The sequence below is a fragment of the Chromatocurvus halotolerans genome, assembly GCF_004340525.1.
Lineage (GTDB): Bacteria > Pseudomonadota > Gammaproteobacteria > Pseudomonadales > Halieaceae > Chromatocurvus > Chromatocurvus halotolerans.
Window position 1 is genome coordinate 346,028 of the sequence record NZ_SLWX01000001.1, and the last position, 115,343, is coordinate 461,370.

A 115,343-nucleotide genomic window follows, 5' to 3' on the forward strand; every position below is an offset into this window, starting at 1 on the left:
CAATCATTCCGGGACACAGCTATGGGCTTTTACGACAAACACCTACTGCCGCACCTTATCGATGCAGCCTGTGGCGCTGGCCCGATTCGTCGGCAGCGAGAGAAAATCGTGCCACGGGCGCGCGGCGTCGTTCTCGAAATCGGTATCGGCACCGGGCGGAATCTGCCGTTCTATGACCCCGCGGCGGTCGAGCGACTGGTGGGGCTCGACCCGTCGGAAGCCTCCTGGGCACTGGCGGGAAAACGCAGCGAGCATCTGTCCTTCCCCGTCGACTTCATCGGCCTGCCAGGCGAGCAGATCCCCCTGGCAGATGCCAGCATCGACTGCATCGTCATGACCTACAGCCTGTGCACCATACCCGATCCGCAAGCGGCGCTGGCGGGCATGGCGCGGGTGCTCAAGCCGGAGGGTGAGCTTCTCTTCTGCGAGCACGGTCTGGCGCCTGACGCCGCGGTCCGGCGTTGGCAGCAGCGCCTCAACCCCCTGTGGAAACGCATCGCAGGCGGCTGCCACCTCGATCGGGACATCCCGGCCCTGCTCGAGGCCTCAGGTTTTCGCCTTCGTGAGCAGGCCTCACTGTATCTGCCCGGAACACCGCGCTTTGCCGGCTTCAACACCTGGGGCTCGGCAGTCTGGGGCTGAGGATATGGCCCGTGAATACACCAGATGTCCGGTTTGGACAGATCAGCTGCGTATCTTTACACTGAAACCATCCACGCGAGAGCAGATCGCCTTGTCCACGCAGAATGCCAACCTGTCTGACGATCCGGCGCCGCTCGAAAGACTCAGTGGCTTCCTGCGGGATCAGCCCGATGTGGAATTCGCGGTGCTGGTTGGCAGCCGTGCTGATGGTAGCGCAATTCCATGCAGCGACTGGGACATCGCGCTTCAATTACAGCGCAAGGAAAACACCTACATGGGCGAACTCGCCCGTATGGAGACATTACGCCATGAGGCCGCGACTCTGCTGGATACCGACCCTGACAGGGTGGACCTGATCAGTGCACCATCAGCGAAGCTTGCCATGCGCGATCTGATCGCCAATCACGGGATCGTTCTGACAGATTCAACCAGCCTACCCTGGCTGCATTTCCTTCAGCGTACCTGGCGTGACCTGGAGGATTATTACTGGGATGACCTCTATGGCAGCTGAGCTGTATAAGCGACGACAGCTTTCCCCAGTGGGCGGCCATTATCGGACTCCGCAACCGCATCGTTCACGAATACATGAACCCGGATATCGACAGGGTGCTGGATCTTGTTGATAAACGGGAGTATCAGATTGTCGTTGATTTCCTTCTCATGTCACCTCAACTGGATACCCCCTGAGTCAATCATCGGCTCCCGGACCATCGATGTAGAGCGCTGATCGAGCCCTGGCGGGCCAGCGATTGCTGCCAGGCCGAGGCGTCAACAACAATCATCAGGGGAGCATCCAACGGCCGACCGGCCAGCGCCTGAGCGAGATCGGCCGGACTGCCAACGCGCGCTGCCGCACAGCCAAAACCTTGCGCTACCGCCAGGAAGTCCGGCGCCAGGATATCCACACCCAGGCGTTCCACGCCACTGGCATCCATGAAGCGACGGATTTCCTCATAGCCCGCGTTGTGCCACAGCAGTATCACGACGGGGAGATGCTCTTCCACCGCCGTTGCCAGTTCCGAGAGCGTGAACATAACGCCACCGTCACCCACCAGCGCCACCACCGGCAGATCGGGCCGGGCGAATGTCGCACCGAGCGCAGCCGGCAGCCCGTAGCCCAGCGTGCCGTAGCCGGTCGAGGCATTGAAATAGCGGCGCGGCGCAGGCTGCGATACCAGATGATTGCCGGCATACACCGGCGCGGTGGAATCGCCCACCAGTATCGCGTCTGGCAGCGCATCATGCAGCACCTCATACAGTGGCACGAAGGACGCAAAGTCAGGATTGTCCGTCAGCGCAAGCTCGGCGAGCGCCCGTGCCGTACGTTCCGCGCCGGCTTTCGACAGCGGCCGGGGGAAGTGCTCCAGGAGTTGCGCGAGACCCTGCTGCGCGTCGCCAACCAGACCCAGCGCCAGTGACTGATTGCGCACCAGCTGCTGGGCGTCCAGATCGATGCGTATCAGTTTGCCGGTAAGCGCAAAGCCGTCATCAAACACCACGTCGTAATCGGTCTCGCCAAGTTCGGTGCCCACGGCAAGGATCACGTCGGCTGCCGCCGCCAGTCTGCGCACGGCGGACAAGGCCGCGTTGGCACCGAGGTCCAGGGGGTGATCGCGCCCCAGAATTCCCTTGGCGTTGATGGTGACCACCACAGGTGCGTCGAGGCGTTCCACCAGCGCGCGCGCCGTATCCTGCGCATCGATGCAGCCACCGCCCAGCAGCACGAGGGGACGTTCCGCCTGACGCAACCAGTCGGCGGCCAGGGCGATACCCTCGGGTGCGGGACTGGGGGGATACAGGCGCGCTGGCTCGACGGAAATCGCGGCCGGCGCCGGTGCGGCAAACAGGTCAATCGGAATCTCGATGTGCACCGGACCCGGACGTTCACCCTGAAACACCGCAAAGGCGCGGGCCAGCAAGGCAGGCAAATTTGCCGCGTCGAGCAGCGTATGACTGAAGCGCGCGACGCCGGCCATCAGCTGTTGTTGGCTTGCCAGTTCGTGCAGTCGTCCCTGGCCGCAGCCCAGCGTATCGCGCCGGTTGACGCTTGAGATCACCAGCATGGGGATGGAGTCGGCCAGTGCCTGGCCCATGGCGGTGGCGATGTTGGTCATCCCGGGCCCGGTAATGATCAGGCACACCCCGGGTTTCCCGGACGCCCGCGCATAGCCATCGGCCATGAAGCCCGCGCCCTGCTCGTGGCGTGGCGTCACGTGGCGGATGCCGCTGCCGGAAAGCCCGCGATAGAGTTCGACGGTGTGCACGCCGGGTATGCCGAACACGAGGTCCACGCCGTAAGTTTCGCGCAGTAGACGAATCAGCAGCCCGGCGCAGGTCATCCCGGAGGTGTCCGGTTGGTGAGTGGTGCTCATTCTTGCTGTCCTCCTGGAAGACCCTGCGTGCTGCGATCTGCTGACGCGCAGACGCCACGTTCCCGCCCCATTTTTCTGGACGCTCTGCTCTTGACTGCCGTATCAACCCACCAACCAGTGTGCCATAACCACGATAATGGGCAGGGTAACAACGGTACGCAGCAGGAAAATTGCCGCCAGTTCCCAGAGCGCGATCGGAATCCTGGACTTCAGAAGCAGCGTGCCGATCTCCGACATGTAGACCAGCTGCGTCAGTGACAGCGAGGCGATTACGAAGCGGGTCAGCTCGCTCTCGATGCCGCTGGCCAGCACCGCCGGCAGGAACATGTCGGCAAAGCCAACCAGCGTCGCCGGCGCAGCGGCGCCAGCCTCGGGCAGCCCCATCCACTCGAGCACCGGCACCATGGGGTAGGAGAGCCAGGTAAACAGCGGCGTGAACTCGGCAAGCATCAGCGCCACTGTGCCGATGGCGACGACCAGCGGCAGCAGACCGAAAAAGATGTCGGCGACATTGAACAGCGCCAGGCGTATGAGCGCACGCGGTCCCGGTGCACCTTCAGCACGCGCAACCGCCATCCCGAGGCTGTAACGGAACAGATGCTGGTCACCGGTGTTTTCTTCCTGGATACGACAACCCACGGGCGCGTAGTAGGTGTCGGGCTTGCGCGACAGCGGCGGCAGACGGGGCACGACAACCGCAGCAATCAGCCCCGCCACAATGACCGTCAGATAGAACGGAACAAACAGGTGGTTGATGCCAATGAAGCTCGCCACAAGGAGCGCAAAGGCGATCGACACGATGGAGAAATTGGTGGCGATGGCCGAGGCCTCGCGGCAGGTGTAGAACCCCTGCTCATACTGCTGGCTGGTGATAAGCACACCCACGGTGCCGGATCCCATCCAGGAGGCGGTGGCGTCAATCGCGCTGCGCCCGGGCAGACCGAAGATCCAGCGGAACGGGGTACGCACCAGGCTGCCGATGAATTCCATGAAGCCGAACTCGACCAGAAATGGCAGCAGGATGGCGGCAAAAAAGAAGAAGGTGAGCAGCACGGGCGCCAGATCATTCAGCATGACGCCGCCGGTGTTCGCCGCGGTTATGAAGCCCGGCCCGACCTGGAACAGAATCATCAGCGCAAACAGCGCGCCGAGGCCGCGCAGGACCACCCAGCGCGGGGCCACATCAAACAGCTCCCTGAGCATCCCTTGGCGCGCCCATCGCGGCTGAGCCAGTTTGACCGTCATCGTGAGCAGGACGGACAGGCACAGGATCACAGTGGCTATCGCCGGCAGGGCACTACCCAGCAGGGCCTGGAGACTCTCGGCCATGATGCCCATGCCGATGTTGATGGTATCGCCCACCCGGTAAGGCACCAGGAACAGCGACACCCCGATCAGCGAGGGAAAGAGGAAGCGGAACAGGCCGCGACGGCTCAGGGACGCAGCGCCATGAGCCATGCGCGAGTCAGGATTCGTGGAGGGCGGTATAAGGGGAATCCGCGGCGCGCGCGACGTCAGTCGCGACGCTCCACGCCCCGCAGCACGCAGAGCATTTCATAGAGCAGCGTCGCACCCATGAGCGCGGTATTGCCGCTGGTATCGTAGGGCGGAGAGACCTCCACCAGGTCGCCGCCGACAATGTTGAGACCGGCGGCGCCGCGCACCACTTCCAGGCCCTGGGTGGAGGTCAGCCCCCCCATCTCCACGGTGCCGGTGCCCGGGGCAAAGGCAGGGTCCAGTCCATCGATATCAAAGGTGATATATACCGGAACATCGCCCATCTGCTCGCGCACCTCGGCCATCAGCGGCTCGAGCGAGCGGTACCAGCATTCCTCCGCCGTCACCACGCGGAAGCCCTGCTGACGGCACCAGTCAAAATCGTCCGGCGAGTACCCCGTGCCGCGCAGGCCAATCTGCACCACCCTGCCCTTTGCCAGCAGCCCCTCTTCCTGGGCGCGACGAAAGGGCGTCCCATGGGCAATAGCCTCACCGAACATGTGCTCGTTGACGTCGGCGTGGGCATCAATGTGAATCAGGCCTACCGGACCGTGCTTCTTCGCGATGGCACGCAGGATTGGCAAAGTGATCACATGGTCGCCGCCCAGGCTGAGGGGAATGCAGTCGTGGCTCAGCACTTCGTCATAGAACGCGCTGATGATGTCCACGGTTTTCGGCAGGTGAAAGGTATTGATCGGTACGTCACCGATGTCCGCCACCTGCAGGCTGTCGAAGGGCGCGGCACGGGTGGCCATGTTATAAGGACGCAGCATGCGCGATTCATCGCGGATCTGGCGGGGTCCCAGTCGCGCGCCGGGACGGTTGGAGGTGGCAATATCCACCGGAACGCCAATAAATGCGGCATCGAGACCCTCTGCAGTGGCCTGAGTGGGCAGCCGCATCATCGTAGCGGGGCCGCCAAAGCGCGGCATGTCGTTGCCGCCGAGTGGCTGGTTGAAGTGGCTCATGGCATCTCCATCGCGGTTTTCAGCGCGTAAAGGGCAAAGCTCGCCAGCCAGTGTGCGCCGGCATACTCGTCAGCGCTGATCTTGTCATAGCTGAAGGCCAGGTGCTCATCGGCAAGGCTGATCAGCGCAGGGCTGTCGAGGGCCCGGCTGATCTCGTACAGACACCAGGCCCGGCTGAAGTTGAGACCATCGAGGTGCGCCAGCTTGCCGTCCGAGCGGTCGGACACCACAGCCGGCTGCAGCCCGGTCAGCGTCCCGGTGAGCAGTTCGGGCAGGAAGCCGTCTGCCCACACAACGTAATCGGCAGGCGGCAGGACCTTGGCCATCAGGGCCGCCTCCTGCAGACAGGGCGAGAGGAAATCAAAGCCGCCAGGCTCCCAGGTCAACGGGCATTGCCTGTCTGCAAGGTAATACTCGCGGGCACGACTGACGATGAGGGCTTCCAGGGTATCGCGCTGGAAGCTGCGAGCGTAGTCCAGCGCGAAAGACAGCGCAAAGGCGGTATTGGGATGCTCACCCACCCGCACCGGATAGGTGAGCTTGGGGAGGAACTCGATCAGCCGGGTTTCCAGCAGGTCGGTGAGCGGCTGCAGGTTGCTTTGCAGCTCGTCGGCGAGCGGGTCGTCCCAGTTGTCGAGCGCCTCGGCAAGCTTGAGCAGCCATACCCAGCCGTAGGTTCTCTCGAAGGTCTTGTTGTGCTCGCGCTCGAAGTACGCCGCCTCCTGCAGGATGTTCTCCCGCGTCAGGCTCCTGGCAAGCTTCTGGCGTACGGCATCACCCTCCGCCAGCTGCGGATAAAGGGTAAGGATCTTGACCAGCGTCCAGTGGCCATGCACGGCGCTGTGCCAGTCGAGACAGCCGTAGAAGGCCGGATGCAGCGTCGAGGGCGTGGCCAGATCCTCCGCGTCGGCCATGGTGTGCCCGGTCTTGTTCGGGTACTCCTGGTCGATGCAGTGAAAGGCAAACTGGTACAGGTACTCCGCCTTGTCGCGGGACAGTGCAGCCATGGGGTCGGGGACCTCGTCGAGATCGTCTGCCCGGGCACCGAGGCAGGTGAGCAGCAGGATCAGGGTGAGTGTCGGAATCCCTGACATGGTAAACGTCTTTCTCATCTTCACCCTCATGCGAGGCACTTCCTGGCGCGCAACTCCTTTTTGCATCGCGCCGATTCCTCTCGTATCCCCATGATGTCTATTCTCCGATGATGTCGAGGCTTATTTATAGTCCTGTGATTCTCTATATTGTCGGCTGAACCCGCCGCACGTCGCGCCGCAGCCGGCACTGCACAGCACGTCGCTTAGTGGCGATCATCGCCTTTCGCAGCGTAACTTACCATCCGCAATGCGCCACCGGGTAACGCTTGTGCGATACCTTCCTGTGCCGCGTCCTGCGTCAGGGCGTCTTTCCCGCCGCGGTTTGCTAGACTCAACGCCGTCACAAAATCTGAGGAGGCTGTATGTCCGAACCTAGCATGATCCCCGTTTATCCATCGTCACCGGCCGGTGCCACATCACGACCAGACGTCACCCATCCCTGCGCCGGCCTCCTACCGCTTTCCCACCCGGGACGGAAACTGGGTCGCCTCACTGCAACGCTGCTGCTGTGTGTGAGCGGCATCGCGTCTTTCCACGCGCCACAGAGCGCAGCGGAGGACTTTCCCGGGCTGGAGCGATTGATGACTGTCGAGCAGTTTCGCAGAACCGGGCTACAGAAACTGTCAGACACTGAACTGGGGGCGTTGAACGAGTGGCTGATCGAATATACCGCCGGTAATGCCCAGATAATGCAGGGCACCAGCGAGGCGGTGCGCGAGGCAGAAAAGAACCTGGAAATAAAGAGTCGAATCAGTGGGGATTTCAACGGCTGGGATGGCGACACCATCTTCCGCCTGGAAAACGGACAGATCTGGCAACAGCGTCTCGCGGGTCGCTATCCCTACCGCGGGCCTGAAAACCCCGAGATACGTATCAGCAAGAATTTTCTCGGTTTCTACAAGATGACCGTGCTCGAGTCTGGCAAGAGCGTTGGCGTGAAACGCCTTCGCTAGCGGTATACGCGGCGAGGGTATGGAGACATCTTCCGCCGCAGCCATCGCGCTCAACGTTTTGTAGAAATGACAACAATGTGAATATTTCACAATCAAAAGCTGCGCAACGTGTGCTATACAGCACACATGCCGAGGATAGTCCGCTTCGGGGAAAGCGCGGACACGTCAGCAGCATCACGACAATCGGATAAAAATCCAACACAACGTTCACTTGATAGGGGTACAACTTTATGTTGCACAAGAAACGTCTGTCCATGGCGGTCAGCGCCGCGATTGGCACTGCCTTCGCGATGGGAATGACTCCGGTCAACGCCCAGGAAGAAGCGATGGTCGAAGAAGTGGTCGTTACCGGTTCGCGCATTCAGCGCGCCAACCTGGTGTCGTCCAGCCCGGTCACACAGCTCGACAACGAGCAGCTCCGGTTCACTGGCCTGAATCGCGTCGAGGACGCACTGGCAGCAATCCCGGGTATTTCTTTGGACCAGTCCTCCGGACAGGCCATTGAGTCCATCGGTACAGCGACCATGCAGTTGCGCAACCTGGGTACGACGCGAACGCTGGTTCTGATGAATGGTCGACGACTGCCGGCAAACTCGCCGCAGAGCCCCTCAGCCGCTGCGGACATCAACCTGATACCGGGCAACCTGATTCAACGGGTTGAAGTCCTCACCGGCGGTGCATCGTCCACCTACGGTGCAGACGCGGTTGCGGGCGTTGTGAACTTCGTGATGCAGGACGATTTCCAGGGCGTTGAGCTGGATTACCAGTACTCCGGCCTGCGCCACAACAACGACGGTAACCTCATCGCCGACGCCGCCGAGCAGGCGGGGCAGCCCTTCGCCACAGGAACCACCTTTGACGGCGAAACCACGAACGTCAGCCTCATCATTGGTGGCAACTTCGACAATGATCGCGGCAACGTCACGGCCTTCGGTTCCTATCGTGAGATTGCCGGCGTCACCCAGATCAATCGCGATTACTCAGCATGCCCGGTGCGCGACTCGCTCACCTGCCTCGGCTCTGCCACGAACGAGTCCGGCAGCATCATTGCCACCGATCCGGACTCAGCCGGAGGTAATTTTCGCGTCGAGGGCAATCAACTGCTCCCCGGGTTTGGGCCTGGCTTCAATTTTGCCGCACCATCTTTTCTGCAACGTCCGGATGAGCGCGTCGTGCTGGGTACCTTTGCCCATTACGACCTGAACGAGCACGTCGAGGCTTACACCGAGCTCATGTTCATGGACACCAAGTCCACGACCCAGTTTGGCCCGTCAGGCTTCTTTTTCAACCCGACTGAAGTCAACTGTGACAACCCGTTCATGTCAGATCAGCAGCGTGACGTTCTTGGCTGCCAGGGCCCCGATGACGTGGTAGACTTGGTGATCGGACGCCGTAATGCGGAGGGTGGACCACGTTTTGGCAACTTCCGTCACTCAACCTATCGCGGAGTTTTTGGTATCCGCGGTGATCTCAGTGATGCCTGGCGTTACGACGTGTCCTACCAGTATGCCGAAGTGGATATGAACAACCGTAATGGCAACTACTTTGACATTGATCGTTTCCCCCAGGCCATCAAAGTTGTTGAGGGTCCTGACGGAACACCGGTCTGTGCACCCGGCGCTGATGATGGGTGCGTGCCCTACAACCTGTGGAACACCGGTGGCGTAACAAGGGAGCAGACAGATTTCCTGGAACAGCGCTTCTTCGAGTGGGGCACCACCTCACAGGAAGTGTTCATGGCCTTCGCACAGGGCTCCCTTGGCGAATACGGCATTACCTCTCCATTCGCTGAGAGCGGTGTAGAGCTTGTCGTTGGCTACGAGTTTCGCGAAGAGACCCTGAAGTTCGACGGTTCGGACAACGTCAAGCGTCAGGGAACCATCGTCGAAACTGCCGGACGTTACGACGTCAATGAATTCTACTTCGAGGCCAACATTCCGGTCATAGAGGACGTCAATTTCATCCAGTCACTGTCTCTCGATGTCGGTTATCGCTACTCGGAGTATTCCTTCGGCCCGACGACAGATACCTACAAGTTCGCCGGCAGCTGGGCCATTGACGACAACCTCAAGCTTCGCGGCAGCGTTCAGCGCGCCGTGCGCGCGCCCAACGTGGTCGATCTGTTCCGGCCTGAGGTCGGCTCTCTCTACGCCATGGACCGGGATCCCTGCGAGAAGTCCAACCCCGGTGATGCATTGTCACGATCCGGGTATTCCTTCGAACAGTGTGCACGCTCGGGAGTCACCCAGGCGATCTGGGATCAGGGCGGTCCGCAATCGAACCCCGCCTCGCAGTACAACAGCGTTGTCGGTGGATCGACTGAGCTGCAGCCGGAAGAAGCCGATACATTGACCGCAGGTTTCATTTTTACGCCATCCTTCGCGCAGGGCCTCACCCTCAGCGTAGACTGGTACGACATTGAGATCGAAAAGGCCATTCAGGGTGTTCAGCCGGAGACGACGCTTCTGCAGTGTATCGAAACCGGTAACCCACTTTTCTGCGACGCGGTCAATCGAGGCCTCAACGATTCCCTGTGGCTGGGACAATCATTGCTGGAGCCGAATTCGGGAGGCAGCGCGGTAGATGAGCGCAGCACGAATATCGGCTTCTTGGCAACGTCTGGTGTCGATGTCGAGATCACCTATAACTTCGATATCGGTAACCTGGGTACTATCAACATTGCCAATATCGCGGGCTTTGTCCTTAGCTTTGAGCAGGAAGAGTTCCCGGGCGCGGGGGTTATCGACTGCGAGGGCACGTATGGTGGTCCCTGTGGATTCCCCATTCCGGAACTGAAGAACCGTATGCAGGTGACGTGGGCAACGCCCTGGAATGTCACGGGCAGCCTGATCTGGCGTCATGTATCGGGCAGTGACCAGGAGTTCACCGACGTTCCGAATGATCTGGACGACATGAACTATCTGGATCTGGCAGCCACGTGGGAAGTCAGGGACTGGGCGTCAGTTCGTGTAGGTGTGAACAACGTGTTCGATGAAGAGCCGCCCTTTGTCTATCAGGGCGTCACCGCCCGCGAGAACGGTAATACCTTCCCGGGTATTTACGACCCGCTTGGGCAATACCTGTTCGCAGGCTTTACCCTGAGGTACTGATTACTGTCCACACGTCAGTAGCAGTGTTGTAAAGGGCCGGCTTTGCCGGCCCTTTTTTTTTGCGGGATCCATCGACTCACCCGGCCAATGCACTCCTGATAGTTCCCTCCTCCAAAGCCTTGTTACGCTCTCGGTAATCCTGCATTGGCTTGTTACACTAGTCGCTCTATCGACAGGTACTGAGGCTTCTGTGAACCCGTCAGCACAACTGCTCTCCCAGGCAGCGACACTGCTGCAGCAGAAACACTTCGATGACTGCATCCGCCTGTGTCGACAGTGTCTTTCCCGGGCGCCGTCGATGACCGACTTCCAGCATCTACTCGCCCTGGCGCAGCAGCGCAGCAACCGCAGTTCGGATGCCGAAAAGACCTTTCGCCAGCTGGTTGCGCGCGAGCCCAAGCGGGCGGATTATCTGCTCAGCTATGGCGCCTTCCTGCGCGGGCAGGGGCACATGGCCCAGGCCGAGAGACGCCTGCGCAAGGCCTGCAAGCTGGCGCCGGAGTTTCATCAGGCCTGGCACGCGCTGGGCCTGCTGCTGTTTGCGACCGACAGACCGGGTGAGGCTTTCACTTGTGCGCAGCGGGTGACCACACTCGCCGCAGATTTTGCGCCCGGCTGGGAGCTCGCCGCCGCGGCGGCGCAGAAGCACGGCAGTATCGAGGAAGCCCTTCAGGCCTGCCGGGAGGGGCTGCAGCATCTCCCAGCGGCACCGCGTCTGCACTACTCACTGGCGCAGCTGCTGCGTGAGCGCTGCGAGTTTGACGCCGCGGCTGCCGCCTATGCCGCGTCCCGCGACTGCGGGCTCGACAGCCCGGACCTGTACCAGAATCACGCCGATGCGCTGCTCGATGGCGGACACCCGGAGGATGCGCTGGCGGTCGCAGAAAGCGGCGTGCAGCGCTTTGCGCAGCACGCGCTGCTGCAGCGCACAGCGACACGTCTGCATATCGAGGTGGGGGCGCCGGGCGACCCCCTGGCCAGACTGCGCGCAGCAACGCAGGGCAATCCCCAGAACCCGGAGCTCTGGCAGGCGCTGGTCGAACTGCAGAAGCGCATGGGACACACCGATGAAGCCGCGGCAACCCTGCGCGACGCCGCTGTCCGCGGCTGCCCCGGAACGCCGGGTATCGGAATATTGATGGCGCAGGATGCGGCGCTGCGCGGTGATTCCGCATCCGCAGAACAGCAGTTTGAACAGCTGCTTGAGCGCTACCCTGAAAGTGCGGCGACGCATATCAACTTCGCCATGCACCTCCTGGCCCGCGAGCAGCCGGATCGCGCTGCTGCGTTGTGCGATGCCGTCCTGCGTCACGAGCCTTTCAACCAGCTGGCTCTGGCCTACCTCACGACAGCGCTGCAGCTGCAGGGGGATGCGCGCGAGCACTGGCTCTGCGATTACGAGAAAATGGTCGTGGCCGTGCCCATCCCGGTGCCAGAGCCGTTTTCAAGCCGCGAGGCCTTTTTTGCCGCGCTGACCGAGGTGCTGGAAGAACAGCACCATGCCCGCTCGCACCCGATCGAACAGAGCGTGCGCGGTGGCACGCAGACCAACGGCTTCCTGTTTCGCCTGCCGCATCCCCTCTTGCGGGTGCTCGAGCAGCAGATTCGCAAGGCGGTGGCCAGCGCGATGGCAGAATTTCGGCGCGATGAGCAACATCCTTTCTGGGGCCGTCCACAACAGACGGCGAGTGCTGCCGACCTGCGCTTTGCCGGCGCCTGGTCGGTGCGACTGCGCGATCAGGGCTATCACACCAACCATATCCACCCCGAAGGCTGGATCAGTTCAGCGCTGTATATCAGCCTTCCGGAGGTTGTCACGACGGGGTCGGGGACTGAGGGCCATATTCAGTTTGGCGCACCGCTCGGGGAACTCGGCCTGAACCTGCCGCCGCGGCGAACGGTCCGGCCCGAGGTGGGGACGCTTGTCCTGTTCCCCTCCTATATGTGGCACGGCACCGTGCCCTTTCAATCGGAGCAGTCGCGGATAACCGTGGCGTTTGACCTGCTGCCGCCGGGGGCATAAGTCGGGACTTCACAGTTTTCCCGCGGCCGCCGCTCTGTCTAGTGGGCCACGCGGCAGCAGGAGTGGCTATAGCAGGCAAGCCTCAGCCCTGCAGCCAGTCCCGGTGTGTCACCAGCAGCGCGGAAATCAGCTCGCGTTCGGCGGCGCTGAGCAGTGGATTCCAGATATCGAAAATCAGGATCACCCGGGTCTCGTCGGCATCGTTCCAGGCTTCATGCTCGATGGTGTCGTCAAACACCCAGGCCTCACCGAGACGCCACTCCCGCTGCTGGTTGCCAACGCGGAAGCGCGCGGGACCCGGGAGCACCAGCGGCAGGTGCACCAGCAGGCGGGCATTGGTCGAGCCCGTGTGCGGCGGGATGTGCGTGTGCGGCGCCAGCGCGGAAAACAGCGCCGTCGGGGCAAAGCCGGGCTGGTCTGCCAGCGGGAGCTGCTCCAGCAAGGCCGCGGTTTTCGGGCAGCGCGCCATGGACTCGCTCTGTGCTTCACCGTCTTTCCACAGCCACAGGGAACTCCACTCGCGGGCGTGATTCAGCGCCTTGAACTGGTTCTCCGGCGTGCCGGGCGCGTACTGCACGTAGGGTTCAAAACCCGGAAGACCCGCCTTCAGCAGGCTGTCGAGTTCACCGCGAATGGTGTCGGTGGCCGCCTCCAGCGTTTCCAGCCAGGGGAAGTGGCTGCGCTCAAAGAAAGGGATCGCCGGCAGCTGCGGCACATGCAGCTGCACCGGCTCGGCGTTGTAGACCTTCTTCGTGCCGGCCACAATATCCAGGCATTCCTCAAAGCGGCCCAGCGACTCGCCCTCGTGAGATTCCATTACCGGGCCCAGGGCATCGCGAAAATGCGCCGCCATCGCCTCCGACTGCTGGGCAATCACCGCCCTCGCCTGCTGCATTGGCGCGGCCAGACCGGCGGGCAGCTTGGCGTCCGGCGGGGCAATGCGCAGCGCGTTGCGGTAGACCTCGGCGGCCTGGCGCAGGTGGCCTATCTGCTCCAGGATGGATCCCTTGGACAACAGCGCCATGAAGGTATAGGGATCGATCGCCAGCACCGCATTGAGGGACTCAATGGCCGCCGGGTAGTTGCCCAGCGCGCGCTGGGCAATGGCGACATTCATGTGCAGGTCGACGCTCTCGCCGTGCACCGGCATCGCCGCCTGCAGCAACTCCAGCGCGGAACGGGCATCACCGCGACGCACCCGCGACTGCGCCTCCTGAAGCGTGGTCTTCAGGCTGTTCTGTTCGTTCATCCTAGTACCTGACCTGGTAGGTGCGCTGCAAATCCTTCGCAGCGACGACCTTGCCATTTTTCAGGCTCGGACGAAAGCGCACGTTGCGCAGGTAATGGTAGGCGCGGGTCAGCGTCAACTGAACCTGCTCGTCCGTGGTCTCGGTGAGAATCTGGATATCCCTGGCCTCACCGTGTCGTGTTACCCGGAAGCCCATCTGCACCTGTGCGTTGTTTTGTGCTTCCAGCGGCACCGCCCCCGGGTTGAAGACCCTGCTGCGCGGCAGCTCCAGCGGCGCGGCGAATTCACGCTGCAGCCAGTCCGCTCCCCCCTCTTCGCCGGCCATGATGTCCCAGGCCTCCTCGTACAGGCGAATCGCTTTCGCATAGCGTCGGTGCCACTGGTACCAGTCCGCCCGGGCGATGCGTGCGTTCGCGAGTTCCTGTGCCGAGCTGTCGGGGTTGGCCTGCAGCACCGCCTCAGCGCGCTCAAGCGCCTCCCGACCGTAGCGAAAGTTATAGTCGCGCATTCGCCAGAAGCGCAGCTGTGCCTGATTCGCAAGGCTGGCGTCCATGGCCGGTCCGCCCGTGATGCGCACGCCGGATTGCTGTTCACCGGGATAGACCGAAACCAGGTAGCACAGATCGATATGGCCCTGCAGATAGGGCAGCAGTGCCCGGCTGTACTCACCCTCGCTGGCTTCTATATTCTCGATCGCGTTCTCATAGAGGTCGTTGAGACCCACCAGGCGTGGATAGCGCAACCGGTCCATGTCGCCGAGATAGACACCGCGCATCCAGTCGGCGTAGTGCAGGGTCGCCTCACGCATCCGGGGGCTGGCAGGATTCTGCTCCTGGTATTGCCTGACGCGATACAGGTAGGCCTGCTGCTCGTCGGCGGCGGCAAAATCACCCAGTCGCAGATGGGCTGCGATCAGCTGTTCCAGCATCGCTTCCTGCGCCGGGGTATACAGCCCCCGGTTGATGCGAACGAGATGAACAGCGCGCTGCAGATAATCGACGGCCTCGGTCACGCGGTCCTGCGAAAGGCTTGCATAGCCGAGTTCCGCGACCGGCCGGGACAGCCGCGCAGCCATGGGCCCAGCGAGAGACTCGAGTGTCTCGACCTCGGATTCGAGGGTTTCGATGGATTGCTCCGAATCCCGCACCAGCGGCGGATCGAACCGGAACGGACCGAGTGGATCTTCCTCCCGGTACAGGCTGGCGCCGTAGTGGGTTACCGGGGGTAGCTCCGGCGACAGGGATGAACAGCACTGCGCCCTGCCCGTGTCCGCCGCAGTGACGCTCGCGCACAGTGAGAGCAGCGCTGAAAGGCCCAGCGCCGCCCGAAGGTTGCCGACGTGCGCTACCTCACCTGCCCAGAACACGCTTGCCACTCGCCACACATTGTCGCTCCTAGGGCGTCGCGTCGAGCGGTACCGGCGTCTGCGTCAGCAGCCCCAGCCCACTCTCGGCGAATGTCGCCCGAACCTCTGCGTGCTCACCTGCCAGGTAATCGTTCAAGGCCGAGACTGTCCCGGTGATACGCGCGGCGGCGCGCTCAACAAAGGCTTCCGCCGTCGGGCTTGGGGCATCGTAGGTGGACGTCAGGAAGGCCCGCGCCCGCTGCAGCATGCTCGATGCCCTGTCGTCCCCATAGGGGCGACCCACTGTGCCCTCGGGCTCATGCAGATCGGCCTCAAGCGCGTCCAGCCGTTCACCGGCGGCCTTGGCCTGCTGCTGCAGAGCGTCGTGAGCCGAGGGGTCCTCCGACTGCTCGATCAGGGTTTTCACGGTGGCCAGATCCTGACGGGCACTCAGCACACGCCGGATGGCCTGGTCGAGGGTCGACTGCATGGACTGCAGCTCCAGCTGCATCGCCTGGTTCGCGTTCATCGCCGCCATCGAGACGCGGCTGCGGGGGTCAGCAAGCACGCGCGCCTCCACCGACTGCTCTGTGTCATCGAAGGCTATGGTCAGCTGATAAGTGCCCGGCAGCGCCTCGATGCCCGGCGGGAGATCGTCATCTGGCTTGCTCCCCTTGCCCGGCAGCGGTGGCAGACCGTCCCGCCTGAGATTCCAGACCACCCGATTGATGCCTTGCTGGACGTCGGCGGTAAAGGTGCGGATGACGTCACCGCTGGCATCAGCAACCGTTATGGTAGCCCGCGGTGGCTCGCTACCTGCGGCGGACTCGTCGCCGCTATCGCGACTATCTTCCTCATCCTTCATTGTCGCCCGCAGTGCCGCCTTGCGCGCCTTTTCGCGCTTGGCATCGGGATGCGGCAGATCGTCACCGGATGCCATGAAGGTCAGCACAACGCCGTAGGGTTCGTTGGGGGCGTTGAACTCGCCATTGCCCCAGAAGCGGCCGGCGATGACCGGGTTGCTGTCGTATTGCTGGCCGTCGGTGGCGCCCAGGAGTGCGAATCGACGCTCGAAGTCGCCCGCCGAGAGGCCGCGCAGCGGGCTGACATCATCGAGCACAAAGACGGCACGGCCATGGGTGCCTATCACCAGATCGCTCTCCCGCTCCTGGAACGCCAGGTCCATGACCGAGGACGTGGGCACACCGGCGGTAAAGCGGGTCCAGTCCTCGCCGGCGTTCAGGCTAAGGAACAGGCCGAACTCCGTGCCGGCCCAGAGCAGGTTCCCATCATCAGGATCCTGCAGCACCGACAGTGCGTAGCCAGTGATAGAGTCATCGGCCAGGCTCTCCCAGTGCCGCCCATAGTCCTCAGTGCGGTAGATGTAGGGCGTGAAGTCACCGCGCCGGTGATTGTCGAACACCACAAAGGCGGTGCCCGCATCGTGGGGACTCGGATAGATCATGGGCACCCAGGTATTGTCCGGCACGCCGCCAACGTTCCCCTCGACGCTGGTCCAGGTCTCACCGCCGTCGCGGGTGACATGAAGCCGACCGTCATCGGTACCCACCCAGATCACGCCCTGCTCAACCCTCGAAGGCGCCACGGCGATGATGGTGGTGAAGTTCTCAGCGGCGGTCACATCAAAGGTGATACCCCCGGACGTGCGGAAAGTCTGCCAGTCGGGATTGTCCGTGGTGAGGTCATCGCTGATCACGTCCCAGCTCAGGCCTCGATCGGTCGACTTGTGCAGAAACTGGCTGCCGTAATATATGGTGGATGGCTCGAAGGGATCGATGGCAAACCCCGCAGACCAGTTGAAGCGCAGATCCGTGTCGGGGGTGGGTGGATTGGGCCGGATTGATCGCTGCTCGCCCGTGTTCAGGTTCCAGCGGCTCAGGTTGCCGCCCTGGCTCATCGCGTAGCCGGTATTCGCCATAACCGGGTCGGGCACCGTATCGAAGCCGTCGCCGAAGGCCACCTCCTGCCAGTGCAGGTTGCGGATGCCGCCGACGTCAAAGGTTTCGGCGGGCCCGCGCCAGGAGCCGTTGTCCTGCAGGCCGCCGTAGACGTTGTAAGGGTGCGCGTCATCCACGGCGACATGATAGAACTGGGCCAGGGGCAGGTTCTCGACAAAGCGCCAGGTATCTCCGCCATCCCGGGTGATGGCTATGCCGCCATCGTTGCCGGCAATCATGTGCTCCGGATCGGAGGGGTTGATCCACCAGGCATGGGTGTCAATGTGGATCGAGTGGCCCGGCGCGCAGCAGTCGATAGCGGCGATGTACTCGAAGGTCCTGCCGCCATCAATAGAGCGGCGCACGCGGCTCTCCACGTTGTAGACCGTATCGGGGTCCTGCGGGTCGACGTCCAGCAACGTGTAATAGAAGGGCCGAACCGAGACATTGGCCTCGTCGTTGACGGTCTTCCAGCGGTTGCCGCCGTCGTCGGAACGTATCAGGGCAGAGGTTTCGGCTTCAACCAGGGCATAGACCCGGTTCGGATCGCTGGGCGCGATGGCAAAGACCGAGCGGCCCAGGTCGCCCTCGGGGAGGCCATCCTCGACCGTCAGCGGGGTCCAGCTGTCGCCGCCGTCAATGGAGCGGAACAGTCCGGAGCCAGGCCCTCCACTCTCGAAACGGTAGGGCCAGCGACGGAACTCCCAGAGTGCCGCGAACAGCTTCTTCGGGTTGCGCGGGTCCATCTTGATGTCGGTGGCACCGGTGCGCTCATTGGGCCCGGAGAGAATTTGGGCCCAGGTCTTGCCGCCGTCAGTGGTTCTGAAGACACCGCGGTCGCCGCCGTCGCTCCAAAGGGGCCCCAGCGCGGAGACATAGGCAATATCCGGATCGCTGGGGTGCAGCGCAATCCGGTTGATTCTTTCGGCGCCCTCCAGGCCCACCTTGACCCAGCTGCGCCCGCCGTCGGTGGAGCGATACATGCCGTCGCCGATGGACGCCGAGTTGCGGGTGGCTCCTTCACCGGTACCCACCCAGATAATGTCGGGGTGGTTCTGGTTGATCGCGACCGCGCCGATGGAGTGGACCGGCTGATCATCGAACAACGGCGTCCACGTCAGGCCCCCGTTGTCTGAGCGCCACACGCCGCCGCTGGCAGCGCCGACGACAATGATTTTCGGATCAGTGGCCACCGAGGCCACCGAGGCGATGCGCCCGGACATGCCCGCCGGGCCAATGTTGCGGGCCTTCATGCCCGCAAAGTGATCCGGCGTGACGGCAGCCACCCCGATGGAAACGTGCAACAGCGACGCGCCCAGCAGCGCAGCCAGTGTATGTCTCATGGTCATAGTGCCGCCTCCACCGGCTGTCCATCCTGCTTGTAGATCACGCCGCCCTTCATGACCATATCCACCCGTGACAGCAGGTTGATGTGGCGCAGCACGTCGCCTTTCACCGCAATGATATCGGCATATTTGCCCGCCGACACCGTGCCCCACTTGTCCTCGACGCCCATCATCACGGCGCCCCAGTAGGTCGCGGCACGAATGGTCGTCATCGGGTCCACGTCCATCACGTTCACCCAGACATCCATTTCATTCCAGGTGCTCTGGCAGTGAAACTTCATGGGAATGCCGCTATCGGTGCCGACCAGCATGACCACGCCGGAATCCCGCAGCTGCTGGAACTTGCGCTTGAGCGTCGGCTTGCGCAGCGGCGTGAGCTGGGTGTAGCCGAGCTCGCCGGGATTCTGGATGGAGCCCTTGATATCGGCAATCGTCGAGGCCTCCAGCCCCCGATGCCAGCAGGCGTTGTCGAGCTTTTCCGGGTTATCCACCGTGAACTCGTAGTTCCACAGCCCTTCCACCGTGGGCGTCCAGAACATTGGGCCCCCGGCAACACGCCCGGTGGCGGTGCGCTCCTTGAGCAGCTCGATCACATCCGCGGGATACTCGGGCGCCGTTGTCAGGCCCGTATGCTCGAAGTTGTCGACGCCGATCGCCAGGCCGCGGCGGATCTCATCCGGGCGGTGCGAGTGCGCGACGACCTTGAGACCATGCCTGTGTGCCTCGTCGACCACGGCCTGGGCCTCCTCAAGCGTCATCTTGTCCTGATCGATCAGCTTGATGATATCGACCCCTGCGTCGGCCAGCGTCCTCACCTTGCGCACGCCGTCTGCGACGCCATCCACGCCCCAGCGGTAGAAGTCCGTACCGGGGTAGGGCTCATGCTGGATAAAGGGACCGGAGATGAACAGTCGGGGCCCCGGGATCTCGCCAGACTCGATGCGCCGCTTGACCGAGACAGAAGCCTCCAGCGGCGCGCCCAGATCCCGGGTGGTGGTAACACCCGCCAGCAGCATCTGCACGGCGCTGGCGGGCATGATCTCGCTGGCAAAGCGATCCACGTAGGTGGGGTGCCAGTGCGCGTAGTCGGCGTGACCATTGAGCATCAGGTGCGCGTGGTTCTCCCACAGTCCCGGAAGCACGTCCATGCCCTCGGTGGACACCACCTCGTAGCCCTCGGGAACGGGCAAAGTCTCGACGGTGCCCACCTCCTGGATGATGCCGTCCTCGACAAGAATCACGCTGTTGGCAATCGGGCGGTGGCCGTAGCCATCGATGAGGCGGCCGCCCACCAGTGCGGTACCTGCCTGAGCAAGCAGGCTGGAAAGCGCCAGACTGGCACCGAGAATGACAGCGGAAACGCGCGTCAAGGAATGAACCATCGTTATTGCCCTCTAATATTTGGTTCGCTGAGTATAAACCCGCGTTTCATCGAAACACCACCCGGGTCCGGGAGCGGGTGCTGACACAGGACGCCGGGCTTGTCATGATGTCGCTTCCTGTCCGGCATTGCTGTGATGCCGGATTCGCGACCACTCAGGGGTAACTTATGAATAAGACGCACCAACCCGGTTTCCGCGGCCTCGCTGCCGCAGCTTCCTCAATGCCTGTCCTTCCCTCTGCGGTAAGGATACGGGCTTCGGTCAGGCCACGGACCTTGCTGCTCGCGGGCGCGCTCGCAGCCGTCCTTGGCGGGCCCCTCGGCACAGCGGCCGTATATGCCAGCGATAAGGCTCCAAAGATCAGCCAGGAATACCGCAGCGAGATCGAAGCACTGCAGGCAGACCCGAAAGTTCAGGCCGCCATGGAGCACGTTTACAGCCTCGAGGCGCAGTCGCTGGAAGACCTCGTCGAACTGACAGAGATTCCGGCGCCACCCTTCAATGAGACGGCGCGGGCCGAGCGCTTCGCGGAAATGCTGCGGGAGGCCGGCCTCGAGGATGTGCGAATAGACGAGATCGGCAACGTGATCGGGCGACGCCCCGGCACTGGCAATGACAAGCGCGTCGCCTACGCCGCGCACCTCGACACCGTATTCCCTGAAGGCACCGACGTCACGGTGAAAGTTGAGGGCGACAAGTACATGGCACCTGGCATCGGTGACAATACCCGGGGTCTGGTGACCCTGCTGGAAGTGCTGCGCGCCATGGAGCATGCCGAGGTGGAAACCGATGCCGAGATTCTGTTCATCGGCAATGTCGGCGAGGAAGGCCTTGGTGACCTTCGCGGCGTGAAGCACCTGTTCCGCGACGGCGCTGAAAAGATCGATACCTTCATTGCCGTGGACGGCGGCAACAGTGATCGCATTGTCTACGGCGGCGTGGGCTCGCACCGTTATCGTGTGACCTTCCACGGACCCGGCGGCCACTCCTGGGGCGCCTTTGGCCTGGCCAACCCGCATCACGCGCTCGGCCGCGCCATCGCCCTGTTCGACGAGCGGGCGCCTGAGGTCACCTCCGTCGGCGACAAGACCAGCTACAACGTCGGTCGCATTAGCGGCGGCACGTCGGTGAACTCCATTCCCTTTGAATCCTGGATGGAAATTGACATGCGCTCCGGCAACCAGGACAAGCTGGACGATATCGACGCGGTCATGCAGGCGGCGGTGATGGAGGCCCTGGAGGAAGAAAACGCGGGCAGACTCGATGGCCCGGCGCTCACGGTCGACATCAAGCGGGTCGGCACGCGGCCAGCGGCCATGGGTGACCCGGACTCACCCCTGGTACAGCGCACGATGGCAGCCACCGCCGCGCTCGGCGTGACGCCGTCCCTGCAGATCTCCTCGACGGACTCCAATCTGCCGATCTCCATCGGCGTTCCCGCGGTCACCATCAGCCGCGGCGGCACCTCGGAAGGCGCGCATTCGCTGGATGAGTGGTGGAGAAACGTGGATGCGCACCTCGGCGCGCAGTTGGGTCTGCTGACCGTACTGTCAGAAGCGGGTCTGGCTGAGTAGGTCCGGCCGGGTAGGTCCGGCCGGGTAGGTCTGGCTAGGCCCGGCCCCCCAGGGTGCCGGGCTTTTCCCCATCAGCTGGCAGCAGTCAGCCTCAGTCCGACTGTCGGTCGGTTTCCACCGCCGGCGCCTTTACCGCGGGCCCTGCCACCGCATTGAAGGCGGCAAGGTCTTCTTCCACCAGCGTATCCCAGGCCTCCATGGCTGCCTGCCATTCGGGCCGCAGATCCTGCAGACGTTCACGCTGTCCCCGGGTCAGCCCGAGCACCGCATTGTCGGCCTGCTGGTAGACATCAATCAGGAAGGTGTCCAGCCGGGGATGGAAGTTGAGCACATCCTGAAAGGTCTCGCGGTCCGGTGTCGTCACTGAGGTCTGCCACGTTTTCAGGGCTGCAAGCAGACTCTCGGCGGCCTCTTCTACCTCATCATCGCCCGCCTCGGCCGCCAGTGCCTTGCGCAGTTCCACCTGCTTCTGCACGCTCTGCAGGCTGCCGATACGCCGGTAGATGCCGTCAATCATGTCGAAGACTTCAGCAAGGAAGGTCTGCTGCTCGGCAATGGCCTCCGCCTCGTAGCGGTTGATCGGATCCCAGATCAGCTCGACGCTTTCCTCCAGGGTCTCCTCACCCAGGCTCAGTCGCAGCGTATAGCTGCCCGGCGCCAGCCGATAACCGGCAATGGTCTTGTCCTTGCCCGCGCCGTAGGCGACGTCGTAGTCAAGTTTGGTTGCGGGGGCCCCGCGCAGATCCCACACAAAGCGGTTGATGCCCTCCTGCGCGGGCAGCGCCATCGCGGTGCCACTGCCGCCGCCCTTGTGTCCCTTCTCGGCATCCGTGGCGAATTCGCGGACGACCTGCCCCTCAGCGTCCAGCACCTCGAGCGTGAGCGACTGCTCGTCCAGGTCGATCTGGGCGGGCAGCGCGTAGTAGATCACCGCACCGTTGGGGGCACTCGGCGCCACACTTTCTCCACCGGTTGCCCGGCCCTCGGTCGGCGTCAGGCGGTAGGCCGGTGAGGGTGTGTAGAGATGGAAGGGCGCGGTTTTCTGCGCCGGTGCAAACTGCCGCAGGGGCGCGATGTCGTCGAGCACCCAGAAGGCGCGGCCCTGGGTCGCCAGCACCAGGTCGTTGCGACGCACCATGAGATCCGTGACCGGCACCACCGGCAGATTCGTCTGCAGGGACTGCCAGTCGGCGCCGCCGTTGAAGGACAGGTACAGCCCCCGCTCCATGCCCGCAAACAGCAGGCCCTCGCGCTCGGGGTCCTCACGCACCACCCGGGCAAAGTGCGCCTCCGGCAGACCGTCGCTGATCGACGTCCAGCTGTTTCCGTAGTCCGCCGTGCGATACACATAGGGCCGATTATCGCCTTCCTTGTACTTCATTACCGTCACGTAGGCTACCGCCGGGTTATGGGGAGACACCTCGATGGCATTCACCAGCCCGCGACCCACGCCCCGGGGCGTCACGTTCTTCCAGGTCTCGCCGGCGTCACGGGTGACATGGACCAGGCCGTCATCGCTGCCAACCCACAGGGTCGCGGCGTCGTGAGGGCTCTCGGCGAGGGCGAAGATCGTGTTGTACTGCTCGATGTTCTCGTTGGTGTAGGGGCCTGCGCCCCTGCCCTGCTTGTCGTCCTCGTTGCGCGTCAGGTCCGGACTCGCTTCCGTCCAGTTGAAGCCGCGATCGCTGGATTTCAGCAGCACGTTGGCAGCGTGGTAGATCACCTCCGGGTCGTGCAGCGACACGTGGATAGGCGCGTTCCAGTTGAAGCGATACTTCGCGTCCCGGGACAGCTGTCCCAGCCCGAGCTCCGCATAGGCCTTGATGGAGCGCGTGGTGCCGGTCTCGGTGTCGAACTCGTCGATCAGTCCGAGGTAACAACCGGCGTAGGTGTAGCGGGGATTGTCCGGATCCATCGCCACATAGGCGCTTTCGCAGCCGCCGTGCACGTCCCAGTCATCCCGGCCAATCTCGCCATCGCGGGAGCGACTGCGAATCGCCACCGTGGAATTGTCCTGCTGACCGCCATAGATCCGGTACTCGAAATCGTTGTCCGTGTTGACCCGGTAGAACTGCGCCGTCGGCTGATTGTCCTGACGGGACCAGCTCTCGCCGCCATCGAAGGAGACGTTCGCCCCGCCATCGTTGGCGTTGACCATCCACCGGGAGTTATCCGGATTCACCCAGAGGTAGTGATTGTCGCCGTGGGGAACCTCGACCGGGGAGAAGGTCTTGCCGCCATCGATGGACTTCATGAACGGCGCGTTCAGGACATACACCGTATTTTCGTCATTCGGGTCTGCAAAAATGTGCATGTAATACCAGGAGCGGGCGCGCAGGATGCGTTCCTTGTTCAGCTGGCTCCAGCTGTCACCGCCGTCGTCCGAGCGGTACAGGCCGCCCTCGTCACCCTCGGCCTCGATAATGGCCCAGACGCGCCCCGGCTTTGCCGGCGAGGCCGCAACGCCGATCTTGCCCATACCCTCGGGCAGGTCGTCGCTGAGTCTATCCCAGGACTCGCCGCCGTCCGTCGAGCGCCAGATGCCGCTGCCCTCACCGCCGGAGCGCAGCGACCAGGGCTCGCGCTGGTTATCCCACAGGGCGGCGAACAGAATTCGCGGATTGCTCATGTCGAGGGCGAGATCCACCGCGCCGGTGGTGTCATTCGGGGCCTCGAGCACCCGGCGCCAGGTCGCCCCACCGTCTGCCGACTTGTAGATACCGCCGCTGTCATCGGGCGCATAGGTGTTGCCCTGGGCCGCGACCCAGACGACATCGGGGTTCTGCGGATGGATGCGGATCTCACCGATCTGCCGGACATTCTCCAGACCCACGCGGGTCCAGCTCTTGCCGGCATTGGTCGATTTGTAGACGCCATCGCCCTGTGAGGAAGCAATGTTGCGGAACGGCGACTCCCCCATGCCCACGAACAGCACGTTTGGATCGGACTCGGCAACGGCAATCGCGCCCACGGCAGACGAACCGAAGTCCTTGTCAGAGATCGGCGCCCAGCTCGCACCGGCGTTCTCGGTTTTCCACACACCCCCGGTTGTGCCCATGTAATAGACATGGGGGTTGTCCTTCACGCCCACGGAGACGGTCGCCCGGCCGCCGCGGAAGGGCCCGACGTTGCGGGCTTCAATGCCATCAAAGAACGCGCGCTCTTTTTCGGCACTGAAGGCCAGCGATGACGTCATTGCGGAAAGCAGGGAGAGAGCGAGGGTGCAGCGGGAAAGAAAACGGACAGGTTTGACGCAGGATGACTTCATGGAATGTCCTCGGCAAAGCATGAAAGGGTTTGGCGTAACCGTTCAGCCCGGACGGGAATGCATGAGGGTGAACGACTGTCGTGAAAAAGACAGGGCGGCCGCAGCCGCCCTGTCGATAGGATCAATCAGCGCTCATGCTGATCATGTCAATGTCCGCCGACTTGATGCGCGCATTCAGGCTCGGGATCTGCTCTTCCCAGACGGTATCCAGAATCGCCAGCTGCGCTTCAATCGCGCTGCTCAATTCCGCCTTGACCGCCTGTGCCTGCGTTGTCGGCCCCTGGTCACCGAGGGACACCATGCGCATCAGACTGGCCAGCTTGTCGTTCAGCCGGATCGGGAAGTTCAGCGGGTCCTGTCGACTCTGGTTCTTGGTCTGGTAGAGGGTCTCCTCCACATCGGTGATGGTCTCACCGATGGAAAGAATCTCTGCCAGCAGAGGCGATGGCTGTTCCACGCTGTCACCGGCGTCTAGGAGCCGCGTCTTCAACGAGTCGAGCTTTGATCGCAGCGTCCTGATCTTGCCGATTTCCGTGTGCGTGCGCGACAGCAGGTCGCGGGTTTCGCTGACAAAGGCAAATTGCGCCGCCATGTCTTCCGCCGATGCGCTGGAGCGCGGGTCCTGCACGACGCTGAAGCTGACTTCCTGTACCTCATCGCCGACGCGAAGTTCCGCACGGTAGTCGCCCGGAACCGCGCGCGGTCCGTCTTTCATGTCAGACCACAGTATGAGCCCGTCAAAGCGCTCCATGCCCGGATAGTGCAGGTCCCAGACATGGCGATTGAGGCCGGGCTCGGCGGCGAGCACGCGGGTATCCGCAGCGCCGCTGTCTGCATTTTCCGGGGTGCTCTCCTCGCCGTCAGCCGGCTTCCTGCTCCAGGTCCAGATGGCATCCTCATCATCGGCTGCATAGACCGAGAGCTCCACCGGCGTGTCGTCGCCGAGGCTGTCGGGCAGGCTGTAGTAGATCATGGCACCCTCGGGCGGGTTGGTCCCTGCGGGATCCGTATTCCTGTCCCGGCCCCGGGAGAGAAGCCGATGCGCCGATCCGGGCGTGTACAGGTGCACCGAATTGCTATGCGCCTCATCCAGCTGTCGCAGGGGGCTCAGGTCATCCATGATCCAGTAGCCCCTGCCCTGTGTGGCAGCGACCAGGTCACCTTCCTTGATGAGCATGTCGGTGATCGGCACGATGGGAAGATTGAGCTGGATGGGGCTCCAGCTGCTGCCGTTATCCAGCGAGTAGTAGGCACCGCGCTCGGTGCCGGCAAACAGCAGCCCCTCACGCTCGGGATCAGCGCGCAGTACCCGGGTGAAATGCGTGTCCGGAATGCCGGAGTCGATGCGCTTCCAGCTCTTGCCCCAGTTGTTCGTGTAGAACAGGTAGGGCTTGAAGTCGTCAAGCTTGTAGCGGGTTGCCGCGAGATATGCGCCGCCCTCGTTGAAGGGATCCGCATCGATGCTGTTGACCATGGCCCACTCGGGCAGCGCCGAGGGCGTGACATCGTCCCAGGACTCACCGCCATTGCGCGTGAGGTGAACCTTGCCGTCGTCACTGCCGGCCCACATGACGCCAGCTTCGTGCGGGGATTCCGTCAGTGCGAAGACCGTACCGTAGTACTCGACACTGGTGTCGTCCTTGGTGATCGGTCCGCCGGATTTTCCCATCCTGCTCTTGTCATCGACCGTCAGGTCAGGGCTGATCTGTGTCCAGCTCTCGCCGAGATCGTCGCTACGGAACACCGCATTGGCGGCCACGAAAAGCACGTCGGGATCGTGCAGGGAGAAGCTGATCGGGTAGTTCCACTGGAAGCGATACTTGAGTTCCGCGGCGCCCCAGCCCATGGGGTTGTCGGGCCAGACATCGATAGCGCGACGCTCGCCGGTGCGATGGTTGACCAGGCGCAGCAAGCCGCCGTAGGAGCCACCGACAACCACATCGGGATCATCGGGTTTGGCCGCGATATGCCCGCTCTCGCCTCCGGCCGTCGGCTCCCAGTCGCGAACGCTGATGGACGAACCCATGGCAGACTGCGAGCGGATGCGGACGGCGGAATTGTCCTGCTGACCGCCGAGCAGACGATAGGGGAAATCGTTGTCCGCGGAGACACGGTAGAACTGCACCGTCGGCTGGTTGGCCTGGGTAGACCAGGTCTCGCCGCGATCATAGGACACGTTGGCACCGCCATCGTTGGACTGGATCATGCGCAGGGGGTCCGCCGGATCAATCCACAGGTCGTGGTTGTCGCCGTGGGGCACCTCGATCTGGCTGAAGGTCTTGCCGCCGTCCTTGGAAAAGTGGAACTGCACGTTCAGCACGTACACGGACTCTTCATCGACCGGGTCGGCGTAAATGCGCGAGTAGTACCAGGCGCGCTGGCGAAGATTGCGATTGTCGCTGGTCTGTTTCCAGGTCTGGCCGCCGTCCCGCGAGCGGAACACACCGCCCTCTTCCGCCTCGATAATAGCGTAGACATTCTGGTTGTTGGTCGGCGACACGGTCACGCCGCTGATGCCGATAGTGCCCTTGGGAAGGCCCTCGTTGCCGGTGAGCTCTTCCCAGCTGTCGCCACCGTCAACGCTTTTGTAGATGCCGGAGCCCGGGCCACCGCTCTCGAGGGAGTAGGGTGTGCGCTTCACGCGCCAGAAGCTGGCGTAGAGGATGCGCGGGTTGGTGGGATCCATCTCGAGATCCACGGCACCGACCTCATCGTTGACGTAGAGCACCTTCTCCCAGCTCTCACCGCCGTCCCGGGTGCGGAAGACGCCCCGCTGCTCATTCGGACCGAACAGGTGTCCCATGACCGCCGCGTAGGCGATATCCGGATTGGTCGGATGCGTGCGAATGCGGGAGATATGCTGCGAATCCTCAAGACCGGCCCGGAACCAGGTGTCGCCGGCGTCCAGGGACTTCCACATGCCATCGCCCGGAGAGACATTCCCCCGCACGGTCTTTTCGCCGGTACCCACATAGATGACGTTCGGGTCCCAGGTGGAGACTTCCACGGCACCGATGGATCCGCCGAAATAGCCATCGGAGATATTGTCCCAGCTTGCGCCGCCGTCGTCCGTTCTCCAGACACCACCGCCAGTCGCGCCGAAGTAGTAGCGATCGCGATCACCCGGAATGCCGGTCACCGCCGCAGAACGACCGCCACGAAATGGACCTACCTCGCGCCATTCAATAGCGCGGATCTCCGCGGGGAAGGTGCTCTTGTCGATATCGGCGTGCGCGCTGCCGAAACTTCCCGCGAGAGCGACCGACAGCACCGCGCTCACCGCGGAGCGGCGAGCAAGTCGGGACAGACCTTGAGATGTCATCTGGATCTCCTGTGTGGATGGTTGACGTTTATTGTTCGCTACCGAACACTACCACATTATCCCCGCAAGTCTACGGGGCACCCGGATTCGGGAAGATCGCCCGGGAACCCGCCTGTCAGTCGGCAGAAAGGGCATAGATAAAGTCCACGTAGGCCTTCTCGATCTCGGCAAGTCCGGCAGCGTCGGTGCCCTCGGCCGGCTCGATGAGCATGATCTCATTGGGCGCGTGAGCCCCGTTACCGTAGCCCAGCCCCCAGGGCATCATCGGCAGCTTGAGCCGCTCGGTAAACTGATAGAACGGCGCGGAGCCGGCGATACGCGGGTTCACCGACGGCGTGCCCGCATACTTGCGGGTCACGCCGAGCGCCGCCTGCACCAGCGCGGTATCCACGGAGGTCTGCGCTGCCGGATACCCGGACAGTTTGCGCAGCAGAATATCGGCGTAGCCGTTGGCGTCGAGGAAGGCACGGATTTTTGCCAGGTGCTCATCGGGGTCGATGCCCACCGGCAGACGGGAATCCATCTTCGCAGTGGCCTTGTGCGGCAGAATGGTTTTCATGCCCTCCCCGGTATAGCCCGCATAGATGCCATCGATGTTAAGCGTTGGCGTGTAGGTCATCTCCATCACCAGCTGCTCGGGATCGGCGTCATCCATCCAGCGCTCGATACCGAAAGCGTCCTTGACCGCCGACATGCGATTGGCGCCCTGAAGCGACGCCGCGATCAGCGATTGTTCCTCCTCGGTCGGCGGTCGGATGCCCTCGTAAAAGCCGGGCACGTTCGCGGTATTGCCGTCGGGTGTGGTGAGCAGCGCCAGCGCCTGCACCAGCCGCCACACCGGCGAGTCGAGCGCCGCCTTGTAGGAGCCGTGAATTTCCGACGTAACCGGACCGCCCCACTTGCCACCGCGGGCCTCCAGCTCCCAGTAAGCGATGCCCTTTACCCCGAGAAACAGATTGATGTCCCCGGAGGGCGACTGCATGTTCATGGGGAAAATCACCCCGTCCGCCGTGCGCAGGCGATCCTCATACTTGTCGATAATCTGCGGATAATGCGGTGAACCGAGCTCCTCCTCCCCCTCGGCGGTGATCATCAGGTTCACCGGGAGTGTTCCCTCCACGGCGATAATCGACTCCAGTGCATTGAGGAACGCCCGCTGCGGGCCCTTCTGGTTGGTCGCGCCGCGGGCCATGATGGCCTTGCCCGCGGGATGATCCACCATCGCCGCATCGAAGGGCGGCGATTGCCAGTCCTCCGGGTTGACCGGCTGCACGTCATACATCATGTACACCATGAGAGTTTTCGGCGCGCCGGCGTCGTAATAGGCCCAGACCCCCGGATGACCGTCGGTGGGAACCCGCTCCACCTCCTGGAAACCCATGTCGCGGAAATCGTCTACCAGCAGGTTGGCCATGTCATCGATGCCGACACTCTGGGCGCTTATGGAGGGCTGTCGCAGCCAGCGCTGCAGATTGCCGATGTGCGCACCCAGGTTCTCATCGATGTGCTGATAGATCGCGGAATGCTGTCCCTCATAGGGAACGATGCTGCTGTAATCGTAGGGGTAGCTCATGTCGATGGAGAACGACGGTCGCCCGTTGTCGCCCAGCGTCATGCTGCCCTCGCCGGCGGCGAGGGATAAAGATGCCGCCATACCGCTGGCGATCAAGGCCGTGCCTAGCTTGCAGAACCCGGGGTTGCGGAACATCGGGCAGTCTCCTCGTCGTGGAAAGAAATGAAATCGCGCACTCCGCACGCTACTTGCGGTAATCCAGCGCCGGCTCGCGATCGCCAAGCAGGGCTTCATAGCGGAAGTCGGGGCCGGTGCGCGTGTCGAACTCGGCTCTCGCCTGCTCGAGCAGAGCGGGCTGGGTGAAAAGATCAACCGCACTCAGCGCCAGCGTCTTGGCCGCCACCATCATTCCCTTGTAGCCGATGGGCGTGCCGCCAGCGGCTACGGCCTGCCAGCTGTGCGCCGGTGTACCGGGCACCCAGGTGGCAGCTCGCATGGCGGCCATGGGCACGCTCCAGCTGACGTCGCCGGTATCGGCCGAGGCCTTGCCGCGGGTGAACTCCATGGGCTGCACCACCGCCGCTGACGCGATGTCCGGCAGGTTCTCGCCGAGGGTCTCGCGGATTTGCCGCGCGAACGCCTCGTCTTCAGCGCTGTACTTCACGCCGCCGACCCGCGAGAGGTTGTTGTGCAGGGCGCCGGCCAGTGTCTCGTTGGGCAGGCGCGGGTAGGTACCGCCGATGATCTCGTAAGCCATGTCTGTTTCCGTGCCCATGGCTGCCCCCTCGGCGGCACGCACGACACGCGACCAGACCGAGCGCACCTCATCCACATCCTCGTGCCGCACAACGTAGTACACCTCGGCCGACTTCGGCACAATATTGGGGGCATTCCCGCCATCGGTAATCACGTAGTGGATCCGCGTGGACTCCGTCGTGTGTTCGCGCAGCATGTTGACCATATCGTTCATGGCCTCCACCCCGTCGAGCGCGGAGCGACCGCGCTGGGGTGCCGCTGCCGCGTGAGCGGAGACTCCCGTGAAGCGGAACTTGCCGGAGATCGTGGCGAGGTTGGTCCCCGGGTTGGCGGTATTGGCGTCGCCGGAATGCCAGCTGATGACGGCATCCACGTCGTTGAACAGGCCGGCGCGCACCATGTAGACCTTGCCAGAACCCCCCTCCTCCGCCGGAGTGCCGTAAAAGCGGATGGTGCCGGACGCCCCCGACTCGCGCAGCCAGTTCTTTGCCGCGATCGCCGCCGCCATGGAAGCGGTGCCGAACAGATGGTGCCCACAGGCCTGGCCGGGGGCGCCGTCTTCAAGCGGCTCTTCGTAGGGCTCGGCGGCCTGCGACATGCCGGGCAGGGCGTCGTATTCCCCAAGAATGCCGATGACCGGGCCACCCGAGCCATAGCTGGCGGTGAATGCCGTGGGCATACCGGCCACTCCCGCCTCTATCGTGAAGCCCTCCTCGGCGAGGGTATCCTGCAGCAGCGCCGCACTTTCCACCTCGAGGTAGCCCAGCTCCGGGTTGGCCCAGAGCGTCCGCGCGATGGATTCATAGCGACCGTAGTCCGCCTCCAGCGCCGCGAGTATGGCGGTCTTGTCAACTGAAGAGTCGACCTCCGGCGCGTTGCCCTGCGCGAATGACACGACGGGGACGATTGACAGAACGAGAGGCGCAAGGCGCTGACCTAACGGTGCAATAGACATGACTACCCTCCTTCACTGAAGGTTGCTCGGTCCCCGAGTGTACCCCGGCTTACATTGGGAAGAACACAGGCACGAAACAGCGGCCTTTTCTCAATCCGGCCTTTTTTGTGTATCTTGCCAGACAGGATAAAAACACAGATCACTGACAGCGAGGGCAGCGAGCATGAGCACTTCCAGTACCCGACGGGTTTTCATGAAGACGGCGGCCACTGCGCTCGCCGCCTCCGCTCTACCCGGCAGCCTCAGGGCGCAGTCTGACGACGCCTACGATGACATGCTGGTTATTGACGCCCTGTGCTTCGGCAAGGACTGGGGCGATGATGTCTACCAGGCACTGCGTGCGGCGAACTACTCCGGCATTATTGAGAGCCTTCCGCGCCGGGATCTGCAGACGGCGATAGACGCTCTGGTGGATTGGCGAACGCAGATCGACACGCACGCCGACCAGCTGATGCCGGCGCTGCAGGCAGCGGATTTCACTCGCGCAAAAGACAGCGGGCGCACGGCGGTGCTGATGAACTTCCAGGATTCGACCATGCTTGAGGGTGAGGTGAGCAACATTGATGCCCTGCATGCGCTCGGCATGCGCTCCTTCCAGCTGACCTACAACTTCCGCAACCTCGTTGGCGACGGCTGCCTTGAACGCACCAACGCGGGACTTTCGGATTTCGGCCTTGAGGTGGTGGAGCGCATGAACTCCCTCGGCGTCCTGATCGACCTGTCGCACTGCGGACCCCAGACGACCCTGGACGGCATCGCCTTCTCAGAGCGCCCCGTTGGCATCACCCATACCATGTGTGCAGCCATCAGGTCCCACCCAAGGGCCAAGACCGACGAGCAGATTCGCGCCTGCGCCGAAAAAGGCGGCGTGATCGGCATGGTCGCACTGGGCTATTTTGTCGGCCCTGACCCGGGCGGCGAGACAACCATCGAGCACTACGCGGATCACATCGAACACGCAGTCAAGGTCGCCGGCATTGAGCATGTGGGTGTGTCGACGGACTTCCCGCCCCAGGGCATCTCGCCGTGGGCAACCTACGAGAACTGGTACACGCCGCGCACCGGCTTCTTCAAGGAGAGTTACGAACTGCGCTGGCCACCGTGGATTCCCGAGCTCGATTCCACGGATCGCTTCCGCAATCTCAATCGCGTGCTGGAAGCGCGAGGCTGGTCAAGTCGTGACCGGGAGCGTCTGCTCGGGCGCAACTGGCTGCGCCTGTTCGAGGACACGATCGGGTAGTGTCACGAGTTTAAGGCCCGGTGACGTTCACCATCGATTCGCGGACGTTGCGTCCCCGAAACCGGGCCTTATCTCAGCATAGTTTCCAGCGTCGGGCGTCGATCTGCACGGCTGGTTCCCGGGGGCACGGCGCGGGCAACCATGAAGTCTTCATAATCATCCAGAATCTCCGGGCGCTCGAAGTGCAGGAAATGGCCAACACCGTCGACCAGCAGGCACTCGCAATCCGGGATCAGATTTTTGGCCAGCCACATATCGTCGAGATCAATGATCCGGTCCTCGGACCCATTGACAATCAATGTCCGTGCGCGGATTTGCGAGAGATCAATCACGTCCTGAAGGTGACCGAGCTTGAGAATATTCAGACAGTGCTCGTGGAAGGCCGAAGCATTTGCATCACTGAGATTCTCGAACTGGGACGCGATCTGCCGCTTGTAGGTGGTCGCGACCCCTTGCGCGAGCATGTCGATGATGAGATCGGCACCAGCGGCGTAGTTCCGTGCGTGATACAGCGCCTGGGCATGCTCGACAATACGTTCCATTTCAGCGTTCGGCTTCATGCCGAAACTGCTCAGCACAAGATGCTGAACCGCAGCGGGACACTGTGCCGCGTAGCCTGCGGCAATCGCAGTACCCCAGCTGCTTCCCGCCAGCGTCAAGTCTCCGCTGGGCGCAAAATGCTGGACGAGGGCATGCACAACGTCGATCTGCTCCTGCACCGTGACGTGGGTGCTGCCCGACTTGATCCTCGAGCGTCCGACGCCCGGCATGTCGAAAACGACAACCGTGAAGTGCGGCGAGAATCGACGGGTCACCGCGCGCCAAACCGCCATCGTCTGCAGAATTCCACTGACACACAGCAGCACGTTAGCGTGATCGCCATAATGTCGAAAAGGAATGTGAAAGCGGCCGTGCTCGATGGCACCTTTTCCGGTCTTCATGGCTCGTATCCCAATCGCGTGGTACTCGTGGAAGCAGAGGCTGCATAGTTTGCGGCGATGCGATCAGCGCGCCGTGACTTCCAGCGGTACCATGCCTGTGGTGCACAGCGATTGGCCAGGCGGTCGACAGGCGAGGTGACCAGAAGATTCAGAACACCCCTGACACGATCAGTCCAGCGCAGTGGTGGGGAGCGCAGCGACACGCCCATTCCCGCTTCAAGGTAGTGGAATTCGTGCCACCAGCCCCCGGGCATGTAGAGCGTCTGCCCGGGCTGTAGTACCACCTCGTAACCCCGGGCGAATGCCAGGGCGGGGAATCGGTCAAGGTCCGGGGCGTCCAGGTTAACGTAGCTTCGCACCGTGCAGGGGTGGCGGTACAGTGCGGCGGCGTCCTCCGGTGGAAACAGTCGAACCCGCCGCCGCCCGCGGATCACCGTGTGCAGGACGTCACCCATGTCAATATCGTAATGTAGAGGCGTGGTGCTCCCCGCACAGCCAAGAAAACTGAACACGAAGCGACGGGAGAACTGCAGGCCAACATCCGGAAGATACACGTCGTCCAGCAATTCGGGAATCCTGTTCGAGAGGTTATAGAGGAACATTCGCAGGTCGCGACCCCGGGCCTGCGTCTGTTCGAGAAAGTCTGCAAAGGCCATCGTATCGATGCTGGCCATGTAATCCTGCCCGGGAGCCCCGAAGCTGGCATCATAGACCTTTACACTGCGATCCCCGTAGCGAGCTGACAGGCGTTCTGGCGTCCAGCGTTCGAGGGCAGGCCAGTCTTCGGCAAGGTCTTTCACGACCAAAGGAGAGCGTGCGCGGATGGCCCGGCGCAACGCGGCACCGTCAGCGTGCGCGACAGCCTCCAGCGAACGCCATCGGAGCGCGCTCCGGTGGCCACTGGTGTCAACCGCAGCCTCGAACCCAGCACTCACAGGTTATCCCCAGCGGCAAGCTGGGCCAGCAACTCATCCCGGTCGCAGACCGGATCATCGCCGAACCAGATTGACCAGATCAACCTGGCGAAGGCGGTGTCGGTCGCCGCAAAGGAGCGCTCGCCGTTGAAATCTGCGAACAGGCGCCCTCCGGGGAGCCAGTAGAATACCAGTTGATCACCAGCACGAGCATCGCGATCGATCGCTTTCATGAAAGCCGCCATTGTGGGCTCTGCCTCGGCAAGCCACTCCGGCTGAGCATTCCTGCGCAGGCTATCCGCGAACTCTTTACGGATTCGCTCAACGCCCAGTTTCCGGTTGAACCGGATCTGCAGTGCCTTGCTCCGTCCATCCGTTACCACGGCGTCCGGCGACAGGGGCGGCCAATCATCGACCTCGGCGTAGTGGGCGATGTCGTAGATCCTGAAAAACAGAAAAACCCTCTTGCTCTTGCCGGTGAGGGTCAACCGATGTGTCTCCCCGTCCTCACTTATCGTCTTCTCGGCAGGAAATATCTGCTCGTCCTCGGCATGCGAGGAGGGCATCAGGGCCAGTGAGCCAAGCAGAAATGCCAGGATCAGAAGAACGGCGTTGCCGCCAGCCTTGACCGGGTGTTCGTGAAGCATGGCCTCAATCCTTGACATGATTATCCAGTGTGGCCTGATCCTGCCCGTCCAATTGTCCGATACATCGATGCCAATTGGAGGCCATGAATCCGAGAGTCTACGGGAATTTTCCGACAAAACCATGACAGCGATAATTTGTGACTGGGCGATCAACCCGGAGTGCCGCTATTCACGCCGACATCACCCTGCAGTCTCGCTTCAAAATTCAGGTATTACCTGAGAAAGATTACATAAGCCATTGTTTTCATTTATCCAGCGGCACAAAAGCCAGCGCGTCATTCGGATTCATCGGAATAACCAGCTGATGCTGCACCGAGTCGTAGCACATGGAAGCGGCACTCGGGATGCCCTCGGCAATGACCTCGGCGTCCTCTCCCGGACGGATGCGTGAAACGCTGCCGTAGCGCACGCTGCTAACATACTTGGTGCCGTCGGGCAGAATCACCAACCCGTCACTGCCGCTCTCGGCGGCATGCTCGGTCAGCAGCAGTTCTCCCTGCGGGCTGAAGGTCAGCACGTCATTGTTACCGATGTTGACCACCACGACATTGCCGTCGTTGTCGATAGCGACGCCATTCGGCGCCGCCAGCGGTGCGCCCTGCACTAGCACCGATGTCTCGCCTTCCGGGGTCACGCGGTAGAGGGTTTCCGGCGGACGGGTATTGGAGATATACGCCGTGCCGTCCTCGGCCACGCCGATACCGTTGAGGAAAGTCGAGCCCGGCACCTCGATGGATTCCAGCGGCTGACCACTGGCCAGATCGAAGCTGCGCAGGAAGCTGCCGTCAACGGTATAGAGCACCCCATTCCTGATCGCGCTGCCCAGGGGATGATCGAGGTAAAGGCCGTCGCGCGTGGCCCCGATCCATTTCGACGTGTGCACACTGCCATCCGGGTGGATCAGGGATACGTAGCCATCATTCTCGCGCTGCGCTGTCGGCACACCGGCGTTCATGGCCAGAATCAGGTTGCGCTCAGGATCAAAGGTGCAGCTTTCCGTGAAGCGGAAGCTGCCGTAGACCTTGACGCTGGACGACATGGCTTCCCGTTCGCCCGCCTCATTGGTGGTACCCAGGGGCAGCCCCACCTGAAATTCGCCCTCCTGGGCCTGCGCGCCAATGCCGGCGCAAAGCAGAACCAGCCCTGCTTTTCTTCGTATGTTCATTGCTCGGCACCTCATTGCTTATTCTGGGTTGTTTCGTCATCCGCTAAGCGTAGCAGACCGGACTCGCGGCTTCCCCCCCAAAGAACATAGGCTCACCGTCGCAGATTGCGACTGTCCCCATTCGGATCCTGCTGCGCTATGATCGGTTTTTGTTTACCGACTTCCACACGCAGGAGAACGCATAACAATGACTAGCTATCCCCAAAGGACGGCCCGGGGCCACCGCAAACTGACGCTGAGCCTGGCCGTATCGGCCGTGCTCCTTTCCTCCCTGGCCACGGCCCAGACACCGATTGTGAAACCCGGCGCCCCGGGGGCAGCGAGTCGCGTAATGACCGCCGATGAAGCGGTGACAGTCGCAGAGTCGTCTTACTCGCCTGCGGATGTGCGCTTCATGCAGGACATGATTCCTCATCATCATCAGGCGACGCTGATGGCGGACCTGGTGAAGGACAGGACCAACAATCCGATGCTGGTGGACCTCGCAGACCGCATCAACGGCAGTCAGGCCGACGAGATTGCCTTTATGCAGGAGTGGCTGGCAGAGCGCGGCGAGGACGTGCCGGACCCGTCCGATCACCATGCCATGCACATGCACCACGATATGGCTGGCATGGCGACGCCGGCGCAGATGGCGTCCCTTGAAGCCGCAGAAGGCACGGATTTCGACCGCCTTTTCCTGGAGTTGATGATTCGCCATCACGATGGCGCCATCACCATGGTCGAGGATCTCATGGAGCAGGACGGCTCGGCGTACGACCCGGTGCTGTTTGAATTCACCAACGACATCACCAACGACCAGGCCGTGGAAATCGAGCGCATGAACACCCTGCTGGTGGGGCTATCGGAGGATCCCCGCTCGAATCTCGCGGCGGGTGTTTTCGATGCGGAGCAGGCCATCAGCAATCTGGAGCTGGTCGCCAGCCTGCGCAAGCCTGCAGGCTTCTTTGACCCCGCCAACCCCGCGGAGCGTGGCGCCCGCGCGCTCGATGAAGAAGATGCAGAGCGCCGGGAGGCCGATGCGGAAACCGAGGACGACGAGACCGGGGAGCGGTCTCAGACCATTGCCAAGGATGCGGAAAACCGGCGTCGGCCCATGCTCAGCTTTGCCAATACCGATCTGGCATTTCGCGACGATGTGATGGTTGCCGGAAACTACCATGGCTTCAATGTCTATCGGTTGCAGGAAGACGGCGTGCCGGACCTGACAGCGTCGGTGGTATGCCCTGGGGGCCAGGGGGACGTGTCTATCGTCGGTGACCTGCTGTTCATGTCAGCGCAGGAAACCCGAGGCCGCCTGGATTGCGGCCTCGAGGGTGTCTCCGAGAAGATCAGTCAGGACCGGTTCCGCGGTCTGCGCATCTTTGACATTTCGGATCTGGCCATGCCCACGCAGGTAGGAGCGGTCCAGACCTGCCGGGGCTCACACACGCATTCCGTGGTTTCCGGTCCTGGCGAGGACGGCATCATTACGGTCTACAACTCGGGAACGTCACAGGTCCGCGACGAAGAGGAACTCGAGGGCTGCATTGGTGACATCGCCGGCGACGAGCGCACCGCCCTGTTCCGTATCGACGTGATCGAGGTCCCGGTGAACGATCCGGCGGCGGCCCGTATCGTCGACAGTCCACGCGTGTTTGCGGATGCGCAAAGCGGTGTTGCCGCGGGCCTGTGGCGCGGCGGCGATCATGGTGAAGGCACGCAGGAAACCCGGCGCACGGATCAGTGCCATGATATTACCGTCTTCCCGGAGGGGAACATTGCTGCCGGCGCCTGCTCGGGCAACGGCATCATTTTCGACATCACCGACCCGGCCGCGCCAACCCGCATCGACGTGGTAAACGACAAGGGCTTTGCCTACTGGCACTCCGCCACCTTCAACAACGACGGCACCAAAGTTCTGTTCACCGACGAGTGGGGCGGCGGTTCACGTGCGCGCTGTCGCGCCTGGGACCCGCTGACCTGGGGCGCCAACGCCATCTATGACATTGTCGACGGCAAGCTCGAATTCAGGAGCCACTTCAAGATGCCGGCGCCGCAGATGGAATCGGAGAACTGTGTTGCGCATAACGGATCCATCATTCCCGTACCCGGCCGCGATATCTTTGTGCAGGCCTGGTATCAGGGCGGGATTTCCGTGATCGACTTCACCGATTCTTCCAATCCGGTCGAGATCGCGTACTTCGATCGCGGACCCTACTTTGCCGACGAGATCATCACGGGGGGATTCTGGTCCGCCTACTGGTACCGGAATCATATCTACGGCACCGAGATTGTTCGTGGGCTCGACGTCCTGGAACTGCTGCCCAGCGAGCACCTGAGCGAGAACGAGATTGCCGCTGCCAAACTGGCTGACCAGGGTGAGCTGTTCAACCCACAGCAGCAGTTCCGCGTGAGCTGGCCAGCCGCACCGGCGGTCGCCCTCGCCTACCTGGACCAGCTGGGGCGCGGTGACGGCCTGCCGGATGACATGCAGGCCAAGGTTCGCGACGCGCTTGTGCGTGCACAGACGGCGATGGACAAGGGCACGGGCGACGAGGAACTGGCGCGGGCGCTGGGCACAATGGCAGACAGACTTGGCGGCGTCGAGACGGCAGCGGCACACGCGCGCACTATCGAAGGGCTGTCAACAACGCTTGCCGGTATCGCAGAGCGTCTGCGCGGCTAAGCCGCGTCGACAATCCGCAGGGCCCCTTTTCCGGGGCCCGCTCTAACACTGACTCAGCTGCCGGCCTTGCTGCTATTCCCGGCGTCACCTTTGCCACCCGGCACCTGAAACTCCGGCGGGAAATTGTTCATCTGACGCCAGAGCTCGAAGCCCAGGCGCACGGTCTCCAGCTGCACCCACCCCCGCGCTTTGGTCCCAAGGCGCACGAAGCGATCCTCAGGCCACGGCGGCTCATCCGGATCCGGCACAACCAGGACCTGAAATTTTCCCTGAGCGTTCGCACTCCGGTCAACCACGGCGACGCGGCCGCCGAAGGTACCTACGGCAACGGACGGCCAACCGGAAAACTGCACCGACGGCCAGCCCTCGAATTGCAGTCGCACATTCCTCCCAGCCTCCACAAGTGCCGCATCGCGCCCACTGAGGTAAAGCCGAACCGCGCGCTCGCCGCCACTGGGCACAAAGGAAGCCACCCGTTGCCCCTGGTTGACAACGGTCGCCCGATCACCGGAAGTAACGCCCAGTATCGTGCCGGCCTGCGGCGCCCGCACAGTGCGCGCTGACTGGCGCGCGAGATCGACTTCGATACGCTGCAGTTGCGCTTCGGCTGTTGCCAGCTGCGAACGCAGGTCCTCGACCCGGATGCGCGCCTTCTCCATGTCAAGGCGCGAGGCAAGCCCCTCATCAAACAACTCCTGCTGCCGTTCGGCATCGCGCAGCGCCGTGGCAATACGGTCCTCGGCGGCCGTGACATTGCGCTCCACAGCAGCGCGTTCGTCGCGCAGGCGCTCGACAAGCTGCGGGTCATTGTCGACGATGCGGACAATGGGGTCGCCGGCCTCGACGCGGCTGCCGTTGCGTACAAACCACTCTTCAATGCGACCGCCAACGAGAGCATGGATGTCCTGTCGCCGGTCATCCGGTGACAGCGCCGTGACCTCGCCGCGACCCGACACCGTCTGCACCCAGGGCGTGAACCACAGGACGATTGCGCCGATAATAATGGTGGCGATAATCAGCCGCGACAGCGTGGGAATGACACCGGGGACTCGGATAGAGTCGAACGTCGCCCAGTTGGAGCGATGCGCCTTCCAGATACGCTCCCCCGTGTCGTCGCTCACGTGTCGGCACCCCCCGCGTCATCTGTTCCGCTGTCCGCTGATTCGAGGGGAGGCTCCAGAACCTGGTCATGCCAGCCGAGGCGCAATACGCGATCGACGTGCGGCAGCGTCCCGTCTCGGGAGAACAGCATGAAGGTCATCTCAGGTCGCTCGGCGACATAGGCAAGGACCCGCTCCCACACCGACCGGTCGACGAGACCGAAGACCTCCCCGACAACGAGGATCCGCGGGCAGGCGAGAAGCGCGGTCGCGAGCTTCAGTCGCAGCACCTCCTCGGCCGACAGCGGCAGACCAATTGGCGAGAGTATCGTATCCAGGCCCTGGTCGAGCTCCCGCACCACCTCGTCGATCCCCACCAGCCGCAGCATCTCGAACATCTCGCCCCGTGAGGCGCGGTCGGCTCCCGAGAGCACCAGGTAGTCAGCAATACTGCCGTCCATGATCATCGGCCTTCGCTCTACCATCAGGTACTGCCGCAGCCCGTGGATATCGCAGGCGGCAATATCCACCTCGCCGATGGTGATATAGCCGTGCTCCGGGGCTTCGTTCCTTTCCAGCATGCTGGTAATCATGCGCTGCAGAACCTCTTCCTCGGCGTCTACCCGCACGGTCTCACCCTCGGGGATGGTGAAATGGAAATGCGCCTCGCGGCTGCGCGTTGTCCGATGAACATCACGAAAGCGCAGGTCGAAGGACCCGTCGGCGGACAGGCTCTCGCCGTCCGTGCTTTCCAGCGGGATTTCGTGAAGCTCGCTGATCTCGGCTACGGCCATGCACACGTAGTAGAAGCGGCGCAGGTAAGAGTCGAACTGGGCCATGCCAACAAAAATTGCCGACATGATCAGTTCCGCGGCAACCAGCTGCCCAAGAGACAGCTCCCCCTGAATCACGAGCCAGCCGCCCAGACCCAGCAGGAGCGAACTGGCCAGCGCGTAGAGAAACAGCAGTGCGATGGTCTGCGCAAAGGTTTGCCGGAAATGGCGCTTTTCCTGATCGATATAGCGTGCTGTGAGGGTCTCGGAGCGCGACAGCGCGTACTGAATGTGTGTGCGCGATTTGTAAAGGCTATTGGCGCTGCCGAGATGGTCGAGCCAGGCGGCGGCTTCGTACTTTGCATCGGAAAGGTCGATGCCGGTGCGGATGGCCGCCGGCCCCCAGATGCGCCAGACAAGGTAGATAAGCACGATAAGCACCAGGTTGAAGCCGAGAAAAACCGGGTGATAGAACGAGACCACGATAAAGCCCATGATGGACTGCAGAAAGATGGCGAAGGCACCGATGAGCAGTTCGGGAACATTGCGCTGCAGGGTCATGATGTCAAAGTAGCGGTCAAACAACACGTCACGCTTGCGGTTCTCGAAAAACGTCGCCTGGGCGTAAACCGCGCGCAACGAGAAGTCGGCCATCAGCCGGGCGTGAACGCGTCGTCCATAGAGCTCCATGAGATAGGTGCGCAGCGCGCTGAGCACCCCCGAGGTCGCCAGCATGCCAAAGAGCAGCACGGACAGAACAACGAGGGGGCGCACGAGAGCGGTGTTGGCGATCGAGTCGATCAGCATCTGCACCGCGAGGGGAACCGCCAGCGTGAGCCCGCTGATGGCCACGCCGTAAATCACTGCAAGCCAGAAGTAACGACGCTCGGCACCGAGGAGTGTCCGGAACCAGCCCGCGAGGTCGCGCAGGGGATAGTGGCTTTCCACCGCACCGAAGGCACGACGCCGCTTGTTCAGCGGCAGCGCCGCTTCCTGCTGCTCCGACTCGCTCATCGCCGACGCTTTACCGTTTCGCTATGGCCGCCAGGATATCGTCCAGATGCTGGCGGTCAAACCATTCTCCGGCACGCATCACACCGGCGATCGAGCGCGTATTGCCGATGTCCTGCAGCGGGTTGGCCGTCAGGAGAACAAGGTCAGCGACGCAGCCGGGCTGGAGGCAGCTTCGATGGGTCTCGCCCAGGTAGGCAGCAACGTTGATCGTCGCGGTCGCCAGCGCCTCGGCAGGGGTGAGACCGGATTCGACGTAGGTCAGAAGTTCGTGATGAATGGCGTCGCCGGGAATGCTCAGGATCTGCGGCGAATCAGCGCCGGCCAGAATCATGGCGCCAGCTTCGTGCAGGGCGCGGATTAGCTGTCGGCGCAGCGTGACATAGCGCGCGGCGTCTTCATCCGCGAGCTCCCCGCGAAGTTGAATCGCCTGTTGGCGCCAGCGCGCCGCTGTCTCAGGGGCAATCCAGCGCATGGCGTCGCGCTGCATCAAGGCCTCCAGATCGCCGGTCCTCCAGTTCTCGATCAGGCTCTGGGTGGGCACGTTGGCGATACCCGCCTCAGCAGTCCGCCGCGCCAGCTCGGGTATCAGGTCCGGGTCCATGCCCTTTACCAGATTCACACCGAACAGGCCGGGGTCCGTGCCATGCAGCGCATTGTCTTCGGGCACCATCAGACGGGTGTAGCCGTCGAGGTGGTCGATCGTGCCCTGCCGGGAGGCGAGCACGCGGTCGAGGCCCACCGCCACCGAGACATGGCCGGAATAGTCGATACCGAGCGCATCTGCGGCACGGGACAAGGCATCGAAATCCTCAACGGACAGGCCCGGATGCAGCTTGAGGAAATCGTATCCCGCCTCCTGCTGCGCAAGCACCTGCCGGCGGGCCTGCGCCGGAGACGCGACGGAGTTGCCGTTGAAGGAGGGCCCGGAGGTAATCAATCGCGGGCCGGTAAGCTCGCCATCTGCCAGCTGCTGGCGAAGCCGCAAATGGCCAGGTTCACCCAGCATGCCGCGGATGGTGGTGATGCCATGCGCCAGCCAAAGACCCAGGGTATCGCGAACCGCCTGATCACCGACGCGTCCCGATGGCACATGCGCGTGCATCTCAGCCAGCCCGGGGATCAGGTAGCCTTCCGTCGTGACTGTGCGGTCTGGACGGTCGATGGCGCTGGCATCGACGATGAAGCCGTCGCGAATGCCCACGCGCGTCGGTTCCGAAACCGTGGCCGTCGCGACATCGATCAGGCGGACACCCTCGAAAACCACGGTGTCAGCGCGGGCATCAAGAGCCACCGCAAGTGCAAGAACTGTCAGGACGATACGCATGTGCCTGGCTGCCTCATCAAAAAACCTGTCGAAACTTTCCCGGATTCTGGCCTTAAGTGCAAATCACACGCCATCTCAGTGACTCGATCAGGACAAAGATGCCACGCCTGCCCTGCCACGCGCTTACGCTTCACCCTCCTTCGGGATCGAGACGACCGTCTTCGGTGCAGGTGCTCTCTTCCACCCGGCGTTCCCGACGCAGGCTATACAGCTGCCAGAGTGGGATGCCGAGGAGCACGCTGAAGGTGAGCAGGAACTTGCCAAGAATCAGGACCTCAAAATTACTCATGTGGCTGCCTTGTGTTTTTCAGCGTGAGTCGCTTCCCCGTGCGCTGCCCGACGGGCTGAGTGCAAACGTAAACGCTTTGCCCTTACTGACCAGAGACGCTACGGCCTGGCCGTCACAGTCCGCCAGATTACCCCCGGAAACGATACCCTCTGCATTCACCAGCAGAAGCACCGGATCGGAGGTGAGCGTTTTGTAAAGGGTGCGCCCGTCGACAGTGCGAGCACTAACGTAGAACACCAGCTGCTCCCAGGGGAGCGTGCCCGTTGGGTCCTTGACGGAGCAGACGATGGCATCCGGCATGCCGACAACAATGTCCGCCCGTACCGCTGGCGGAAACACGGCCTGCAGCAGGGCGGCAAGCGGCAACGCCAGTCGGGCTGGCATCACCCAGGAACAGAAATCTGGCACGTGTAACTGCCCTCCATCTTGAAGTATCAGAGCGCGGGAGCACAACTGACTGCACAGCCCTGCCCTGTCGCAATAACGCCTGTCACTACCGTGAATGGTAGCAGACCAGCATGGCAACAACTGCCTGGCGCTGCGAGAGCACCAGTTTCTGGCGCCCGCAGTCGCCAGACGTCTGACAGGACCTTCGACAGTCGGGGCGCAAGCCAGTATGCTACGGGCTCCGTATTGGTCTGCCTCTTCCATTCCGCCTTTAATGGCGACGTCGGTTTTCCAACCCCTTGTCTGCAAACCTCAGGAACACAATCTTGATCACCACCGCCAATATCACCATGCAGTTCGGCGCCACGCCGCTGTTCGAGAATATCTCTGCCAAGTTCGGCAACGGCAACCGTTACGGCCTGATCGGGGCCAATGGCTGCGGCAAGTCCACGTTCATGAAAATACTGAGCGGTGTACTCACACCCACTGCGGGTAACGTCTCCATAGAACCGGGGCGCACCGTGGGGATATTGAGTCAGGACCAGTTTGCCTTTGAGGACTACAGCGTCGTGGACGCGGTCATCATGGGCGACAGTGAATTGTGGAAAGTCCGGCAGGAGCGTGACCGCATCTATTCGCTGCCGGAAATGAGCGAAGAGGATGGCATGCGCGTGGCCGAGCTTGAGGTGCAGTTTGCCGAGATGGACGGCTACAGCGCTGAGAGCCGCGCCGGCGAGATTCTTCTGGAAGCCGGCATCGACGAGGCACTGCACTTCGGTCCGATGAAGCAGGTTGCCCCCGGCTGGAAGCTGCGCGTGCTGCTGGCACAGGCGCTGTTTGCAGACCCGGACATCCTGCTGCTGGACGAGCCAACCAACAACCTCGATATCCACACCATCCACTGGCTGGCAGACATGCTGAACCAGCGCAAAAGCACCATGATCATCATTTCCCACGACCGCCACTTCCTGAACGCTGTGTGCACACACATGGCGGATATCGATTACGGCGAACTGCGTATCTTCCCGGGCAATTACGAGGCCTTTGTTGCCGCATCGACCCTGATTCAGGAGCAGCTGCACGCCGGAAACGCAAAAAAGAGCGCCGAGCTGGAAGACCTGCAAAGTTTCGTCAACCGTTTCTCGGCCAATGCGTCGAAAGCGAAACAGGCCAGCTCCAGGGCCAAGAAGATGGAAAAAATCAAGCTGGACGAGATCAAGCCCTCGAGCCGGGTCTCTCCGTACATTACTTTCCATCAGAGCAAAAAACTGCACCGCCAGGCGCTGATTCTGAAAAATCTGTCCCACGGCTTTGACGGCATCCCGCTGTTTGAGGGCGGCGACCTGATTCTGGACGCCGGTGCACGTCTGGCTGTCATTGGCGAAAACGGTGCCGGCAAGACCACCCTCCTGCGCTGCCTGATAGATGAGATCAAAGCCAACAGCGGCGAGATCAAGTGGTCAGAAAACGCCGTGATCGGTTACTGTCCGCAGGACAGCACTGCCGACTTTGACAGTGATCTGACCATCTTTGAATGGATGACCCAGTGGCGCATGCCCAGGCACGACGACCTGGCAGTTCGCGGCATGCTGGGCCGCCTGCTGTTCACCGCGGACGATGCCCACAAGAAGGTCAGCATATGCTCTGGCGGCGAGAAGAACCGGCTGATGTTCGGCAAGCTGATGATGATGGACAGCAACGTACTGATCATGGATGAGCCGACCAACCACATGGATATGGAAGCTATCGAAGCGCTGAACAAGGCGTTGGCCAACTACGAAGGCACGCTGATTTTCGTGAGTCACGACCGCCAGTTTGTGTCCTCCCTGGCTACCCGTGTCATTGAGATCAGGGATCAGACCCTGGTGGATTTCCAGGGCACCTACGACGAATACCTGGCGGGCAGAGCCACATCGGATTCAAGAGCCGCCTGACGGCCGATCAGTCCCCGAGGTCTCCCCGACTGTCATGATCGTCCATGATGGTGCCGATCGGGTCGACCGGAGGGTCAAATCTGCGGGACTGACGTCCTCGCAGAGCCACGGGCCAGAATGCCTTGGTGATGCGCCCTGTACCTGAGTCATCGAAAATCTTTATACTGATTTTCCACGCTACCAAAGGTACCGACTGCTATGAGAACTTATTGCCTGCGCACTATCGCCACGACCCTGCTCCTGCTGTCTGCTATCGTCTTTCTGCCCGCAACCGTTAACGCCCAGGCAGCAGGCAAAGCGTCCGATGACATTCAAATGGTGCTCGTTCAGGCGGGTCACCTGGTCGATCCGGCAAGCGGCACTGCAACCCCCGACCAGGAAATCCTCATCGAGCGCAACAATCGCACGGGACGGGGCATCATTCAGGCGATTGGCGAGAACCTGGAAGTCCCAGCCGATACCGAGATCATTGATCTCTCCGGCCACTACGTGACCGGCGGCCTCGTCGACGCTCACGACCATCTGGGCCTGACCTACAAGGAGGATCCGGAGAGCAACAAGTACTATTTCACCACGCTCATGGACTCCACGCCCATCCGGGCCATCCAGTCGTTCTCCACCGGCTTCCAGAAGCTGGCGTCCGGCTTCACCATTGTGAGGGATCTGGGCAACAACGGCCTCTACGCGGATACCGCGCTGCGACGCGCCATTGAGCAGGGATGGGTCCCGGGCCCGACGATGATCAACTCCGGCATCATCATCGGCGCCTTCGGCGGGCAGTTCTCCGAAATTCCCGAGCGCGAGGAAACGGTATACCCGGAGTATCTGAATGCGGACACCGATGACGAAATCGTCAAGGCCATTCGCCGCAACATCCATTACGGCGCCAGGGTCATCAAGGTGTGTGTTGACTGCCAGGCCTATCCGTACACCGTCGACCAACTCAAGCTTTTCGTGTCCGAGGCTGCGAATGCAGGGCGCAAGGTGAGCGGCCATGTGCAGACGCCCGAGGGCGCGCGCCGCGCTGCGGAGGCCGGCCTCTGGTCACTGGACCATGACAGAGCGATGGACCCGGAGCTGCATGCCATCATGGCCAAAAAGGGAATCTGGCGCGCCGGCACGGAGACACCGAAAGCTGCGTGGTCCCGGGTCAGCGATGAGGAGTGGGAGCGACGTATCGCGATGTTGCGTGATGCCTACGACCAGGGCGTGAAACTCGTTTTCTCAACCGACGCCGACTACTTCATCCGCGGCATGGATCGCGGGGAACTGACGCTCGAGTTCGTCAAGACATGGAAAGCAGCCGGCATTCCGCACGCCGACATTCTCAAGATCATGACAACCCACGGCTACGAAATCAGCGAGCTGGAAAATGAGCGCGGCCCTATAAAAGAAGGCTTCATGGCCGATCTGATTGCCATGCCGGAAAATCCCCTCGAGAACATCGACGCCCTGCACGGTATCGACTTTGTCATGAAAGATGGCCTGGTGTTCAAACGCGACGGCGTTGTCGCGCCGATGGACTTTTTCCATAACGGGCCCGCTTACGGTTGGGACAAGAAGTAGCGCGCCGTCACAGGAATCATCGGGCGCCGTGCCGCAGGCGTCCCACGGGCACCGCCCCGCGCCTGATACCGGGCACCGGAGCCAGCATGAACAGATCGCCGTTGCGTCCGACGATCTGCCGGGGCACGCCCACCGCGCGCGCCAGCTGCGCGTTGGCTGCCATGTGATCAGGCTCACCATGCACGGGAATCGCAATGCGCGGCTGTACCCACCGGTACATCTGCGCCAGCTCATCCCGGCAGGGATGACCCGAAGCGTGCAGGGCCTCTGGCCCATCACCGTCCTGCACAACGATGACGCCAAGCTCGTGCAGTCGTCGCACGAGAGCCGCGACGGCCTCCTCATTTCCGGAAATGACCCGCGAGCTGAAAATCACGGTATCGCCCTCTTCCAGCACCATGTCCGGATGCGAACCACCGGCGAGGCGATCCAGCGCCGCGCCCTTCTCGCCCTGGCTACCCGTAGCGATGGCCATGACCTCACTTCGCGGCAGGTAGCCAAGGTGTGCACTGTCGATCAGGCGCAGCTGCGCGTCCCACAGTCCGGCGGTCCTTGCCGCCCGGAAATAATTGCCCAGCGAACGACCCAGTATCGCCGCGCGTCGCTCCGTTGCCGCAGCGACCTGAACCAGCGTATGCAGACGTGCTATGTTGCTGCCGAAGCACGCGACGACCACGCGGCCTGCGGATTCACAGACCACCCGCTGCAGACCCGCATACAGTGAACCCTCGGTCCTCGAATGTCCCTCAATCAGTGCGTTGGTTGAGTCGCAGACCATGGCGAGTATGCTTTCATCGGCCAGCGCGCGGTAGCGACACCTTGGATAGCGCGCACCAACCACGGGATCCCCGTCCAGCTTCCAGTCTCCGGTGTGGAACACATTGCCAGCCGCACAACCAATGACCAGAGCCTGCGATTCTGGCGTTGAGTGAGTCAGATTCACCCACTCGACCCGAAAGGGACCGAGCGCCGATGTGTCACCGGGCAAGACGATGTGCAGCGGTACGGCGTCCGTCAGACCAGCCTCCAGTAGCTTGCGACGTAAAATCTCCGCCGTGAAGCCTGTGGTATACACCGGGCACCGGAGCTGAGGCCAGAGTCTTGCAACAGCGCCGACGTGATCCTCATGCGCGTGGGTGATAACCAGCCCGCAGAGCAAGTCGCGGCGTGCCACGATAAACGCAGGGTCAGCCATCTGGATCTGCATTGCGCCTGCCGAAAGCCGCTCGAAGGTTATGCCACAGTCAATCATGAGCCAACGCCCGTCGTGGCCATACAGATTCAGGTTCATGCCAATCTCGCCACAACCGCCCAGGGGCAGAAACCAGAGATCATCGGGACCGGGAGTCATCAAAAAAAGCCTGCCAGATAAGGAAGGCAGCAGTATGCCGACCGCAGGCAGGGAAATCGAATTCGGTAACCCCGGACGCGCAACCGCATCAATGCACCACCGACTGTACCGGTGTACGATCGTTTCACCAGTGCATTCGCTTCCGCCAGGCAAGCTGCCTGCCTGACAATGCAGTAACGACAAACGGTTTCGCGGCCCACTAGCCACCTGAACCAATGAATGGATTCTTACCCGAATGAATTATCTTCCCTGTGTTGAAATCGACCCCCCACATCGCGACGCAGACGCCAGCGTGATCTGGCTTCATGGCCTGGGCGCCAGCGGTCACGACTTTGAGCCAATCGTGCCCGAGCTGCGTCTGCCAGACAGCCTGGCCGTGCGCTTTGTCTTCCCCCATGCCCCACAGATTCCGGTCACGGTCAATGGTGGCATGGTCATGCCCGCCTGGTACGACATCACGGCGCTCGATCTTGAGCGCAAGCTTGATGAGGGCCAGTTGCTGAACTCCGCACAACGCACAGTCGATCTGGTCGAGCGGGAGATGGCTCGGGGTATTGATAGCACCCGCATCCTGGTTGCCGGCTTCTCCCAGGGCGGCGCTGTGGCCTGGCATGCAGCACTCACCTTTGCAAAGCCGCTGGCGGGGCTGATGGCGCTATCCACTTACTTCCCCACGGCACATATCACGGTGCCCAGTGACGCCAATCGCGATTTGCCTGTGCACATTTTCCACGGCACTGGCGATCAGGTGGTCCCGGAGGTGCTGGGGCAGCGAGCTGCGCAGCAACTCCGCGAGTGGGGTTACCAGCCGGAGTACAGCAACTACGCGATGGGGCATGAGGTCTGTCTGCAGGAGGTGCGGGATATTGCGGCATTTTTAAGCCGTTGCCTTGACGACCGAGCAGACTGATGACGGCACTGGTGTGCCACGACAGGATGACCGACACTGCATGTCCACAACGTGACAAGGAGATTTCACCATGGGCATTTCCCTCTACGATGTCAGCGTCGCCTCGTTTCAGCAAACCCTCGGCGCGGTCGCCGGTATACTGAAGAAAGGTGAGTCCCACTGCAGTGAGCACGGCATCGATCTCCAGGAGCTCGTGGAGTCGCGACTGCATGCCGACATGTTGCCGCTTCGCTTCCAGATCCAGTCTGTCGTCCACCATTCCCGGGGCGCCATCGAGGGCGCCAGGGCAGGTAAATTCATGCCGCCCTCCGGCCCGGACCATGATTACGCCGGGCTGCAGCAGCTCGTGGCCGATGCCTGCAGCGAGCTTGATGCAGTTGGCCGCGAGGACGTGGATTCCCTTGAAGGCAGGGACGTCATCTTTCAGATCGGGGATTTCAGGCTGGACTTCCTCGCCGAGGATTTTCTGATGACCTTCTCGCTCCCCAATATGCACTTTCATGCGACAACTGCCTACGACATCCTTCGAATGCGCGGTGTGCCCCTGGGCAAGCGGGACTATCTGGGGCGCATGCGAATCAAGCGATGAAGCGTCAGCGTGTCTTGATAGAACTCAAGTCGGCTGCTCAGAGGTAGCAAATGACTGACAGAAAAACACCCGTGTCGCTAGTCCTTGGCAGCGGCGGCGCTCGTGGGCTGGCTCACATAGGCGTTATCCGCGCGTTGAATGACAGCGGCAAATACACGATACAGGCGGTGAGCGGTTCGTCAATCGGCGCCCTGATCGGCGGGCTTTACGCCGCCGGCAAACTGGACATTTATGAAGCATGGGTCGCGGAACTGAGCGCAACCAATGTCTGGAGTTTGCTGGATTTTTCGTTCACCAGCACAGGCCTGTTCCAGGGCGACCGTCTCATAGACAAACTGGGTGACCTGGTGGGAAATCAGCGCATAGAGGACCTGGATATCGCCTTTACCGCCATCGCCTCCGATATAGAGCACCGTCGTGAGATCTGGCTGGATAACGGACCGCTGTTTGAGGCTATTCGGGCGTCCATTGCGATACCGGGGTTTTTTACGCCGGTCCTGCGGGATGGCTGCACACTGGTGGATGGCGGGCTGTTGAGTCCGCTGCCGATCGCGCCGATTAAAAGCATCGGTGCTTCGCATCTGGTGGTGGTTTCTCTGAATGGCGCGGAAAAGGAGCCGCCGCGCGCGGCTGATGCAGCGCACGACGAGGACACTGAAGAAGGCGCCCCAGGCTGGTTGCAGAACGTCAAAGAACGCATCGGCCTGGCATCATCAGCAGAAGACAGTGATTCCGCCATTGAGATCATAAGCAAGTCACTGGAGGCCATGCAGGACCGCATTGCGCGTTATCAGATGGCCGCCTATTGGCCCGATACCCTGATCGAAATACCGGTAAACGCATGTGACGTGCTCGATTTTCATCGTGCCAATGAAATGATCGAGTTGGGATACCAACTGGGGAAACAGGTTATAGATACCTGAAGCCAGGCCAGCAGGAAAGCCGCTGCCCGAAAAGCTCTTAGTCCAGTCCCCGGTGTGAAACACCTTGCCAGTGGCACCTGCGGTAACGCATTACCGACCTGGTTCACGAACAGGGGGCCGTCTACAGGGATCGCAGGAAACTCAGTAGCGCGTCCCGTTCCGTGGCCGGCAGGGCCCTGAAGGCATCCCGCGATACCCGTGCCTCTCCGCCGTGCCACAGAATGGCGGAATGCAGATCCGGCGCACGACCATCGTGGAGCAATCCTCGACGCGGATAGCGGTCGCGCATCAGGCCGATGCCCCACAGCGGCGGCGTGCGCCATTCGCGGCGTAACTCGCTATCTTCCGATTCCGCGAGCGCGACACCCATATCGTGCAGCAACAGGTCGGAATAGGGCCAGATCACCTGATTTGATAGTGCCGCATCTCCACCCTCACCCGTAACCATCACGGGTACGTGGCAGGTCGCACACCCGGTCTGCGCGAACAGTCTTTCTCCGCGGATAACCTCAGGATCGCTGCGTTGTCGCCGGGCAGGGACCGCCAACCCGACGACATAGCGCTCCAGACCCGCCAGCTGCGCTGCGGACAATCGCGGCGCGGACAAGGACGCATCAGCATTCGGGTATAGGTGCGTGGAGACATTGAGATCGTCAATCAGCGCCGTGGCAATCTGTTGATACAGGTCAGGCTGGGCGGATTTCCAGCCAAACCGGCCGATGGCCCGGGTGCCGTCTGCCAGAACCGGCACGGTGGAAAGTTGCCCACTGATACCGTCGCCATCGGCGTCGCCCGGATCTGCCATGCGCTGCAGGGTTTCTGCGGGAACCGCGGCCAGCAGGCCCCAGCCGAAAACGGGTGGGGCCTGACGCCCCGTCGATGCCTGCCGTGCTTCCGCACCGGCACCGACGGCCTCGACGTGACAGTCCGCGCAGTCTGTCACTGCAGGCACAGCCGCTGTGTCCCGCCGCCCGGGAAAGTCGCGCCCCCAGTCGCGTTGAAACAGTGCCTGGCCTTCACGGCTGGATGCGTCTTGATCCAGCGGGGCATGCAGCAATGTCGCCGGTTCAACACCTGGCGGGATATCAACGGTAAGCGCAGTGCCACCGGCTGCAAATGGAGATACATGGCCCCCGCCGTCACAGCCGGCGATCTGAAGTGCCAGTAGAATGCCCGCAAAACCCTTGAGGAAGCCTCGAAGGAGATTCACGTTCTCCCGTTCGAGGGGTTTCACTTGCTGGGCCTTCAGCTCAGACCTCAGGATCGGACGCTGAATGTACCGCGCATCGCAGCGCCATGGCCGGGATAGGTGCAGACGTAGGTGTAATCACCGTCAAGACCGTCTAACGAAAAGGTAATGCTGGCGGATTCGCCACCGCCAATGACTTCCGTCGCCGCGATAATGCGTTCATCGTCTGCAAGATAGTCGCCCTCGAGGCCCTTCGAAGAGCCGGCTCTCGCGATCTCCAGCCCGGCGCCCTCAGGTACCAGCACCCAGTTATGCCCCATTGCGTTTGCCGGCAGTTTGCCGGTATGCACCAGGTTCAGGGTGAAGTCGGAGCAGTCCGCCGGTGCCGTGATCTGCGAGACGCTGTACTGCAGGTTGTCGCCCACTTCCACGTCGAAGGTGCAGTCGCTTGCCACATTGGCGTCACCTTCGTCGACGCGGTCGGCAGATTCGCTCGGCTGTGTGCCCTGATCGGCCGAGGAGGCGCTGCCGGTTCTGCCCTCAGACGCCTCCCCGGATTCGGCCTGAGATACTGTTCTGGTCGGCTGTGATTCATCTGCCGACCGTTCACTCGACCTTGATTCGGATCCGGGTTCGTTACCGCCGCACGCCACCAGGGCGGAAAGCACGGAAACCGCAGCCATGCCGCGGATATACCCGGCGGGGGTTCGGGCTTGCAGGATGTTGTTCATATTGTCCTCCCTCATTGTCGTTGAATCGTGACTATAATGAGAACGCATCGTATTTGCAAATAGGAATCATTACCGGAAAAGCGCGTGCCGAGTCACGCGACTGGATCTTGATCTCTCAAAGTCGCGCTCTACCGGGCACAGCAGCCTGCTCAGTGCAGGACACGACCCTCCCAAGGGCCGCATCGGTCATGCATCGCAGACCATTCCGCGAGAGTGACCTTGCACTGGCGCAGGGCAATCGCCCGCAACTGCGGCGGCTGCTGGCTGTCCTGGGTGATTTCGCGCACGAGACCGTGCGCGCGTCGATAGGTAAGGTCCGCTGCACCGAGGTCACCGAGCCGCGCCAGCGCGGCCGCCCAGTTCTGCAGGGTAATCACCTTGGCCAGCAGGAAAGCCGCCGTCAGCCGCTGGCCCGCCAGCTCTTTGTCGAGTACCCGGGCGGCGCGGGCGTAAAGCTCGGCGGAGCGCTGCAAACGGCCATTCCGGAACTCGGCATTCGCCGACTCCACCAGTTGTCGCCAGCGGGGCGAGGCTTCTGTTGTCTGATGAGGCTGGTGCGCGTTTGTCACGGTGTGTCTCCCTTTGTCATTGCCGGTTTCCACAGCATAGCCAAAGCGCACCCAAATGCAAATGATTCTTATTTAATTAATGCCGATATCGGGGCACCCGCCGGGGCGCATGCTGCGATCATGCTATGCTTCCCGATCGGAATTTTTTTATCTTGAGCCCGAACATAACCCCGGAGGTAATCATGGGCTGGGACCCCGTTGTCATGTTCTTCGTGTTCGGACTCCTCGCAGGTCTGTCGCGCAGCGAACTCAAGCTACCGCCTGCGCTGTATGACACGCTCTCCATCCTGCTGCTGCTGGCGATCGGCCTGCATGGCGGCGTGGAACTGGCGGCAGAGGCCAGCCCAGTGCTGCTGTGGCAGACCCTGGCCGTTCTCGCACTGGGCTGTCTGCTGCCGGTGATCGCGTTTCCGGCTCTGCGGATACTGCGCTTCTCGCGCGTGGACTCCGCCAACATCGCCGCACACTATGGCTCGGTCAGCGCCGGTACCTTTGCCGTGGCCATTGCCTACATGCTGGCCCGCGACCTGCATTTCGAAAGCTACATTCCGCTTTTCGTCGTGGTTCTGGAAGTACCGGCAATCATTGTCGGTCTGCTGCTGGCCAAAGGTATTGCCCGCGATACGGATTGGCGTTCGCTGGGGCGCGAAGTCTTTCTGGGCAAGAGTATTGTTCTGCTGCTGGGCGGTCTGTGTATCGGCCTGCTGGCCGGAGAGGACGCCATCGCACCGCTGGCGCCGCTCTACACCAGCATGTTCAAACCGGTGCTGGCACTGTTCCTTCTCGAGATGGGTCTCATCGCGTCCCGGCAGTTCGGCAGCCTGAAGGAAAGCGGTATCCGGCTGGCATTCTTTGCACTGGCTTTCCCACTGGCGGGAGCGGGGATTGGCGGCGCCCTGGGGCATGCCCTCGGCCTCTCGGTGGGCGGGACCGCCATTCTGGCAACGCTTGCCGCGAGCGGGTCCTACATAGCGGTCCCCGCCGCCATGCGTCTGGCGCTGCCCGAGGCAAACCCGGCTCTGTCACTGACGGCATCGCTGGGCATCTCGTTCCCATTCAATATTCTGGTCGGCATTCCCCTGTATCTTGCTTATGCCGAGTGGCTGATCGCTTGAGGATCCCCGAATGACATTGCCAACACGTACGCTCTTGACGCTCATCGGCGAAGCCGCACTCGAATCAAAGCTGGTGAAAGACCTGGAGGCGTTCGAGGTCCCCGGCTGGACCATATCGGATGCTCGCGGTCGCGGTTCCCGGGGAGTCCGCCGCTCGGCCTGGGATAACGAGGGCAATATCCGTGTGGAAGTGATCTGTAACACCGAGCTGGCCCAGCGGCTGCTGGCGCACATTCGCAATCAGTACCACCGCGACTTCGCGATTATCTGCTTCCTGAGCGAGGTGCAGATCCTGCGCGAGGAGAAGTTCTAGCCATTGCAAGGGACAGGCCACTGACACAGCAGGTCTGACGCAACCAGGTTACCGGGACGCAGCAGCGAGACCGGCCTCTCACTCCGGTTCGATAATCACCGCGCGCGCCATCAGCGCCGACAGGGAAGACAGCGTATCCTTTGGTTCATCCGCATAGGCTTCCGCAAGCTCAAACAGCGACACGAACAGGGGCTTGCCATCGACTGTGTCTTCCAGACGGAAGTCCCGATGCTGCGCATAGACCCCGGACCAGTAGTCCCTGACTGCCGACCAGAACGGACCGGTGCGTTGCCAGTAGTCATCACCTGGACTGAAGTCATAATCCCGGATTCGCTCGTAACGACTCAGCCCAGCCTCGCGCGCCAGGTGCGGCGTCTCTGGATGCGGTCCGGTGTCATCCATCAGCACCAGCTTCAACGCGTCCTCTTCCTGTACCCAGCCTGAAGGCGTTATCGTGATGCGGTGGCTACCCAGCAACGCCTGATAGTCATCGCGCACACTGAACTCCCGCCGGGGCAGTGGCCGTCTTCGCTGGTCGCTCTGCCAGTAGGAATGATCACCCGAATGCACCCAGACGCCGCTGGCCTCGTAGCGCGGCGAATCGTCCACCTGGAAGACCGACTGGGTCCAGCGCCCCTCCGCGTCCTGCTCGTCCAGACGCTCATGGGCCCACAGGCCCGGGGCGACAAAGGCCTGCACGTTGCGATCCTCATAGTGCCAGTCCTGTCGCCAGTGCTTGACCACAAACGGCTCCGACAGCTCTCCATCATCCTGACGGATACGCGTCACCAGAATATGCTGCAGACTCACAGCGTGCGGCGTGTCCTTAACCACATAGACGCGCTCTGTTCCCCAGGACCGATAGGGACGTGCGGGCTCATAACCCGGGGTCAGGCCGATGGTTTCAATGAAGTCAAAGGTCGTGCGATAGTCGCCGGCCATGGCGAGAATAGCGCGACGGTCCCGCTCCCGGGCAGTGATATCGGGCTCCTGCAGTGCCTGCCAGGCGTCGGCAGGCTCTCTCTCCAGGGTGACCTCCGGGCCGCGCGTCGTGCCGCCGCGAGGTGCCATCGCCGCTTCCTCGGCGAACAACCAGCTATAGGTGTACTGTCGTTGTTTCCCGCCCCCTGCATTGCCCGGGCTCTGGGCGGCGAGGGGCATGGCCAGCACCAGCAGCAGAGACATCAGGCACAGCCGCGCCTCCATAGATGCCGGGAGACCAGTATCTGTAATTCGATTCATGGGTTTTCTCCCTGAACAGGCGGGTTCGCAGACGATGCTGAGTTTCAGAGTCCCAGAGCCGCGATCTCGATCCGTGCCGCCGTGCCATACAAGCGCGAGGGCTCACCGTCCACGCTGTCGCCGGGTGCAATATCCGGCCACAGGTCGTTCAGGTCTGCAAGCAACTGCTGAACCCTCTCCACGGTTTCCGGGGACTGCGCGCGCACCTCGGCCGGCAGGTCGCGCAGGCGCTGCTTCGCAATCTCGGTAAATCCATAGGCATCCTGGTATTCATGGCGGTTGACCAGCCTGCCCTCTTCCACACCGAGTGCATATTCTTCGCCGGCTGTGCGGACCAGGTCCATGACGCTCAGCAACGCCGTTTTCAGCGAGACACTGGCCACGGTTTCCGCATTGACAATTCGCTGCTCAAGCGCCGCATATGCCGCCTCTACCTCGGCGGCGCCGGCGTCGGCTGTGACGCGCTCGGCCAGAGTGCTTAACTCGGTGTCGAAGAGAGCGGCGTCACGCGCCTCCATCGCGGGAACAAGTCCGGCGTAGAGCTCGTCCCGGGGGTGCTTCATATGCGTGATTGCCATCTCGATATGCCCGTCCCGATAAAGCTCATAGCCGACCCGCAGGTGACCCCGGATAAGCCCGAGGCGCGTCAGGTAGGCCTGGTCGTCAGCCTTGAGGTCCGCAGGACCCGATGCACCCTCGCCTTCTCCCTCGCCGCCTTCTCCTTCTCCCATGCCACCTTCACCCTCGCCCATGGCACCTTCGCCTTCGCCGCCTTCACCCTCACCTTCACCTTTGCCCATGGCAACTGTGCCTTCGCCTTCGCCCTCAGCGGCCATCGCGAGCGTCAGGCCAGCAGTGTGACCCTCTTTCACGGGCATGCTGTCCGGGGCAGCCGCGGCACCAAGACTGATGCCGCTGGCGATGGCGACGCTCAATGACAGCCAGCGTTTCCGATGCTCTTGCATGATCTGTTTCTCCAGGTGGGTTCGTGGTAGTCTGCCATCCTTCCACAAATACGATTGATTCTCAATATGATTCTACACCTGTCACAGGTGCTGACGTCAGCCGACCTGATGGCGGTACTCGACGCTGTAGGGAATGCGCGATTTACCGACGGCCGGGCAACTGCCGGGCGGGCTGCAGCTGCCGTCAAGCAGAATGAGCAGGGCACCGGGCCCGCCGTCGATGGCGCGCTCGCGCTGGTCGAGAGGCGCCTGATGGCGAACGACCTCTTCCGCGACGCGGCAAGACCTTCCGGGTTCGCGCGACTGCTGCTCAGCCGCTATGCCACCGGGATGCACTATGGCTCTCACGTCGATGCGCCCCTGATGGCCGGGCGTCGCGCAGACATATCGTTCACGCTGTTCCTGTCAGCGCCCGATGACTACCGCGGCGGCGAGCTCGTGATCGAGGATACCAGCGGCGAGCGGGCCTGGAAGCTGGAGGCCGGAGACATGCTTCTCTACCCGTCAACCTATCTGCACCGTGTCAATACGGTAAAGGAAGGCGAGCGGCTCGCCATCGTGGGCTGGGTCACCAGCAACGTGCGATCCGCGCAGCACCGAGAGCTGCTGTTCGAACTTGGCGCGGCAATGCACGAGGAATTCGGCAGCCGGGGGAAAACGACGCTGTACGATCGCCTGTCATGGATTCACAACAATCTTCTTCGGGAGTGGATGGTGTAAACGCAAGTGGATGGTGTAGACGAGTCGCGCGCATAACCCAGTTCGGAGCGTCCGCCCCCAGAAACCTGCCAATACACATACACTTCTGCGCTGACGATGGCATACTTAATATCAACTGGGTGGTTCCAGGACTGTGGCGCGGCCCTTTTGCTTTGACCACTTCTACCCGGCGCGCCGCTCGCCGCGGCGCCGCCAGCGTACAACCACACAGATTGACAGGGAGATTGCAGTGAAACGTTTCTTGCTTTTTATTATTTTTACCTTTGCAGCATCAGGCGTATCTGCGCAGCGCGCATTTGAATTTGCTGCTTTCGATATTCCCGAAGCGGGGAGCATAGTGATCCCTGTTGAAGAGGGAGAAAGCCTTGCGGGGCTGGCATTGAAGATCGACACCCTGACCGAGGGCGCCTTGTCGGCTGCCGTGGAAGAGGCGTCTTTCACCGGTGCTTTGCAAACCAGCCTGACGCTGTACGGCGTTCATCCGTTCTCACGCATTGATCTGGTGGGTATTGGCAGCGAACCTGTTGACCGGGTGACCGCCCAGAACTTTGGCGGGTTGGCCGCGTCACTGAACGATGGAACGAGCGGCGCGCCGGTCAACGTTCTGTGGGGCGAAATCGATATGCGCGAAGGGGTGTCAGCTGCACACGTCGCGCTCGGCTATCAGCTGCGCAGCTATCGCTTTGACCGCTATCAAGCCGAGAGAGTTGATAGCGCCGAGTTACCTGTTGTTCGCGTGTTGAGTGACGACACTTCCGCCGCCGAGCATTTCAATGGCGACCTGAAACACCTCGCGGAAGGCATTTACATGGCGCGTGATTTCAGCTCTGAACCTGCCAACCTGATGTACCCGGAGGCATTCGTTGAACATGCACAGGCGGCGTTCCAGGGCCTGGATAACGTCACGGTTCGCGCGCTGGATGAGAACGAACTGCAGCGTCTTGGCATGGGTTCGCACTACGGTGTTGGCAAGGGATCCGAGCGGCCACCTCGCCTGTTGATCATTGAATATATGGCTGGCGGCGATACAGCGCCGGTCGTCCTGGCTGGCAAGGGGATTACCTTCGATTCAGGCGGCCTGTCGCTGAAGACCGGTGACAACATGTGGATGATGAAGGGTGACCTCGGCGGCGCCGGGGTCGTCACCGGCACGGTGCTTGCGGCGGCGAAGCGCGGTGAAAAGATCAATCTTGTCGCGCTGGCTGCACTTGCGGAGAACATGCCGTCGGGCGGTGCAAACCGGCCAGGCGATGTCGTGACGGCAATGTCCGGCACGACCATCGAGATCCGCTCGACGGATGCAGAAGGTCGGCTGGTTCTCGCGGACGCGGTCTACTACGGTGCGCAGGAATACAAGCCGAGTGTTCTCATCGACGTCGCGACGCTGACGGGCTCGGTTGGCGGCGCTCTGGGTGACGAGTATGCGGGTATTTTCGGTCGCCACGATGGCATCATCGAAGATCTGACAGCTGCATCCCGCGCCGCCGGCGAGAACGTCTGGCGCCTGCCGCTGGATGCGTCGCACTTCGAGCAGATAAAGTCCGCCTATGCCGACGTCATCAACAGCGGCGTGGGTAGCCCTGGCGCCAGCGTTGGCGCCGCGTTTATCGGAACCTTCGTGGACGAGAACCAGGTCTGGGCGCACCTGGATATTGCGGGTGTTGATTACTACGAAAAAGACACGCCGACCACGCCCAAGGGTTACTCGGGATGGGGAGTCCTGACGCTGGATCAATACCTGAGAGACCATCATGCATCAGAATAAAGCGCCTGGACTGCGGTTCAGAAACACGATCTGAAGGTTATGCCCCCCTGCCGCTTTCATCGGCAGGGGGTAGGACACAATAAAAAGCATGGCCATCGCAGATGCCGTGCATGGCCGGGGCCTCTGCCAAGATCGGCTTCAGGGGCCTTGTCATTAACACAACCGTGCGCTGAACCTCCTGCTGCCTGACCACCGTGATGCCAAGGCTCACTATATCGGGCAGGGTGGCGAGCTGGACCGCCCTGTCGATTAAGCAACTCCTAATCTGTAAATTCGGTTAACCCTCGATTACCTCGCTTCATCCTCAAATAATGATTTGGCATTGAGAAAGTCCTTCGTTAAGGGGATTGTCTCGAACAGGGTGACGAAAAATACGCATGAGCTACGCACCCTAGGTTCATGAAATTTGCCTGCTCTTTGTCGCATTTTTGTGAATTTTTCACAGCCAACTGAGTGCAAAAGTATGTAGGGTTTAAAAAGCCGTGGCGTAATTTGCGTGGACATGGCCAGCATATCTTTTTACAGGGGAATAAGCCGAACATATCTTTTCAAGGGGGAATAAACTATGTTGCAAAGAAAACCACTAACGATGGCCGTCAGCGCCGCTATCGGTGCGTCCGCCTTCCTGGTTGCTGCGCCTTCAAGCGCTCAACAAGAGCAAATGGTCGAAGAGGTCGTCGTAACCGGTTCTCGACTTCAGACCAACCCAAACCTCGTGTCTGCAACGCCAGTATTGAGCGTGTCTGGTGAGCAGGCACAGATCCGCGGTAATACCCGGATCGAGGACTTTATCAATGTCTTGCCGCAGGCGTTTGCCGCGCAGGCCTCGGAGACGGCCAACGGAGCGACGGGTACAGCTCAGCTCAACCTGCGCGGCTTGGGCGCGATTCGAACTCTGGTTCTTATCAATGGTCGTCGGCTTCCCTTGGGCTCTTCTTCCTCTCCCGCAGCTAACCTCGATCTCATCCCGACGCAGCTTGTAGAGCGCGTTGATATCGTCACCGGTGGCGCCTCCGCGGTTTACGGCTCCGACGCCGTCTCCGGTGTTGCCAACTTCGTTCTCAAGAAGGATTTCGAAGGAATCGAGATCGGTGGCCAGTATGGCGCCAACTACAATGCCAACGACGATGGTCCCTGGGATCAGGTTCAGGCAGCTGCTGGTTTCCCGAGCGCGGATAGCACTATCGACGGCGACGAGGCGCTCCTCTACGGCATCATGGGCGTGAACACGGAAGATGGCCGCGGCAATCTGACGTTTTATGCCTCCTACGAGGATCGGGAGGAGATCCTGCAAGGTGATCGAGCCGTTTCGGCATGCGCCCTGGGCACCGGTTCAGGGCCGACGAGCTTCGCCGGTTACCAGTGTGGTGGATCGTCAAACTTCCGGTCATTCGGCGATCCGGCCGACGGAAGCGGTAGACGGGTCTTCCTGGAAGACGACGGTACGGCAGTGCCCTTTACGGGCGGTTCTGGCCAGCTGTACAACTTCGGCCCTGTGAATTTCTTCCAGCGTCCGTCTGAGCGATATCAATTCAGCATGAGCGGTCACTACGAAGTTGCCCCCGATGTCGAGGCCTACACCGAGTTCCAGTACACGAACAACGTGTCGGACGCTCAGATCGCCCCGACGGCGACCTTCAGTCCTCTCTGGGACGTAAATTGCGACAACCCGTTCATTCAGAACAACCCCGGAATCCCGCTCACCGAAGCCTATGGCTGTACCGCTGCGGACATTGCCGAGGGCACGATCAAGGAGAGCACCCGGACCAACTATCGAAACGTCGAGGGCGGCGGCCGCAACAGCCGCCTCACCAACACGGCATTCCGCTGGGTGGGTGGCCTGGAAGGCAGCTTTAACGATATCTGGCGTTGGAACGTTTTCGCCCAGTACTCCCAGACAAGCGACGAGTCCTTCGACAGTAACTACTTCGTGGCTGACCTGGTCAACCAGGCCCTGAACGTGGTGCTCGACGACGACGGTAATCCTGTGTGTCGGGATCAGACCGGCGGCTGCGTTCCCTACAACATTTTTCAGCGCACGGCCGATGGGCAGAGTTTCGTGACACAAGAGGCCCTTGACTTCATCCAGGGCGTTGGGGTCTCGTCTGGTTCGACCACACAATCGGTGTTTGGTGGCGACATCCAGGTCAACCTCGGTGAATACGGCGTAAGCCTCCCATGGACGGATGCGGGTGTCGGTCTTCTTGTGGGCGCCGAGTACCGGACAGACGAGCTCGACTTCAGGCCGGACCAGGCGCTTCGGACCGGTGGCCTTGGCGGAGCAATCCAGCCGCCCGTCTCGGGAGAGGTGGACGTGAGTGAAGTTTTCGCCGAAGTCGAGGTGCCGATCATAACGGGTGCGCGGTTTGCTGAGGAACTCACCTTCCGCGGACAGTACCGATACTCGCAGTACGAGGCGTTCGGTAACGACGTTGGGAATGACTTCAATACCAACGCGTATGGCGCCTCTTTGTCTTGGGCTCCTACCTCCGACGTGAAGCTGCGTGCCCAGTACCAACGGGCGGTGCGTGCACCCAACATCGTCGAGTTGTACGACGGGCTTGCCAACGGCCTGCCCAACCTCACCTCGAAAGGGACGCAGATTATCAACGGTACCGAGGTGGAGGTCTTTGATCCCTGCTCCGGCCCTAACCCGCTTGCATCATTCGATGTGTGTGCCCGCACTGGCGTAACAGAGGGGCAGTACGGAAGTATCGCTGACACGGCGTCCGGCCAGGCCGGATCGATCACGGGCGGTAATCCGAATCTCGATCCGGAAGTTGCAGATACGGTTACTTTCGGTGTGGTCATTACCCCCGAGGCATTGCCGGGTCTTACGGTCAGCATCGATTATTTCGACATAACGATCGAAGATGCCATCGCCCAGGGTGTACCTGCACAGGTTACGTTCGATAACTGTCTTGCCGGAAACCTCTCGTTCTGCGACTTCATCAGACGCGGTCCTCGTGGTGACCTCGAAGGCAACCAGCCGGGCTTTGGTTTCGTTCAGACCCAGGTCAATATCGCCGAGCGTGCGACCAGCGGTGTGGACCTGCAGGTAAACTACTCGTTTGACCTGTCCGGTGGACATACCGTGGGCATCGATTATGCTTCGACGATCCTCGATTCGCTGGCACTGACGCCATTCCCGGGGGGAGAGGACGTCGAATGTGCTGGATTTTTCGGGAATGCATGCCAGGACGGCGGTATCGGCACGGGTGCCAACCCCGAGTACCGGCATCGTCTGAACGTATCCTGGTATACGCCCTGGAATGTGTCGTTGATCGGAACGTGGCGGTACTTCGGTGAGACGGATAACGACGATACAACGGACGAGTTCCAGTCGACCTTCGATGCCATCAATTACCTTGACCTGACTGCGAGCTACGACATCACCGATAAAATCACGGCGCGTGTCGGTGCGCTCAACGTGCTGGGCGAACAGCCCCCGGTCTTTACTGGAGCAGGTCCGTCCCTCGGTAACGGCAACACCTACCCCACGATCTTCGAGATCGGCACTCAGCTCTTCGGCACAGTAACCGCCCGGTTCTGAGTCGCGGAAAAAGCTGAAAGCGGCGGGTTAATCCCGCCGCTTTTTTTTGTGCGCCAGGCATGGCGCTGATCGGGTGCATATAAGGCTAGACTCGCTCCATGAGGTTCTTCACGACGGCAATCGTGTCCGAGTAAAGGACAACCTGATCGCGCGTACCGTGGACAAGCATCAGCGGATCGGCCAGGCCGGCGCTGTGGTATAGCGCCGACCAAACCTCATAGCGTCCCGGTTGAGCCTTCTATTGATCGTCGCTTACTATTATCCCTTGATTGAATGAGCTATTTCGCCGTAGCACGGAAGCGTATGCCCGATGGTGTTAGAGGTCGGCGGGAATAAACCTGACTCCTACCTGATAACAAGGAGGTATGCCCGAAGCCATGAACGGGACGGATTCAGAAGCCTGGCAGGACTACTGGGAACAGACCCAGCGAGCCGGCATCGTGCCGGAAATCGGTGCACGAGCCCCCGCGCTGCGCGATTTCTGGCTCGCTTTCTTTCGCTCCTGTGCGCTCGCAGAGGAGGGCCACACGCGGGTGCTCGACCTGGGTTGCGGTCACGGCGCGGTGACTGCGCTGGCTGAGTCCGTTGCCCGCAACGACCAGCGCGACTTCCAATTGACCTGTCTCGACGTGAGTCGCGCAGCCATCGACCTGATTAGGGCACAACATCCGGACGTAGCCGCTGTTTGTGCCAGCGCCAACAACATGCCTTTGCCGGACGCTTGCTGTGAACACGTGGTCAGCCAATTTGGCGTCGAGTACGCCCCGCCCGGGGCCGCCGGCGAGGCCGCCCGGGTTTTGCGCCCCGGCGGCACGGTGGCGTTGATCATGCACCTGAAAAATGGCGCCATCTGGGACGAGTGCCGGGGCAATCGGGACGCCCTCGACGGCGTCCGCGACAGCGGTGTGCTGCCGGCCTTCATTCGCCTGGTCGAGGAAAACCTGGCACTTCGCCGCGGCCGCGGCAGCCGTGACGCATTTGCGCAGGCGGACCGGGACCTCGCCCCTTGCGTGAAGGCGATGGAGGCGGTAATGGATGAGCACGGCAGGGGCATCGGCGGCGGGCTGGTCTTCCGCACTTATGACGACATCGCCCACATGTATCGGAAAATGGCAGCGTTCGAGCCCGTTGAGGTGATCGCCTGGGCGGGGGAGGTCCAGAGCACAATGACCGCCTGGCGGGAACGGATGCAGTCTATGCTCGACGCCGCTCTGGACGAGACCGGGCTTGTGGCCTGGCGCGAGCGATTGGCTTCAGGGGGGCTCACTATGGATGAACCGGCCCGCCTCGCCCTGGGCGACCCCGCCCGCGACGGGGCGTGGATTCTCCGGGGCACCAAGCGGCGTTGACGGTCGTTCAGCGAAGATGCGGATCGCCTGCAGCAGCGCCTCTATGACATCCACCGTTTGGGCCTTCGGCAATTCCGTAAAGACACGACGCAGGTAATCTAGGGCTCTAGGCCATTGGCCTTGGCAATCTCGATCAGCAGGTAGAGATTGGCGCTGGTTTTTACGCCGGCGGCACCGTCTGGCTCCGACTGGGGTCGTAACCAAGTAACACGATCGACTCGCCCGGTGGCCCGCCCCGCTGCAGCCACAAACGGGAATGGGATTGCGCGGTTTTGCCCGTTTCTCTTGGGACCTGCACCGTCGTCTCATCGGTCTGCAGGACGTCGTACGCCAGCAGATGATCGCGCATCAGATTGAGCAGAGGCTGCACCAGAGTGCCATCCCGGATCATCCAGTTCGCCAGGCTGTCGATCTTGTCGGCACAGACGGCGGCTCTTTCTTTGTTCTGACCCTGGCAAAGCGCGCGAACGCGCGATTCGTAACGCCGCGGCCACCAGTGCGCAACACGGCCGCGCGCGACCAGGTCTTTGCGGGGCGACTACATGGCATGGACACACTCAGGTCGTTTTGTTCGGCGCAGGCTTTGGTGGGTATCCTGCCAGCGTGCATCAGGATAAAGCACCTGGACTGCGGTTCAGAAACACGATCTGAAGGTTATGCCCCCCTGCCGCTTTCATCGGCAGGGGGTAGGACACAATAAAAAGCATGGCCATCGCACACCGCCGTCAGCCACTGCAACTGGCGGTCACGCACCCGTACTCTCCGAGCAGCACGCAGCCTGGCGCGGCGTTCCAAATACCCGCGACGGACGCTAATATATCGCCAGGCTAATAACATCCGCTCTCGCCAACCGGCAGACAAGGACAATAACATGATCCTGCACCCCAGCTCCGGAAACCGCGCCCTGTGTCGACCGGCAATACAATGCACGCCGCGTTGGCGATGCAGCGTTCTCGCCGCAGCAACGGCCTGCCTCTTCACCGTGATGATTCTCGCAGGTCCGGCACAGGCTGCGGCCCGGGCGGAGCGTCTCAACCCCGATTTCGAGAACTACATCGACGACTACCTCGCCGACTTCATGGGCGTTGGCAAGGTGCAGAACGAGACGGACTCGGGCGATGCCGTCGCCGCCGGCGAACTCAGCGCGGACAGTTTCGCCCGGCGCATTTCGCTCATGCGCGACTATCTCGCCCGACTGGAGCGTATCGATCGCAGCAGCCTGAGCGTCGACCAGGACATCGAGTACCGCTTCCTGCAGGGCCAGCTCAAGGCCGACCTGCTGGTCGCCGAGCAGGTGCCGCGCTGGCGCCAGGACCCGCGTATCTACCTGAACAACGCGCCCGTCGCTTACAAGATCCTCGGCGACCCCCGCGCCATCGACGCCCGCGCGGAAGGCCTGATCGGCGACCTGGCCCTGTTGCAGAAGCGGCTCGCCAATGGCGCTGAGAACCTGAATGAGTACATCCCGCGCTGGATAGAGCTGACCCACCTTACGCTGGACGGCTTCCGCTCCCTGCTGCAGACTGATCTGCTGGCCTTTGCCGCACGGGTGGAGGACGCGGGACTGCGAACGCGCCTGCTGGCGGAGAACGCCGATGCGCTCGCCGCCCTCGACCGCTTCCAGGGCTTTCTGCGCGAGGACGTGCCGCAGATGCCGGTCGGCGATTTCCGGGTCGGTCCGGAGGTGTTCAACGCACTGCAGGAACACCGCTTCATGTTCCCGGAGGACGATATCCACCTGCGCCGCATTGCCCGTGGCGATCCCGGCTTCACCCGCGTCCCAGGATTCCACGAGTGGGGGCGCCAGCAGTTCGCCATCGTGCAGGATCACCTGCGCATCAAGGCGCGCCGTATCGATTCCGCGCGCAGCTGGCTGGAAATCATCAAGGCCGAGAAGGAAGATCACTTCTTTGCCGAGCAATTGGTCTACAAACACCACGAGGCCACCCGGGCCACCCGCGACTGGGTGATCGACAACGACCTCGTGAGCATTCCCTGGGACGACGACGACTCCATCATGGCCGCAGCGGACCCCAGCATGTGGGCCTCCCAGTGGTGGGGATTCGGTCCCTCGGTGGCGCCGGATTCACCCAGCCGCAAGTCCGCCTGGCGGGTGATTCCCGTGTCGCCGGACTGGCCGCGGGAAATCCAGGAGGCCAACCTGTCCGAGAAGGACGCCTCCTTCATGTACGCCATCGCCCCGCATGAGGTCTACCCGGGCCACCACCTGCAGAGCCTGTACCGCAAGGAGAATCCGCGCAAGCTGCGGCGCTACCTGGAGGACTACTCGTCCAACCAGGCCTGGTGCTACTACATCGAGTGGGAGCTGACCCCGGACCCGCAGTACGGCTGGTTCCCCGAGGACAAGCAGGACGTGTACGAGCTGGAGACCCTGCGCCTCAAGCTGTGGCGCTTCGGCCGCGTGATCATCGACTCGGGCATCAACACCGGGCGCCTGAGCTACGACGAGGCCGTGGAACTGGAGACCGCGACCATCGGCTTCGTGCCCCAGGGCGGCCAGATCAACATCGACAACATCGTCGCCCGCACCGGCGCTGACTACGCGGCGCCGACGCTGGGCTACTTCCAGTGGATGCTGCTGAGAGAGGACTATTTCAGCAAGATGCGCGAACTGGACCAGAAAGGAACGCTGAAGGACTTCCACGACCGCGTGTACCGGATCGGCTTCCTGCCGGTGGTCCTGGTGCGTGAGGCACTGTTCCATGGGCTGGAGCAGGAGTTCGGCACCTGAGAACAGCGATCGGTAGGACATCGGCATCCCCCGAAGCGCACAGGGCCTGGTCTGCTGCAGACCGTCGCAAGCGCGATAACGTCTCCGCGGAAGCGTTTCTGGAGATGACTTCAAGAGAAAAGCGTTGCTTGGGGTTGCCAGGCAATGCCAGCCACACCGTGAAAACTGGCAATATTTTTATTACTTTCAGTAGATTACGCTGATTATCTGTGGGCACTTTCCCGCCAGTGCCAGACGCAAAATCACTCCCACTCGATCGTCGCCGGGGTCTATAACGAATGGATCCCCGATAATAGCGAACTAGACCACCCTGCCAGCCAGGGCCTGCATGCCCAGCGATATGGCAATGAGGGCTCCAGCAAGCGCGAGACTGGTGGTGAGCGCGTGTTGGCGCCACACCTCCTCGGCTCGCTCGCCGAAACGCAGTATCAGCCAGGCGAGACCGAAATAACGGATACCGCGCGCAACAAAGGCCGCCAGCACGAACAGGTAAAGAGAATAGCCTGAGGCACCTGCGGTAATCATCGCGATCTGAAAAGGAATAGGCAGTATGCCGAGCGCCAGTATTGCCACAAAGCCGTACTGATCAAAAAAGGCCTGGAAGGATTGGTAGTTCCTCTGCATATCCATGATCTCTATAAACCAGGTGCCTACCGATTGGTACAGCGTCATGCCCACCCCATACCCCACCAAGGCCCCGACCACGCAACCGAGGGTGGTCACGGTAGCCAGCCGCCCGATCCTGTCCCGGCTGGCTACCATCAATGGGATCAGAACCAGTTCGATCGGAATAGGAACAAAGAGGGTTTCCAGGAAGGAGGCCACTGCCAGCAACCAGAATACATGCCGGGAACCGTTGATGCGGTTAAACCACTTCTGTGCTCTTCGGGCTGGGGACGTCATGATGGAATGCGCTACTGGCGGGAATGTCAGCCAATACCAGCCGTAGCCAGAGGCCTCATCACTCCCACTCAATCGTCGCCGGCGGCTTGCTGCTGATGTCGTAAGTCACCCGCGACACCCCGGAAATCTCGTTGATGATGCGGTTGGAGACCGTTTCCAGAAGCTCATAAGGCAGGTGCGCCCAGCGCGCCGTCATAAAGTCGACAGTTTCCACGGCCCGCAGGGCAATTACGTACTCGTAGCGCCGGCCATCGCCCACCACACCCACAGACTTCACCGGCAGAAACACGGCAAACGCCTGACTGGTTTTCTCATACCAGCCGGATTGCCTCAGTTCGGCAATAAAGATGGCGTCGGCCTGGCGCAGCAGTTCGGCGTATTTCTTCTTCACCTCGCCCAGAATGCGCACGCCCAGCCCGGGCCCCGGGAACGGGTGGCGGTACACCATGTCGTAGGGCAGGCCCAGCTCGAGGCCGATCTGGCGCACCTCGTCCTTGAACAGTTCGCGCAGCGGCTCCACCAGGGCCATCTTCATGGTTTCCGGCAGGCCGCCCACGTTGTGATGCGACTTGATAACGTGGGCCTTGCCCGTCGCGCCACCGGCAGACTCGATCACGTCGGGGTAGATGGTTCCCTGGGCCAGCCAGTTCACGTCCTGGAGCTTGGTCGCCTCGTCGTCAAACACCTCGATAAAGGTATTGCCGATGCGCTTGCGCTTGTCTTCCGGGTCAGCCACGCCCTCAAGCCGCGACAGGAACAGGTCCTCGGCATCGACGCGGATCACGCGCACGCCCATGTTGCGACCGAACATCTCCATCACCTGGTCGCCCTCATGCAGGCGCAGCAGGCCATTGTCGACAAAGACACAGGTCAGCTGGTCACCGATGGCGCGGTGCAGCAGCGCGGCAACCACCGAGGAGTCCACGCCGCCGGAAAGCCCAAGCAGCACCTTGTCCTGGCCGACCGTCTCGCGCACGCGGGCAATGGCATCCTCGACAATATTGGCCGGTGTCCACAGTCGATCGCAGCCACACAGCTCGAGAACAAAGTGCTCGAAAATGCGCCGCCCCTGCAGCGTATGGGTGACCTCGGGGTGAAACTGGATGCCGAAGAAGGGCTTTTCCTCGTGGGCCATGCCGGCAATGGGACAGCTGTCGGTAGCGGCGATAACGTGGAAGCCTTCGGGCAGGGTGGCAACCTTGTCGCCGTGGCTCATCCACACATCCAGCAGGCCATTGCCGTCGGCGTCAAGATGATCGCGAATATCGTGCAGCAGGCCATTGGTCGCGGTCAGGCGGATCTGTGCGTAGCCGAACTCGCTGGTGGGAGAAGCCGAAACACGGCCACCGAACTGCTCCGCCATGGTCTGCATGCCGTAGCAGATGCCGAGCACGGGCACCCCCAGCGTAAAGACGCTGGCGGGGGCGCGCGGGGAGCCGGGCGCCGGCACAGATTCGGGGCCACCGGAAAGAATGATGCCGTTCGGAGAAAACGCCGAAATGGCGTCGTCGTCGATATCCCAGGGCCTGATCTCGCTGTAGACCCCCACTTCGCGAACGCGGCGCGCAATGAGCTGTGTGTACTGCGAACCAAAATCCAGAATCAGGATTTTCTGGGCGTGAATGTCTGTCATGAGCGGCATCCGCTAGCGATGACGCTCAACTAACGGGGTAGTTGGGCGCCTCTTTGGTGATGGAAACGTTGTGCACGTGGGATTCCGACATGCCGGCGGCGGTAACCCGGACGAAGCGTGGCTTGGTACGCATGGTCTCGATATCCTTGCTGCCGGTATAGCCCATCGCCGAGCGCAGCCCCCCCATAAGCTGGTGAATAATGGCCGACGCCGGGCCCTTGTAGGGAACCCGGCCTTCAATACCCTCGGGCACCAGCTTTTCAGAGCCTTTGCTCGCGTCCTGGAAATAGCGGTCGGAGGAGCCGAGCTTGCCGGACATCGCGCCCAGAGAGCCCATGCCACGATAGGCCTTGTAGGTTCTGCCCTGGTATAGCTCTACCTCACCGGGTGCCTCTTCCACGCCGGCAAACATGCTGCCCATCATGACCGAGTGGGCGCCAGCCGCGATCGCCTTGGCGATATCGCCGGAGAAGCGAATGCCACCGTCGGCGATAATCGGGATGTCGGTGCCTTCGAGCGCCGCCGCAACGTTGCCGATCGCCGTGACCTGGGGCACCCCGATACCGGTGACAATCCGCGTGGTACAGATAGACCCCGGGCCGATACCAACCTTCACCGCGTCGGCGCCCGCGTCCTTGAGCGCAATCGCCGCCTCGGCGGTGGCGATATTGCCGCCAATGACCTGCACATCCGGGAAATCTGTCTTGATCTTCCTGACGCGATTGAGCACGTTGAGCGTATGCCCATGAGCCGTGTCGACCACGAACACGTCAACACCGGCGCGCACCAGAGCCTCGACCCGCTCGTCCGTGTCGGCACTTACGCCAACGGAGGCGCCGACACGCAGCTGGCCATAGCTGTCCTTGCAGGCATGCGGAAAGCTCTCGGCCTTGTCGAAATCCTTGACCGTGATCATGCCGCGCAGATCGAAATCGTCGCTGACCACGAGGATCTTCTCGATGCGGTGCTGGTGTAGAAGACGCTGCACCTCTTTCGAGCTGGCGCCCTCTTTCACCGTGACCAGCTTGTCCCGCGGTGTCATGATCGTGGATACCTGCTTGTCGAGACTGGTCTCGAAGCGCAGGTCACGCCGGGTTACGATGCCCACCAGGTCCTCGCCGTTCAGCACCGGGACGCCGGATATGCCGTTGGCAGAGGTCAGCTCAATCAGCTCGCGGATGGTCGCCGACTGCTGGATGGTGATCGGATCCTTGACGACGCCGGACTCGTACTTCTTGACCCGGCGCACCTGATCCGCCTGTTCGGCAATGCTCATGCTCTTGTGGATAATGCCAATGCCACCCTCCTGGGCCATGGCGATGGCAAGCCTCGACTCGGTGACGGTGTCCATTGCCGAGGAGACCAGGGGAATGTTGATCGGAATCCCGCGCGTCAGGCGCGACGCCAGCGTGACCCCGGTGGCGACGATGTCGGAATATCCTGGCAGTAACAGGACATCGTCAAAGGTGAGGGCTTCTTCTGCGATGCGCAGCATGCTGGGCCTCCGGTTGGCGGCAGAATGGTAAACGTGCAATTATAGGGCCTTCGGCAACATCAGGTAAACCGGATCCCTCTTTACTCTGTGTCTTCCTCGAACTCCACCAGCGCACCCATCCTCAGCGTCAGCCAGCTCAATCGCAAGGCCAGAACGCTGCTGGAGAGCCATTTCGACTGGGTCTGGGTCGAGGGCGAGATCTCCAACTTCGCCTGCCCTTCCTCGGGGCACTGGTATTTTTCCCTCAAGGATGCCGGCGCACAGGTGCGCTGTGCCATGTTCCGCAACCGCAACACCCGGCTGCGGTTCCGCCCCGACAACGGCGAGCAGGTGCGACTGCGTGCTCGCGTGTCGCTTTACGAGGGCCGCGGTGAGTTTCAGCTGGTCGTGGAATTCATGGAGCCCGCAGGCGCGGGTGCACTGCAGGCGCGCTTCGAGGCACTGCGCGAGCGGCTGCGCAGCGAGGGCTTGCTGGACGCGGAGCGGAAACGGCCCCTGCCGCAGACCATCCGTCATATTGCGGTGGTCACCTCGCCCACCGGTGCGGCAATCCATGACATTCTCACGGTGCTGCGTCGGCGCTGCCCCCTGATCACGGTATCGCTGCTGCCGGTCGCGGTGCAGGGCCGCGAGGCAATCGAGGAGATCGCCAGCGCGATTGAGCGCGCGAATCGCTGGCAGCGTGACGGTCTTTGCCATTTTGACGTCCTGCTGATCGGTCGCGGCGGCGGTTCGCTGGAGGACCTGTGGGCCTTCAACGAGGAGCGTGTCGCGCGAGCGGTCGCCGCAAGCGACCTTCCCGTCGTCAGCGCCGTCGGTCACGAGACCGACATCAGCATTGCCGACCTGGTGGCGGACCAGCGCGCCGCGACGCCCTCTGCGGCGGCCGAGCTGCTAAGCCCCGATCAGTCGCTCTGGCTGGAACGGCTGCAGCGGCAATCGGAGGAACTGCGCCGGCAGATGCAGCGCCAGCTGCAGCGACTTGGACGCGAGCTTCAGCACCTGCGGGCCAGGCTCAAGCACCCCGGCACCGGCATCCGGGAGCGCAGCCAGCGCCTCGATGACATCGAGCAACGCCTGCATCGCGCCCAGCGCCAGCGGCTGGCCCGGTATCAGGCCAGGCTGGATTCACTCGCCGCGGGCCTGCGCCAGAAAAACCCGGGGCCGCGCCTGCGTGAGCGCCGCGCCATGCTGACAGTGACCGAACAGCGCCTGCGGCAGGCCGCACAGCGGCGCGTGCAGGAGCGCTCCACGCGCCTGCGCGAGCTGTCCCAGTTGCTGAACACGCTCAGCCCCCTGGCCACCCTGCAGCGGGGCTATGCCATTGTGAGCCGTGCCGATGGCGGTATCGTGCGCGACGCGGCGACGGTCAGTCGGGGGGACAGGCTGCAGGCGCAGCTGGCAAATGGCGTACTTGAGGTCGAGGTTACCGGCAGGAAGGACGCCAGCGACGGGTCCTAGTGGGCCACGCGCTCAGTATTTGGCGGGCAGACGGGTGTTGATGATAATGTGCCGCCCCTCGAAGCGAATATACTCGCCGATCGTAAGGTCCTTGAGAATACGCGCGACCATTTCCCGCGACGCGCCCACTCGGTCGGCGATATCCTGCTGCGTGAGCTTGTCGGCAATGTACAGGGTGCCATCGCCACGCTCCTCTGACAGGTCCATGAGGACGTTTGCCACACGCCCGTAGACATCCTGCAGGGCCAGACTCTTGACGTCTGCCGTAAGTTTGCGCACGCGTGACGCCAGATTGCGGATAAGATGGCGTGCGATATTCGGATGCTCATCGAGCACCCGGTTGAAATCGTCCTTGTACACGATGCAAAAGGTGCATTTCTCGACGGTGCGCACCGACGCGGAGCGGGTGCTGTCATCCAGCAACGCCAGTTCACCAAAGTAATCACCGGCGCCCTGGGTGTTCATGATGAACTCCTTGCCATTCTTGTCGCTGCAGTAGACCTTGACCCGACCGCTCTCGATGACGAAGAGTGAGTCAGCGGGATCATTCTCATGAATCACCACGGTATTCTTGGGGAAAGACCGACGGGTGCTGCTTTCCGTGAGCGTGCCGATTTCATCCTCGGACAGACCCTGGAAGATCTCTACTTGCTGCAACATATAGGCGTTATTCCCCTTGGGGCCCGGAAGTTCGCGAACGGCTCAATAGTACCCTATGCCATCGCGGCTTTGCACCTTGCCTGCGGCATTTCCCCGACAGGCAGTGCCCGGCTATACTCCCGGCGCATGGAACACGAAGCCCAGGAAAGCACGCTGCCGGTACCCCCGGGGCCCGGCACGGACGCAGCCACCGTCTATCCCTGGCGCGAGGCCCTTCTGCGTGCCATCGGTGAACTGCTGGATACCGAGATACCGGCCGGACTCCCGAAACTGGCCCATGAGGACTTCACGAGCCTGCATCGGGCGGCAGAGGACATGGCAGGCATGCTGGCAGATACCGCAGCACATAGCCGGCACGATGTCCGCAACCAGCTCAGTGCGCTGCGTGGCTACGGAGAGATGCTGGCAGAGCAGCTACCCGCCAGCGGGGCAGAAACGCTGGACGCGCCCCTGCAGCGCCTGCTTCTGGCCACCCGCAGTGCCGAGGATCCCGCGTCGCTCGATGTGGAATCCGGTGGGGGCATCACGATCGTGGGCGAGCCCGGCTTCATTCTTGCCGTGGATGATCGGCTGGAAAACCGGGAGCTTGTTGCCCGCTATCTGTCCCGCTGTGGCCATTCCGTTGTTACCGCGGCCAGCGGCGAGGAAGCGCTGGTCATTCTCGGGCAGGCCGATGTCGATGTCGTTCTCCTCGACCTGCTGATGCCGGGCATGGACGGCCATGAGGTGCTGCAGCGCATCAAGGAACACCCGGACTGGCATGCGACCCCGGTGATCGTGATTTCGGGGCACCAGGACATGCAGGGCATTATTCGCTGCATTGAGGCAGGAGCCGATGACTACCTGTTCAAGCCTTTCAACCCGGTTCTGCTGCAGGCCCGGATAAAGGCCGGCATCGAGCGCAAGCGCTGGCACGATCGCGAGGAGCAGTACCGTCAGCAGCTCGAGCGCAACGAGCAGTTCATCCGCGCGACCTTCGGCCGCTACCTGTCCGATGAGATCGTCACCGATATTCTGGAACGGCCCGAAGGGCTGGACCTCGGCGGCAAGCTGCGCGAAGTCACTATCCTGATGTCTGATATCCGCGGTTTCACCACACTGTGCGAGCAGCTGGAACCCACCGAAGTCGTGCGCGTGCTGAACCGCTATCTCGGTGCGATGACGGATATCATTCTCAGCTACCAGGGCACCATTGACGAGTTCATCGGCGATGCCATTCTCGCGGTCTTCGGTGCCCCGCAGCACCGGGAGGACGACGCCGATCGCGCTGTACAGTGCGCCCTCGCGATGCAGGCGGCACATGAGGAATTGAACCGGCAGAATGCGCAGGAAGGCTTCCCGGCCTTGCATACCGGCATCGCCTTGAATACCGGACAGGTCATCGCCGGCAATATCGGCTCTGAACGACGCAGCAAATACGGCTTTGTCGGTCACGCGATGAATGTCACGGCGCGCATCGAGGATGTTACACGGGGGGACGATGTGGTCATTGCCGACGCCACGCTGCAAAAACTCCGCGGCCACTACCGCATCGATGACAGCCGCGAGATCCGTGCGCCCGGCATGGATGGCCCTCTGCACATTCATCGTGTGCTGGGCGACCTGCCGTGAAATCTCCCTGCATTCTGCTGGTCGAGGACAACGAGCTGGGCCGGGATATGCTCAGCCGTCGCCTCGACCGCGCCGGCTTTGACGTTGTAACCGCGGCGGACGGCGAACAGGCGCTGCAAATCATGCGCGAACGGCAGCCGGCGCTGGTGCTAATGGACATGAGCCTGCCGGTGATGGACGGCTGGACCGCCTGTCGCAGCGCCAGGGCCGACCCCCGGATGCGCCAGATCCCCATCATTGCCCTTACCGCGCATGCCATGGCGAATAACCGTCAGAGTGCGCTTGCCGCCGGCTGTGATGACTTTGCCACCAAGCCGGTGGACTTTCCGCAGCTGCTGGCAAAAATCCGGACCTACATTCCGACATGAGCCTGCGTCGTCGCCTTACGCTGTCGCTCTTCACTATCCTGGTGCTGTTCGCGTTCAACGTGGGCACGCACTTCTGGGGAAGCTACGCGCGCAGCGAGAGTATGGTCGCTTACCGGCAGGCGGTGGAAGCTGCACAGCTGTCCACGGAGCTGGAGCAGATGCTGAACGACCAGCGCCAGCAGATCCTCGTGCTGGCGACGCTGCGCGAGACAACAGATGACCGGCTTGAAGACCGCGAGCGCGAGCGCGCTGTTTCGGACATCGGCAACATCCGCGAGCGCATCCGCAACCTGGGCGCGCTGAGCCGCGATGTCACCCAGCTGCAGTACGAGCGACTGCTGGCCAGTGGCAATACCCTCCTCGATGAATGGCTGGCGTTCTACCTCAACTACAATGATGGGGCATTTACCCTGGGGGTCGATGACCCCCTGCCCTTCCTCGAGGCCAGCCAGCGGCTCAAGGAGCTGGAGCAGCGACAGGCATTCATTGCGGTTCAGCGCGCCAGCGTGATCGACCGCACCATCGCGCTCACCGACCGCATTACCGTGATTGGCTTTGTCGCCTCCATATTTCTGACCGCGATTCTGGGCTTTTTCCTGGTCAGCTACACCAATGACTCGCTGAAGCGATTGAAACGGGGCACGGAACGCATCGGCAGTGGCGATCTTGACTACCGCATCGAGGACATCGACGACGATGGCGAACTGGGCGATCTCGCCGACGCTTTCAATACCATGTCAGACAAGCTGCGCGAGGCCATAGAGGAAGAGCAACAGGCAAAGCGCGATGCCGACGAAGCCAATGCCGCCAAGAGCATTTTCCTCGCCAACGTCAGCCACGAGCTGCGCACACCCCTGAACGCGATTATCGGCTATAGTGAGATGCTCCACGACGAGCTGGGTGACCGCAAGCGAATCAACCGGCAGCAATTTCAGGAAGACCTGGAACGCGTCACTCTCTCCGGCCGACAGCTGCTGGCGCTGATTGACGACATTCTCGACCTGTCCAAGATTGAAACCGGCAAAATGGCGCTGAACCTCGAGGAATTCCGCCCCGAAGCAGTACTGCACCATGTCTGCGAGAGTCTCCTTCCCATACTGCAGCAGAAAAACAACCAGCTGACGATCGACTTCGCCGAGGATTTGCCGACCCTGCACTCGGACGCCGGCAAGTTCCGCCAGGTCCTGATCAACCTGCTCAGCAACGCCAACAAGTTCACCCACAACGGCGACATTTCCCTGTCGGCGCGTCGCGGCGACGCACCCTACGACCTCTGGATCGCCGTTACCGATACGGGCATTGGCATGACGCCGGAGCAGCAGGACAAGGTTTTCGAGGCCTTTGTCCAGGCCGAACCGGGTACCAGCGCCGCCTACGGCGGCACGGGACTGGGACTGGCAATCAGCCGCGATTACTGCCAGCTGATGGGTGGACGACTGACGGTAGACAGCACGCCGGGGGACGGCGCGACCTTTACTGTCGAGCTTCCCGCTGACCCAGGGTCAGTTCCCGCAGCCGCTTGAGCGCCTGCTCCCGCTTCGCCAGATCTTCCCTGAGAATGGCATTGCTGTTCTCGAGATCGTCGAGGTGCTTGGCCTGCTGCAGAAAGGCATCCAGCGCCTCGTAGAGCAGCGCAATACTGTCGTTCAGCTGCATGTCTTCACGGTAATCCTGCTGCAGCTGCGTGAACGAGAGCAGAGCCGCATCACCGTCATAGAAGGGACTGCGCGGCAGCATGCTGACATAGGCAATGGCCAGATCCGCTTCCCAGCGCGCGGTATCGCCCTTTTCCAGGCGCTGGTAGCGCTGAAACTGCTGCACGGCCTCAATGTACTCGCCGCGGGCAAGCGCCTGCATGCCCCGCTCAAGGAAGGTGTAATCAACGACGCCCTCTTCTGGCTGGCAGTTGCAGTCGCTCGGCTCAGGCAGGTTGAGGTTCAGCTCCACCTCGCGATCCGGTCGCTCCACAGTCGGCACCGACTTACTGTCCTTTTCAGGCGCCGTGATGACGCAGGCCTGCAGAAACAGCACGAGAACCAGGCCCAGTGCCGGAGAATACGCCCGTTGACTAACCATGTTCACCTCCGTGTCACTCGGGTCGCAGATGCGGAAAGAGCAGGACATCGCGTATGGAGGGCGAATCGGTCAGCAGCATGACCAGCCGGTCAATGCCGATGCCCTCACCGACCGTAGGCGGCATGCCGTATTCCAGCGCACGCACATAGTCATGGTCGTAGTGCATGGCCTCTTCGTCACCCGCCTCTTTCTCCGCCACCTGCTCGCGGAAGCGCGCCGCCTGGTCTTCCGCATCATTGAGCTCGGAAAAGCCGTTGGCCAGCTCGCGACCGCCGACAAAGAACTCGAAGCGCTCGGTCACGAAGGGGTCATCGTCGCGGCGACGCGCGAGTGGCGATACCTCCGTCGGATAGGCGGTAATGAAGGTCGGCTGGTCCAGTCGATCCTCGACGCGGTGTTCGAAAATCTCCAGCTGTATCTTGCCGAGACCCCAGCTGTCTTTCAGCGGGATACCGAGTGACGTGGCGATGCCGCGGGCCGACGCCTCCTCGCCCAGCTGCTCCGCAGAGAGATCCGGGTTGTATTCGAGGATCGCGTCGAGCAGCGTCAGACGACGGAAGGGCCGGGAAAAATCGTAGTCAGTCCCCTGATAATGCACCGTGGTGCTGCCCAGCACCGATTCCGCCAGTCCCCTCAGCATGTCCTCTGTCAGGTCCATGGCGTCGCGGTAATCGGCATAGGCCCAGTAATACTCCAGCATGGTGAACTCGGGATTGTGCCGGGTGGAGAGGCCCTCGTTGCGGAAGTTACGGTTGATCTCGTAGACGCGCTCGAAGCCGCCCACCGTGAGACGCTTCAGGTAGAGCTCCGGCGCAATGCGCAGGTACATATCGAGATCCAGCGCGTTGTGGTGGGTCACAAAGGGTTTCGCCGCGGCACCGCCGGGAATCACCTGCATCATGGGTGTTTCCACCTCCATGAAACCGCGCTGGTTCATGTAATCGCGGATGAAGGTGACGATCTTCGAGCGCCGCTCGAACACCTGGCGGGAATCGGCGTTCACGATCAGGTCGACATAGCGCTGCCGATAGCGGAGTTCCTGGTCAGACAGACCGTGGTACTTGTCCGGCAGCGGCCGCAGCGCCTTGGTCAGCAGCCGCGCCTCCTCCATGTTGATGTACAGATCACCCTTGCCGGACTTGTGCAGGGGCCCCCGGGCGGCAACGATGTCGCCGAGATCCCAGGACTTGATCCCTTCCAGCGTGTCGGCATCAAGCACCTTGCGGTTGATGTACAGCTGTATCTGTGCCGACCCGTCCTGTATCAGCAGAAAGGCGCCCCGGTTGCGCACCAGGCGACCGGCCACCGCGTACTCCTCATTGCGCTGCTCCAGCTCGTCCTTGGCCGAGTCGCCGAAGCGCGACTGCAACTCCGCCGCCATGGCGCTGCGGCGAAAGTCGTTGGGGAAGGCATTGCCACGCTCGCGCAGGCCGGCGAGCTTCGCGCGTCGCTCGGCTATCAGCCGGTTCTCGTCCTGTGGATCGTCAGCCGCCTGCTGCTTTGGATCGCCGCTTGCTTCGGTCATAGCCTATGTCCGCCTACAGGCCGCTCTTCAGCGACGCTTCAATGAAATCATCGATGTCGCCGTCGAGAACGGCCTGTGTGTTAGTGGTTTCCACGCCGGTGCGCAGATCCTTGATGCGTGAGGCGTCGAGCACATAGGAGCGTATCTGGCTGCCCCAGCCGATATCCGCCTTGCTGTCTTCCATCGCCTGCTTCTCTTCGCTGCGCTTGAGCACTTCCATCTCGTACAGCTTGGCGCGCAGCAGCTTCATCGCATTGTCGCGGTTCTGGTGCTGCGAGCGCTCGGTCTGGCACTGCACCACAATCCCCGAAGGCCCGTGGGTCAGGCGCACCGCCGAGTCCGTCTTGTTGATGTGCTGGCCGCCGGCGCCCGACGCGCGATAGGTATCGACGCGCAGATCGGCGGGATTGATGTCAATCTCGATGTTGTCGTCGATCTCCGGCGAGACAAACACCGAAGCGAAGGACGTATGCCGACGGTTGCCCGAGTCGAACGGCGACTTGCGCACCAGGCGGTGCACGCCGGTCTCCGTGCGCAGCCAGCCGAAGGCATATTCCCCCTCGAACTTGATGGTGGCGCTCTTGATCCCCGCCACCTCACCGGCAGACACTTCAATAAGCTCGGTCGTAAAACCCTTGGCCTCCCCCCAGCGCAGGTACATGCGCAACAGCATCTCGCCCCAGTCCTGCGCCTCGGTACCCCCGGAGCCTGCCTGTATGTCGAGGTAGGCGTTATTGGGATCCATTTCGCCACTGAACATGCGGCGGAACTCCAGCTTCGCCAGCAGCGCATCGAGCTGGTCGATTTCGGCTTCCACTTCCGACAGCGTGTCGGTGTCGTCCTCGGTCGCCGCAAGTTCGAGCAGATCGCCGGTATCGCGGGTGCCGCTGGTCAGGGTTTCCAGCGTCTGGACAATGTTCTCGAGTGATGACCGCTCCCGGCCGAGTTCCTGTGCCCGCTCCGGGTCTTCCCAGACACTGGGTTCGGCGAGCTCGTGTTCAACTTCTGTCAGGCGTTCCTTGCGTGCGTCAAAGTCAAAGATACCCCCTAAGCACGTCGGTGCGCGCTTCCATATCTTTCAGTCGTTGCAAGATCGGGTTGATTTCCAGCATGGCGATGACTTCCTGTGAACTAGCCGGTCATTCTACCGCAGGCACCCCCCCGGCGTGAATGCGTCGGTGCTAAACATCGTTAGCCGACGCTGCCTCGAGATGCTCAACAATCAACTGCAGACTACGCTGTCCACGGAACTCGTTGACGTCAAGACGATATACCAATGACAGGGACTGCGCCGCCGGATCCGGCCAAACCGCAGGATCAATATTGAAGGCAATGGCATCCAGCAGGCGATCGCCACCCGGCACCCGGAGCACCAGCTTGAGGTGACGCTCACCGACAAGCCGCTGGCTTATGACGTCGAAACAGCCATCGAACACCGGCTCGGGGAACTGCTGCCCCCAGGGACCCGCGAGCCGCAGTTCCTCCGCCAGGGAAAGATCAAACTCTGCGGGTTTCAGCGGCCCGTCACTGAGCACCAGGGCTTCAAGGTCTTCGGCGCTGGCCACCCGCTCGACTTCCGCCGCCAGCGCCTGCGCAAAGGTGTCCAGCGCCGCCGCCGGAAGACTCAGTCCCGCCGCCATCGCGTGGCCGCCAAACTTGCCGATCAGGCCTGGATGGCGGGCATCGATGGCGGCGAGCACATCGCGGATATGAACCCCCGGAATGGAGCGTGCCGAGCCCTTCAATTCGCCCTCACCCGCATCGGCAAAGGCGACCACAGGACGGTGCAGACGCTCCTTCATGCGCGAGGCGAGGATACCCACCACACCCTGGTGCCAGCCGGGCTCGTACAGCGCCAGCGCCGCTGGCACCTGCCGCCTGTCAATCTGCAGGCCGGCGAGCAGGCGCAGCGCTTCGTCCTGCATGCCGCGCTCGATGTGGCGCCGGTCACGATTGAGCTGGTCCAGCTGCCGGGCGTAGTCGAGTGCAAGGGACTCGTCGTCAGCGAGCAGACACTCGATGCCCACCGACATGTCATCCAGCCGGCCCGCCGCGTTCAGTCGGGGGCCGACCGCAAAGCCGAGATCGCTCGCCACCACCCCTGCAGCGCTGCGACCCGCCACCTCCAGTAACGCCCGTATGCCGGCGCAGGCGCGCCCCGAGCGAATCCGCTGCAGGCCAGCGTGCACCAGTATCCGGTTGTTGTGATCGAGCGGCACCACGTCTGCCACCGTACCTAGCGCGACGAGATCCAGAAACTGGCCGAGGTGCGGAATTGCCAGGCCCTGCTGTTCGAACCAGCCGATGTTACGCAGGTGGCGGCGCAGCGCCAGCATGACGTAGAAGATCACGCCGACACCCGCCAGGTGCTTGCTCGGAAATTCGCAGTCGGGCTGATTGGGGTTGACGATAATTCCCGCCGCTGGCGTCACCTCACCGGGAAGGTGATGATCGGTAACCAGGACATCAATGCCGGATGCGACAGCCGCCGCCACCCCTTCAATGCTGGAAATCCCGTTATCCACGGTGATGATGAGGTCGGGCGATCGCTCGCGGGCAAGGGCGACAATCTCCGGGCTCAGCCCGTAGCCGTAGTCAAAACGGTTCGGGACAAGATAATCCACGCGGGAACCGCCGAATGCCCGCAGCGCTCGCATCGCCAGTGCGCAGCTCGTTGCCCCATCGGCGTCGAAATCGCCAACCAGCAGCAGGGATTCCTTCTGCCTGAGCGCCTGCGCCAGACGCCGTGCTGCCCGGTCCACATGCAACAGGCGTCCGGGTGCCAGCAAACCTGCGAGGTCGAGATTCAGCTGTTCAGGATCGGTCACACCCCGCGCGGCGTAAGTGCGTGCCAGCAGCGGGTGCAGCCCGGCGTCGCGCAGTGCCCGGTCATCACCGGCCTCGCGGCGCACCAGGCGCGGTGTGGCTTCGTCCAGCAGGGCCTGCCGCATCAACGGCGAATCTTCGCCGCCATTGCCGCATGCACGGCCTGCAGGTCGTTCGCAATCACGCTGTAGTGCTCGGGTCTGTCGAAGAGGTCGGCCAGATGCGCGGGCAGGCGCGGCGCCTCGGCAACGCCGGCCGCAGCCACGGCATCCGGGAATTTCGCCGGATGGGCCGTGGCCAGGGTGACCATGGGCGTACCCGGTGTCGCTGACCGCCTGGCCGCGTGATAGCCGATGGCACTGTGCGGATCGAGCAGGTATCCGCAATCCGCCCAGGTGCGGGCGATCTGCTCACAGGTGGCGTCATCGTCGACACGAACGCTCGCGAATCGTTCGCGCGCCTCCGCCATTGCGACATCGGAGAGGGTGATATCGCCGCCATCGAAGCGCGCCATCATGGCGGCAAGAGCGGCGCCATCCCGGCCGTACAGATCAAACAGCAGGCGCTCGAAGTTGCTCGATACGCTGATATCCATGCTCGGCGACAGCGAGGGCTGCAGCGGCTGGCGCGCATAGACGCGGGTCGTCATGATGCGATGCAGCACGTCGTTCCGATTGGTGGCAATCACCAGGCGCTCGACGGGAAGCCCCATGCCACGGGCGAGATACCCGGCAAAAATATCACCGAAATTGCCGGTGGGAACCGAAAAGGACACGGGCCTTGCCGGCGCGCCCAGGGCAAGAGCCGCGTAGAAATAGTAGACCACCTGCGCCATGATCCGCGCCCAGTTGATCGAGTTGACCGCCACCAGGCCGCGTCCGTCAGGCAGAAAGCCGCGCTCGCGGAAACTGGCCTTGACCATCGCCTGGCAATCATCGAAGTTTCCTTCCACCGCGAGGTTATGAATGCCCTCGCCCTGCACCGTGGTCATCTGCCGACGCTGCACCTCGGACACGCGCCCGTGGGGATGGAGGATGAAGATATCCACATTGCGGCAGCGCCGGCACCCTTCGATGGCGGCAGAACCGGTGTCACCAGATGTGGCGCCCATGATCACCACACGCTCCCCGCGTCGCTCCAGCACGTGATCCAGGAGGCGCCCCAGCAGCTGCAGCGCGAAATCCTTGAACGCCAGGGTCGGACCGTGAAATAGCTCAAGCACCCACTGATCGTGGTCCAGCTGCACCATCGGCGCGACCGCGGGATGGCGGAAACCGGCGTAGGTCTCGCGCACGATGCCCGCAAGATCCTCACGCTCAATGCAGTCACCCACGAAGGGCGCAATAATCTGCCCGGCAAGCGCCGGATAGTCCAGCGCCGCCATGTCGCCCAGCTGGGCCTGGGAGAACTGCGGCAGGGATTCCGGCACATACAGGCCGCCGTCCTCGGCGAGGCCGGTCAGCAGTACCTCTTCGAAATTCAGGCTCGGCGCCGCGCCCCGGGTGCTGACGTAACGCATCAGCCGTCCTGCCCGTCGAGTGTCTCCACGCGGATTCTCGTCACCGGTGCCACGATAACGTCCAGCGCTTCAATCGAGGCGACCGCGCGATCGAGGTTCGACTGACTCGCAATATTGGTAATCACAACCACCGGCACCTGCTTGGCGCCGCCTTTGGCGGCCTTCTGGATCAGCGCCTCGATGCTGATGCCCTGGGCACCGAGAATGCTGCTGACCTGCGACATCACCCCCGGCTCATCCTTTGCCGTCAGCCGAAGGTACCAGGCCGTCTTCACCTCACCCATCGGCAGGATCGGCAGATCCCGGACCGCCGCTGGTGTCACCCCCAGCGGCGGCACGGTGCAGCCCTGATTCGCAGACAGCTGGCGGGCCAGATCAATGCTGTCGGCAACCACCGCCGACGCGGTGGCCGATCCGCCGGCACCGGCGCCGTAGTAGAGCGTGGGGCCCACCGCGTCACCCTCGACGAGAATGGCGTTCTTGACGCCGTTGACGTTGGCCAGCAGCAGATCCATGGGCAGCAGGGTCGGGTGGACGCGAAGCTCGACGCCCTGCTCGCCTTGCCGGGCCATGCCCAGATGCTTGATGCAGTAACCGAGCTCATCCGCGTAAGCGAGGTCCTCTGGCGTCAGGGTGCTGATACCCTCGGTATAGACGGCATCAAAGCGCAGCGGCATGCCGAAAGCGATGGCGGCCATGATGGTCAATTTATGCGCGGCATCGATACCCTCGATGTCGAAGGTCGGATCGGCCTCGGCGTAGCCCAGTGCCTGCGCCTCGGCCAGCACATCGGCAAACTGGCGTTTCCGGTCGCGCATTTCCGACAGGATGAAGTTGCCCGTGCCGTTGATGATGCCGGCCAGCCACTCGATGCGGTTTGCGGCCAGGCCCTCGCGCAGCGCCTTGATCACCGGAATGCCGCCGGCAACCGCAGCCTCGAAGCGCAGGCTGACGCCGTGCTCCGCGGCGAGGGCAAAGAGCTCGTTGCCCTGTTCGGCAATCAGCGCCTTGTTCGCCGTGACCACCTGCTTGCCGGCACGTATCGCCGCACGCACGATATCGCCGGCGTGATCAGTGCCGCCGTAGGCCTCGATCAGAATCTGCACCCCGGGGTCGGCAATGACATCGCGATAATCGCGGCTGACAGTGATGCCCCCGGCTTCCAGATCCTTGCGTTCGTAGCGCGTGCTCACGTGCACCACGCGCAGGGGGGTGTGCGAGCGCTCCGTGATCAGGTCGGCATTACGGGATAGCACCTCGAGGACGCCACCGCCCACCGTTCCCAGACCACAGATCCCAATCGTTACCTCGTTCACTCTGCGCTTCCTGTTGCTTGTTGATGACTCGTGCCGTTGCGCAGCATGCGCCTGATATTGCGGATGGCCTGACGCGACCGGTGTTCGTTCTCAATCAGCCCGAAGCGCACGTAGCCCTCGCCATACTCGCCGAAACCGATTCCCGGCGATACGGCAACCTTCGCCTCCTGAAGCAGCTTCTTGCTGAATTCCAGCGAGCCCATGGCCCGGAATGGCTCGGGAATCTGCGCCCAAACAAACATGGTGGCGCGGGGTCTCTCAACCGGCCATCCCGCCGCGTTGAGACCGGCGCAGAGAATGTCACGCCGCTGCCGGTACATGCGGTTGATATCGCTGACGCAGCCTTGATCGCCCTCGAGCGCGGCGATCGCCGCCACCTGCACGGGCGTGAACATGCCATAATCGAGATAGGATTTCATCCGCGCGAGTGCGCCGACCAGGGTCCTGTTGCCGCAGCAGAAGCCGACGCGCCAGCCTGGCATGTTGTAGCTCTTGGACATGCTGAAGAATTCCACCGCAATGTCACGGGCACCCTCTACCTCAAGAATAGAGGGTGCCACGTAACCATCAAAGCACAGATCGGCGTAGGCGAGATCCTGGACGACCCAGATACTGTGCTCACGCGCAATAGCAACCACTTTGCGAAAAAAATCCAGCTCGACGCAGTGCGTCGTCGGGTTCGAGGGAAAATTCAGCACCAGCATTTTTGGTCGGGGCCAGCTGTTGCGAATGGCGTTTTCGAGCTCGTCGAAGAAGGTCACCTCGTCCGACATGGGGACGTGGCGGATATCGGCACCGGATATCACAAAGCCATAAGGATGAATGGGATAGGAGGGATTCGGTACCAGAACAGCATCTCCCGGCCCGGTGGTGGCCAGCGCCAGATGGGCCAGGCCTTCCTTGGAACCCAGCGTGACAATCGCCTCAGTCTCCGGATCCAGCTGGACGCCATAGCGTCGCCGGTACCAGTTGCAGATAGCCAGGCGCAGCCGCGGAATGCCGCGCGACTGTGAATAGCGATGGGTGTCGCCCCGGCGCGCGGTCTCTACCAGCTTGTCGACAATGTGCGGCGGGGTCGGCTGGTCGGGGTTGCCCATGCCGAAGTCAATGATGTCTTCGCCACGCGCCCGGGCGCTTTGCTTCAGATCACCGATAACCGAAAAGACATAGGGCGGCAGACGGCTGATGCGCTGAAACGTCTCGTCCACCCGACTCAGTCCAGGCCCATGACCGACAGGAGATCATCCACCGGACGATAGCCCGGTATCATCTGACCGTCCGCCGTGACAATGGCCGGTGTGCCGCGCACGCCCATTTCCTGACCCAGCTCATACTGCCGCGCCACGGGGTTTCCCGCACAGACATTGTCGGCGACGGATTCACGGTTTTTCATGCGCGTCAGGGTCTCCCGCGGATCGCTGGCACACCAGGCGGTTGCCAGCTGCCGGAAACCCTCCGAACCGACACCGGACCGCGGGTATGCCAGGTAACGGACCTCCACGCCGCGCCGGTTGAGTTCCGGCACTTCTTTATGCAGCTTCTGGCAGTAGAAACAGGTGGTGTCGGTGAATACGGTGATATGGCCGCGGGTCTCGCCCTCGGCCGGAAAAATGATCATGTCATCCGTGGACACTGCGGCCAGCCTGGCCTCGCGCTCCGTGTTCCTGCGCCGCTCCGCGAGGTTGACGTAACCCTCTGGGCCGACGGCATACAGATCACCGATAATGAAGAATGCGCCGTCCTCGCTGGCGTAGACCAGGGGCCCCTCCTTGAACTGCACCTCAACCATACCGGGCAAATCGCTATAGCGGGCGGATTCCACGCTGAGACCCGCACCCGGGACCTCGATCGCTGTGCGCAGCTGTGCCAGAACCTTGGCTGGCACCGCCTCTCCGCTGTCGGCATGGCTGCTTATCGAAGGCAGTGCCAGAACAACGCCAATGGCAAGAATCAGAGCTCGAATCATGGATCGTACCTTTTTCCGTTAATGGATAATCGACGCGCCACCGCTGCTGGCACGCTGCTTGGGCCCCGGGCGGCACGGATAGTTCACGGCAGCAGACACAGCCGCAGCCTATCCACGCGGATGATGTTGCGCATGCAGATCCTGCAGGCGCTGCCTCGCCACGTGGGTGTATATCTGGGTTGTCGTCAGATCACTGTGCCCCAGCAGCATCTGGACCACCCGGAGGTCGGCACCGTGATTGAGCAGGTGGGTGGCAAACGCATGCCGCAGCGTGTGCGGCGACAGCGACCGGCTGATGCCCGCCGTGCGCGCGTGTATCTTAATACGATACCAGAATGTCTGGCGAGTCATCTGCCGCCCGCGCCGACTGGGGAATACCACATCTGCGGGCACGCCGCGCAGCAACTCCGGTCGTGATTCCCTGAGGAATTGCTGCAGTAGGTACAGCGCCTCTTCCCCCATCGGTACCAGGCGCTCTTTACTGCCCTTGCCGAAAACCCGGATCACGCCCTGGTTGAGGCTGACCTGCGACATCTGCAGTGATGTCAGCTCCGACACGCGCAGACCGCAGGCATACAACAGTTCCAGCATTGCGCGGTCGCGCAGACCCAGCATATCGCTGGTGTCGGGCGCCGCGAGCAGTTTTTCCACATCAGATTCGGAAAGCGACTTCGGCAGCGGCCTGCCGAGTTTCGGGCTGTCGACGTCCAGCGTGGGGTCCACCGTAATCCGTGTCTCGCGCAGCTGATACCGATAGAAGCCGCGCAGGCAGGACATCAATCGCGCAGCGGAGCGCTGTGAACCCCCTTCGCCGAGGCGACTGCCGAGATAGCGCTGAAGGTCCGCGCGGCTCGCCTGCATGATTGTTCGGCCGCAGTTGGCGCCGAGAAACTCGTTGAACTGGCGCAGGTCACGACGATAGGCACTCAGGGTGTTGTCAGACAGGCCCTTCTCGATCCACATCGCATCGACAAAGCGCTCTATTTCCGGGTGGTCGCTGTTTTCTGCCGCACCAGTCATCGCCATGGCCTATTGTCGGCGCACGGACCACAGGTCCTCAGGCCGGACCGCCGGGGCCTGCGCGCCGCACACAAAAAAGCGGCCACTGGGGCCGCTTCTGTAACCGTCCTCGCTCTAGCGGGACAGCTTTTCCTTGATACGCGCTGCCTTGCCGGAGAGGTCGCGCAGGTAGTAGAGCTTTGCCTGACGCACATCGCCGCGACGCTTGACCGCAATGCTGTCGAGCAGCTTGCTGTAGGTCTGGAACGTGCGCTCCACTCCCACGCCATGGGAGATCTTGCGAACGGTGAAGGCAGAGTTCAGACCGCGATTGCGCTTGCCGATCACAACGCCTTCAAAGGCCTGCAGACGCTCGCGGGTACCCTCGCGCACCTTGACCTGCACCACAACGGTATCGCCGGGACTAAATTCCGGAAGATCCTTGTCCATTTGCTCGGCGTCGAGCTGGCTGATAATCGAATTGGTGCTCATGATGCACTCCTGTTGGGTTTTCGCGTAGCTTCTCAGCTAGTCGTTGTTGATATCCCGCTCGCGGACAAGTTCCGCGAGCAACTGTTCCTGTTCGTCGCTCAACTGCCGGCCCTCAAGCAGATCCGGGCGGCGACTGAGCGTCCGCGCCAGCGACTGTGCCAGCCGCCAGCGCCTTACCCTTTCGTGGTCACCACTTAGCAGGACCTCCGGCACACGATGGCCGGCAAACACCTCGGGCCTCGTGTAATGCGGGCAGTCCAGCAGACCGTTGGCGAAGGAATCCTCCGCCGCCGACTGTTCGTGTCCCAGTGCACCCGGCAGAAACCGCACGAGTGCGTCGACCACCACCATTGCCGCCAGTTCACCGCCGCTCAGCACATAATCACCGATTGACAGCTCTTCATCCACCTCCTGCTCAAGCAGGCGTTCGTCGATACCCTCGTATCGACCCGCGAGCAGGACCAGTGCACTTTCCCGCGACAGGGCAACCGCCCTGTCGTGGTTGAACGGCTTTCCCTGTGGCGACAGATACACCACTCTCGGGACAGCTTCACCCTGCCCGGCTACTGCCCGGCGCGCCGCCGTCAGTGCCTGCGCCAGTGGCGCTACCTTCATCACCATGCCCGGGCCACCACCATACGGGCGGTCATCCACCGTCCGGTGCCTGTCCTCCGTGAAATCCCTCGGATTCACGGTTTCCAGGCTGAGCAGGCCCTCATTCAGGGCCCGCCCGGTGATGCCATGGTCGGCGATGGCATCAAACATCTCCGGGAAGAGTGTTACCACCGAGATGCGCATGGGGCCTTGCGCTCCGGCACTCGTCGGCAGGGTCATTCGTCAATGAACCAGTCGACTGACATCCTTCCCGCCTCGAGCTCTACCTGCCGTACCACCGACTCCGGCAGGTAGGGAATCAGTCTCTCCCGTTCGTCGATGCTGCCCTCGCAGGGCTGCACGACCAGTACATCGTTAGCGCCAGTCTCGATCAGATGGTGTATCCTGCCCAGCAACACCTCTTCGTTACTGCCGTTATCGGCATCCCGACACCAGACTTCGAGATTCTCCAGCTGGTGCCAGTAATAGTCGTCGTCTCCCAGTTCCGGCAGCTCGTCGCGTTGAACCAGCAGAGTCTGACCGCGCAATTCTTCTGCACGGTCGCGGTTATCCACCCCGGCGAGGTGCACGACCAGCCCTTTGCCCGACACCCGCCCCTGGTCGAGAACGACTGGTCTGATGCCATCCCGCGTCTGCAGCCACCACGCCGGATAATGCAGCAGATCGACAGCCTCTTCCGTGAAGGGATGGACCTTCACCCAGCCCTTGACGCCGTAGCAGCCGGTAATACGACCGGCCGCCAGCATTCCCTCAGGCAGCGGCTGATTCCTCGGCGGCACTGCTAGCGGGGGTTTCCGTCAGAAGCTTTGCCACGCGCTCGGACAGCTGTGCGCCCTGGCCCTGCCAGTATTCAATGCGCTCGCGATCCACACGCAGGCGCTCTTCCTTGCCCCGGGCTACGGGGTTGAAAAATCCTACACGCTCAATAAAGCGGCCATCGCGCGAGCGACGGTTGTCGGTGACGGTCAGGTGGTAGAAGGGGCGCTTCTTGGCACCAGCCCGTGAAAGTCGAATCGTTACCATGTGCAGCTATGTCCTGTGTTAGCCGGCCTGTACGGCAGTATGCCCGACGGCCTGCATTTCGCTGGCGCTGGCAATACACTGCCCCGGCGAGCAGTTGGTTCCACTCCCGGAAAGGTGGCGTATCATACGGAAATCAGGGTTCCTTGCAAAGCCCTGGAGACGTCTTTTTTCAACGCTGACCGCGGCTTAGGCGGAGCAGGATGCTACCGACTCAGCGGAACGGCATGCCGCCGCCAGGGCCGCCTGGGGGCATCATCCCGCCGAGCCCGCGCATCATCTTTTCCATGCCGCCGCCCTTCATCTTTTTCATCATTTTCTGCATCTGCTTGTGCTGCTTGAGCAGGCGGTTGAGGTCCTGCACCTGCGTGCCGGAGCCACGGGTAATGCGGCGCTTGCGACCCCCCTGAATGAGATCGGGATTGCGGCGCTCCTTCGGCGTCATGGAGTTGATCATCGCCTCCATGCGCGCGAACATCCGGTTATCCATGCCCTGCTGCGCGGCCTGGGCCATGTTGCCCATGCCGGGCATTTTCTCGAGCATGCTCGCCATGCCCCCCATGTTGTTCATCTGCTGCAGCTGATCGCGAAAGTCCTCGAGATCGAATTTCTTGCCCTTTTTGACCTTGCGCGCCAGGCGCTCGGCCTTCTGCTTGTCGACTTTCTGCTCGGCCTCCTCGATCAGGGACATCATGTCGCCCATGCCGAGAATGCGCGAGGCCAGGCGGTCCGGGTGAAAGGGGTCCAGCGCGGCGGTTTTCTCACCCACGCCGAGGAACTTGATCGGCTTGCCGGTGACGCTGCGCACAGAAAGCGCGGCACCGCCGCGGGTGTCTGCATCCACCTTGGTCAGGATCACGCCGGTCAACGGCAGCGCCTCGCCGAAGGCGCGTGCCGTGTTTGCCGCATCCTGGCCGGTCATGGCATCCACCACGAACAGCGTCTCGATAGGCTTGATCACGCGCTCCAGCTCGGCGATCTCGGCCATCATGGCCTCATCCACCGACAATCGGCCGGCGGTGTCGACAATCAGGACATCACTGAAGCGGATCTTTGCATGCTCAAGCGCAGCGCGGGCAATATCCACCGGCTTCTGGCCCGCATCGCTCGGGAAAAAGTCGACGCCGACCTCCGCCGCCAGGGTTTCCAGCTGACGGATAGCGGCCGGACGATACACGTCGGCACTGACCACGGTGACCGACTTGCCGTCGCGTTCTTTCAGCAGTCTGGCGAGCTTGGCCACCGACGTGGTCTTGCCGGCGCCCTGCAGGCCTGCCATGAGAACCACCGCCGGCGGCTGCGTTGCCAGGTTGAGGCCCTCGTTCGCGCCCCCCATCACCGACTCCAGCTCCGCCTGAACAATCTTCAGGAAAGCCTGCCCGGGACTCAGGCTGCTCGACACTTCCTGCCCCAGCGCGCGCTGCCTCACGGCATCGACAAACTGCTTGACCACGGGTAGCGCGACATCCGCCTCCAGGAGCGCCATGCGCACCTCGCGCAGCGTGTCCTGGATGTTCTCGTCGGTCATCCGCGACTTGCCGGTGACGTTGCGCAGGGTGCTGGTCAGTCGGTCTGAAAGGTTCTGAAACATGGGTCTATCCGTGTCAGCGCAACGCGCTATTGATTGTGAGTGAACAAATCGGTATAAAGACCGCAGTATACGTGACCCGGGTTCAAGCCCCAAACCTTCATGCCTATCGCTTTTTTCGCTGTTATTGCGGCGTTGCTCTACCTTGCCGCGGCCGGACTGCAGCTGGCCCACCTTGTGCAGCGCCAGCGGCATCTGAGCCGCCCGGTCCTCGGCATGGCCATCGTTGCGCTTATCTGCCACGCGGTCGTGACCTGGGACGCCCTCGTGGTGAATGAGGGCGTCACCTTTGGCATCTACAAGGTGCTGGCGCTGTCGTTCCTCGCCGTGAATATTGCCTGCATTGCCGCGCTGCTGCGCCGGCCACTGCAGAATCTGCTGGTAGGCCTTCTGCCGCTGTCGGCACTGTCCATTGTGGTCGCGAGTCTCGGACCCAACACCAGCGCCGCCCGGGACCATATCGAACCTGGAATGCTGATGCACATCGGAAGCTCTATCGTCGCCTACTCCATACTGACGCTGGCGGCGGGCCAGGCGGCACTTCTGGCGCTACAGGACCGCCAGCTGCGCAACCGCAACATGCTGGGAATCACCCGGGCGCTGCCGCCACTGCAGCTGATGGAAAGCATGCTGTTCGAGCTGGTCTGGGTGGGTGTTGCGGCGCTCACGCTGTCGATTCTGAGCGGCATGATCTTCATGGAGAACATGTTCGCGCAGCACCTGGTGCACAAGACAATTCTCAGTATCTTTGCCTGGCTGCTGTTTTCCGTTCTGCTGTGGGGACGCTACCGCCTGGGCTGGCGCAGCCAGACCGCGGTCCGCTTCACCCTGTCGGGATTTTTCCTGCTGCTTCTGGCCTTCTACGGGTCCAAACTGGTGCTCGAGCTGGTGCTGTCGTAGCGCCCGTGCGCCACCAGCAAAGCTTGTAGACCGCTCTCTTTTTCTTCACCATACGCCTTTATCAGCGACCCGAGGTAATACACCGTCTTGAACGAGGCACCGCTGGGTATCCTCTTTTCTGTACTGGCTGCTCTGATCCTGATGTCTGCCTTCTTCTCCAGCTCGGAGACAGGCATGATGTCTCTCAACCGCTACCGCCTGAAGCACCTGCGCAAGCAGCAGCACAAGGGCGCGCAGCGTGCCAGTGAAATGCTCGAACGTCCGGATCGCCTGATCGGTCTGATCCTGATCGGCAACAATCTGGTGAACATAGCCGCGTCGGCCATCGCCACGGTTATTGCCATTCGCCTGTACGGCGACGCCGGCATCATTATCGCGACGTTCGCACTGACCCTGGTCATCCTGATTTTCGCCGAGATCACGCCGAAGACCATCGCTGCGCTGCACCCGGAGCGGGTCGCCTTCCCCGCCAGCGTCATCCTCCTTCCGCTGATGAAAATCCTCTATCCGGTGGTCCTCAGCGTCAATACCGTGACCAATGCGCTGCTGCGAATGCTCGGCGTGGATCCCAGGCACAAACAGGAAGAGCAGGTCTCGAAGGAAGAGCTGCGGACCATCGTCACTGAGGCGGCAGCGTTGATACCGCAGCGCCACCGCGGCATGCTGGTGAACATCCTCGATCTCGAGGGCGTCAACGTGGATGACATCATGGTGCCGCGAAACGAGGTCTACGGCATCGATCTCGACGAGACTGACGAAGAGATCATGGCCTGCATCCAGCGCAGCACACACACGCTGCTGCCGGTCTGGCGGGATGACATCAATGATATTGTCGGCGTGCTGCACCTGCGCAATATCGGGCGTGTGCTGACGGGCGGAGAACTGGATCGCGACGCGCTGGAGCGGGAAATGGACAAGCCCTATTTCATTCCCGAAAGTACGCCGCTGCACACCCAGCTGATGAATTTCCAGCAGAAGAAACGCAGACTCGGTATTGTCGTGGATGAATACGGCGACGTCGTGGGGCTTGTAGCGCTGGCGGACATCCTTGAGGAAATCGTCGGCAATTTCACCTCGAACCTGACCGACCCGGACGACGAGATCTTTCCACAGCGCGACGGCAGTTTTGTCATTACCGGCACGGCAAACGTCCGCGACATCAATCGCAGCCTGGATTGGACGCTACCCACGGATGGCCCCAAGACGCTGAGCGGCCTGATCCTCGAGCACCTGGAATCCTTCCCCGCGGGCAATGCGGGCCTGACCATAGACGGTTACCGGCTTGAAATTCTGGAGCTGGAAGGCAACGTCGTGCGTGCCGCCAGAGCCACCGACACCAGTACCGCCTGAGGGCGATGTCGACGCGCGACCGGGGCGCAGGGCCGGGTTCCGCTAGAGCAGCCTGAAGGGGCTGGCCGCATCCCGACGCGCCGCCGCCCTTGCGATAATCTCGCGCTTTTCCTCAGTGCTGGCGAGAAACCAGTCAGTGATCTCGTCTGCGGAGCGGTAGCAACCGGTGCAGATCTCATCATCCCCCAAAGCGCAGATCGACACACAGGGAGAGGCCAGCTGTTCGGACAAGTTGTTGTTCATTCCACCACCTTCAGATCACCGGCAAAGCGGTTCGCGTTTTCGATATAGTGCGCCGCGTTCAGCGCAAGCATGTCGCGTTCCTCGTCACTCAAGGATTTGCGCACCTTCCCGGGCGAGCCCATGACCACGCTGCCGTCGGGCACGTCCATACCCTCGGTGACCAGCGCGTTGGCGGCAATCAGGCAACCTTTGCCCACCGTCGCCCCGTTGAGGACGACAGCGCCGATGCCGATCAGGCTGCCATCGCCGATGTGGCACCCGTGGAGCATGGCGTTGTGGCCAACCGTGACATTGCGCCCGACAGTTACGGGGTAACCGGGGTCGGCGTGAACCACCGTGCCATCCTGGATGTTACTGCCTTCGCCGATCGTGATTGTCTCGACATCGCCCCGCAGGACACAGCTGAACCAGACACTGGCGCCGGAATGCAGGGTCACCTGTCCGATAACCGCGGCGTTCGGCGCCACAAAATGTCCCTCGCCCAGCAATGCAGGCCGGTGTTCGCGGAGTTGGTACAGCATCTTTCTTCCACTTCCTCTCAGGGCCAGACACTATAAAGGAGTCTTTTCAGCGCAGCGAGTTGTTGGCCAGCGCCACGGCGTCCCAGGCGGGTTCCTCGTAGGGATGGGCGCGATACAGCGCCGCAATTGCGGGGCGGATCGACTGCTCGTCACACACCAGTTCCACCCGGAATTCATCCACCCGCTCTAGCCTGCCCTGAGCGCCCAGGAAGGGATCACTCCCGGCCAGCGGCCGGAACTGGCCCTCGCCGCGCACCTGCCAGCAGCAGCTGTCGTAGTCGCCGATGCGTCCCGCGCCCGTGTCAAACACCGCCTGCTTGACCGCCTCAAGATGGGATTCCGGAACAAAGAAACACAGTTTGTACATATCAGGCATCACCTCCCTGACTGGCATGGTAGGCCCTGGCAAATTCATCCAGTGCGCCGCGCTCGATCGCCGCCCGGATTCCCTGCATGTGCCTCTGATAATAATGCAGGTTGTGCAGGGTATTCAGCTGGGCACCGAGAATTTCGTTGCAGCGCTCGAGGTGGTGCAGATAGGCGCGGGTGAAATGGCTGCAGGTGTAGCAGCCACAGCTGTCATCCAGCGGCTGCGTGCTGGTCTTGTGCCGGGCATTGCGTATCTTGACGATCCCCCGGGACGTGAACAGGTGACCGTTGCGGGCGTTGCGCGTGGGCATCACGCAGTCGAACATGTCGATGCCGCGCCGCGCGCCCTCGATCAGATCGGCGGGAGTGCCCACTCCCATGAGGTAGCGTGGCTTGTCCGCCGGAAGCGCATCCTGCATGGCGTCGAGCACCATGAGCATGTCGTCCTTCGGCTCACCCACCGAAAGTCCGCCAACGGCATAGCCGTCAAAGCCGATATCGACCAGGCCCTGCAGGGACTCTGCCCGCAGCGCCGGGTACATGCCACCCTGGACAATACCGAACAATGCCGCGGCGCTGTCGCCGTGGGCGGCGCGACTGCGTGCCGCCCAGCGCAGGGACAGTTCCATCGACACGCGCGCTTCTGACTCCGTTGCCGGGTAGGGCGTGCATTCGTCAAAAATCATCACCACGTCACTGCCCAGGGCGCGCTGGATCGACATCGAGGTCTTGGGATCGAGGAACACTTTTGCCCCGTCCACCGGCGAGCGAAAAGACACGCCCTCCTCGGTAATCCTGCGCATTTTGCCGAGGCTGAATACCTGGAAGCCACCGGAGTCGGTGAGGATCGGGCCCTGCCACTGCATGAAATCGTGCAGGTCGCCATGCGCAGCGATGATTTCCGTGCCCGGGCGCAGCCACAGGTGAAAGGTATTGCCCAGGATCATCTGCGCGCCGGTCGCAACGACGTCACGCGGCAGCATGCCCTTGACCGTGCCGTAGGTGCCCACCGGCATGAAAGCCGGCGTCTCCACCACACCGCGCGGAAAGGTCAGACGACCCCGACGCGCGCTGCCATCACTGCACAGGTGCTCGAAACGCATCGCGCAGGACGGGCTCACGGCCTTGCCGTCAGCGCGCTCGCCGACGCCGTCACGAACATGGCATCGCCATAGCTGAAAAAACGATAGCGCTCGCGCACGGCTTCCTCATACGCCGCCATCACGGCCTCGCGACCCGCCAGGGCACTGACCAGCATCAGCAGCGTGGACTCGGGAAGGTGGAAGTTGGTGATCAGCGCGTCAATACAGCGAAAGCGATAACCCGGGTGGATAAACAATCGTGTATCGCCCTGGTAGGGCCGCAAGGTGCCGCCGGCTGCTGCGGTTTCCAGGCTGCGCACCGCCGTCGTACCCACGGCGACGACGCGCCCTCCCCGCTCCCGGGCAGCGGCAATCGCGTCACAGGTGTCCTGCCCCACCTCGAGGTATTCGGCATGCATCTGGTGCTGGGCAATGTCATCCACCCGCACCGGCTGGAACGTGCCGGCACCAACATGCAGCGTCACTTCGGTTGTCGACACGCCGCGTTCTACCAGCGCCCGAATCAGCGCCTGATCGAAATGCAGTCCCGCCGTCGGCGCCGCAACGGCGCCCTCTCTTGCTGCGTACACCGTCTGGTAGCGCTCCTGGTCGGCGACGTCGTCGGCGCGCTCAATGTAGGGCGGCAGCGGCATATGCCCATAGCGCGCCATCAACTCGGCTACCGGCCTTTCGGTCTCGATGAGGTGGAGGCCCTCATCCCGTCCGGTCACACGAAAGCTGTCCGTGCCGGGCTCGGCGCCCTCGGTTTTCGCGACGTGAATGCGCGTGCCGGGTTTCGGTGACTTGCTGGCGCGGATGTGCGCGAGTGCGGTGCGATCGCCGGTGACGCGCTCGATCAGCACCTCTACCGCCCCGCCCGTCGCCTTTCGCCCCCACAATCGGGCTGGAATCACGCGGGTATTATTGAATACAAGGAGGTCGCCAGGGTGCAGCAGCGCCTCGAGGTCCGAGAATCCACGATGCGCGATCTGCCCGGAGTCACCCTGCAGACAGAGCAGCCGACTGGCGCCGCGGTCCGGCAGCGGTCGCTGCGCAATCAGCTCAGTAGGCAGGTCGTAGTAGAAGTCGGTGCGCTGCATGCGATCGTCAGGTTCCGGCGAGAGTCCCAGTGCGGGAACGGGCCGGTGCAGCCCGGCCCGGGACCGTCGGCTCAGGCGTTGTCGTCTGCCGCGGGAGCGTCCTCTGCGGCATCACCCTCGGCAGCAGCTTCAGTCTCTTCGGCCTCAGGCTCCGGCTCCGGAGCCTTCACCTTCGGCGCCTCGATAAGGCCTTCCTGCAGCAGAATGGCGACTTTCTCATCACCGTTGACCGGCTTGCGATGGGCGTTCTCGACCGCAAAGCGATCGTCTCCACGCTTGTAGATGCAGTAGTCTGCGGTTTTCTTTACCAGTGTCATGGCCATACGGAAATCTCCTTTCGCGACGTCAGTGAACAGTCCGGTGGTACTCGGATGGGCGCGAAGCATACAGGCATTCACGCTGTGAGTTAAGCGCTGCGATTGCACTTTGGGGGTCGATTGCTATAATCGCGCGCCTGCCGCAGTCCCCTCAATGCCGGAGTGGTGAAATTGGTAGACACGTCGGATTCAAAATCCGATGCCGTAAAAGGCGTGCCGGTTCAAGTCCGGCCTCCGGTACCACCTCTCTATATTCATCAATAGGTTAAAAAATTTTTCGTATTTAGTACCCCATAAATCCCCCCTTGCTGATCAGCTGGCCCGAGCCCCAGCGTACGCAAGAAACAACTGTAAAAGTCTGGTTACTCGCGCAAGCTTTGCGTTCCTCAGTATAAAAATACCCAAGGCGGGCGCACTCATGCTGTTAATCAATGGGTCGCTGGTTCGAGCCCAGAAGGCGGAGCCAAATTTTGATGTAGGGCTTCCACATGTTTTGGCTTCAAGGATTTCGCTTCCAGTCCGCGGTAACTCAGGGCGTGAAGCTGATCCGCGAGAAGCGACAACATCCGCTCGCGGTTCTGCTGGGTGGCGTATCTGCCATCGTGATTATGGCGACAGAGCTGTTTGAGTTGATAGTTCAGGTTCTTCATCGTGTGTAACTACTCTGGAAAGTGTTTCTGACCACCTGGCAGGCCATAGCCGACCAGGTCCGGAATCCGGCTTGGGTCTCGGGGCACAACTCCCGTTCAACCTGAAAATGCCTGGTGACAGGCAACGTCGGATATCCCCGCAGGGGATCCATCCGATGCGGAACAACAGGCCCGTTATGGGCCGTTTTAACAGTGAATCACCTCCTTTATTGGTGTGCTGAGTTGAAGAAAGAAACGTGAGTTTATGCATGACCTCCGTTGAATAGAGCGAGAGAAACTCCCGCCATGATGAATGAAAGCAGGTCGCGCGATTACTGGCGTTGGCGGCCATGCGTGGCGCTATTGTGACGCGTCCGGGGCTTATTACGGTGTAATCGGCACCGTGGGCCGTGCAGACCAGTGCCTGGGGCTGGCCGATCAGACGCCGCAAGCTGCACCGGGTTTGCTTACCGGCATATGAGGCGTTTGTGCGCGAATCAAACGGCGCAGCTCGAAGCCTGTGCTCTTGCTCACAGAAGGATAGTATGTGCGATGTCAGTGCCGTTGGATCGCAGGGATCCCGTATTTGCGCATTTTGCTTCGCAGGGTGTTCGGGTTGAGCCCCAGCAGTCTGGCTGCACCACCGCTTCCCGAGACGCGACCACTCGCCTGTTCAAGCGCACGCCCTATGTGGGCGATGACAACCGCATCGAGAGTGGGAAATTCGTCGCCGGCTACATCGTCACTCTCCGCCATCGCCGCATCCGTTGCACGAAGCACCAGGGTCGTTCCGGTTCCCAGCGCAGGCGCAAGTTCTAGCGTCGCGCCCTGGCCGAGTATGACTGCACGCTCAAGCACAGCGCTAAGTTCGCGGACGTTCCCCGGCCATCGATAGCGCTGGAGTCGCTTGAGATCATTTGCGTCAAGTCCGGGCGTTCGAACCCCCAACCGCTCCGCCGAGCGCCGGATAAAATACTCCGCGAGTTCGCGCATATCCTCCGGACGCTCATGCAGTGGTGGGATGATGATGGGAAAGACGGCGAGCCGGTACCACAGGTCCTCACGGAAGTGCCCATCCTGCACCATCACGGGCAGGTCGCGGTGGGTGGCTGCCACGACACGCACATCCACGGCCGTCTCGTCCTCGGAGCCAACCGGCCGCAGCAGCCCGTCCTGGAGGACCCGTAACAGCCTGACCTGACCGGCGAGCGGGAGTTCCCCGATCTCGTCGAGGAACAGGGTGCCGCGGTCCGCCCGCCCAAACCAGCCTTTGCGACTGCCAATGGCCCCGGTAAAACTGCCCTTGACGTGCCCGAACAGCTCCGAGTCGAGCAGTTCGGGTGGCAATGCACCGCAGTTGACCCGGATGAAGGGCCCCGCAGACCGTGGCGACTGCTCGTGAATCGCACGCGCAATCACTTCCTTGCCCGATCCGGTTTCGCCCAGGATCAGGACCGAAGCTGCGCTGGGCGCTACTTTGGCGACCCGCTCCATCACCTTGGCCAAGCCGCCTTCCACGCCGATTACTGATTGCGATTCCCGCATCTTCAACTCCGCGGCTACACATTGCGATTCACTGCCAAGCGTTAAATATAACGCATTCTAGTTAAATATAACTATTTCTTTAAATAAAGTGGTTTATTTATAGGCCTTAATCGACAGAAATGGAGCGCAGATAGCTGATTTATAACAATTTACTGGTGGATGGCATGTTACCCGCTAGCCGCGAGGCACCCACGCCATCAGGCAGCTAAAAAGGATAGGACCATGCCCGCTCCCAGGACTCCACGTTTCTCTGAACTACGCGGCGACGACTTTCTCGCCCTACGTTCCAACCGTCGGCGAGGACTTCCCCAGAGACTCCCGCTCGCGATCGCATTGATGCTGCCGGTGTTCGACGCGGCGGACGCGGCCGCCCAGACCGAGGAAATTACCGTCACCGCTCGCCGCAAAAGCGAGGCGCTTTCGGAGGTGCCGCTTTCGGTGACTGCACTCGACGGTGACTCACTCGCGGCGACTCAGGTATTCAACGTGGGCCGGCTGGAAGAACGCGTGCCCGCGCTTCAGTTCTACTCGTCAAACCCGCGCAACACGGCACTCAACCTGCGCGGCATGGGATCGCCCTTCGGCCTGACCAATGACGGCATCGAACAGGGGGTCGGCCTTTACATCGACGATATCTATCATGCCCGCATAGCCAGCACGACCTTCGATTTCATCGACGTCGAGCGCATCGAGATCCTGCGGGGACCCCAGGGAACCCTGTACGGGAAGAATACGACAGCGGGTGCCATCAACATTCATTCGAGGCGTCCGGGCACGGACCCGGGCTTTCGTGCGCGGCTGACCGCGGGCAACCTTGGACTACGCCAGCTGGAGGGGGTTGCAGAGAGCGGCACAGGTAAGGTGGGGGCAGGGAGCCTCGCATTTTCTGCCACCGGGCGAGATGGCCTGCTGCGCAATGTAAGAACCGATCAGCGCATCAACGAACTCGATAATCAGGGGCTAAAGGGAACATGGGTTCTGCCCGTCTCCGACACGCTGGAAATGGTCCTCGGCGGCGACATCAACCAACAGTCTCCTCGCTGCTGCACGCAGGTCTATTATGCGACGGCACCGACACAGCGCTCAGAAAATCGCCAGTTCGACGCGCTGGCCGGACTTTTCGAATATCAGGTCCCGAGCCGCGACCCCTACGACCGCCTGGTCGACAATGACACGGCAGCCCGCGCCGAGCAGGAGTTTGGTGGCGTCTCGGTGAAACTCACCCGGGAGCTGGACACCTCAACGATTACTGCCATCAGCGCCTGGCGGTTCTGGGACTGGAAGCCCAGCAGTGATCGGGACTTCACGGGCCTGCCGATCACCACGCTATCGGCCAACCCCTCACAGCAGGAGCAATTGTCGCAGGAGCTGCGCTGGGCATTCGACGTCACCGACAGGATCAGCGCTACCCTGGGCGCATTTGCGTTTCACCAGACGATTGATTCGCAGGGTGTACAGGAACAGGGCGCAGCGGCCAGTGGCTGGCTGCTGGGTCCGGCCTGGGCCGACCGGCCAGAGATCCTGGATGGACTGCGTCGGGACAGGGATATCCGCTACGAGAACTCCTCGGGTGCGCTCTACGGCCAGCTCTCGATAGATCTTGATGAGCGCTGGACGCTGCAGCCGGGTCTGCGGTTAAACATGGACCGCAAGGAAGTCGATTATCAGGACATCGTGACGAGTGGCCTTACCGATCCGTCGCCGGAGGAGCTGGCTCAACAGGACCGGGTGCTCAGATCACTGGCCTACGCATCAAAGTTCTCCGACAGCAATGTCAGCGGTGATATATCGCTGTCTTACCGGCCCCGCGAGGGACTCATGCTTTACGCGAATTACGCACGGGCTTTTAAATCCGCTGGTCTCAATTTGTCCGGCATTCCCACGGTCGTCGAGGGCCTGCCCGCACTCGAATTCGCTCAGGTGGACCCAGAAATCGTCGACCTCGTGGAACTCGGCGCCCGCCTGACGCTGGATGACGGACAGCTATCTTTGAGCAGCGCGGTGTTTCACGACCGCATCGAGGACTACCAGACCAATGTCGTGAATGGCGCCGCCGGATTGCTACGCGGATTTCTCGCCAACGCGGACAGGGTCGAGATCAGCGGCCTGGAGCTGGAAGCCACGATGAATCCCGCCGACAGCTGGACCTTGGCACTGGGCTATGCCTACACGGACGCTGAATACGCCAGTTTTGCCGAGGCGCCACCCCCACTGGAACTCTCCGGCGGCGGCATCAGCAGCGTCGATCTGTCCGGAGAGCCTCTGCCGGGCGTATCGAAGCATGCGATCACCGCGGACCTGGAGATGCGTCGACCGGTTGATCTCGGCTTCGGTCCCACCAGCGCCTTCCTGCGCGTAAATGCCCGCTATCGATCACGCTGGTCGTCGTCCCCCTCCGCGTCCGGGTTCATGTGGGTGGATGACAACACGCTGGTGAATGCAACGCTGGGCGTGGATCTCGGATCGAACGCAACGCTGAGTCTCTGGGGGCGAAACGTGTTTGACGAGAAATACATGACGCTGCTCAGCGACCAGGGTGGCTCCACGGGCATGATCAATGGCATCCCCGGGGATCCGAGAAGCTGGGGTGCCACGCTCGAGGTGCTGTTCTGAGTCATGGAGATAACGGGTAGTCTGATAACGCTGGCAACGGGTGCAGGCTGGGAGGGGTGGCTTACCGCTACCCTGAGTATCGGCAGTCTGCTCATACTGGCGCTGACGCGCCTGCCACCACACAGCGTCATGTTTTTTGCGCTGACGCTGCTGGTGGTGACTGGCGTGCTGCCGACCGATATGGCGCTGGCGGGCTTTTCCAACAGCGGGCTCATCACTGTCGCGGCACTGTTTATCGTCGCGGCGGGCATGCGCGACACGGGGGCCATTGACCTTCTCATCCATCGCCTGCTGGGAAGGCCGGCTACATTACGCCGCGCACTGGTCAGAATGTGCGTACCTGTATCCCTGTGCAGTGCGTTCATGAACAACACGCCCATAGTCGCCACCATGGTGCCCGGCATTGCTGCCTGGGCACGCCGGCTGCAGGTTGCGCCGTCCAAGCTCATGATCCCCCTGAGCTATGCGTCCATCCTCGGAGGCACGCTGACGCTGCTGGGTACCAGTACCAACCTCGTGGTCAGTGGGCAGTACGTCAGTCTCACCGGTGCCGACCAACTGCCACTGCTTTTTCTGCTGCCAGTGTCTCTGCCGGTTGCCATTCTTGGCCTCGCCGTGATGATATGGCTGTTTCCGCGCTGGCTGCCGGAGCGTGGCAGCACGCAGGCGTTCGGCGACATGCGCGAATTCACCATGGAAGTGAGGGTGGCACCGACAGGACCGCTGGTCGGAAAAAGCATCGCGGCCGCCGGCCTGCGCAACCTTGGTCGGGTGTATCTCGCCGAAATCGAACGCGATGGCGCGATCATTTCGGCGGTGCCCAGTGAAGAGACGCTGCACTCAGGAGACATTCTGGTCTTCGCTGGAGACACCCACGCCCTCGCTGATCTGCTGCGGACAGAGGGTCTGCAGCCTACCGAAGGGGGCGACGCCGCCGGTCGCATGCTTGGTCGACGCGGGGAGCGTCGCCTGGTCGAAGCCGTCGTGTCGCCTGCCTGCGCTGCAATCGGTGCCACGATTCGCGACTTCCGTTTTCGGGACCGCTACGGCGCGGTCGTTCTGGCGGTGGCCCGTCACGGCGCGCGGGTAGCGGGGAACCTGGGCGGGATTCGTCTGCAGGCAGGTGATTGCCTGTTGCTCGAGGCGCGCCCCGCATTCGTCACACGCCAGCGCTTCGGCAGGGATTTCCTGCTGATCAATGACCTGGAGACCCTGAGCCCCAATCACGACAGGGCCTGGGTCGCGATGACCATACTGGCGGCGATGGTGGCAGCAGCCCTGGTCGGTATCGTCCCCATGCTTGCCGCCGCCCTGTCGGCGGCCCTCATGATGGTCGTGACCGGTTGCTGTTCACTGGAACAGGCCGAAAAATCCCTGGACCTCGAGGTTCTCGTCACCATCGCCTGCGCCTTTGCCCTGGGCGCCGCATTGGAGGAGACGGGACTGGCCACGCTGGTGGCACAGGTCATTGTCGCCACCGGTGGTGAGGACCCCTGGATTCTTCTCGCCGTGGCTTACGCGGCGGTTTCCCTGCTCACGGAACTCATCACCAATAACGCGGCCGCCCTGCTCATGCTGCCGATCGTGCTGTCCCTCAGCACAACGGCGCAGCTGCCCGTCGAGCCTTTCATTGCTACTGTCATGATGGGGGCGTCTGCAAGCTTTGCGACACCGCTGGGGTACCAGACTAACCTGATGGTGATGGGGCCGGGGGGCTACCGTTTTGTCGACTTTATACGCGTGGGGTTGCCCATGAATCTGTTTGTCGGAGTCTGCACCGTTCTCTGCATCGGCGTGGTCTGGTTGTGAGCATGAGCGAAGCGACACACGACCATGTCACTGTCGCACGAACAAGAGGTCTGAAGCAGGTTCTCAGGCACGCGAAGCAGGTAGCTCGCTTGGACGTCTCGATTGTGCTTCTCGACGAGAGTGGTTCGGGAAACGAGGTCATTGCAAGCGATGATTCACGATAACTCATTACTACTGTTCAGTTAGCAAAACAATCCTTATTTTCACTGGTGTGGTGTGGAGGCGCTGGGTTGGCGTGGCGAAGGCCACGGGACGGTCTGGGCTCGGCAGGGGTACGGTCATGACGAGTGAGGCAGAACGTCGAACCATTACCGAAGTTATCGTGTGGCCCGATAGCGGTGCCGACGCTGCACTAGTTTGCAACAGGGGAAAACTGTTTTACGCTTCGATCTCTCTCAGAGAGTGCGAGACAGATGACACCACACCTCGTATTGTTGTCGTTGACGCGACAGATTTCGAGAGGATCGATTTGCCTTCTGATGATGCTTGTCCTCGTCTGTCCGGGTACTGCCATGCCGACTGAGGCGAGTGAACTGCGTATCCGGGACCTCGGCATCGCACCCGGGGTCATGACGCCGGGAACGCTCAACGCCATCACCGATGTCGCCGGCGTGAGAGTGGGTCACCGCACGCTGGTCAGCGGTGAATCGATCCGCACCGGGGTCACCGCGATTCTGCCACATGGCGGCAACCTGTTTACCGACAAAGTGCCTGCTGCGGTCTACACAGGCAATGGATTCGGGAAGGCCGCGGGCTTTGAGCAGGTGCGCGAACTGGGCGAACTCGAGTCGCCAATACTGCTGACCAACACGCTGAATGTCGGCACAGCGCTTGCGGGGGGCGTCAAGTGGCTGCTTGGGCAGGCGGGTAACGAAGACCTCCGTTCGGTCAACGTTGTCGTAGGCGAAACCAATGACGCGTACCTCAACGACATCCGTGGCCAGCATGTTTCCGAAGAAGACGTGTTCAGAGCCATTGAAGACGCACGCGGCGGCCCGGTGATGGAAGGCAACGTCGGGGCCGGCACGGGCACACGGGCCTTTGGTTTCAAGGGCGGTATCGGCAGCGCCTCGCGGGTACTGCCCGCCGCGCTCGGCGGGTGGACCGTAGGCACCCTGGTGCAGGCCAATTTCGGCGGCGTGCTGACCATTGATGGACTGAAGGTCGGTGAGGCGCTCGGGCAATACGATTTTCGCGACGAACTGATGCAGGGAGAAAACCACACGCAGGCCGACCCCGAGGAAGGTTCCATCATGGTCGTCATAGCCACCGATGCCCCCGTCGGATCGCGAAACCTCGAGCGCATGGCACGGCGTGCGCCACTCGGCATTGCCCGCACCGGCGGCTACATGAGCAACGGCTCCGGTGATTTTGTCATCGCGTTCTCGGTAGCCGAGCGACGGAAGCATGCGGATCCGGAAGCGGTGCGGGAGCAGGCCAGGCTTGCCAACCGCGAAACCAGCGCGCTCTTTCTCGCCGTGGTCGAGGCCGTAGAGGAAGCGATCCACAACGCGCTGGTCGCGGCCGAAACGATGACCGGTGTTGATGGCCGCACGCTTGAGGCGCTGCCACTGGATCGGCTTCGGACGCTGGCTCAGCCGTAGTCCGAAACCCGCGCACCGGTCGCATGCTTGAGGTAATCATTCTGGCCGTGGCACTGGGCATGGACGCCTTTGCCGTGTCGCTGGGACTCGGTGCCCGGCAGCAACCTCACCCCAGGCGGCTCTCGCTGCTGTGTGCCGTTTATTTTGGCTTCTTTCAGGGTGTAATGCCTCTGGTCGGTTTTCTTGCCGGCCAGAGTGCCCTGGGCTGGCTCGCCAATTCGGCACCCTGGATCGCCTGCGCCCTGCTGGCGGCCGTGGGAAGCAAAATGCTCTATGAGGCCCTGTTCGGCACTCTGGAAGCCGATATCCGTGCCACCACCCAGCGCGCACTCCTGACGCTGGCCGTCGCCACCAGCATCGATGCCCTCGCCGCCGGCTTTGTGTTAAATCTGCTGCCGGTGCCTTTCGTTGTCGCCTGCGTTGTTTTCGGCGTTGTCGCCGCGTTGATGAGCGGGGCCGGCGTGCTTCTGGGGCAGCGGACTTCTGCGTTGCTCGGCAGTCGTGCCGAGACCCTGGGCGGCATTGTGCTGCTGATCATGGCGGGGCGCTTTGCGCTGGTGGGTTGAGTCGACGTCGACAGCTGGCAGCCCCAGCGCCTCACTCGAGATCGCGGCGGAAAACCACTGATAACTGCAGCGACCCCTTCTCGGAAAGATGGTCACCGTCGTAGTACAGCAATTCACCTTCCCGCATCAGCGGACACTGAGCGCCGGCGCACAACGCGTCCTGGAGCGGCAGAATCGCAAGATCGGGAAACGCGGAGCGCAGGAGCGACTCGAACACCTGTGGGTACGCGTCATCATCCCGCCGCGTAAAGCTGTAATCACCCTGCCGCGCAATGCCCAGCCAGCGCTCGCGAACAAAGTGGTTTCCCAGCGATTTCCCGAACTGGCTTCCGACTTCCGGGATGTCCTCCACCAGCACCACTCGCCGCCCCGGCAGCGCCGCCAGCGTTCGCGCCAGGCCGCGGCGAAAAACCGCCCGATTTTCTACCGGTGATCGCTCAGTGGAGAGGTCGTCCTGAACCAGGAAGCTGCCCTTGTCGTAGGACTGGCCCATCAGTGGCAGGCGCCAGTAGCCGGCCAGGTAGACCGTTTCCAGATCGTCATCAGCGCCAATCGCATCCACGACAGCGTCGTTGAATCGCGGACACCGGTCGCGACCGGGCCTGGCGACACCCAGCAGCGGACGACAGCCAGACCCGAAATAGAGATAGCCTGCCTTTCCCAGTCGGCGCAGCGCAGTATCCATTGCCGGGGCCAGCGCGTTGGCATGGGAATCTCCCCACAGCGCTACCGTCACAGGCGCCTCTGCAGACCCTAGGCGACAGCGGACGGCCTCAAGATAAGGATCATCCTCCAGCACATCACAGTGGCCGTAGTCCTCCCCGGCAGCCGTGGATCCCGCCACACTCCAGGCGGATGCCGGCACGCGCCGGGGGAATCCCTCGGCAACCACGATAAGCACGCAGCCCACCAGGCAGGCGGCCAACAGCCCCTGCAGCTCACGCTTGCGACGCCCCGGTGTGGCATGCCCTGCTGGCGGTGGACGACGGTAGCGCTCCTCCACAAAGCGGTAGGATGCCGTGGCGAGCAGGAGGGAAATCACTAGCACCAGCACGGGACGGGATTCGTCCGGACGCAGCAGGCCCAGATACACCACGGCAGGCCAGTGCACGAGATACAATGAGTAAGAAATGCGACCCACGGCAACGACAGGCCGTGTCGCCAGCAGTCGCGCCACGCGACAAGCGGGCGAGGCTGCGGTGCCCATTATGATCAACGCCGAACCCAATGTCGGGTACAGGGCATTGACGTCGGGAAACGGCGAGTGCTCATCGAGCAGGAAGACCGGCACGATACACAGCGCAAGACCCACTGCCGAGAGCCATGCGCCAGTTCGCGGCTGCGGCAGATAACGCGGCAGGCACCAGGCCAGTAGCACGCCAGCAAGGAGTTCCCAGGCGCGCGCCGGCAGCATGTAAAACGCGAACTTGCTGTCGAGTGCCATCCAGTGCAGGTTTACCCAGAAGGACAGCAGACACAGCGTGAGCAGCATCAGCGGCAGGGCGATTTCCCGGTAACGCCGGTAGCAGAAAACCAGCAAGGCCGGCGCCAGAAGATAGAACTGCTCCTCGACACCGAGAGACCAGGTGTGCAGCAGCGGCTGGGTCGCGACGTCCAGCCCGAAATAGGTGCTCGACGCCGCCCAGTAGTGAATATTCGGAACGAAAAACAGCGCCGCGGCCGCGGACTGGGCGAGATCCATCCACTCGTCCGGGAGCAGCAGGAAATGGCCAGCTGCCAGCGTGACAGTCACCGTAAACAAGAGCGCTGGAAGAATGCGGCGCATCCGCCGAAGGTAGAACTGGCGGAAGCTGAACCGGCCACCCTCCAGATCGCCGAGAATGATCGAACCGATGAGATAACCGGAAATCACGAAGAAGATGTCGACGCCGATATAGCCACCGGACAGCCACTCGACGCCCGCGTGGAAAAGCACGATCGGGATCACCGCGACCGCTCGCAGGCCATCAATCTCCGGTCGGTAGGCGATCATTCGAGTTTTACCTTTGCGTGGTTTTTGTTGGGATTTCCCGGGGGCGTACCGTCAGAAGAGGCACAGCTACCGCTACCGACCCTGCAGACATCTCAGAACGTCTGCAAGGATACTGTTCGAACAGCCACGAGGCGAGCTACGGCGAACCATCAACACCAGAGCGCAGACGTATCCAGCGGCGAAACGCGAAGAACAGCGCGAGGATCCCCGCGGCGGCAAGCGCAAAAAGTATCCAATCAAGCGTGCCACCGTGCTCCAGCACAGCGCCGAGCTCACCGCCGAGTAGGGTCACCACCGCCACACCGGGCAGCAGACCGGCGGCTGATCCCAGCATGTAGTCGCGAAAGCGGATATGAGAGGCACCGGCCAGCATATTGGTGAAGGCGAAGGGGGCAATCGGCAGCAGACTGATGAGGAAAATGACGCGAACGCCGCGCGCTGAAAGATACCGCGACACAGTGTGCAGGCGCTGGCCGCCCAGTCGAAACAGGGCGTCGCGCCCGATCACGTCACCGAGCCAGAATGATGTGGCGGAAAACAGCAGGGTGCCAAGCCCCGCGTAGAGAAAACCCACCCAGGGGCCGAACAGCAATCCGGTCACGGCAACCAGCACAGTCAGGGGAAACATCAGGTGGAGAAGCAGCAGGTAAACAGGAACAAGACAGGCCGCAATAGCCAGCGGCGTCATCGACCGGGTGTAGCTCCTGATGTCACTCACCAGCGCCGCAGCGTCCAGCTCGCCCTGCTGTGAGAGCCACTGCCATAACGCCAGCAAGGCTATGAACGCCAGAATGAGGAGCCCCGGCGCGACATTTTTTCTGAACATTTCCTGATACTCGCACACTGCCGGCGAAAAATAATACGTGCATGCGATCATGCTGTCCGGTGGCCTTCCCACTCTAAGGGGTTTCAGGACTTTGACAAGACCAACAGACGAGACCATAGCGGGTGCCGGATGGCCCTGAATCAGATAATATGCGGGCCTTTCAAAGACAGGACGGAGCGGTCACATGGAACAGAGGCGTATCACGGTCATTCGCGGCGACGGCATCGGCCCCAGCATTGTCGATGCCGCAGTCGCTGTGCTCGATCATGCCGGCTGTGGCTTTGCCTACGACTATGTCGAGGGCGGACTGACGGCGCTGGAGAACACCGGCGAGCTGCTGCCGCAGGAGACGCTGGATGCCATAGAGCGGAACAAGGTCGCGCTGAAGGGTCCTTTGACCACCCCGATCGGCAAGGGATTCTCCTCGATAAATGTCAGCCTGAGACAGCAGTTCCAGCTCTATGCGAATGTCCGCCCCGTGATCTCCTTCGCCGGAACAAAGGCCCGCTACGAGAACATCGACATCATTACGGTCCGCGAGAATACCGAAGGCATGTATTCGGGTCGCGGCCAGACCGTCTCGGACGACGACACGGTGGCGGAGGCCCTGAGCGTGATCAGCCGCGGCGGCGCCGAGCGTATTCTGCGTTTCGCCTTCGATCTGGCCCAGCGCGAGGGCCGCCGCAAGGTCACCGTGGTGCACAAGGCGAATATCCTGAAATCGACATCCGGCCTGTTCCTGCGCGTCGCCCGGGAAATTGCGGCCAACTATCCGCACATCGAAACCGTCGAAATGATCGTCGACAACGCCTGCATGCAGCTGGTCATGAATCCGGAGCAGTTCGATGTCATTGTCACGACCAATCTGTTCGGCGACATTCTCTCGGATCTCTGTGCCGGGCTGGTGGGCGGACTGGGCATGGCGCCCGGCGCCAATATTGGCGCGGACTGCGCCATCTTTGAGGCGGTTCACGGTAGTGCTCCCGACATCGCGGGCAAGAACATCGCCAATCCGACGTCGGTGATACTCGCCGCCTGCCAGATGCTCGATTACCTCGACATGGGAGACAGGGCCGGCAAGATCCGTGGGGCGCTGCGCAGCGTGATTGCGAAGGGCGAAAAAACCACCGGAGACCTCGGCGGCACGGCCAGTACCACCGAGTTCACCCAGGCGCTCATCGAGGCACTCTAGCTACCCACAGCCTGATACGGATACAGGGTACCGGACGCTTATGCGGCAACAATGTCGGTGTCAAACCTGCTGAAAAGCGCGGTCTGGGTGGGGTAGCCAAGCGCGGGGTGCGCATCGCCAATGCCGGAAAAAACCACCCGATAACCATTGCGCTGGGCGACGCCGCTTGCCCAGCGCCGGAATCTCGCGCGACACCACTCAAACTTGTGGTCGTCCTCGCGGAACTCCCCATCCTGAAGACCCAGCAGGGGGTTGTATTCGCTGTTCGGCGTCGTCATGTAGACATGGCCCGGCCGATAGTTCGCGAAAACTGCCAGCTCCACCGTTGACAGCTCACCCGGCGGCATATGCTCGATCGTCTCGATCATTGCGGCCGCATCAAAACCGGCGAGGCGCGGATTGCGCACGGCGTAGGAGCCCTGCAGCAGGGAAAGCCGCGGACTGGCGACGTTGAGATAGCCATCCAGCATTCGACGTGCCTGCGCCAGCGAGATACCTGACTGCTCAAGGCCGAGCACTTCCGTAAACTGCGCCTCTGCCAGCAGACGATAAAGCAGCATCCCGGAGCCGCAGCCCAGATCCAGAATACGCTTCGCCCCGGTGTCGCGCAGCACGGCGACCGCCCGCTGCAGTCGCACTTCGTGCAGACTGGTCATCTGCGTCATGCAATCGCGCATCAGATTGTCAGGTCCTCCGTGCAAAAAGGGCATAGGGTAGAGGAAGCGCCGAAAACTCGCCAGCAACTTCCACGGGGGTGCATCCCGCGTTGTGACTTGGCAAACTGTTGCCGTCCCACAGGAGGAATTCCGCCATGTTCCCGCCACGATTGAGAAACGTGTTCCCGCAGATCCTTCGCCGTTTGCTGCTTGCAACTGTCCTGGTCATGCCCGGCGCGCTGGCAGAATCGCCGGTTGAGGCCACGGAACGCCTGCACACATGGCTCGATGAGCAGTACGCGGAAGAACTTCGCTTCACCCCCGAGAAGCTGACCAGCCTGGGCAGCAAACTGCTCTACGACAGACTCGACGACTACAGCGTTGCCGGCGAGCAGCGCCGATTGCAGTGGCTGCGCCAGAGCGTCGCGAGCATGCGCAGCCGCTTTGATCGCAAGTCCCTCGACGATGAGGGGCGACTCTCCTATGACTTCTGGGCCTATCGACTGCAGCGCGCCGAGGACAGACTCGAGTTCGCAGACCACCGCTATGTGTTTTCCCAGATGAATGCACCCCACGCCCAGCTACCGAAGCTGCTGATCAATGATCATCGCGTCGACACAGAGGCCGACCTCCAGGCCTATATTCGCCGCCTGAACGCGATTGGCGTGGCCATGCGGCAGAATCTCGAGCGGGCGAGAACGGCGGCTGACCGTGGCATCCGTGCACCGCGCTTTGCCTATGACATGGTCATCGATCAGGCCAGCCGGGTCCTCACCGGCGCGCCGTTCGAGGACAGTGCGGACAATTCCGCACTGTGGAATGACGTATTGCAGAAGATCGATGCTTTGCTGCAGACCTCGGTCATCACCGCCCAGGCAGCGGCTGAATACGAGGCTGAAGCGAAGGCCGCCCTGCTGGGCCCCCTCCAGGCCGGCTATCGCGAGGTCATCGACTGGCTGCGGGAGGACCGTGCGGAAACGTCAGAACAGGCCGCGGGGGTGCATTCCCTGCCGCGCGGCGAGGCATTCTACGCAGAGCGCCTGGGATACAACACGACGACCGAACTGAGCGCCGAGGAGATTCACGCCATCGGCAGGACTGAAGTCGCCCGACTGAAAACCGCGATGCACGATATTCTGGCAAAAGTCGGTTTCGACGGCTCCCTGCAGGCCTTTTTCACCTACGTGCGCGACGATCCGCAGTTCTACCAGCCGGATACTCCGGAAGGCCGGCGTCAGTATATCGCCGACACCGAAGCCTTCCTCGAGCAGATCGAGGATAAACTGTCCGATGTCTTTGGGATCCTGCCGCGCGCGGACCTGGTCGTGCGGCGGGTCGAGTCATTCCGCGAGGTCGATGGCGGCGCCGCGCATTACACCAACGGTACGCCGGATGGCGACCGCCCCGGTGTGTACTACCTGCACCTGTCCGACATGGGCTCCAACAATCTCACTGACCTGCAGACTACCGCCTACCACGAGGGCAATCCGGGTCACCACATGCAGGTGTCCATTGCCCAGGAAAGTCAGCAGCTGCCGCAGTTCCGTCGCAATACCTGGTACTCCGCCTATGGCGAGGGCTGGGCACTCTACACGGAGCAGGTGGCCGCCGAGATGGGCCTCTTCACAGACCCCTACAATGATTTCGGGCGGCTGACGGCAGAGATCTTCCGCGCCATCCGACTGGTCGTGGATACGGGACTGCACCACCTGGGCTGGAGCGAAGAGGAAGCCGTGCAGTACATGCTCGACAACTCGGCGCTGCCCGAGGGCAAGGTGCGGTCGGAGATACGCCGCTACCTCGTGCTGCCCGGGCAGGCCACGTCCTACAAGGTGGGCATGCTGAAGATTCTGGAACTGCGCCAGGAAGCGCAGGCCGCCCTTGGGAACCGCTTCGACATCCGCGGTTTCCACGATGCCATTCTTGGCGGCGGTGCCCTGCCCCTCCACCTGCTGGAGCAGCGCGTGCAGCAATGGGTAACGAGCGAGGGCCCGGCCCCTTACCGCGCAGACCTTGTCCGCACAAGCCACGGCGTGGCACACGTCACGGCGGATGACTTCGGTGGTCTCGGCTACGGCGAGGGCTTTGCCGCCGCCGAGGACAATGCCTGTGAAATCGCACACAGCCTGCTGCAGGCGCGCGGCGAGCTGGCCAGGTACCTGGGGCCCGGCCCCGACAACGCGAACCTGATACAGGATGCCGTTCTCAAGGCCATGGACATCGACAGCCAGGCGCGCACTGCGCTGGCGGCACAGACAGCAGAGGACCTCGACTGGCTGCAGGGCTATGCAGCGGGTTTCAACCGCTACCTGCGCGAGAACGATGGCGTCAGCGCCACCGCCTGGTGTGCCGGCGCACCCTGGGTTCAAGCCATCAGCGCCGGCGATCTGATGGCGCGCATGGTGGTAGTGGCACAGACACTGCCGCGCATGGCGGGCGCGATCGCCGCCGCGGCGCCGCCACAGCAGAGTGACGCCAACAGTGCCGGCCTTGCGGTGAAGAATAGCCAGGTAGCGGCGGCCTGGGACGCCGTAACGCTCAGCAGCATGGGGTCAAACGCCTGGGCGTTCGGCAGCGAGCGCACGGAAAACGGCCGCGGCATGCTCATCGGCAACCCTCACTACCCCTGGTATGGCGCCAGTCGCTTCTGGGAAAAGCACCTGACAATTCCCGGCCGCCTTAACGTCTACGGCGCCCATCTCCTCGGCGCGCCCGGCGTGGCCATTGGCTTTACCGAATCGGTCGGCTGGAGCCACACCGTCTCCGACAGCCAGCGACTGGTGTTCTACCGACTCGAGCTGGTGCCGGGTGATCCGACCCGCTACCTGGTTGACGGCGAACCCCGGGAGATGCAGCGCCGAACCGTGGAGGTGCCCGTGCTGCAGGAGGACGGCAGCCTCAGCAGCCGGTCGCACACGCTGTACTTCTCTCACTACGGTCCGGTCCTGACAATGCCGGGCATGCCGTGGACGGAGACGCAGGCATTCACGGCACGGGATGCCAATCTCGGCAATCACTACCTGCTGCCGCAGTGGAAAGCCATGAACAGCGCAAAGAGCATGGATGATTTCATCGACGCCCACAGAACCTGGAACGCACTGCCCTGGGTGAACACGATTGCCGCAAGTCAGGATGGCCGCGCCGTGTATCTGGACAACTCCACCGTCGGTCATCTCAGCGACGCTGCCATGGCCGGCTGGGAGCGACAGCGCGAGAGCGATCCGCTGACGGGACAGCTCTACGATAGCCGCGGCATTGTGCTGCTCGACGGCAGCGACAGCCGCAACGCGTGGCAGGACGACGCCGGAGCGCGCCTGCCCGGGACCACGCCCTTTGACGAGAGACCAGCACTGGAGCGCCCCGACTACGTGTTCAACAGCAACGACAGCTACTGGCTGAGCAATGTCGAACACCCGCTGACCGGGTATTCCCCCCTGTATGGACCCACGGAAACGGCCCGCAGCGTGCGGACCCGCATGAACGGATCCATCCTGACCCCAAAATCACCCTATGACTACGCGGGTGAGGACGGCCGCTTCAATCTCGAGGAGGCACAGACTGCCATTCTGGCCAACCGGAGTTTCAGCGCCGACCTGCTGCTTGAAGGCCTGCAGGGCGCCTGCGGCGAACGCAGTGAGAACGACGCGGCGAGCGGCAATGAGCGCGGGGACCTCGGCGACGCGTGCCGTGTACTGGACGCGTTCGATGGCCACATGAATGAGGATAGTCCCGGCGCCGTGCTGTTCCGGGAGTGGCTCGCGCAGTTCGATTATCGCGAGACGCGGCGCGCCGGCGCGATATTCGCCGAGCCCTTTGACGCAAGCCAGCCGCTGTCCTCACCGCATACCCTCGCCAGCGCCGACGCCGCGCTGGACGCGCTCGGCGCAGCCGTGACAATCCTCGACACCGCAGGCCTGCCCCTGGACAGCACACTTGGCAGCACGCAGCGGGCGCGATTTTCCGGCCGCGACACCCCGGTACACGGCGGCAACCGCCATGAGGGCACCACGAATCTCATTATTTCCGGGCAGCCGGAGCACCCGCTGGCGCCTGAGACGCGGGACAGGATAGCGGGCAGCAAACTGCTGACAGCGGACGGCTATACGGTTGTCCACGGCAGCAGCTTCATTCTCGGCCTGGCCTTCGATGACCAGGGACCCCGCGCCCGGGTGATCCTGACCTATGGCCAGTCGAGCGACCCGGGATCTGACTATTTCGACAGCCAGACGACGCTGTTCCGCCAGCGCGAGTGGCGGGAAGCGCTATTTACACCGGAGGCCATTGCCCGTGACACCCGGTCGCGCCGCATTCTCGAAGAAGCGCGCTGAGAGTAACCGGAATGACTGCGGAGCGCGCTAAGCAACGGGATAGCCGTCGGGGTTGCCCTGCTGCCAGCGCCAGGCGTCCTCGCACATGCGCTGCAGGCCCAGTGCAGCGCGCCAGTCGAGGATGTCCGCTGCGTAGGCCGGATCCGCATAGCAGGACGCCACGTCCCCGGGCCGCCGATCCACGATGGCATAGGGGATAGGACGGCCCGAGGCGGCCTCGAAGGCCTGCACAGCCTGCAGAACCGAGTAGCCCTGCCCGGTCCCGAGATTGGCCACCAGCGGCCCCGGCTCGGTTCGCTGCT

At 62.2% G+C, this 115,343-nt stretch carries 91 protein-coding genes and 1 tRNA gene (1 of these 92 cut by a window edge); 34 read left to right on the forward strand and 58 right to left on the reverse strand.

Annotation, left to right across the window (positions count from 1 at the left end; genetic code table 11):
* Nucleotides 1-21: 21 nt before the first annotated feature.
* From EV688_RS01540 to EV688_RS17830, 3 genes are all read left to right on the forward strand, one after another.
* Nucleotides 22-642, forward strand: coding sequence for a class I SAM-dependent methyltransferase (locus tag EV688_RS01540; protein WP_117316660.1), 621 nt, complete (start codon nt 22-24; stop codon nt 640-642).
* Nucleotides 643-733: 91 nt separating this feature from the next.
* Nucleotides 734-1,153, forward strand: coding sequence for a nucleotidyltransferase domain-containing protein (locus EV688_RS01545; protein WP_117316662.1), 420 nt, complete (start codon nt 734-736; stop codon nt 1,151-1,153).
* 41 nt (nt 1,154-1,194) lie between these two features.
* Nucleotides 1,195-1,329, forward strand: coding sequence for a ribonuclease HepT family protein (locus tag EV688_RS17830; protein ID WP_420867054.1), 135 nt, complete (start codon nt 1,195-1,197; stop codon nt 1,327-1,329).
* Between the two features lie 5 nt (nt 1,330-1,334).
* On the opposite strand, the gene EV688_RS01555 is transcribed toward EV688_RS17830, so the two are convergent.
* The 4 genes from EV688_RS01555 to EV688_RS01570 form a co-directional block, all read right to left on the reverse strand.
* Entirely contained in the window at nt 1,335-3,014 is a 1,680-nt protein-coding gene (locus EV688_RS01555) for a 5-guanidino-2-oxopentanoate decarboxylase (protein WP_240624297.1), read from the reverse strand.
* A 102-nt stretch (nt 3,015-3,116) separates the two neighbouring features.
* Nucleotides 3,117-4,472 carry a YjiH family protein gene (locus tag EV688_RS01560; RefSeq protein ID WP_117316668.1) on the reverse strand — a complete coding sequence of 452 codons (1,356 nt, stop codon included), beginning with the start codon at nt 4,470-4,472 and terminating at the stop codon, nt 3,117-3,119.
* 56 nt (nt 4,473-4,528) lie between these two features.
* On the reverse strand, nt 4,529-5,479 hold the full coding sequence (gene speB, locus EV688_RS01565) for an agmatinase (RefSeq protein ID WP_117316670.1): 951 nt from the start codon (nt 5,477-5,479) through the stop codon (nt 4,529-4,531).
* Nucleotides 5,476-6,591, reverse strand: a complete 1,116-nt coding sequence (locus EV688_RS01570; RefSeq protein ID WP_205686578.1) for a DUF2891 domain-containing protein — start codon at nt 6,589-6,591, stop codon at nt 5,476-5,478. Before EV688_RS01570 ends, speB begins: the two co-directional genes overlap by 4 nt.
* Nucleotides 6,592-6,935: 344 nt before the next feature.
* On the opposite strand from EV688_RS01570, the gene EV688_RS01575 reads away from it, so the two are divergent.
* The 3 genes from EV688_RS01575 to EV688_RS01585 all read left to right on the forward strand — a co-directional run bounded on the left by EV688_RS01575 (nt 6,936) and on the right by EV688_RS01585 (nt 12,659).
* Nucleotides 6,936-7,526 (forward strand): hypothetical protein, encoded by a 591-nt coding sequence (locus EV688_RS01575; protein WP_131917525.1) that lies wholly within the window; start codon nt 6,936-6,938, stop codon nt 7,524-7,526.
* A 230-nt stretch (nt 7,527-7,756) separates the two neighbouring features.
* Nucleotides 7,757-10,636, forward strand: a complete 2,880-nt coding sequence (locus EV688_RS01580; RefSeq protein WP_240624298.1) for a TonB-dependent receptor domain-containing protein — start codon at nt 7,757-7,759, stop codon at nt 10,634-10,636.
* 190 nt (nt 10,637-10,826) lie between these two features.
* On the forward strand, nt 10,827-12,659 hold the full coding sequence (locus EV688_RS01585; RefSeq protein ID WP_117316676.1) for a tetratricopeptide repeat protein: 1,833 nt from the start codon (nt 10,827-10,829) through the stop codon (nt 12,657-12,659).
* Between the two features lie 82 nt (nt 12,660-12,741).
* On the opposite strand, the gene EV688_RS01590 is transcribed toward EV688_RS01585, so the two are convergent.
* From EV688_RS01590 to EV688_RS01605, 4 genes are read right to left on the reverse strand one after another with little or no spacing between them, the layout of a single operon-like run.
* Nucleotides 12,742-13,908, reverse strand: coding sequence for an aspartyl/asparaginyl beta-hydroxylase domain-containing protein (locus EV688_RS01590; protein WP_117316678.1), 1,167 nt, complete (start codon nt 13,906-13,908; stop codon nt 12,742-12,744).
* A gap of 1 nt (nt 13,909) precedes the next feature.
* Nucleotides 13,910-15,292 carry a hypothetical protein gene (locus tag EV688_RS01595; RefSeq protein WP_240624299.1) on the reverse strand — a complete coding sequence of 461 codons (1,383 nt, stop codon included), beginning with the start codon at nt 15,290-15,292 and terminating at the stop codon, nt 13,910-13,912.
* Between the two features lie 10 nt (nt 15,293-15,302).
* Nucleotides 15,303-18,560, reverse strand: coding sequence for a VPS10 domain-containing protein (locus EV688_RS01600; protein WP_117316680.1), 3,258 nt, complete (start codon nt 18,558-18,560; stop codon nt 15,303-15,305).
* Nucleotides 18,557-19,939, reverse strand: coding sequence for an amidohydrolase family protein (locus EV688_RS01605; protein WP_117316681.1), 1,383 nt, complete (start codon nt 19,937-19,939; stop codon nt 18,557-18,559). The genes EV688_RS01600 and EV688_RS01605 overlap by 4 nt, the downstream gene beginning before the upstream one ends.
* A 167-nt stretch (nt 19,940-20,106) precedes the next feature.
* Here EV688_RS01605 and EV688_RS01610 point away from each other — a divergent pair, with 167 nt between their 5' ends.
* Entirely contained in the window at nt 20,107-21,513 is a 1,407-nt protein-coding gene (locus tag EV688_RS01610) for a M20/M25/M40 family metallo-hydrolase (RefSeq protein ID WP_243650295.1), read from the forward strand.
* 91 nt (nt 21,514-21,604) lie between these two features.
* Here the strand turns inward: EV688_RS01610 and EV688_RS01615 are convergent, their stop codons facing one another.
* The 4 genes from EV688_RS01615 to EV688_RS01630 form a co-directional block, all read right to left on the reverse strand.
* Complete coding sequence (locus tag EV688_RS01615; protein WP_117316686.1) at nt 21,605-24,781, reverse strand: VPS10 domain-containing protein; 3,177 nt, start codon at nt 24,779-24,781, stop codon at nt 21,605-21,607.
* Nucleotides 24,782-24,902: 121 nt separating this feature from the next.
* The gene (locus tag EV688_RS01620) at nt 24,903-28,103 is read right to left on the reverse strand and encodes a WD40/YVTN/BNR-like repeat-containing protein (RefSeq protein WP_117316688.1); all 3,201 of its coding nucleotides are present in this window, start codon (nt 28,101-28,103) and stop codon (nt 24,903-24,905) included.
* A 115-nt stretch (nt 28,104-28,218) separates the two neighbouring features.
* Entirely contained in the window at nt 28,219-29,811 is a 1,593-nt protein-coding gene (locus EV688_RS01625; RefSeq protein ID WP_240624301.1) for a M20/M25/M40 family metallo-hydrolase, read from the reverse strand.
* Between the two features lie 49 nt (nt 29,812-29,860).
* Nucleotides 29,861-31,327, reverse strand: a complete 1,467-nt coding sequence (locus EV688_RS01630) for an amidohydrolase (RefSeq protein ID WP_117316689.1) — start codon at nt 31,325-31,327, stop codon at nt 29,861-29,863.
* 163 nt (nt 31,328-31,490) lie between these two features.
* On the opposite strand from EV688_RS01630, the gene EV688_RS01635 reads away from it, so the two are divergent.
* Nucleotides 31,491-32,567: a dipeptidase gene (locus EV688_RS01635; protein WP_117316691.1), complete on the forward strand. Its 1,077-nt coding sequence runs from the start codon at nt 31,491-31,493 to the stop codon at nt 32,565-32,567.
* A gap of 68 nt (nt 32,568-32,635) precedes the next feature.
* Here the strand turns inward: EV688_RS01635 and EV688_RS01640 are convergent, their stop codons facing one another.
* The 4 genes from EV688_RS01640 to EV688_RS01655 all read right to left on the reverse strand — a co-directional run bounded on the left by EV688_RS01640 (nt 32,636) and on the right by EV688_RS01655 (nt 36,234).
* On the reverse strand, nt 32,636-33,508 hold the full coding sequence (locus tag EV688_RS01640) for an alpha/beta fold hydrolase (RefSeq protein WP_117316693.1): 873 nt from the start codon (nt 33,506-33,508) through the stop codon (nt 32,636-32,638).
* Nucleotides 33,505-34,443 (reverse strand): cupin-like domain-containing protein, encoded by a 939-nt coding sequence (locus EV688_RS01645; RefSeq protein WP_117316695.1) that lies wholly within the window; start codon nt 34,441-34,443, stop codon nt 33,505-33,507. The genes EV688_RS01640 and EV688_RS01645 overlap by 4 nt, the downstream gene beginning before the upstream one ends.
* A complete protein-coding gene (locus tag EV688_RS01650) occupies nt 34,440-35,069 on the reverse strand; it encodes a chalcone isomerase family protein (protein ID WP_162883859.1) in 630 nt (209 codons plus the stop codon). Before EV688_RS01650 ends, EV688_RS01645 begins: the two co-directional genes overlap by 4 nt.
* A 244-nt stretch (nt 35,070-35,313) precedes the next feature.
* Entirely contained in the window at nt 35,314-36,234 is a 921-nt protein-coding gene (locus tag EV688_RS01655; RefSeq protein WP_117316699.1) for an SMP-30/gluconolactonase/LRE family protein, read from the reverse strand.
* A gap of 187 nt (nt 36,235-36,421) precedes the next feature.
* On the opposite strand from EV688_RS01655, the gene EV688_RS01660 reads away from it, so the two are divergent.
* A complete protein-coding gene (locus EV688_RS01660) occupies nt 36,422-38,902 on the forward strand; it encodes a DUF305 domain-containing protein (RefSeq protein WP_117316701.1) in 2,481 nt (826 codons plus the stop codon).
* Between the two features lie 53 nt (nt 38,903-38,955).
* Here the strand turns inward: EV688_RS01660 and EV688_RS01665 are convergent, their stop codons facing one another.
* The 5 genes from EV688_RS01665 to EV688_RS01680 form a co-directional block, all read right to left on the reverse strand.
* Entirely contained in the window at nt 38,956-40,023 is a 1,068-nt protein-coding gene (locus EV688_RS01665) for an efflux RND transporter periplasmic adaptor subunit (RefSeq protein WP_240624302.1), read from the reverse strand.
* Nucleotides 40,020-41,789, reverse strand: coding sequence for an ABC transporter transmembrane domain-containing protein (locus tag EV688_RS01670; RefSeq protein WP_117316703.1), 1,770 nt, complete (start codon nt 41,787-41,789; stop codon nt 40,020-40,022). Before EV688_RS01670 ends, EV688_RS01665 begins: the two co-directional genes overlap by 4 nt.
* Before the next feature lie 10 nt (nt 41,790-41,799).
* Nucleotides 41,800-43,113, reverse strand: coding sequence for an amidohydrolase family protein (locus EV688_RS01675; RefSeq protein WP_117316705.1), 1,314 nt, complete (start codon nt 43,111-43,113; stop codon nt 41,800-41,802).
* Between the two features lie 130 nt (nt 43,114-43,243).
* Nucleotides 43,244-43,402, reverse strand: a complete 159-nt coding sequence (locus EV688_RS17340; RefSeq protein WP_162883860.1) for a hypothetical protein — start codon at nt 43,400-43,402, stop codon at nt 43,244-43,246.
* Nucleotides 43,403-43,420: 18 nt separating this feature from the next.
* Nucleotides 43,421-43,810 (reverse strand): hypothetical protein, encoded by a 390-nt coding sequence (locus tag EV688_RS01680; RefSeq protein WP_131917526.1) that lies wholly within the window; start codon nt 43,808-43,810, stop codon nt 43,421-43,423.
* A 305-nt stretch (nt 43,811-44,115) separates the two neighbouring features.
* On the opposite strand from EV688_RS01680, the gene EV688_RS01685 reads away from it, so the two are divergent.
* On the forward strand, nt 44,116-45,723 hold the full coding sequence (locus EV688_RS01685; protein ID WP_117316709.1) for an ABC-F family ATPase: 1,608 nt from the start codon (nt 44,116-44,118) through the stop codon (nt 45,721-45,723).
* Between the two features lie 198 nt (nt 45,724-45,921).
* Entirely contained in the window at nt 45,922-47,289 is a 1,368-nt protein-coding gene (locus EV688_RS01690) for an amidohydrolase family protein (RefSeq protein ID WP_117316711.1), read from the forward strand.
* Between the two features lie 16 nt (nt 47,290-47,305).
* On the opposite strand, the gene EV688_RS01695 is transcribed toward EV688_RS01690, so the two are convergent.
* A complete protein-coding gene (locus EV688_RS01695) occupies nt 47,306-48,640 on the reverse strand; it encodes a ribonuclease J (protein ID WP_117316713.1) in 1,335 nt (444 codons plus the stop codon).
* 235 nt (nt 48,641-48,875) lie between these two features.
* On the opposite strand from EV688_RS01695, the gene EV688_RS01700 reads away from it, so the two are divergent.
* The 3 genes from EV688_RS01700 (at nt 48,876) to EV688_RS01710 (ending at nt 51,062) form a co-directional block, all read left to right on the forward strand.
* Nucleotides 48,876-49,550, forward strand: coding sequence for an alpha/beta hydrolase (locus EV688_RS01700; protein WP_117316715.1), 675 nt, complete (start codon nt 48,876-48,878; stop codon nt 49,548-49,550).
* Between the two features lie 70 nt (nt 49,551-49,620).
* Complete coding sequence (locus tag EV688_RS01705; RefSeq protein WP_117316717.1) at nt 49,621-50,139, forward strand: DUF1993 domain-containing protein; 519 nt, start codon at nt 49,621-49,623, stop codon at nt 50,137-50,139.
* Nucleotides 50,140-50,189: 50 nt separating this feature from the next.
* On the forward strand, nt 50,190-51,062 hold the full coding sequence (locus EV688_RS01710; protein ID WP_117316719.1) for a patatin-like phospholipase family protein: 873 nt from the start codon (nt 50,190-50,192) through the stop codon (nt 51,060-51,062).
* A 121-nt stretch (nt 51,063-51,183) separates the two neighbouring features.
* On the opposite strand, the gene EV688_RS01715 is transcribed toward EV688_RS01710, so the two are convergent.
* From EV688_RS01715 to EV688_RS01725, 3 genes are all read right to left on the reverse strand, one after another.
* Nucleotides 51,184-52,296, reverse strand: a complete 1,113-nt coding sequence (locus EV688_RS01715; protein ID WP_165876879.1) for a di-heme oxidoredictase family protein — start codon at nt 52,294-52,296, stop codon at nt 51,184-51,186.
* 23 nt (nt 52,297-52,319) lie between these two features.
* The gene (gene azu / locus EV688_RS01720; protein WP_162883862.1) at nt 52,320-52,982 is read right to left on the reverse strand and encodes an azurin; all 663 of its coding nucleotides are present in this window, start codon (nt 52,980-52,982) and stop codon (nt 52,320-52,322) included.
* A 149-nt stretch (nt 52,983-53,131) separates the two neighbouring features.
* Nucleotides 53,132-53,551: a hypothetical protein gene (locus EV688_RS01725; protein ID WP_131917527.1), complete on the reverse strand. Its 420-nt coding sequence runs from the start codon at nt 53,549-53,551 to the stop codon at nt 53,132-53,134.
* A 152-nt stretch (nt 53,552-53,703) separates the two neighbouring features.
* On the opposite strand from EV688_RS01725, the gene EV688_RS01730 reads away from it, so the two are divergent.
* Complete coding sequence (locus EV688_RS01730) at nt 53,704-54,666, forward strand: sodium-dependent bicarbonate transport family permease (protein WP_240624303.1); 963 nt, start codon at nt 53,704-53,706, stop codon at nt 54,664-54,666.
* Nucleotides 54,667-54,676: 10 nt separating this feature from the next.
* Nucleotides 54,677-54,979: a DUF3240 family protein gene (locus EV688_RS01735; RefSeq protein WP_117316728.1), complete on the forward strand. Its 303-nt coding sequence runs from the start codon at nt 54,677-54,679 to the stop codon at nt 54,977-54,979.
* Between the two features lie 78 nt (nt 54,980-55,057).
* Here EV688_RS01735 and EV688_RS01740 read toward each other — a convergent pair whose 3' ends face one another.
* Both EV688_RS01740 and EV688_RS17345 read right to left on the reverse strand, forming a co-directional pair.
* Nucleotides 55,058-56,221, reverse strand: a complete 1,164-nt coding sequence (locus EV688_RS01740; RefSeq protein ID WP_131917528.1) for a DUF6607 family protein — start codon at nt 56,219-56,221, stop codon at nt 55,058-55,060.
* Nucleotides 56,222-56,265: 44 nt separating this feature from the next.
* A complete protein-coding gene (locus EV688_RS17345; RefSeq protein ID WP_162883863.1) occupies nt 56,266-57,186 on the reverse strand; it encodes a hypothetical protein in 921 nt (306 codons plus the stop codon).
* 66 nt (nt 57,187-57,252) lie between these two features.
* On the opposite strand from EV688_RS17345, the gene EV688_RS01755 reads away from it, so the two are divergent.
* The 4 genes from EV688_RS01755 to EV688_RS01770 all read left to right on the forward strand — a co-directional run bounded on the left by EV688_RS01755 (nt 57,253) and on the right by EV688_RS01770 (nt 64,573).
* Nucleotides 57,253-57,906, forward strand: coding sequence for a Fe2+-dependent dioxygenase (locus tag EV688_RS01755; RefSeq protein ID WP_205686579.1), 654 nt, complete (start codon nt 57,253-57,255; stop codon nt 57,904-57,906).
* Between the two features lie 337 nt (nt 57,907-58,243).
* A complete protein-coding gene (locus EV688_RS01760) occupies nt 58,244-59,671 on the forward strand; it encodes a leucyl aminopeptidase family protein (protein WP_131917530.1) in 1,428 nt (475 codons plus the stop codon).
* A 565-nt stretch (nt 59,672-60,236) separates the two neighbouring features.
* Nucleotides 60,237-63,224, forward strand: coding sequence for a TonB-dependent receptor plug domain-containing protein (locus EV688_RS01765; RefSeq protein ID WP_117316739.1), 2,988 nt, complete (start codon nt 60,237-60,239; stop codon nt 63,222-63,224).
* Between the two features lie 377 nt (nt 63,225-63,601).
* Complete coding sequence (locus tag EV688_RS01770; RefSeq protein WP_162883864.1) at nt 63,602-64,573, forward strand: class I SAM-dependent methyltransferase; 972 nt, start codon at nt 63,602-63,604, stop codon at nt 64,571-64,573.
* A gap of 160 nt (nt 64,574-64,733) precedes the next feature.
* Here EV688_RS01770 and EV688_RS17835 read toward each other — a convergent pair whose 3' ends face one another.
* Nucleotides 64,734-64,964, reverse strand: a complete 231-nt coding sequence (locus tag EV688_RS17835) for an IS66 family transposase (RefSeq protein WP_117316743.1) — start codon at nt 64,962-64,964, stop codon at nt 64,734-64,736.
* A gap of 480 nt (nt 64,965-65,444) precedes the next feature.
* Between EV688_RS17835 and EV688_RS01780 the strand changes: the two genes are divergently transcribed.
* Entirely contained in the window at nt 65,445-67,325 is a 1,881-nt protein-coding gene (locus EV688_RS01780; protein ID WP_117316745.1) for a DUF885 family protein, read from the forward strand.
* A 300-nt stretch (nt 67,326-67,625) separates the two neighbouring features.
* On the opposite strand, the gene EV688_RS01785 is transcribed toward EV688_RS01780, so the two are convergent.
* From EV688_RS01785 to guaB, 3 genes are read right to left on the reverse strand one after another with little or no spacing between them, the layout of a single operon-like run.
* Nucleotides 67,626-68,228: a YqaA family protein gene (locus tag EV688_RS01785; RefSeq protein WP_117316747.1), complete on the reverse strand. Its 603-nt coding sequence runs from the start codon at nt 68,226-68,228 to the stop codon at nt 67,626-67,628.
* Nucleotides 68,229-68,286: 58 nt separating this feature from the next.
* On the reverse strand, nt 68,287-69,861 hold the full coding sequence (gene guaA, locus EV688_RS01790) for a glutamine-hydrolyzing GMP synthase (RefSeq protein WP_117316749.1): 1,575 nt from the start codon (nt 69,859-69,861) through the stop codon (nt 68,287-68,289).
* Between the two features lie 25 nt (nt 69,862-69,886).
* Nucleotides 69,887-71,356 (reverse strand): IMP dehydrogenase, encoded by a 1,470-nt coding sequence (guaB, locus tag EV688_RS01795; protein ID WP_117316751.1) that lies wholly within the window; start codon nt 71,354-71,356, stop codon nt 69,887-69,889.
* An 87-nt stretch (nt 71,357-71,443) separates the two neighbouring features.
* On the opposite strand from guaB, the gene xseA reads away from it, so the two are divergent.
* Nucleotides 71,444-72,817 carry an exodeoxyribonuclease VII large subunit gene (xseA, locus tag EV688_RS01800; protein ID WP_117316753.1) on the forward strand — a complete coding sequence of 458 codons (1,374 nt, stop codon included), beginning with the start codon at nt 71,444-71,446 and terminating at the stop codon, nt 72,815-72,817.
* 12 nt (nt 72,818-72,829) lie between these two features.
* Here the strand turns inward: xseA and EV688_RS01805 are convergent, their stop codons facing one another.
* Complete coding sequence (locus tag EV688_RS01805; RefSeq protein WP_117316755.1) at nt 72,830-73,477, reverse strand: Crp/Fnr family transcriptional regulator; 648 nt, start codon at nt 73,475-73,477, stop codon at nt 72,830-72,832.
* A 126-nt stretch (nt 73,478-73,603) separates the two neighbouring features.
* Here EV688_RS01805 and EV688_RS01810 point away from each other — a divergent pair, with 126 nt between their 5' ends.
* The 3 genes from EV688_RS01810 to EV688_RS01820 are packed head-to-tail and all read left to right on the forward strand — an operon-like array spanning nt 73,604 to nt 76,979.
* The gene (locus EV688_RS01810; RefSeq protein WP_117316757.1) at nt 73,604-75,088 is read left to right on the forward strand and encodes an adenylate/guanylate cyclase domain-containing response regulator; all 1,485 of its coding nucleotides are present in this window, start codon (nt 73,604-73,606) and stop codon (nt 75,086-75,088) included.
* On the forward strand, nt 75,085-75,456 hold the full coding sequence (locus EV688_RS01815) for a response regulator (protein ID WP_117316759.1): 372 nt from the start codon (nt 75,085-75,087) through the stop codon (nt 75,454-75,456). Before EV688_RS01810 ends, EV688_RS01815 begins: the two co-directional genes overlap by 4 nt.
* A complete protein-coding gene (locus EV688_RS01820; RefSeq protein WP_117316762.1) occupies nt 75,453-76,979 on the forward strand; it encodes a sensor histidine kinase in 1,527 nt (508 codons plus the stop codon). The genes EV688_RS01815 and EV688_RS01820 overlap by 4 nt, the downstream gene beginning before the upstream one ends.
* Here the strand turns inward: EV688_RS01820 and EV688_RS01825 are convergent.
* The 14 genes from EV688_RS01825 to ffh all read right to left on the reverse strand — a co-directional run bounded on the left by EV688_RS01825 (nt 76,930) and on the right by ffh (nt 91,401).
* A complete protein-coding gene (locus EV688_RS01825) occupies nt 76,930-77,532 on the reverse strand; it encodes a hypothetical protein (RefSeq protein ID WP_117316764.1) in 603 nt (200 codons plus the stop codon). The two genes, EV688_RS01820 and EV688_RS01825, sit on opposite strands and share 50 nt — an antisense overlap.
* A 13-nt stretch (nt 77,533-77,545) precedes the next feature.
* On the reverse strand, nt 77,546-79,057 hold the full coding sequence (gene lysS, locus EV688_RS01830; RefSeq protein WP_117316766.1) for a lysine--tRNA ligase: 1,512 nt from the start codon (nt 79,055-79,057) through the stop codon (nt 77,546-77,548).
* 13 nt (nt 79,058-79,070) lie between these two features.
* A protein-coding gene (gene prfB / locus EV688_RS01835; protein WP_117316769.1) for a peptide chain release factor 2 occupies nt 79,071-80,169 on the reverse strand; the annotation gives its coding sequence in 2 pieces (ribosomal slippage) (nt 79,071-80,093 and nt 80,095-80,169; 1,098 coding nt in all).
* A gap of 69 nt (nt 80,170-80,238) precedes the next feature.
* Nucleotides 80,239-82,008: a single-stranded-DNA-specific exonuclease RecJ gene (gene recJ / locus EV688_RS01840; protein ID WP_117316771.1), complete on the reverse strand. Its 1,770-nt coding sequence runs from the start codon at nt 82,006-82,008 to the stop codon at nt 80,239-80,241.
* Nucleotides 82,008-83,402: a threonine synthase gene (gene thrC, locus EV688_RS01845; protein WP_117316773.1), complete on the reverse strand. Its 1,395-nt coding sequence runs from the start codon at nt 83,400-83,402 to the stop codon at nt 82,008-82,010. Before thrC ends, recJ begins: the two co-directional genes overlap by 1 nt.
* Entirely contained in the window at nt 83,402-84,718 is a 1,317-nt protein-coding gene (locus tag EV688_RS01850; protein WP_117316775.1) for a homoserine dehydrogenase, read from the reverse strand. Before EV688_RS01850 ends, thrC begins: the two co-directional genes overlap by 1 nt.
* Complete coding sequence (gene alaC / locus EV688_RS01855; protein ID WP_117316777.1) at nt 84,715-85,926, reverse strand: alanine transaminase; 1,212 nt, start codon at nt 85,924-85,926, stop codon at nt 84,715-84,717. The genes EV688_RS01850 and alaC overlap by 4 nt, the downstream gene beginning before the upstream one ends.
* A gap of 5 nt (nt 85,927-85,931) precedes the next feature.
* Entirely contained in the window at nt 85,932-86,684 is a 753-nt protein-coding gene (locus EV688_RS01860; RefSeq protein WP_117316779.1) for a DsbC family protein, read from the reverse strand.
* Between the two features lie 108 nt (nt 86,685-86,792).
* Entirely contained in the window at nt 86,793-87,704 is a 912-nt protein-coding gene (gene xerD / locus EV688_RS01865; RefSeq protein WP_117316930.1) for a site-specific tyrosine recombinase XerD, read from the reverse strand.
* Nucleotides 87,705-87,818: 114 nt separating this feature from the next.
* Entirely contained in the window at nt 87,819-88,175 is a 357-nt protein-coding gene (gene rplS / locus EV688_RS01870) for a 50S ribosomal protein L19 (protein ID WP_117316780.1), read from the reverse strand.
* A gap of 36 nt (nt 88,176-88,211) precedes the next feature.
* Nucleotides 88,212-88,973 carry a tRNA (guanosine(37)-N1)-methyltransferase TrmD gene (trmD, locus tag EV688_RS01875; RefSeq protein ID WP_117316782.1) on the reverse strand — a complete coding sequence of 254 codons (762 nt, stop codon included), beginning with the start codon at nt 88,971-88,973 and terminating at the stop codon, nt 88,212-88,214.
* 32 nt (nt 88,974-89,005) lie between these two features.
* Nucleotides 89,006-89,569: a ribosome maturation factor RimM gene (rimM, locus tag EV688_RS01880; protein WP_240624304.1), complete on the reverse strand. Its 564-nt coding sequence runs from the start codon at nt 89,567-89,569 to the stop codon at nt 89,006-89,008.
* Complete coding sequence (rpsP, locus tag EV688_RS01885) at nt 89,541-89,813, reverse strand: 30S ribosomal protein S16 (RefSeq protein ID WP_117316786.1); 273 nt, start codon at nt 89,811-89,813, stop codon at nt 89,541-89,543. The genes rimM and rpsP overlap by 29 nt, the downstream gene beginning before the upstream one ends.
* Nucleotides 89,814-90,024: 211 nt before the next feature.
* Entirely contained in the window at nt 90,025-91,401 is a 1,377-nt protein-coding gene (gene ffh, locus EV688_RS01890; RefSeq protein WP_117316788.1) for a signal recognition particle protein, read from the reverse strand.
* 99 nt (nt 91,402-91,500) lie between these two features.
* Between ffh and EV688_RS01895 the strand changes: the two genes are divergently transcribed.
* Entirely contained in the window at nt 91,501-92,298 is a 798-nt protein-coding gene (locus EV688_RS01895) for a cytochrome C assembly family protein (RefSeq protein ID WP_117316790.1), read from the forward strand.
* Between the two features lie 87 nt (nt 92,299-92,385).
* Nucleotides 92,386-93,648 (forward strand): HlyC/CorC family transporter, encoded by a 1,263-nt coding sequence (locus tag EV688_RS01900; protein WP_117316792.1) that lies wholly within the window; start codon nt 92,386-92,388, stop codon nt 93,646-93,648.
* Nucleotides 93,649-93,690: 42 nt separating this feature from the next.
* On the opposite strand, the gene EV688_RS01905 is transcribed toward EV688_RS01900, so the two are convergent.
* The 6 genes from EV688_RS01905 to EV688_RS01930 form a co-directional block, all read right to left on the reverse strand.
* On the reverse strand, nt 93,691-93,891 hold the full coding sequence (locus EV688_RS01905) for a DUF1289 domain-containing protein (RefSeq protein ID WP_117316794.1): 201 nt from the start codon (nt 93,889-93,891) through the stop codon (nt 93,691-93,693).
* A complete protein-coding gene (locus tag EV688_RS01910) occupies nt 93,888-94,412 on the reverse strand; it encodes a gamma carbonic anhydrase family protein (RefSeq protein WP_117316796.1) in 525 nt (174 codons plus the stop codon). Before EV688_RS01910 ends, EV688_RS01905 begins: the two co-directional genes overlap by 4 nt.
* Nucleotides 94,413-94,458: 46 nt before the next feature.
* Nucleotides 94,459-94,779 (reverse strand): YqfO family protein, encoded by a 321-nt coding sequence (locus EV688_RS01915; RefSeq protein ID WP_117316798.1) that lies wholly within the window; start codon nt 94,777-94,779, stop codon nt 94,459-94,461.
* Between the two features lies 1 nt (nt 94,780).
* Nucleotides 94,781-95,884, reverse strand: coding sequence for a tRNA guanosine(34) transglycosylase Tgt (gene tgt / locus EV688_RS01920; RefSeq protein ID WP_205686593.1), 1,104 nt, complete (start codon nt 95,882-95,884; stop codon nt 94,781-94,783).
* A gap of 14 nt (nt 95,885-95,898) precedes the next feature.
* Complete coding sequence (gene queA, locus EV688_RS01925) at nt 95,899-96,963, reverse strand: tRNA preQ1(34) S-adenosylmethionine ribosyltransferase-isomerase QueA (RefSeq protein ID WP_117316802.1); 1,065 nt, start codon at nt 96,961-96,963, stop codon at nt 95,899-95,901.
* A gap of 71 nt (nt 96,964-97,034) precedes the next feature.
* Nucleotides 97,035-97,286, reverse strand: coding sequence for a hypothetical protein (locus EV688_RS01930; RefSeq protein ID WP_338065937.1), 252 nt, complete (start codon nt 97,284-97,286; stop codon nt 97,035-97,037).
* Between the two features lie 150 nt (nt 97,287-97,436).
* Between EV688_RS01930 and EV688_RS01935 the strand changes: the two genes are divergently transcribed.
* Nucleotides 97,437-97,523, forward strand: a tRNA-Leu gene (locus tag EV688_RS01935).
* A gap of 185 nt (nt 97,524-97,708) precedes the next feature.
* Here the strand turns inward: EV688_RS01935 and EV688_RS17840 are convergent.
* Together EV688_RS17840 and EV688_RS01945 are read right to left on the reverse strand one after the other, a co-directional pair.
* Nucleotides 97,709-97,930, reverse strand: coding sequence for a phage integrase N-terminal domain-containing protein (locus EV688_RS17840; RefSeq protein ID WP_117316804.1), 222 nt, complete (start codon nt 97,928-97,930; stop codon nt 97,709-97,711).
* A gap of 534 nt (nt 97,931-98,464) precedes the next feature.
* Nucleotides 98,465-99,454, reverse strand: coding sequence for a sigma-54 interaction domain-containing protein (locus EV688_RS01945; protein ID WP_117316805.1), 990 nt, complete (start codon nt 99,452-99,454; stop codon nt 98,465-98,467).
* A gap of 222 nt (nt 99,455-99,676) precedes the next feature.
* Here EV688_RS01945 and EV688_RS01950 point away from each other — a divergent pair, with 222 nt between their 5' ends.
* The 4 genes from EV688_RS01950 (at nt 99,677) to EV688_RS01965 (ending at nt 106,046) form a co-directional block, all read left to right on the forward strand.
* Nucleotides 99,677-102,067: a TonB-dependent receptor gene (locus tag EV688_RS01950; protein ID WP_162883865.1), complete on the forward strand. Its 2,391-nt coding sequence runs from the start codon at nt 99,677-99,679 to the stop codon at nt 102,065-102,067.
* A 3-nt stretch (nt 102,068-102,070) separates the two neighbouring features.
* Complete coding sequence (locus EV688_RS01955; RefSeq protein ID WP_117316809.1) at nt 102,071-103,876, forward strand: SLC13 family permease; 1,806 nt, start codon at nt 102,071-102,073, stop codon at nt 103,874-103,876.
* A gap of 512 nt (nt 103,877-104,388) precedes the next feature.
* Nucleotides 104,389-105,480, forward strand: a complete 1,092-nt coding sequence (locus EV688_RS01960; RefSeq protein WP_240624305.1) for a DmpA family aminopeptidase — start codon at nt 104,389-104,391, stop codon at nt 105,478-105,480.
* A gap of 23 nt (nt 105,481-105,503) precedes the next feature.
* Nucleotides 105,504-106,046, forward strand: a complete 543-nt coding sequence (locus EV688_RS01965) for a manganese efflux pump MntP (protein WP_117316813.1) — start codon at nt 105,504-105,506, stop codon at nt 106,044-106,046.
* A 31-nt stretch (nt 106,047-106,077) separates the two neighbouring features.
* Here EV688_RS01965 and EV688_RS01970 read toward each other — a convergent pair whose 3' ends face one another.
* Nucleotides 106,078-108,039, reverse strand: a complete 1,962-nt coding sequence (locus EV688_RS01970) for an acyltransferase family protein (protein ID WP_117316815.1) — start codon at nt 108,037-108,039, stop codon at nt 106,078-106,080.
* Nucleotides 108,040-108,175: 136 nt separating this feature from the next.
* Nucleotides 108,176-108,865, reverse strand: coding sequence for a TVP38/TMEM64 family protein (locus EV688_RS01975; RefSeq protein WP_162883866.1), 690 nt, complete (start codon nt 108,863-108,865; stop codon nt 108,176-108,178).
* 184 nt (nt 108,866-109,049) lie between these two features.
* Here EV688_RS01975 and EV688_RS01980 point away from each other — a divergent pair, with 184 nt between their 5' ends.
* Nucleotides 109,050-110,057, forward strand: coding sequence for an isocitrate dehydrogenase (locus EV688_RS01980; RefSeq protein ID WP_117316819.1), 1,008 nt, complete (start codon nt 109,050-109,052; stop codon nt 110,055-110,057).
* A 38-nt stretch (nt 110,058-110,095) separates the two neighbouring features.
* On the opposite strand, the gene EV688_RS01985 is transcribed toward EV688_RS01980, so the two are convergent.
* Nucleotides 110,096-110,722 carry a methyltransferase gene (locus tag EV688_RS01985; RefSeq protein ID WP_205686580.1) on the reverse strand — a complete coding sequence of 209 codons (627 nt, stop codon included), beginning with the start codon at nt 110,720-110,722 and terminating at the stop codon, nt 110,096-110,098.
* Between the two features lie 146 nt (nt 110,723-110,868).
* Between EV688_RS01985 and EV688_RS01990 the strand changes: the two genes are divergently transcribed.
* Nucleotides 110,869-115,041, forward strand: coding sequence for a DUF885 family protein (locus tag EV688_RS01990; RefSeq protein WP_117316822.1), 4,173 nt, complete (start codon nt 110,869-110,871; stop codon nt 115,039-115,041).
* A 27-nt stretch (nt 115,042-115,068) separates the two neighbouring features.
* On the opposite strand, the gene galE is transcribed toward EV688_RS01990, so the two are convergent.
* On the reverse strand, nt 115,069-115,343 hold the end of the coding sequence (gene galE / locus EV688_RS01995; protein WP_117316824.1) for a UDP-glucose 4-epimerase GalE. It continues 760 nt past the right edge of the window; 275 of the gene's 1,035 nt are visible here — the last part of the coding sequence; its start codon lies off the right edge, out of view; it ends in the stop codon at nt 115,069-115,071.

Coding starts and splice junctions, on each gene's coding strand:
- EV688_RS01575 (WP_131917525.1), top strand. CDS start 6,936: ATGTCCGAACCTAGCATGATCCCCGTTTATCCATCGTCACCGGCCGGT.
- speB (WP_117316670.1), bottom strand. CDS start 5,479: ATGAGCCACTTCAACCAGCCACTCGGCGGCAACGACATGCCGCGCTTT.
- EV688_RS01600 (WP_117316680.1), bottom strand. CDS start 18,560: ATGACCATGAGACATACACTGGCTGCGCTGCTGGGCGCGTCGCTGTTG.
- EV688_RS01630 (WP_117316689.1), bottom strand. CDS start 31,327: ATGTCTATTGCACCGTTAGGTCAGCGCCTTGCGCCTCTCGTTCTGTCA.
- EV688_RS01965 (WP_117316813.1), top strand. CDS start 105,504: ATGCTTGAGGTAATCATTCTGGCCGTGGCACTGGGCATGGACGCCTTT.
- EV688_RS01705 (WP_117316717.1), top strand. CDS start 49,621: ATGGGCATTTCCCTCTACGATGTCAGCGTCGCCTCGTTTCAGCAAACC.
- EV688_RS01985 (WP_205686580.1), bottom strand. CDS start 110,722: ATGACGCAGATGACCAGTCTGCACGAAGTGCGACTGCAGCGGGCGGTC.
- recJ (WP_117316771.1), bottom strand. CDS start 82,008: ATGCGGCAGGCCCTGCTGGACGAAGCCACACCGCGCCTGGTGCGCCGC.
- EV688_RS17340 (WP_162883860.1), bottom strand. CDS start 43,402: ATGAGTAATTTTGAGGTCCTGATTCTTGGCAAGTTCCTGCTCACCTTC.
- EV688_RS01980 (WP_117316819.1), top strand. CDS start 109,050: ATGGAACAGAGGCGTATCACGGTCATTCGCGGCGACGGCATCGGCCCC.
- EV688_RS01610 (WP_243650295.1), top strand. CDS start 20,107: ATGAATAAGACGCACCAACCCGGTTTCCGCGGCCTCGCTGCCGCAGCT.
- queA (WP_117316802.1), bottom strand. CDS start 96,963: ATGCAGCGCACCGACTTCTACTACGACCTGCCTACTGAGCTGATTGCG.
- EV688_RS01710 (WP_117316719.1), top strand. CDS start 50,190: ATGACTGACAGAAAAACACCCGTGTCGCTAGTCCTTGGCAGCGGCGGC.
- EV688_RS17835 (WP_117316743.1), bottom strand. CDS start 64,964: ATGATCCGGGATGGCACTCTGGTGCAGCCTCTGCTCAATCTGATGCGC.
- EV688_RS01905 (WP_117316794.1), bottom strand. CDS start 93,891: ATGAACAACAACTTGTCCGAACAGCTGGCCTCTCCCTGTGTGTCGATC.
- EV688_RS01620 (WP_117316688.1), bottom strand. CDS start 28,103: ATGACATCTCAAGGTCTGTCCCGACTTGCTCGCCGCTCCGCGGTGAGC.
- EV688_RS01625 (WP_240624301.1), bottom strand. CDS start 29,811: ATGTTCCGCAACCCCGGGTTCTGCAAGCTAGGCACGGCCTTGATCGCC.
- EV688_RS01930 (WP_338065937.1), bottom strand. CDS start 97,286: ATGGCCATGACACTGGTAAAGAAAACCGCAGACTACTGCATCTACAAG.
- EV688_RS01825 (WP_117316764.1), bottom strand. CDS start 77,532: ATGGTTAGTCAACGGGCGTATTCTCCGGCACTGGGCCTGGTTCTCGTG.
- EV688_RS01650 (WP_162883859.1), bottom strand. CDS start 35,069: ATGCTTCACGAACACCCGGTCAAGGCTGGCGGCAACGCCGTTCTTCTG.
- lysS (WP_117316766.1), bottom strand. CDS start 79,057: ATGACCGAAGCAAGCGGCGATCCAAAGCAGCAGGCGGCTGACGATCCA.
- rplS (WP_117316780.1), bottom strand. CDS start 88,175: ATGAGCACCAATTCGATTATCAGCCAGCTCGACGCCGAGCAAATGGAC.
- xerD (WP_117316930.1), bottom strand. CDS start 87,704: ATGACTGGTGCGGCAGAAAACAGCGACCACCCGGAAATAGAGCGCTTT.
- EV688_RS01785 (WP_117316747.1), bottom strand. CDS start 68,228: ATGACGTCCCCAGCCCGAAGAGCACAGAAGTGGTTTAACCGCATCAAC.
- EV688_RS01635 (WP_117316691.1), top strand. CDS start 31,491: ATGAGCACTTCCAGTACCCGACGGGTTTTCATGAAGACGGCGGCCACT.
- EV688_RS01915 (WP_117316798.1), bottom strand. CDS start 94,779: ATGTACAAACTGTGTTTCTTTGTTCCGGAATCCCATCTTGAGGCGGTC.
- EV688_RS01970 (WP_117316815.1), bottom strand. CDS start 108,039: ATGATCGCCTACCGACCGGAGATTGATGGCCTGCGAGCGGTCGCGGTG.
- EV688_RS01660 (WP_117316701.1), top strand. CDS start 36,422: ATGACTAGCTATCCCCAAAGGACGGCCCGGGGCCACCGCAAACTGACG.
- tgt (WP_205686593.1), bottom strand. CDS start 95,884: ATGCGTTTCGAGCACCTGTGCAGTGATGGCAGCGCGCGTCGGGGTCGT.
- EV688_RS01560 (WP_117316668.1), bottom strand. CDS start 4,472: ATGGCTCATGGCGCTGCGTCCCTGAGCCGTCGCGGCCTGTTCCGCTTC.
- EV688_RS01950 (WP_162883865.1), top strand. CDS start 99,677: ATGCCCGCTCCCAGGACTCCACGTTTCTCTGAACTACGCGGCGACGAC.
- EV688_RS01810 (WP_117316757.1), top strand. CDS start 73,604: ATGGAACACGAAGCCCAGGAAAGCACGCTGCCGGTACCCCCGGGGCCC.
- EV688_RS01975 (WP_162883866.1), bottom strand. CDS start 108,865: ATGTTCAGAAAAAATGTCGCGCCGGGGCTCCTCATTCTGGCGTTCATA.
- EV688_RS01605 (WP_117316681.1), bottom strand. CDS start 19,939: ATGGTTCATTCCTTGACGCGCGTTTCCGCTGTCATTCTCGGTGCCAGT.
- guaA (WP_117316749.1), bottom strand. CDS start 69,861: ATGACAGACATTCACGCCCAGAAAATCCTGATTCTGGATTTTGGTTCG.
- EV688_RS01910 (WP_117316796.1), bottom strand. CDS start 94,412: ATGCTGTACCAACTCCGCGAACACCGGCCTGCATTGCTGGGCGAGGGA.
- EV688_RS01670 (WP_117316703.1), bottom strand. CDS start 41,789: ATGAGCGAGTCGGAGCAGCAGGAAGCGGCGCTGCCGCTGAACAAGCGG.
- EV688_RS01570 (WP_205686578.1), bottom strand. CDS start 6,591: ATGAGAAAGACGTTTACCATGTCAGGGATTCCGACACTCACCCTGATC.
- trmD (WP_117316782.1), bottom strand. CDS start 88,973: ATGCGCATCTCGGTGGTAACACTCTTCCCGGAGATGTTTGATGCCATC.
- EV688_RS01945 (WP_117316805.1), bottom strand. CDS start 99,454: ATGCGGGAATCGCAATCAGTAATCGGCGTGGAAGGCGGCTTGGCCAAG.
- EV688_RS01990 (WP_117316822.1), top strand. CDS start 110,869: ATGTTCCCGCCACGATTGAGAAACGTGTTCCCGCAGATCCTTCGCCGT.
- EV688_RS01700 (WP_117316715.1), top strand. CDS start 48,876: ATGAATTATCTTCCCTGTGTTGAAATCGACCCCCCACATCGCGACGCA.
- rpsP (WP_117316786.1), bottom strand. CDS start 89,813: ATGGTAACGATTCGACTTTCACGGGCTGGTGCCAAGAAGCGCCCCTTC.
- EV688_RS01615 (WP_117316686.1), bottom strand. CDS start 24,781: ATGAAGTCATCCTGCGTCAAACCTGTCCGTTTTCTTTCCCGCTGCACC.
- EV688_RS01540 (WP_117316660.1), top strand. CDS start 22: ATGGGCTTTTACGACAAACACCTACTGCCGCACCTTATCGATGCAGCC.
- EV688_RS01655 (WP_117316699.1), bottom strand. CDS start 36,234: ATGAACATACGAAGAAAAGCAGGGCTGGTTCTGCTTTGCGCCGGCATT.
- EV688_RS01755 (WP_205686579.1), top strand. CDS start 57,253: ATGATTCTACACCTGTCACAGGTGCTGACGTCAGCCGACCTGATGGCG.
- EV688_RS01780 (WP_117316745.1), top strand. CDS start 65,445: ATGATCCTGCACCCCAGCTCCGGAAACCGCGCCCTGTGTCGACCGGCA.
- EV688_RS01955 (WP_117316809.1), top strand. CDS start 102,071: ATGGAGATAACGGGTAGTCTGATAACGCTGGCAACGGGTGCAGGCTGG.
- EV688_RS01580 (WP_240624298.1), top strand. CDS start 7,757: ATGTTGCACAAGAAACGTCTGTCCATGGCGGTCAGCGCCGCGATTGGC.
- EV688_RS01765 (WP_117316739.1), top strand. CDS start 60,237: ATGTTGCAAAGAAAACCACTAACGATGGCCGTCAGCGCCGCTATCGGT.
- EV688_RS01640 (WP_117316693.1), bottom strand. CDS start 33,508: ATGAAGACCGGAAAAGGTGCCATCGAGCACGGCCGCTTTCACATTCCT.
- EV688_RS17345 (WP_162883863.1), bottom strand. CDS start 57,186: ATGCAAGAGCATCGGAAACGCTGGCTGTCATTGAGCGTCGCCATCGCC.
- EV688_RS01675 (WP_117316705.1), bottom strand. CDS start 43,113: ATGCGTATCGTCCTGACAGTTCTTGCACTTGCGGTGGCTCTTGATGCC.
- EV688_RS01690 (WP_117316711.1), top strand. CDS start 45,922: ATGAGAACTTATTGCCTGCGCACTATCGCCACGACCCTGCTCCTGCTG.
- azu (WP_162883862.1), bottom strand. CDS start 52,982: ATGAACAACATCCTGCAAGCCCGAACCCCCGCCGGGTATATCCGCGGC.
- EV688_RS01590 (WP_117316678.1), bottom strand. CDS start 13,908: ATGAACGAACAGAACAGCCTGAAGACCACGCTTCAGGAGGCGCAGTCG.
- EV688_RS01555 (WP_240624297.1), bottom strand. CDS start 3,014: ATGAGCACCACTCACCAACCGGACACCTCCGGGATGACCTGCGCCGGG.
- EV688_RS01735 (WP_117316728.1), top strand. CDS start 54,677: ATGACATTGCCAACACGTACGCTCTTGACGCTCATCGGCGAAGCCGCA.
- EV688_RS01805 (WP_117316755.1), bottom strand. CDS start 73,477: ATGTTGCAGCAAGTAGAGATCTTCCAGGGTCTGTCCGAGGATGAAATC.
- ffh (WP_117316788.1), bottom strand. CDS start 91,401: ATGTTTCAGAACCTTTCAGACCGACTGACCAGCACCCTGCGCAACGTC.
- EV688_RS01895 (WP_117316790.1), top strand. CDS start 91,501: ATGCCTATCGCTTTTTTCGCTGTTATTGCGGCGTTGCTCTACCTTGCC.
- EV688_RS01770 (WP_162883864.1), top strand. CDS start 63,602: ATGAACGGGACGGATTCAGAAGCCTGGCAGGACTACTGGGAACAGACC.
- EV688_RS17840 (WP_117316804.1), bottom strand. CDS start 97,930: ATGAAGAACCTGAACTATCAACTCAAACAGCTCTGTCGCCATAATCAC.
- EV688_RS01820 (WP_117316762.1), top strand. CDS start 75,453: ATGAGCCTGCGTCGTCGCCTTACGCTGTCGCTCTTCACTATCCTGGTG.
- thrC (WP_117316773.1), bottom strand. CDS start 83,402: ATGCGTTACGTCAGCACCCGGGGCGCGGCGCCGAGCCTGAATTTCGAA.
- EV688_RS01740 (WP_131917528.1), bottom strand. CDS start 56,221: ATGAATCGAATTACAGATACTGGTCTCCCGGCATCTATGGAGGCGCGG.
- EV688_RS01860 (WP_117316779.1), bottom strand. CDS start 86,684: ATGATTCGAGCTCTGATTCTTGCCATTGGCGTTGTTCTGGCACTGCCT.
- guaB (WP_117316751.1), bottom strand. CDS start 71,356: ATGCTGCGCATCGCAGAAGAAGCCCTCACCTTTGACGATGTCCTGTTA.
- EV688_RS01960 (WP_240624305.1), top strand. CDS start 104,389: ATGCCGACTGAGGCGAGTGAACTGCGTATCCGGGACCTCGGCATCGCA.
- EV688_RS01695 (WP_117316713.1), bottom strand. CDS start 48,640: ATGACTCCCGGTCCCGATGATCTCTGGTTTCTGCCCCTGGGCGGTTGT.